The 113,584-nt window shown below is 64.1% G+C and carries 99 protein-coding genes and 1 tRNA gene (1 of these 100 cut by a window edge); 47 read left to right on the forward strand and 53 right to left on the reverse strand.

What is annotated here, in order from left to right:
- Positions 1-33: 33 nt before the first annotated feature.
- Entirely contained in the window at positions 34-969 is a 936-nt protein-coding gene (locus AAFG07_RS21695; protein ID WP_342729011.1) for an alpha/beta hydrolase, read from the forward strand.
- A gap of 50 nt (positions 970-1,019) precedes the next feature.
- Here AAFG07_RS21695 and AAFG07_RS21700 read toward each other — a convergent pair whose 3' ends face one another.
- On the reverse strand, positions 1,020-1,928 hold the full coding sequence (locus AAFG07_RS21700) for a septal ring lytic transglycosylase RlpA family protein (protein WP_342729012.1): 909 nt from the start codon (positions 1,926-1,928) through the stop codon (positions 1,020-1,022).
- A gap of 871 nt (positions 1,929-2,799) precedes the next feature.
- Between AAFG07_RS21700 and AAFG07_RS21705 the strand changes: the two genes are divergently transcribed.
- Entirely contained in the window at positions 2,800-3,234 is a 435-nt protein-coding gene (locus tag AAFG07_RS21705) for an NUDIX domain-containing protein (protein WP_342729013.1), read from the forward strand.
- On the opposite strand, the gene AAFG07_RS21710 is transcribed toward AAFG07_RS21705, so the two are convergent.
- Positions 3,227-3,658, reverse strand: coding sequence for a low molecular weight phosphatase family protein (locus AAFG07_RS21710; protein ID WP_342729014.1), 432 nt, complete (start codon positions 3,656-3,658; stop codon positions 3,227-3,229). The genes AAFG07_RS21705 and AAFG07_RS21710 overlap by 8 nt on opposite strands.
- A 247-nt stretch (positions 3,659-3,905) precedes the next feature.
- Here AAFG07_RS21710 and AAFG07_RS21715 point away from each other — a divergent pair.
- Positions 3,906-3,995 (forward strand) — tRNA-Ser (locus AAFG07_RS21715).
- Between the two features lie 148 nt (positions 3,996-4,143).
- Here the strand turns inward: AAFG07_RS21715 and AAFG07_RS21720 are convergent.
- The 9 genes from AAFG07_RS21720 to AAFG07_RS21760 form a co-directional block, all read right to left on the reverse strand.
- Entirely contained in the window at positions 4,144-4,848 is a 705-nt protein-coding gene (locus AAFG07_RS21720; protein WP_342729015.1) for a hypothetical protein, read from the reverse strand.
- Between the two features lie 84 nt (positions 4,849-4,932).
- On the reverse strand, positions 4,933-5,436 hold the full coding sequence (locus AAFG07_RS21725) for a type II toxin-antitoxin system antitoxin SocA domain-containing protein (protein ID WP_342729016.1): 504 nt from the start codon (positions 5,434-5,436) through the stop codon (positions 4,933-4,935).
- A 432-nt stretch (positions 5,437-5,868) separates the two neighbouring features.
- Positions 5,869-6,300, reverse strand: coding sequence for a hypothetical protein (locus AAFG07_RS21730; protein WP_342729017.1), 432 nt, complete (start codon positions 6,298-6,300; stop codon positions 5,869-5,871).
- A 16-nt stretch (positions 6,301-6,316) separates the two neighbouring features.
- Complete coding sequence (locus AAFG07_RS21735; protein WP_342729018.1) at positions 6,317-7,249, reverse strand: DUF2950 domain-containing protein; 933 nt, start codon at positions 7,247-7,249, stop codon at positions 6,317-6,319.
- Entirely contained in the window at positions 7,246-8,871 is a 1,626-nt protein-coding gene (locus AAFG07_RS21740; protein ID WP_342729019.1) for a DUF3300 domain-containing protein, read from the reverse strand. Before AAFG07_RS21740 ends, AAFG07_RS21735 begins: the two co-directional genes overlap by 4 nt.
- Positions 8,872-8,958: 87 nt before the next feature.
- The gene (locus tag AAFG07_RS21745) at positions 8,959-10,269 is read right to left on the reverse strand and encodes a TAXI family TRAP transporter solute-binding subunit (protein ID WP_342729020.1); all 1,311 of its coding nucleotides are present in this window, start codon (positions 10,267-10,269) and stop codon (positions 8,959-8,961) included.
- A 107-nt stretch (positions 10,270-10,376) separates the two neighbouring features.
- The gene (locus AAFG07_RS21750; protein WP_342729021.1) at positions 10,377-10,790 is read right to left on the reverse strand and encodes a hypothetical protein; all 414 of its coding nucleotides are present in this window, start codon (positions 10,788-10,790) and stop codon (positions 10,377-10,379) included.
- 24 nt (positions 10,791-10,814) lie between these two features.
- On the reverse strand, positions 10,815-12,047 hold the full coding sequence (locus AAFG07_RS21755) for a biotin/lipoyl-binding protein (protein WP_342729022.1): 1,233 nt from the start codon (positions 12,045-12,047) through the stop codon (positions 10,815-10,817).
- Positions 12,040-12,483 (reverse strand): hypothetical protein, encoded by a 444-nt coding sequence (locus tag AAFG07_RS21760; RefSeq protein ID WP_298374503.1) that lies wholly within the window; start codon positions 12,481-12,483, stop codon positions 12,040-12,042. The genes AAFG07_RS21755 and AAFG07_RS21760 overlap by 8 nt, the downstream gene beginning before the upstream one ends.
- Before the next feature lie 155 nt (positions 12,484-12,638).
- Here AAFG07_RS21760 and AAFG07_RS21765 point away from each other — a divergent pair, with 155 nt between their 5' ends.
- Together AAFG07_RS21765 and ppk2 are read left to right on the forward strand one after the other, a co-directional pair.
- Positions 12,639-13,091, forward strand: coding sequence for a hypothetical protein (locus AAFG07_RS21765; RefSeq protein ID WP_342729023.1), 453 nt, complete (start codon positions 12,639-12,641; stop codon positions 13,089-13,091).
- A gap of 25 nt (positions 13,092-13,116) precedes the next feature.
- Positions 13,117-13,917, forward strand: coding sequence for a polyphosphate kinase 2 (ppk2, locus tag AAFG07_RS21770; RefSeq protein ID WP_342729024.1), 801 nt, complete (start codon positions 13,117-13,119; stop codon positions 13,915-13,917).
- A 44-nt stretch (positions 13,918-13,961) separates the two neighbouring features.
- Here ppk2 and AAFG07_RS21775 read toward each other — a convergent pair whose 3' ends face one another.
- The 3 genes from AAFG07_RS21775 to AAFG07_RS21785 all read right to left on the reverse strand — a co-directional run bounded on the left by AAFG07_RS21775 (position 13,962) and on the right by AAFG07_RS21785 (position 19,051).
- Positions 13,962-14,396 (reverse strand): hypothetical protein, encoded by a 435-nt coding sequence (locus AAFG07_RS21775; protein WP_342729025.1) that lies wholly within the window; start codon positions 14,394-14,396, stop codon positions 13,962-13,964.
- Between the two features lie 34 nt (positions 14,397-14,430).
- A complete protein-coding gene (locus tag AAFG07_RS21780; RefSeq protein WP_342729026.1) occupies positions 14,431-17,181 on the reverse strand; it encodes a decarboxylase in 2,751 nt (916 codons plus the stop codon).
- Positions 17,182-17,356: 175 nt separating this feature from the next.
- Positions 17,357-19,051, reverse strand: coding sequence for a SulP family inorganic anion transporter (locus AAFG07_RS21785; RefSeq protein ID WP_342729028.1), 1,695 nt, complete (start codon positions 19,049-19,051; stop codon positions 17,357-17,359).
- A 149-nt stretch (positions 19,052-19,200) separates the two neighbouring features.
- Between AAFG07_RS21785 and AAFG07_RS21790 the strand changes: the two genes are divergently transcribed.
- Positions 19,201-20,088, forward strand: a complete 888-nt coding sequence (locus AAFG07_RS21790) for a dienelactone hydrolase (RefSeq protein WP_342729029.1) — start codon at positions 19,201-19,203, stop codon at positions 20,086-20,088.
- A gap of 79 nt (positions 20,089-20,167) precedes the next feature.
- Positions 20,168-20,716, forward strand: coding sequence for an invasion associated locus B family protein (locus tag AAFG07_RS21795; protein ID WP_342729030.1), 549 nt, complete (start codon positions 20,168-20,170; stop codon positions 20,714-20,716).
- Here the strand turns inward: AAFG07_RS21795 and AAFG07_RS21800 are convergent.
- The 3 genes from AAFG07_RS21800 to AAFG07_RS21810 all read right to left on the reverse strand — a co-directional run bounded on the left by AAFG07_RS21800 (position 20,698) and on the right by AAFG07_RS21810 (position 23,836).
- Entirely contained in the window at positions 20,698-21,057 is a 360-nt protein-coding gene (locus AAFG07_RS21800; RefSeq protein ID WP_342729031.1) for a response regulator, read from the reverse strand. The two genes, AAFG07_RS21795 and AAFG07_RS21800, sit on opposite strands and share 19 nt — an antisense overlap.
- A gap of 229 nt (positions 21,058-21,286) precedes the next feature.
- Positions 21,287-21,907: a response regulator gene (locus AAFG07_RS21805; RefSeq protein WP_342729032.1), complete on the reverse strand. Its 621-nt coding sequence runs from the start codon at positions 21,905-21,907 to the stop codon at positions 21,287-21,289.
- 84 nt (positions 21,908-21,991) lie between these two features.
- Positions 21,992-23,836: an ABC transporter substrate binding protein gene (locus AAFG07_RS21810; protein WP_342729033.1), complete on the reverse strand. Its 1,845-nt coding sequence runs from the start codon at positions 23,834-23,836 to the stop codon at positions 21,992-21,994.
- A 247-nt stretch (positions 23,837-24,083) separates the two neighbouring features.
- Between AAFG07_RS21810 and AAFG07_RS21815 the strand changes: the two genes are divergently transcribed.
- The gene (locus AAFG07_RS21815) at positions 24,084-24,752 is read left to right on the forward strand and encodes a helix-turn-helix domain-containing protein (protein ID WP_342721971.1); all 669 of its coding nucleotides are present in this window, start codon (positions 24,084-24,086) and stop codon (positions 24,750-24,752) included.
- Positions 24,753-24,760: 8 nt separating this feature from the next.
- Here AAFG07_RS21815 and AAFG07_RS21820 read toward each other — a convergent pair whose 3' ends face one another.
- Positions 24,761-25,198, reverse strand: coding sequence for a potassium channel family protein (locus AAFG07_RS21820; protein WP_342729209.1), 438 nt, complete (start codon positions 25,196-25,198; stop codon positions 24,761-24,763).
- Positions 25,198-26,277 carry an AI-2E family transporter gene (locus tag AAFG07_RS21825; RefSeq protein ID WP_342721972.1) on the reverse strand — a complete coding sequence of 360 codons (1,080 nt, stop codon included), beginning with the start codon at positions 26,275-26,277 and terminating at the stop codon, positions 25,198-25,200. The genes AAFG07_RS21820 and AAFG07_RS21825 overlap by 1 nt, the downstream gene beginning before the upstream one ends.
- A gap of 161 nt (positions 26,278-26,438) precedes the next feature.
- On the opposite strand from AAFG07_RS21825, the gene AAFG07_RS21830 reads away from it, so the two are divergent.
- The gene (locus AAFG07_RS21830) at positions 26,439-26,840 is read left to right on the forward strand and encodes a hypothetical protein (protein WP_342721973.1); all 402 of its coding nucleotides are present in this window, start codon (positions 26,439-26,441) and stop codon (positions 26,838-26,840) included.
- Between the two features lie 36 nt (positions 26,841-26,876).
- On the opposite strand, the gene AAFG07_RS21835 is transcribed toward AAFG07_RS21830, so the two are convergent.
- From AAFG07_RS21835 to aspD, 3 genes are all read right to left on the reverse strand, one after another.
- Entirely contained in the window at positions 26,877-27,194 is a 318-nt protein-coding gene (locus AAFG07_RS21835) for a hypothetical protein (RefSeq protein ID WP_342721974.1), read from the reverse strand.
- 86 nt (positions 27,195-27,280) lie between these two features.
- Positions 27,281-27,469, reverse strand: coding sequence for a hypothetical protein (locus AAFG07_RS21840; protein WP_342721975.1), 189 nt, complete (start codon positions 27,467-27,469; stop codon positions 27,281-27,283).
- Positions 27,470-27,654: 185 nt separating this feature from the next.
- Positions 27,655-29,286, reverse strand: coding sequence for an aspartate 4-decarboxylase (gene aspD / locus AAFG07_RS21845; protein WP_342721976.1), 1,632 nt, complete (start codon positions 29,284-29,286; stop codon positions 27,655-27,657).
- A gap of 323 nt (positions 29,287-29,609) precedes the next feature.
- On the opposite strand from aspD, the gene aspT (AAFG07_RS21850) reads away from it, so the two are divergent.
- The 3 genes from aspT (AAFG07_RS21850) to AAFG07_RS21860 all read left to right on the forward strand — a co-directional run bounded on the left by aspT (AAFG07_RS21850) (position 29,610) and on the right by AAFG07_RS21860 (position 33,882).
- On the forward strand, positions 29,610-31,301 hold the full coding sequence (gene aspT, locus AAFG07_RS21850; protein ID WP_342721977.1) for an aspartate-alanine antiporter: 1,692 nt from the start codon (positions 29,610-29,612) through the stop codon (positions 31,299-31,301).
- Between the two features lie 15 nt (positions 31,302-31,316).
- Positions 31,317-33,011, forward strand: coding sequence for an aspartate-alanine antiporter (aspT, locus tag AAFG07_RS21855; protein ID WP_342721978.1), 1,695 nt, complete (start codon positions 31,317-31,319; stop codon positions 33,009-33,011).
- A gap of 583 nt (positions 33,012-33,594) precedes the next feature.
- Positions 33,595-33,882, forward strand: a complete 288-nt coding sequence (locus AAFG07_RS21860) for a DUF5658 family protein (RefSeq protein ID WP_342721979.1) — start codon at positions 33,595-33,597, stop codon at positions 33,880-33,882.
- 140 nt (positions 33,883-34,022) lie between these two features.
- On the opposite strand, the gene AAFG07_RS21865 is transcribed toward AAFG07_RS21860, so the two are convergent.
- Positions 34,023-34,943, reverse strand: a complete 921-nt coding sequence (locus tag AAFG07_RS21865) for an alpha/beta fold hydrolase (RefSeq protein WP_342721980.1) — start codon at positions 34,941-34,943, stop codon at positions 34,023-34,025.
- 147 nt (positions 34,944-35,090) lie between these two features.
- Here AAFG07_RS21865 and AAFG07_RS21870 point away from each other — a divergent pair, with 147 nt between their 5' ends.
- Positions 35,091-35,561, forward strand: coding sequence for a helix-turn-helix domain-containing protein (locus tag AAFG07_RS21870; RefSeq protein ID WP_342721981.1), 471 nt, complete (start codon positions 35,091-35,093; stop codon positions 35,559-35,561).
- 85 nt (positions 35,562-35,646) lie between these two features.
- Positions 35,647-35,814, forward strand: a complete 168-nt coding sequence (locus AAFG07_RS21875; RefSeq protein WP_342721982.1) for a hypothetical protein — start codon at positions 35,647-35,649, stop codon at positions 35,812-35,814.
- A 12-nt stretch (positions 35,815-35,826) separates the two neighbouring features.
- On the opposite strand, the gene AAFG07_RS21880 is transcribed toward AAFG07_RS21875, so the two are convergent.
- On the reverse strand, positions 35,827-36,645 hold the full coding sequence (locus tag AAFG07_RS21880; RefSeq protein ID WP_342721983.1) for an aminoglycoside phosphotransferase family protein: 819 nt from the start codon (positions 36,643-36,645) through the stop codon (positions 35,827-35,829).
- A 200-nt stretch (positions 36,646-36,845) separates the two neighbouring features.
- On the opposite strand from AAFG07_RS21880, the gene AAFG07_RS21885 reads away from it, so the two are divergent.
- Positions 36,846-37,103 carry a hypothetical protein gene (locus AAFG07_RS21885; protein ID WP_092114459.1) on the forward strand — a complete coding sequence of 86 codons (258 nt, stop codon included), beginning with the start codon at positions 36,846-36,848 and terminating at the stop codon, positions 37,101-37,103.
- Between the two features lie 120 nt (positions 37,104-37,223).
- On the opposite strand, the gene AAFG07_RS21890 is transcribed toward AAFG07_RS21885, so the two are convergent.
- The 3 genes from AAFG07_RS21890 to AAFG07_RS21900 form a co-directional block, all read right to left on the reverse strand.
- On the reverse strand, positions 37,224-38,567 hold the full coding sequence (locus AAFG07_RS21890; protein ID WP_342721984.1) for a sorbosone dehydrogenase family protein: 1,344 nt from the start codon (positions 38,565-38,567) through the stop codon (positions 37,224-37,226).
- A 138-nt stretch (positions 38,568-38,705) separates the two neighbouring features.
- Positions 38,706-40,199, reverse strand: a complete 1,494-nt coding sequence (locus AAFG07_RS21895) for an HWE histidine kinase domain-containing protein (protein ID WP_342729210.1) — start codon at positions 40,197-40,199, stop codon at positions 38,706-38,708.
- Between the two features lie 16 nt (positions 40,200-40,215).
- Positions 40,216-46,392, reverse strand: coding sequence for a HAMP domain-containing protein (locus AAFG07_RS21900; RefSeq protein ID WP_342729211.1), 6,177 nt, complete (start codon positions 46,390-46,392; stop codon positions 40,216-40,218).
- A gap of 391 nt (positions 46,393-46,783) precedes the next feature.
- Between AAFG07_RS21900 and AAFG07_RS21905 the strand changes: the two genes are divergently transcribed.
- Entirely contained in the window at positions 46,784-48,739 is a 1,956-nt protein-coding gene (locus AAFG07_RS21905) for a PAS domain S-box protein (protein WP_342721985.1), read from the forward strand.
- Between the two features lie 364 nt (positions 48,740-49,103).
- On the opposite strand, the gene AAFG07_RS21910 is transcribed toward AAFG07_RS21905, so the two are convergent.
- The gene (locus AAFG07_RS21910; RefSeq protein WP_342721986.1) at positions 49,104-49,424 is read right to left on the reverse strand and encodes a hypothetical protein; all 321 of its coding nucleotides are present in this window, start codon (positions 49,422-49,424) and stop codon (positions 49,104-49,106) included.
- 61 nt (positions 49,425-49,485) lie between these two features.
- Between AAFG07_RS21910 and AAFG07_RS21915 the strand changes: the two genes are divergently transcribed.
- Together AAFG07_RS21915 and AAFG07_RS21920 are read left to right on the forward strand one after the other, a co-directional pair.
- Positions 49,486-49,686, forward strand: a complete 201-nt coding sequence (locus AAFG07_RS21915; RefSeq protein ID WP_229166414.1) for a DUF3072 domain-containing protein — start codon at positions 49,486-49,488, stop codon at positions 49,684-49,686.
- Between the two features lie 103 nt (positions 49,687-49,789).
- Positions 49,790-50,044, forward strand: coding sequence for a hypothetical protein (locus AAFG07_RS21920; protein ID WP_342721987.1), 255 nt, complete (start codon positions 49,790-49,792; stop codon positions 50,042-50,044).
- 160 nt (positions 50,045-50,204) lie between these two features.
- On the opposite strand, the gene AAFG07_RS21925 is transcribed toward AAFG07_RS21920, so the two are convergent.
- Positions 50,205-50,462, reverse strand: a complete 258-nt coding sequence (locus tag AAFG07_RS21925; protein WP_176531322.1) for a hypothetical protein — start codon at positions 50,460-50,462, stop codon at positions 50,205-50,207.
- A 112-nt stretch (positions 50,463-50,574) separates the two neighbouring features.
- Between AAFG07_RS21925 and AAFG07_RS21930 the strand changes: the two genes are divergently transcribed.
- Positions 50,575-52,644, forward strand: a complete 2,070-nt coding sequence (locus AAFG07_RS21930) for an ATP-dependent helicase (RefSeq protein WP_342721988.1) — start codon at positions 50,575-50,577, stop codon at positions 52,642-52,644.
- A 142-nt stretch (positions 52,645-52,786) separates the two neighbouring features.
- Here the strand turns inward: AAFG07_RS21930 and AAFG07_RS21935 are convergent, their stop codons facing one another.
- A complete protein-coding gene (locus AAFG07_RS21935) occupies positions 52,787-53,518 on the reverse strand; it encodes an adenylate/guanylate cyclase domain-containing protein (protein ID WP_342721989.1) in 732 nt (243 codons plus the stop codon).
- An 82-nt stretch (positions 53,519-53,600) separates the two neighbouring features.
- Positions 53,601-53,852, reverse strand: a complete 252-nt coding sequence (locus tag AAFG07_RS21940) for a PilZ domain-containing protein (protein ID WP_342721990.1) — start codon at positions 53,850-53,852, stop codon at positions 53,601-53,603.
- A gap of 266 nt (positions 53,853-54,118) precedes the next feature.
- Between AAFG07_RS21940 and AAFG07_RS21945 the strand changes: the two genes are divergently transcribed.
- Genes AAFG07_RS21945 through AAFG07_RS21960 form a run of 4 tightly spaced genes read left to right on the forward strand, consistent with a single transcriptional unit; the run spans position 54,119 to position 57,149 of the window.
- Positions 54,119-55,525 (forward strand): MFS transporter, encoded by a 1,407-nt coding sequence (locus AAFG07_RS21945; RefSeq protein WP_342721991.1) that lies wholly within the window; start codon positions 54,119-54,121, stop codon positions 55,523-55,525.
- An 11-nt stretch (positions 55,526-55,536) separates the two neighbouring features.
- Positions 55,537-55,800 carry a hypothetical protein gene (locus AAFG07_RS21950; protein WP_342721992.1) on the forward strand — a complete coding sequence of 88 codons (264 nt, stop codon included), beginning with the start codon at positions 55,537-55,539 and terminating at the stop codon, positions 55,798-55,800.
- Positions 55,801-55,820: 20 nt separating this feature from the next.
- Positions 55,821-56,723: an acyl-CoA dehydrogenase family protein gene (locus tag AAFG07_RS21955; RefSeq protein WP_342721993.1), complete on the forward strand. Its 903-nt coding sequence runs from the start codon at positions 55,821-55,823 to the stop codon at positions 56,721-56,723.
- 24 nt (positions 56,724-56,747) lie between these two features.
- Positions 56,748-57,149, forward strand: coding sequence for a VOC family protein (locus AAFG07_RS21960; protein ID WP_342721994.1), 402 nt, complete (start codon positions 56,748-56,750; stop codon positions 57,147-57,149).
- A 262-nt stretch (positions 57,150-57,411) separates the two neighbouring features.
- Here the strand turns inward: AAFG07_RS21960 and AAFG07_RS21965 are convergent, their stop codons facing one another.
- Positions 57,412-58,062 (reverse strand): Spy/CpxP family protein refolding chaperone, encoded by a 651-nt coding sequence (locus tag AAFG07_RS21965; protein WP_342729212.1) that lies wholly within the window; start codon positions 58,060-58,062, stop codon positions 57,412-57,414.
- A 545-nt stretch (positions 58,063-58,607) separates the two neighbouring features.
- On the opposite strand from AAFG07_RS21965, the gene AAFG07_RS21970 reads away from it, so the two are divergent.
- The 9 genes from AAFG07_RS21970 to AAFG07_RS22010 all read left to right on the forward strand — a co-directional run bounded on the left by AAFG07_RS21970 (position 58,608) and on the right by AAFG07_RS22010 (position 68,143).
- Positions 58,608-59,948: an extracellular solute-binding protein gene (locus AAFG07_RS21970; RefSeq protein WP_212314438.1), complete on the forward strand. Its 1,341-nt coding sequence runs from the start codon at positions 58,608-58,610 to the stop codon at positions 59,946-59,948.
- Between the two features lie 116 nt (positions 59,949-60,064).
- A complete protein-coding gene (locus tag AAFG07_RS21975) occupies positions 60,065-61,003 on the forward strand; it encodes a sugar ABC transporter permease (protein WP_342721995.1) in 939 nt (312 codons plus the stop codon).
- On the forward strand, positions 61,003-61,914 hold the full coding sequence (locus AAFG07_RS21980) for a carbohydrate ABC transporter permease (protein WP_342721996.1): 912 nt from the start codon (positions 61,003-61,005) through the stop codon (positions 61,912-61,914). The genes AAFG07_RS21975 and AAFG07_RS21980 overlap by 1 nt, the downstream gene beginning before the upstream one ends.
- 31 nt (positions 61,915-61,945) lie before the next feature.
- On the forward strand, positions 61,946-63,046 hold the full coding sequence (gene ugpC / locus AAFG07_RS21985; RefSeq protein WP_342721997.1) for a sn-glycerol-3-phosphate ABC transporter ATP-binding protein UgpC: 1,101 nt from the start codon (positions 61,946-61,948) through the stop codon (positions 63,044-63,046).
- A gap of 29 nt (positions 63,047-63,075) precedes the next feature.
- Complete coding sequence (locus AAFG07_RS21990) at positions 63,076-64,065, forward strand: hydroxyacid dehydrogenase (RefSeq protein WP_342721998.1); 990 nt, start codon at positions 63,076-63,078, stop codon at positions 64,063-64,065.
- 69 nt (positions 64,066-64,134) lie between these two features.
- On the forward strand, positions 64,135-65,559 hold the full coding sequence (locus AAFG07_RS21995; protein ID WP_342721999.1) for an amidase: 1,425 nt from the start codon (positions 64,135-64,137) through the stop codon (positions 65,557-65,559).
- A gap of 91 nt (positions 65,560-65,650) precedes the next feature.
- Complete coding sequence (locus AAFG07_RS22000) at positions 65,651-66,331, forward strand: hypothetical protein (protein WP_342722000.1); 681 nt, start codon at positions 65,651-65,653, stop codon at positions 66,329-66,331.
- Positions 66,332-66,382: 51 nt separating this feature from the next.
- Positions 66,383-67,156: a transporter substrate-binding domain-containing protein gene (locus tag AAFG07_RS22005; RefSeq protein WP_342722001.1), complete on the forward strand. Its 774-nt coding sequence runs from the start codon at positions 66,383-66,385 to the stop codon at positions 67,154-67,156.
- 186 nt (positions 67,157-67,342) lie between these two features.
- Positions 67,343-68,143, forward strand: coding sequence for a DUF2147 domain-containing protein (locus tag AAFG07_RS22010; RefSeq protein WP_342722002.1), 801 nt, complete (start codon positions 67,343-67,345; stop codon positions 68,141-68,143).
- Positions 68,144-68,295: 152 nt separating this feature from the next.
- Here the strand turns inward: AAFG07_RS22010 and AAFG07_RS22015 are convergent, their stop codons facing one another.
- Positions 68,296-68,700 (reverse strand): cupin domain-containing protein, encoded by a 405-nt coding sequence (locus tag AAFG07_RS22015; RefSeq protein ID WP_342711251.1) that lies wholly within the window; start codon positions 68,698-68,700, stop codon positions 68,296-68,298.
- Positions 68,701-68,723: 23 nt separating this feature from the next.
- Positions 68,724-69,422, reverse strand: coding sequence for a ribonuclease activity regulator RraA (locus AAFG07_RS22020; RefSeq protein WP_342722003.1), 699 nt, complete (start codon positions 69,420-69,422; stop codon positions 68,724-68,726).
- A 213-nt stretch (positions 69,423-69,635) separates the two neighbouring features.
- Here AAFG07_RS22020 and pxpB point away from each other — a divergent pair, with 213 nt between their 5' ends.
- The 4 genes from pxpB to AAFG07_RS22040 all read left to right on the forward strand — a co-directional run bounded on the left by pxpB (position 69,636) and on the right by AAFG07_RS22040 (position 72,781).
- Positions 69,636-70,367: a 5-oxoprolinase subunit PxpB gene (gene pxpB / locus AAFG07_RS22025; protein ID WP_342722004.1), complete on the forward strand. Its 732-nt coding sequence runs from the start codon at positions 69,636-69,638 to the stop codon at positions 70,365-70,367.
- Positions 70,364-71,398 (forward strand): biotin-dependent carboxyltransferase family protein, encoded by a 1,035-nt coding sequence (locus AAFG07_RS22030; protein WP_342722005.1) that lies wholly within the window; start codon positions 70,364-70,366, stop codon positions 71,396-71,398. The genes pxpB and AAFG07_RS22030 overlap by 4 nt, the downstream gene beginning before the upstream one ends.
- Positions 71,399-71,430: 32 nt before the next feature.
- Positions 71,431-72,204, forward strand: coding sequence for a 5-oxoprolinase subunit PxpA (locus AAFG07_RS22035; protein WP_092114433.1), 774 nt, complete (start codon positions 71,431-71,433; stop codon positions 72,202-72,204).
- A gap of 151 nt (positions 72,205-72,355) precedes the next feature.
- Positions 72,356-72,781, forward strand: coding sequence for a hypothetical protein (locus AAFG07_RS22040; RefSeq protein ID WP_342722006.1), 426 nt, complete (start codon positions 72,356-72,358; stop codon positions 72,779-72,781).
- A 74-nt stretch (positions 72,782-72,855) separates the two neighbouring features.
- Here AAFG07_RS22040 and AAFG07_RS22045 read toward each other — a convergent pair whose 3' ends face one another.
- From AAFG07_RS22045 to AAFG07_RS22055, 3 genes are all read right to left on the reverse strand, one after another.
- On the reverse strand, positions 72,856-73,008 hold the full coding sequence (locus AAFG07_RS22045; protein WP_342722007.1) for a hypothetical protein: 153 nt from the start codon (positions 73,006-73,008) through the stop codon (positions 72,856-72,858).
- Positions 73,009-73,275: 267 nt separating this feature from the next.
- Positions 73,276-74,433, reverse strand: a complete 1,158-nt coding sequence (locus tag AAFG07_RS22050; protein ID WP_342722008.1) for a CmpA/NrtA family ABC transporter substrate-binding protein — start codon at positions 74,431-74,433, stop codon at positions 73,276-73,278.
- The gene (locus AAFG07_RS22055; protein ID WP_342722009.1) at positions 74,430-75,020 is read right to left on the reverse strand and encodes an ANTAR domain-containing protein; all 591 of its coding nucleotides are present in this window, start codon (positions 75,018-75,020) and stop codon (positions 74,430-74,432) included. Before AAFG07_RS22055 ends, AAFG07_RS22050 begins: the two co-directional genes overlap by 4 nt.
- Positions 75,021-75,248: 228 nt before the next feature.
- Here AAFG07_RS22055 and AAFG07_RS22060 point away from each other — a divergent pair, with 228 nt between their 5' ends.
- The 3 genes from AAFG07_RS22060 to AAFG07_RS22070 all read left to right on the forward strand — a co-directional run bounded on the left by AAFG07_RS22060 (position 75,249) and on the right by AAFG07_RS22070 (position 78,452).
- A complete protein-coding gene (locus tag AAFG07_RS22060; protein ID WP_342722010.1) occupies positions 75,249-75,596 on the forward strand; it encodes a hypothetical protein in 348 nt (115 codons plus the stop codon).
- A gap of 102 nt (positions 75,597-75,698) precedes the next feature.
- A complete protein-coding gene (gene rimO / locus AAFG07_RS22065) occupies positions 75,699-77,018 on the forward strand; it encodes a 30S ribosomal protein S12 methylthiotransferase RimO (RefSeq protein ID WP_342722011.1) in 1,320 nt (439 codons plus the stop codon).
- Positions 77,019-77,255: 237 nt separating this feature from the next.
- Entirely contained in the window at positions 77,256-78,452 is a 1,197-nt protein-coding gene (locus AAFG07_RS22070) for an acetylornithine transaminase (protein WP_342722012.1), read from the forward strand.
- A gap of 139 nt (positions 78,453-78,591) precedes the next feature.
- Here AAFG07_RS22070 and AAFG07_RS22075 read toward each other — a convergent pair whose 3' ends face one another.
- The 3 genes from AAFG07_RS22075 to pcsA form a co-directional block, all read right to left on the reverse strand.
- Positions 78,592-79,566 (reverse strand): quinone oxidoreductase, encoded by a 975-nt coding sequence (locus AAFG07_RS22075; protein ID WP_092114426.1) that lies wholly within the window; start codon positions 79,564-79,566, stop codon positions 78,592-78,594.
- A 157-nt stretch (positions 79,567-79,723) separates the two neighbouring features.
- On the reverse strand, positions 79,724-80,449 hold the full coding sequence (locus AAFG07_RS22080) for a TerC family protein (protein ID WP_342722013.1): 726 nt from the start codon (positions 80,447-80,449) through the stop codon (positions 79,724-79,726).
- Positions 80,446-81,174 carry a phosphatidylcholine synthase gene (gene pcsA / locus AAFG07_RS22085; protein ID WP_342722014.1) on the reverse strand — a complete coding sequence of 243 codons (729 nt, stop codon included), beginning with the start codon at positions 81,172-81,174 and terminating at the stop codon, positions 80,446-80,448. The genes AAFG07_RS22080 and pcsA overlap by 4 nt, the downstream gene beginning before the upstream one ends.
- 133 nt (positions 81,175-81,307) lie before the next feature.
- Between pcsA and AAFG07_RS22090 the strand changes: the two genes are divergently transcribed.
- On the forward strand, positions 81,308-82,492 hold the full coding sequence (locus AAFG07_RS22090; RefSeq protein ID WP_342722015.1) for a UbiH/UbiF family hydroxylase: 1,185 nt from the start codon (positions 81,308-81,310) through the stop codon (positions 82,490-82,492).
- A gap of 69 nt (positions 82,493-82,561) precedes the next feature.
- Here AAFG07_RS22090 and AAFG07_RS22095 read toward each other — a convergent pair whose 3' ends face one another.
- On the reverse strand, positions 82,562-83,515 hold the full coding sequence (locus tag AAFG07_RS22095) for an AEC family transporter (RefSeq protein WP_342722016.1): 954 nt from the start codon (positions 83,513-83,515) through the stop codon (positions 82,562-82,564).
- A 121-nt stretch (positions 83,516-83,636) separates the two neighbouring features.
- Between AAFG07_RS22095 and hspQ the strand changes: the two genes are divergently transcribed.
- Complete coding sequence (gene hspQ, locus AAFG07_RS22100; RefSeq protein ID WP_229169915.1) at positions 83,637-83,969, forward strand: heat shock protein HspQ; 333 nt, start codon at positions 83,637-83,639, stop codon at positions 83,967-83,969.
- A gap of 50 nt (positions 83,970-84,019) precedes the next feature.
- On the opposite strand, the gene AAFG07_RS22105 is transcribed toward hspQ, so the two are convergent.
- Positions 84,020-85,294, reverse strand: coding sequence for an MFS transporter (locus AAFG07_RS22105; protein WP_342722017.1), 1,275 nt, complete (start codon positions 85,292-85,294; stop codon positions 84,020-84,022).
- Between the two features lie 391 nt (positions 85,295-85,685).
- The gene (locus AAFG07_RS22110; protein WP_342722018.1) at positions 85,686-86,516 is read right to left on the reverse strand and encodes an invasion associated locus B family protein; all 831 of its coding nucleotides are present in this window, start codon (positions 86,514-86,516) and stop codon (positions 85,686-85,688) included.
- 384 nt (positions 86,517-86,900) lie between these two features.
- Between AAFG07_RS22110 and AAFG07_RS22115 the strand changes: the two genes are divergently transcribed.
- From AAFG07_RS22115 to AAFG07_RS22125, 3 genes are all read left to right on the forward strand, one after another.
- The gene (locus AAFG07_RS22115) at positions 86,901-88,637 is read left to right on the forward strand and encodes an extracellular solute-binding protein (protein WP_342729213.1); all 1,737 of its coding nucleotides are present in this window, start codon (positions 86,901-86,903) and stop codon (positions 88,635-88,637) included.
- A 30-nt stretch (positions 88,638-88,667) separates the two neighbouring features.
- On the forward strand, positions 88,668-90,221 hold the full coding sequence (locus AAFG07_RS22120; protein ID WP_342722019.1) for an AMP-binding protein: 1,554 nt from the start codon (positions 88,668-88,670) through the stop codon (positions 90,219-90,221).
- 106 nt (positions 90,222-90,327) lie between these two features.
- Positions 90,328-91,554 carry a GGDEF domain-containing protein gene (locus AAFG07_RS22125; RefSeq protein ID WP_342722020.1) on the forward strand — a complete coding sequence of 409 codons (1,227 nt, stop codon included), beginning with the start codon at positions 90,328-90,330 and terminating at the stop codon, positions 91,552-91,554.
- A gap of 102 nt (positions 91,555-91,656) precedes the next feature.
- On the opposite strand, the gene AAFG07_RS22130 is transcribed toward AAFG07_RS22125, so the two are convergent.
- The 4 genes from AAFG07_RS22130 to AAFG07_RS22145 form a co-directional block, all read right to left on the reverse strand.
- Complete coding sequence (locus tag AAFG07_RS22130; RefSeq protein WP_342722021.1) at positions 91,657-97,560, reverse strand: hypothetical protein; 5,904 nt, start codon at positions 97,558-97,560, stop codon at positions 91,657-91,659.
- A gap of 459 nt (positions 97,561-98,019) precedes the next feature.
- The gene (locus AAFG07_RS22135) at positions 98,020-99,651 is read right to left on the reverse strand and encodes a caspase family protein (protein ID WP_342722022.1); all 1,632 of its coding nucleotides are present in this window, start codon (positions 99,649-99,651) and stop codon (positions 98,020-98,022) included.
- 323 nt (positions 99,652-99,974) lie between these two features.
- Entirely contained in the window at positions 99,975-103,493 is a 3,519-nt protein-coding gene (gene mfd / locus AAFG07_RS22140; protein ID WP_342722023.1) for a transcription-repair coupling factor, read from the reverse strand.
- Positions 103,490-103,780, reverse strand: coding sequence for a succinate dehydrogenase assembly factor 2 (locus AAFG07_RS22145; RefSeq protein WP_342722024.1), 291 nt, complete (start codon positions 103,778-103,780; stop codon positions 103,490-103,492). The genes mfd and AAFG07_RS22145 overlap by 4 nt, the downstream gene beginning before the upstream one ends.
- Positions 103,781-104,058: 278 nt before the next feature.
- Between AAFG07_RS22145 and recG the strand changes: the two genes are divergently transcribed.
- Both recG and AAFG07_RS22155 read left to right on the forward strand, forming a co-directional pair.
- Positions 104,059-106,167, forward strand: coding sequence for an ATP-dependent DNA helicase RecG (gene recG / locus AAFG07_RS22150; RefSeq protein ID WP_342722025.1), 2,109 nt, complete (start codon positions 104,059-104,061; stop codon positions 106,165-106,167).
- Positions 106,168-106,290: 123 nt separating this feature from the next.
- The gene (locus tag AAFG07_RS22155; protein WP_342729214.1) at positions 106,291-106,578 is read left to right on the forward strand and encodes a GIY-YIG nuclease family protein; all 288 of its coding nucleotides are present in this window, start codon (positions 106,291-106,293) and stop codon (positions 106,576-106,578) included.
- Between the two features lie 125 nt (positions 106,579-106,703).
- On the opposite strand, the gene AAFG07_RS22160 is transcribed toward AAFG07_RS22155, so the two are convergent.
- From AAFG07_RS22160 to AAFG07_RS22185, 6 genes are all read right to left on the reverse strand, one after another.
- Positions 106,704-107,489 carry a DUF502 domain-containing protein gene (locus AAFG07_RS22160; protein ID WP_342722026.1) on the reverse strand — a complete coding sequence of 262 codons (786 nt, stop codon included), beginning with the start codon at positions 107,487-107,489 and terminating at the stop codon, positions 106,704-106,706.
- A 197-nt stretch (positions 107,490-107,686) separates the two neighbouring features.
- Positions 107,687-109,513, reverse strand: coding sequence for a glutamine--fructose-6-phosphate transaminase (isomerizing) (gene glmS / locus AAFG07_RS22165; protein WP_342722027.1), 1,827 nt, complete (start codon positions 109,511-109,513; stop codon positions 107,687-107,689).
- A gap of 212 nt (positions 109,514-109,725) precedes the next feature.
- Entirely contained in the window at positions 109,726-109,905 is a 180-nt protein-coding gene (locus AAFG07_RS22170) for a hypothetical protein (protein ID WP_342722028.1), read from the reverse strand.
- Positions 109,902-110,177, reverse strand: coding sequence for a hypothetical protein (locus AAFG07_RS22175; RefSeq protein WP_342722029.1), 276 nt, complete (start codon positions 110,175-110,177; stop codon positions 109,902-109,904). The genes AAFG07_RS22170 and AAFG07_RS22175 overlap by 4 nt, the downstream gene beginning before the upstream one ends.
- Before the next feature lie 483 nt (positions 110,178-110,660).
- Entirely contained in the window at positions 110,661-111,455 is a 795-nt protein-coding gene (locus AAFG07_RS22180; protein WP_342722031.1) for an adenylate/guanylate cyclase domain-containing protein, read from the reverse strand.
- 133 nt (positions 111,456-111,588) lie between these two features.
- Positions 111,589-112,653, reverse strand: a complete 1,065-nt coding sequence (locus AAFG07_RS22185) for a carbon-nitrogen hydrolase family protein (RefSeq protein ID WP_342722033.1) — start codon at positions 112,651-112,653, stop codon at positions 111,589-111,591.
- Between the two features lie 262 nt (positions 112,654-112,915).
- Between AAFG07_RS22185 and AAFG07_RS22190 the strand changes: the two genes are divergently transcribed.
- Positions 112,916-113,584 carry the 5' portion of a LysR family transcriptional regulator gene (locus tag AAFG07_RS22190; RefSeq protein WP_342722035.1) on the forward strand. The gene runs 282 nt beyond the window's last position, so only the first 669 of its 951 coding nucleotides appear in the window; it begins with the start codon at positions 112,916-112,918; the stop codon falls past the right edge of the window.

Genomic DNA, 113,584 nt, shown 5'->3' on the forward strand with positions numbered 1-113,584 from the left:
ACAGCAGAACCGGCAAACAAGGCGGAAACGCGAATGTCATCCTCCCGCACCATTTCCGCCAATGGCATCGACATGTTCGTGCGCGAGGCCGGGCAAGGCCCACTGGTCGTGCTCTGCCATGGCTGGCCGGAGCTGTCCTACTCATGGCGGCACCAGATCACAGCCCTCGCCGCGGCAGGTTTTCGGGTTGCAGCCCCTGACATGCGCGGCTTCGGCCGGACCACCGCGCCGGTCGATGTCGGCGCCTACACGATCTTCGATACTGTGGGCGACATGGTCGCGCTGGTGGCCGCGCTCGGCGAGCGGAAGGCGATGATCGTCGGTCACGATTGGGGCGCGCCGGTTGCCTGGCACGCGGCCCTGTTCCGTCCTGATATCTTCACCAAGGTCGCCGGCCTTAGCGTGCCGCCGCCGTTCCGTGGCCGCGGCCGTCCGCTGGAGACCCTGCGCGAAAGCGGCATCACCAATTTCTATTGGCAGTACTTTCAGCCGCCCGGCGTGGCCGAGGCCGAGTTCGAACGCGACATCGCCCACACCATGCGGCTGGTGCTCGGTCGCGGTGTCTCGGATCCGAGCTCGATGTTCGTCGACGAAGCCAAGGGCTTCCTCGGCAAGCTGCCGACCGGTATGCCGCTGCCGGTCTGGCTGACCGAGGCCGACATCGCCGAATTCGCCGAGGGCTACCGGCAGTCTGGCTTCCGCGGCGGCCTGAACTGGTACCGCAATCTCGACCGAAATTGGGAGCTGACCGCGCCCTGGCAGGACGCGCAGATCCATCAGCCGTCGCTGTTCATCGCCGGCTCGAAGGATTCGGTGATTACCGGGCTGATCGGTGCCAAGCGGGTCGCGGACATGGAACGCGTGCTGCCGAACCTGCGGCAGAAGCTGATTATCGAGGGTGCCGGCCACTGGATCCAGCAGGAGCGCCCCGACGAGGTCAACGCGGCGCTGATCGCATTTCTGAAATGATCAGGCCAAAGGCTTGATTCGCCACGATTTGATTCGGCAAACGGCTTGATTCAGTAGAGCCCGCGCCCGCTCAGCACCTCGGCCGGTCCACGCGCGTCGATCGGCACATAGGCGGTGGCCGCGCTCGGGGTTGCGGCATAGCGCGCGTCACCCTCGTAGGAGACTTCGCGCGGATTGTTCGGCACGCGGCGGTGCGACCGGCTCGAGGCCGACATTTCCGAGGTGGCGCTGACCGAGGCGTAGTCGGACTGGGTGTTGCCGAGGCTGTAGGGCCGCCCTTCAGGCAGCGGGACATCGCCCCGGACCCGGCCCGACGAGGACGACATCTCCGGCACGAACGGCCGGGCCGAAGCGACCCGGACCATCGACGGGGACGGCGCCGGCGTACCGGTGCGCAGGGTCGCCATCAGCTGGCGGTCGTCGGAGCCTTCGAGCGGCGCCCGCCCGACATATTCGACGCGGACGCGGGCGACGCCATTGCCTTTGAAATCAAGCAGTTCGGCGGCCTTGTTCGAGACGTCTATGAGGCGGTTGCCGTGGTACGGGCCGCGGTCGTTGACGCGAACGACGAGCGATTTGCCGTTGCTCAGATTGGTGACGCGCGCGTAGCTCGGCATCGGCAAGGTCGGGTGGGCGGCCGTGAGCGAGCCCATGTCGAACACCTCACCATTGGCGGTCAGGCGGCCGTGGAAATCATCGCCGTACCAGGACGCCATGCCCTCGGCGCGATAGTTCTCGTTCTCCTCCGGCACATAGGTGCGGCCGGCGACGACATAGGGTTTGCCAATGCGGTAGGTGCCGCCGCCCTTCGGCACGGGATCACCGAGCGCCACCACACGCGGGCTCGAGGACACGCCGTATTTGGGATCGACCCGGCTGGCGAACTGGTTCGAGGAGGCACAATTGGCGAGGACGAGGCACGAGGCCACCGCAACGGCGCCGCGCGCCGTCCGGATCATCGAATCTGGCCGTCTAATCCCCATCTGCCCCAAGTACCATTCTGTCCGGACCCGCGCCTACTGCGAGGCGTCGGGATCGATTCTGTCACTGTGCGGCCCACCTCCGCACCGGATGGTGAAGATATCGCAACCGGAACACGGCGGAAATGGGGTGAGCCATCCGGCGGTGGCGTCTTGGTGAATGGTCTGTTGCGCCTCCTCCGTCCTTCTACGGACCTCCGTGCGCGCAAAACATCCTCGCCTGTCCCGCTATCACACACACTGTTGCAGCAAATCATCAGTCGGGGGGCATCTTCAATTCCAACAATTGAATCTTTTTGACTGTGCAAGGCTGCAATCGTTTTCTCTCGGACGTGGGGCGCAAAGGAAAGTTTGCGATGATCGAGACGGTTACAGCGGTGATGGGCCTGGTGAGTGCGGCGATCTTCTTGGCGCACGCCGTGGAAGGCTATCGGTACCGGGCCTGACGGTCCGTTGAAGGCGGAAAGACGCGTCACCTCTTTCCAGGAGCGAATGTTCGGAAAGCTTTAATCAATTCGGATGAGCATCGGTAGAAAGCAGGTGTGTCATGCGTAATCACGATTTGGTCTCCGACGGGTTTCTAACCCTGACCGCAGCAAGCCTCGTGCTGCTGTGCTCCAGCCTGTTGGCCTTCGCTTTCGGCTGAACATGTGATGCCCTGGGCGCCATCTGCGCCCATGCGAAAGACCGCGGCGACCCTCGCCGCTCGACCTCCGGATTCAGCGTTAGAGTGCTGGCGATACGAGCCAGACGTCTACCCAGCTGAGACGATCCGCGCAGCAAATCCGCCGCCTTCTCGTAGCCCCAGTCCTGACGCACGCCCCCACCTTTCCCGCGAGAGGATTCGCGCATGACCGGCGCAGTAAGAGAGGGAACGTCTGCGCTGCTCGTCAGCACGGATGGCCGGTTGCTGTTGCAACTGCGCGACGACCTTCCTCACGTTTCCGATCCCGGCAAGATCAGCCTGTTTGGCGGGCGGCGGGAGGGCACCGAGACCTTCCTGGAATGCGTGGTGCGCGAAATCCACGAGGAGATTGGCTACTACCTGCCGCCCGAACGTTTTGAGCTGATCGGCCGCTATTTCGGACCGGATCATTCGACGCCGGGCGGTACCCTTCACGGCGAGGTGTTCCTTGCGCGGGACGTGCCGATCGACCGGTTGAAGGTCACTGAAGGCCGCCTCGAGATCGTCGCCGTCGATGACCTCGAACGCATCAGCGGCAGGCTCGCACGCCCGGCAGAATATGCGCTCGCGATCTTCCTGAAGCGCGAACCAATTACCTGAGCGATGAAACCAGCTCGCGGACGAGCTCGTCGATCATCGGCAGCGCATCCGCGGGATGGGCAACATCGATATCGTGCACATGCCAGTAGCTCACCTTGTCGGCGACCTCGGGAAACCGCCGCTCGATCAGCGGACGATGCTCGGCCTCCTTGAGCGCGATCACCAGGTCCGCGCCGTCGAAGTCAGCCAATGAACATGGCTGCGGATAGCGCGTGGCGCCCTCCGGAACGATGCCGTTGGCGCGAAGCCGGTCATCGGCAAACACCGACATGGCGCCGACATTGTCGGGCGAGCCGCGTTCGGCGGCGCCTCGCGAGGAGGCGCGCCAGAGCAGGTTTTCGCCGCGCGCAAGATGATTGAACAGCTCCTCTGCGTATCGACTGCGGTAGTAGTTGCCGGTGCAAAGGAAGAGGACGCGCTTCATGGGCATCATGATGGCCAACGGCGATGGTCGCGGTCAACCGTGGTGCGCGTATGCGACGATGACCCGCAGCCAATTGCTGCGGCCTCGGCGCCGTAGCATCGGCCGAAGCCCTGGTTGTCCTCGCGCTCAAATTCAGTTGGTTCGCTGCCGGTGGACCGAGCTAACGGCCCATTTCGCTCCGGTGTTCTCGCCAAGTTCGCGTTGCGTTCGGCGTCGCTCTACGCTAAGGGCCTGATCCGAATGATCCGGAAGGGTGGCCGAGTGGTTTAAGGCACCGGTCTTGAAAACCGGCGTGCCCGCAAGGGTACCGTGGGTTCGAATCCCACCCCTTCCGCCAGTCAAGTCAAAAAGACCAAGAATTTCAGCGGTTCGCGGTTTTTACTCACCAAACGACTAGCCAAATCGCGATAGCGCTTGTGGCGCGAAACGAAAAACCCGGCGTCTTGCGGAGCCGGGAATTCGCGATATCGAAATTGCTGGACGGGCTACCGCCTCTTGAACAGGCTGATTACGTCTGCCGTGTCGGTTGGCAAAGCCACTCCCGCGAGCGCCAACGCCTTCAAGAATTGGCGTACGGCATCGTCGAATTCGTCGAGCGAGATGGCTTTCTCTACTGGCATTTCATAGACGCGGAGAGTTCGGCCTTTGCCGAGTTCAGGTGCACTTACGTCGATGATCAGCGGGATCGGATCGTTCGGATCTTCGACGCAATGAAGCTCGTATATGCCTCGCGCGAGGAACCGAATGTGGTCAGGGAACAGCGGTTGTCCTTTACGCGCATTGATGAGGACTGCATAGCCTTTGCCGTCCACCCACCACACGCCCTTGATGCTCGGCTTGAACCAAAAACCGAGCACCCTCTTCGGCTTCTCGATGTGACGGTACCAGCGGCCCCTGCCACCGAAATGATCTCTGAGGAGCCGGACAACATCTTGGATTGCGACGTTCTTCCAGCTTTGCTTCGGATCATCGGGATACGGGCTGAAAGCGGCCTTAATGTAGGCGTCCGTGGCAAGTCCGGCAACGATTGGCTCTAATCGCGGCCAGATCATCTGGTACGACATGAAGCCGCCGCCCGCCAATCGCTCAGAGAGATTGTTTGCGGTTAGAGCGGCATCCATACCGACGACCGACGGATACGCAAACTTCGGTAAATCCAGAAGCTCAAAGTACTTTCCGCGCCCCGCCATCTAGGCATCTCCTGCGACATGGAGCCGAATAGCGAGGGAATAGGCTGATTCGGCCGCTGCGCGCAATATACCCTAAAAGTTCCGTTAATGGCGAACTGTGGATTTCCGTTCCCCGGCAAAATGCTCGCGGATTAGTTGGTTCGGAATACGCGGGCTCAGCGTTGGGTCTGCGAGGTGCGCCTTATACACGATGTCCCAAGGGCCATTTGCCTCATGAGAGAGCGATACCAGTTGGCCGGTTGTGAACCGGCTGTAGGCATTGAATTCGCGAACAATGATCTTCTGATGCTCTTCTCGAACGTCATCATACGGCACCGGAATGCGTTGACCTGACGCATAGTCCAGGAATTGAGCAGGCCCGGTGATCGGGTTGTCTTTGTGGATTTTGAACGCGTCGAAGACCGGTTTAATCACCGGCCCGTATTGCCAAGCCTCAAAATGATTTCGGATCAGACCATCGGGCATCTCCCTCAGCGCGCCCGCCTGAATGAAAAACAGTAACTTGTTGATCCGCAAATTTGTCAGATCGAACTCGACCGCGTCGAAATTCGCCAGAAGGAAGTTGCATATCTTGCGAGCTTCATACATGACCGTGCGTTACCAGAGTCGTCGCCTCGCCTCTATACAGTGGCTCATATCGCCCTAACTGACGACTCGACCGAATGGGGCATCGTTCCCCGCAATCGACACCGCGACGCTTCGAATCAATAGCACATCTAGAACAAATAGCGAACGAAAATTCGGTCGGTCGGTCGATCGCTCAAATTGGGTCCGTACGTGCGTTGGTCCGATGAGGCGGATGATGTTTCCGCGCGGTGCAGCGCCGGGGACTTGTCGACGAACACAACGAAAACCAGGATCGAGTGGAGCCCCTTTCATCGGAACGTCTCTATGACAAAATAGCTGCGGCTTCTCGCGATCCTCGCTGCTTTGGCGGCTCCTCAATTTTCGAGCGCGGGCGAAGTATCCCTCCTTAAGGAGATTTTGAAGGAAAGCCGGCGCTACGCAAGAAACCTGAGTTTATTGCAGCGAGATCGTCAACCCGCCGAGATTTGCTGCAAATTCCAGGCCTGCTTTCGGCCCTTTGAGCGTGAGCAGAACACCGCGCTCGTTTCGCATACTCACTCCCCCTACGCCGGCGGCCCACGCGCCGCCTCCCCCGACCAGCGTATAGCTGCCGGCGAAATCGTTGACTTCCCTGATGCCTGAGGCGGTGCCTTCCAGCCAGGTCACCGATGCGCCCGCGCTCACGCCGAGGCTGAAGCCGGACACGATGAACCGATAGTGCCGCCCACGGTAGGTGAGCGTGCCGCTCCCGCCGCCGCCACCCACGACGAGCGCCGCCTTCACGAACTTGACCTGGACGTGGCCGGTGGCCTGAGCGAAGCACGGCGCGACCAGCAGAACCATCGCGACAAGCGCCAGTATGACGGGACGGATGCCTTGCATCATTTGAGCCCCTCTTCGCTCAAGGATTTGTAGGGTCGACCTTCTTCCAGGTTTGATCCGGATCGAAGACGATCATGCGCTTGGCGAGGAAATCGGTGCGTGAACCGAGATCCTTTTGAAAGACAGTACCTGCGTGGTTGACCAGGAAGGTCATGACGCCGGAATTGCCGTGCTCGGCGGGCCAGGCGACCAGTGCAAATCCACCGATCATCTTGCCCTTCACGACATAGTTCAGCGCGCCGCCCGGAGCATCGGAGCCCTGCGCCTTCAGGATCCGATAGTAGTATCCGTGGTAGGGCTCGGGCTGCTCGCCGACCTTGTAGCCTTCCGCCGCGGCCTGGGCCGCCAGCTCACCGAGCGGGCTCGGGTCCTTGTCGTCGCGCCAGAACAAGCCGTCGGTCTTGCCCGGCCTGCTGACGATGCGCTGGGCGTAGGTGCCCACACCCTCGCCGCGATCCTTCTCGGCATATTCATTCTGCGCGTCGACGTAGGCGAGGCAGGTCTGGATCGCCGCAAGCTCGTTGCGGCCAATCCTGCGATAGAGGATTTCGCGACGCCCCGCAGCCGCATCAAAACTCCAGCCGTCCTGGTTGCTGACGAGAGGGATCGGGAACGGGAAATCGTCCGGCCCCAGAATCAGGGTGGCCTTCTTGTTGCCGTCGGCCTTGATCGAATGCCTGGCGTCGTAGGCCGACAGAAAGCGCTCTCGCGCATTGGCGTCGGCGACATCGTCGCCGGACTCGATGATATCGACAGCATCGCGGCCGAGCACCTTCAGCATGGCTCGGCTCGTGCCGGCTTTGACGGCGGTTGCCAAGGCGGACGCCGCATCTTCCGGATTGGGGAAGCCCTGCTGGGCGCGAGCGGGAGAGAGTAGCAAGGCGAATGCTGCGGCCGCCGCGATGCCGATCCAAGCCAGGCGATCCAATCGCAAGTACGAAGTGCCTGTCATCGTGAAGCCTCCGACGGGGATGGAATCTTCGCACCAGCGGCAAGCCAGTCGTGGTAGCTGCGGAACTTGAGACCGAGCTTGTCGTAATAGACCCTGAGATAGCCGTCGGCGCCGCGTGTCACCGCCGCCGGCATCACTTGCTCGACCTCCTGCGCCATCACGCCGACATAGGCCTTGTTGCTGCCGAGATAGCTGAAGCGGTAATAGCCGAGGCCGTTGGCGAGATAGCCAAGCAGTTCGATATCGTGCTTGAGCGCGATGTCGGAACGCCGCCCGCCGCCACCGCCGCCGCGGAAGCCGCCACCTCCTCCGCCGCCTCGGAAACCACCTCCGCCGCCGCCATGGAAGCCTCCGCCGCCACCACGGCCGGCGAAGCTTGCGCCGCCGCCGCGCGGCATGCTGGCCATACTCGATCGCCCGCGCGCCGATGCCGCCGCGGCTGCCCGTCCGGACGACACGTTCATGGCGCCGCCGCGACTGCTGCCGCCGCGATTAGCCGCAGCGGCGCGGTTACCGGCACTGCCACGGTTGGCGGCCTTTGCGCGATCGCCGACGCCCTTGGCCTTGTTGCCGGCACCGGCGCGGTCGCCACCTCTGGCGCGATCTCCGGCGCGATCGCCGCCGCGGTCTCCTGCTCGATCTGCGCCACCCGCGCGATCGCCGCCCGGGTTGAGAACCTGCTGACCGTCGCGGCCGCGATAGTTCATCCGGTCGCTGACGCCGGCACGATTGTTGTTGCCGCCGAAGCGCTGCTGGACGCTGCTGTTGTTGTAGCGAACGCCCTGGCGATGCGCGATATTGTGCTGCCAGCCGTTCGCAATATTGTTGGTTCTGCTGAAATGGTTCACATAGACGTTGCGATTGCCCCAGTTGCAGCCGCCACCCCAATAATTGCCCCAGCGCCCGATCGCCCATCCGGCGCCGAAGGCAAGGCCTGCCGCGATCACACCGGCGCCGATATAGGACGGATAGCCGAAATAGTACGGCGGGTACGAAGCGTATGGCCACGCGCCGTAGACCGTGGCCGGATCGTAGTAGGGAACGTAGACCGTGTCCGGATCGGTCTGCTCGATGACAATGACCTGCTTGTTCTCCTGGGTCTGGACGCTGACCTTCTGCTGCTTGGTCGTCACCAGCTTGTTGTTGGCCTGCGCCTTGCTGCGCAGCCGCTGGATCGCGTCCATGACGTCAGCCTGTTGGGCCAGCACGGCATCGCCCAGATTCTTTGTCCAATCGATCTTGTCGCTCATCATCGACAGCACGTCAGCGGTGCTTGCGAGTGCCTTTACGCTGTCATCCCAGGCCTGCTTGTCGACCTCGGCCTTGAGCGCATCCCCTTTCAGGCTCTTGCGCTCCTTCAGCCAGCGATCGGCCTGGACGACCTCGAGCGGATAGGTCGAAGCCGCCAGCACATTGGCCAGCAGCGAGTCCGGATAAAGCGCAATCGGCGCCACCAGGGCTTCCAGTTGCTCCGGCTTCAGGAGTTGATCGGCCGGCTGCGTTGCTGCGGCGGCCGGCTGGCTGGCCTGGGCCGGCGGCTTGTCGGCAGTCTGCGCCAATGCGGCAACGGGCGTTACCGACATCAGCGCAATCGCAAGCAGGGTCTTGCCCCAACGGAACATGGCCACCTCCATCGACACGACGGTCGACAGAATCGGCCACGGGCCACGTCCGCCCTTTGATCGAGATCAAGGAAAGCGCCGGTTCGCTCAGCTTCCGACCTGGCCCTCTTGCCGCGACGCAAGATGGGCGCGGCGATCGTGGATCAGGCTTTCGAGCCGATGGGCCGCAACGTTCACCGCGGTGACGGCACGCTCGCTCTTGTCGTCCCCGACCGGCTGGCTGCGCTGCGTCCGCAGCACCTGGTCGATTTCGCGCTCGATCTCTTCCAGCTCCGGCACATGCTCGGCCGCCCGGATCCGAGGTCCCAGCGCATAGAGCATGTCGAGCGCTTCCTGGCGGCTCTTAGTCTCGACCGGCCGGAGAAATTTCCAGGCCGCGGCAAGCACCGATGCAAGGCCCCCCGCGATCATCGGCGCCAGGAAAATCGCATTTCCCCATCGATCGAGAACGCTCTCCCGGGTGCCCTCGTAGAACGCGGCCGCGCCCGGATGTACGGGGATGTAGGCATCTGCATCGGTGTCGGGCGTCACGATCTGCGCCAGCCCGGGCAATTCAGCAAGCAGATCGTGCCGTGCGGTCATGATCGCCTGGGTCAGGTCGCCGATCAGGTCGTTGCCAAGCTTCTTCTGCGCCACCAGGTAGAACGAGGTCCGCAGCGTCGTCAGGTCATCGGGGGGAATTGGCGGCGAGCCCCGCAATGTTCCCTTGGGCACGTCAAAGCTTTCGTAGGCTCGCTCCTTTTCGGCAATCGCGCCCGCGGACTCGATGGCAATCATCACAGGGCCGGTTCGCGATGTGTGCGGGAGAACGCCCCGCAGGAGGGACAGATATTTCTCGGTCAGGGGAATCACGAGCAGGATGGCGCGGACTTCCTTGGTTTCCAGCGCCCGGCGCGCGTCCGAGGGCAGAAGCGGCTTGAACGTCACGCCTGCGCGCGCAAGATCGTACTCGTCCGATAACACCTTGATCAGCTTCTGATTGGTGTCGAACCCGATCACGCCGAGCGTGGTGCGCTTCAGCTCCGTCACGTCAGATATCGAGGCCCCGGGCGGAGCAACGATCAGCACGGCGGCATGGGCCAGCACGATCACGGCCTGGGCCTGTGACAGGTCGCCGACATCGCCACGCACCACCGCAAGGTCGACCTTTCCGGACGCGAACGTAGCGGCAGACTCGAGCGGCCCCGTGGTCTGGACCAGGCGAAGCCGGACCGTCGCCTTCGACTCCGCGAGCTTGCCGGCGATCGCCGAAATGAGCTTGTTCGCCTCGCCATCGAGCGAACCGACGGCGACCGTGAGCGTTGTCGGTCGAAGATGCCAGCGATAGGCGAATAGGCTGGCACCCCCGAGCATCAGCACGAGCCCGACGACCACGGCGATGCGCAACGACCTTGGCAAATTGCTGGGATCCACGGCGCGCTACTCGGTCAATCCGGCGTTGACCGGATTCTGCTTCACAGCGCTCAATATATCGGGCCGCAGAAAGGGTCAAAGGCTGCATGCCGCTAGAGTTTGCAGCGATGATAGGAGACCTGCATCCCCTCGATACCCGGAAACTCGCGTGTGATGGTGTCGTCGTCGACGACCTTGAGGAAGAACTGCACGTTGGACACCATGATCCCCGACGCGCAACTCACGATGATATTGATGTCCTTGCTGTCATCCTTGCGCGATTTGATCTTGCAGTTCTCGAACTTGCCCCTCAGGCGATCGGCCTCTGCGATGAAGCCGCCGCCATAGACCCCGGAGAAATTCGCGAACGTGACCTGGTTCGCCCTGCCCTTGCGGGCGAACACCTTGCCGCATTGATTCGCGCTCGTGGCCCAGGCGCCGGCGAGATCGAACGCGAGCGCATGATCCGGCAGTGCGAAGATCATGCCCGCCACCACGATTGCACGAAGCTTGCCGTCCGACTTCATCTGCAGTCTCCCTGTTCGCGCCCGTCAATGACCACTGAGCACCAGCGTCTGGATCGGCAGCAGCAGAGCCTGGATCCGCAGCAGCAGTGCATGAACGAGTGCGGTCGCGTCGACGGCGTGCAGGGCAAAACCCTTCAACGCGCCGGTTTTCGGATCGGCAATCACGTCATGGTTGCTGGTGTAGGCATTGACGATGCAACTGCTGCCCGGCGTCACGCCATCCAGGCCGTCCTTGTAGAGCGGCTCAAGAAACACGAGGATCGAACCCGGCTTTTGCAGGTTCTGCGGGTCGATCAGCAGCTCGGTGGCCCGAAACTGACCGGCGGCGATGAAATCCTGCACGCTGGTGACGACCAGCGGAATGATCACCCAGGGTTTCGACATGCACGTGGCTTCCGCAACCATGCCCGGCTTCATCACCTGGGCCTCGATCTGCCCGAACCCCGCCTGCAACCTGTTGCGGCCCGCTTCGTCCGGTATCAGGACTCCGGCCGGCCGCATGATCTGGGCGACAAGGTCTCCGGGGCGAACGGCGAATTGCTCGACGCGGCCATCGACGCCGGCACGGACGAACGTCTTGTCGAGATCCACCTGCGCCTGCGCCTGCGCGGCCTCGGCGCTCGCCTTCTCGGCCGGCAGGAGTGTGGAGACGCGCAACGTCGCCGATTCCTTGACGGCGTTAGTCGCATCGACGCCGGACTGCCGCTGATCAACCAGCACCTGCAGCTTCTCGATGTCACGCTGCGGCACAATGCCGGGATTGCGGCGCTGCAATTCGCTCTTCACATCGAGTTCGTCCTTGGCCTGCTGCAATGAGGCTTTTGCCTCCCCGATCTGAGCGTCCGCCTTGACGACATCGGCCTGCGCCGAGATCAGCGACGCATCCACCTCGGCGATCTTTCGCCTGGCGGTCTCGAGCGCAGCCTCTTGCTTCGAACTATCGAGCCGGAACAGAACGTCGCCCTTCTTCACCGGCGCAGTGAAGTCGACATTGACCTCGACGACGCGGCCGGAACCTTCGGGCAGGATCGGCACGGTCCTGAAGTAGATCGCCGCGGAGGTTGTCGAGGGATGGAAGTAGAAGATCATCGTGATCAGGGAGATCGTGAGCATCAGGCAGCCGGTGATGCCCCATCTCAGTTCGTACCAGACAGAGAAGAACGTGATCTCCTTGCCGAACCGCTTGCCTTGCCGATAGCGGCGGTAGAGGTAATCCGGCAGGATCGTCACCAGCGAGCAGATCATGAGCTCAAGCATGGTTGTGCACCTCCTGCTTCGCGGGCGTGCGGACGTCAGGGCTGCCGGCAGGTCCGGATTCGGCTTCCGGTTCGGCAGCGGGCGCGCCCGGCGTCGCGTCGGCGATGCGCTCGACGGAGTCTGCAATGCTGCGCATCGGCGTGCCGAAATCCGGCAGGTCGATGAGTGCCAGCAGCAGGCCGGCGACCCAGAAGATATGCATGTGGGTGAAGAGCGATATCAGGCCGAGCACGGCGACGATCTCAAACTGAAGCTTCTGGGACTTGTGCGCCATGCGCTCCGGCAGGCTGTGCAGCTTCCAGTAAAGGGTGCCAACCCATAGAACTGTCGCTACGAGGAAAATGCCCATCACCACCATCAGGGTGTCGGACCCGTCGGCGCCGGGAATGAAGAACGGCAGATGATGGGGAGCTGCCGGATGCATCTGTTCGCTCAAATTTCATCTCCCGTCCGGGCGCCTGGCGCGTCGCAGCCGTGCCTCGTACCGTGCATTTCCGCCATGCAGCTTGCTTGATCTGGATCAATGAAGCCGGTTGGTTCGCTCCTACCGTTTGAGGCATGGTCGAAGCTTGGGCTTAGGAGTCCCCAGCCATGCGAGACAAAATCGATGACCTGATCCCGAATGCGCACGAGATCCAGAAGCAGGCCTCGCTCAAGGAAGCGGAAAAGGCCGAGGAGCATGCCAAGCGCGCGGCGGCTGTGGAGGCCGAGAAGCGCGCCCTGATCGAGCGGTTGAGCAAGCCGTCCGGACTCAGCGAGGACGAGAAGGTCAAGCTGGCCTCGACGGTGATTCAGCGTGCGGTACGCAACGGGCTGACCGAAGTGCAGGTCTACCGCTTCCCCAACACGCTGTGCACCGACAAGGGGCGAGCCATCAATCAGATGGAGGCGGGCTGGGAAAAGACGCTGACGGGCATTCCGAAGGAAATATACCAGCTTTGGGCGGACTACCTGCAACCGCGCGGCTACCGCATCCGATACCAGGTCGTTGAATACCCCGGCGGCATGCCCGGCGACATCGGCATCGTCATTGCGTGGGGCTAACAGCTCAAACGATGGACGGGTATCAATGGCGAAGGAAAATTCCTCCGGAAAGATGAAGCGCAAGCCTTATGAGGAAGAGCTGCACAAGCTGCAGATCCAGCTCTGCCATCTCCAGGAATGGGTGAAGGCGAACAAGCTCAGGGTCATCATCCTGTTCGAGGGGCGCGATGCGGCCGGCAAGGGCGGAACCATCAAGGCCCTGACCGAGAAGGTCAGCCCGCGCGTATTTCGCGTGGTCGCCCTGCCCGCGCCATCCGATCGTGAGAAGTCCCAGCTCTTCATCCAGCGCTACATGCAGCAGTTTCCGGCCGCCGGCGAAATCGTGATCTTCGATCGCAGCTGGTACAATCGCGCGGGCGTCGAATATGTGATGGGATTCTGTACGCCGGCGGAGCACAAGCGGTTCCTCTCGCTCTGCCCGCAAATGGAACAATACATCATCGAGGGCGGCATCATCCTGATCAAGCTATGGCTCGAGGTCGGGATGGACGAACAGGAACGCCGCTTCAGGGCGCGGATCGACGATCCGCTGCGGCAGTGGAAGCTGAGCCCGATGGACACCGAATCCTACCGGCGCTGGTACGACTATTCCCGGGCACGTGACCTGATGTTCAAGGCGACGAGCTCGAAGCATGCGCCCTGGCACATCATCCGTTCCGACGACAAGCGGCGCGCACGACTGAACTGCATTGCGCACCTCCTGAAGACGATCCCCTACGGACGGGTCAGGCGTGACAAGGTGAAACTGCCAAGGCGCGCCGGCAAAGGACGCTACAACGATCAGGCCGGTCTGCGGGGGATGAAGTTCGTCGAGGAACGCTACTGAAAGGCCCAGGCCGCGCCGGATGCGCAAGCCCGGGTCCTTGCCACCTATTTCAGGCGGATCGTGACACCGCCCACGGCGGCCGAGACTTCGGCGCCGACCTTCGGGCCGCTGAGCTGCAGGATCACGCCATTGGCGTTCTGCAGTTGCACTCCTCCGGCGCCCGCGGCGATCGCACCTCCAGCGCCCGCGGCGCTGTACGAGCCTTCGATTGAGCCGGGCCCCCTCAGGTTGATGGCGCGCCCGACAAGCTTGGTGGTCGAGGCGCCGATCGTGAAGCCGACGCTCATGCCCGACACGGTGAACGGATAATGCTTGCCTCGCAGGGTCAGTACGCCCTCGCCGCCTCCGACACCAACGATAAAACCGCCCTTGGTGAAGATGACGGCGACCGCGCCGGTTTCGGCCAGCGTCGGCGTACTGAAGCCAGCCAATCCGATTGCCAGCGCGGCGAGAGCTCCAAGCAAATCCACTTTCCTCATGATTTCCCTCCAGGGATCGGTTACGCCAACGGATCTATGATGCAGCCTTGAGCTTCGGCGCTGACGCCTTCGGCTTGCCCATCCTGGTGAGAGCCTCGGTCGTCACGAGCTTCAGGCCCTCGGCCGCGTCATAGCCATGGATCTCCTTCACATCGAGCTTGCGCATGAAGTCGATCGTCTCCTGCGTGATGACCTGGCCAGGGACCATGATCGGGAAGCCCGGCGGATACGGGATCACGAAGCTCGCGGAGACGAGCGCGGGCCCGCTCTTCAGGCGCCTGTCGATTTCGGGATCGTTCAGGCGAATGTATTCGCATCCGGCGGCATCATACGCTGAATAGAATCCGCTGCGGATGTCGCCCTCGTTCGTCCGGGTGCCGGCATCGCCGCGATAAGTCTCGTGGAAATGCGAGAAGTTCGGCAGGTCTGGCACGTCCTTCATCAGGCTGTTGACCCGCGCGTCGAAATCGGCCCTGGCGTTCGCTCCGCCTTTGGCGAGGCCCCGATCGATTTCGCCGGAGATTTCGGCCAGCACCCGGACCAGATGCGCGACGTCGCTCCGCGTATTGTTGATGTTGGACTGGATCAGCACCGAGTTGCGCGAGGTCTTGTTGACCTGGATGTTGTAGCGGCTGGCGAGCAGGCCCTTGAACTGCGTTCCATCGTATCCGGCGGTACCGCAGACCAGCGTCATGCGGGTCGGATCGAGGCAGAACTCGTCGTCGTTCAGGCTCTTCAGCGCGCTCGCCCAGTTGGTGCCATCCGCCAGATAGTCGGTGAACCCGCTCTGGCGATACTCCTTGGGGACCATTGCATCCGCACCCAGAACGCGGAAATACCGGGAAATCAGCGGATTGGTATTGACCGCATTGCGGATCGCGAACGCGATCTCCATCGCATTGGCCACCAATCCATAACCCTCGAGCTCCATCTGGCGACGCGAGACGTCGAGGCTCGCAATCAGCTGCTGGTTCGGACTGGTCGATGCGTGCGTGAACACGGCTTCCTTGAACTGCGCCTCGACGGTGTGGAATTCGATGTCCTTGACGGCCAGCATCGAGCCCTGCCGGATCGCCGACATCGACTTGTGCGTCGAGTTGGTCTGGTAGACCCGCAACCGGATCTGACGCGGATCGGGAATCAGCCTGGTCTTGAGCAGTACCTCGTCCGACGGGCTCTTGCCGAGTTCGGCCTGCTGCTTCTCGTAGGCCGCAACCGATTTTGGATCGCGCATCCAGGCTTCGATCTCGTTCGCCGCACCCATCGCGGTTCGCCGTCTCAGGAATGGCGAGAACCGCGCGAAGCCGAACCAGGCCTCGTCCCAGAGGAAGATCAGGTCGGGCTTGATCGCGAGGCATTCCTCCATCACTCGCCGCGTGTTGTAGATGTGACCGTCGAAGGTGCAATTGGTCAGGTCGATCATCTTGACCCGGTCGAGCCGGCCATCGGCTTTCGCGTTCAGCAGCGCCTGCTTGATCGTCTTCAGAGGCACCGCGCCGTACATCGAGTATTCCGTCATCGGGAACGCCTCGACGTAAAGCGGCTGCGCGCCAGCCAGCACCATGCCGTAGTGGTGCGACTTGTGGCAGTTGCGATCGACGATAGCGATGTCGCCGGGACCCAGCAGCGCCTGCACTGCCATCTTGTTGGAGGTCGAGGTGCCGTTGGTCACGAAGTAGACGCGATCGGCGCCGAGTGCGCGCGCGGCCTTCTCCTGCGCTTTCTTGATGTTGCCGGTCGGCTCCAGCATGCTGTCGAGGCCGCCGGTGGTGGCGCTGCTCTCGGCAAGGAACAGGTTCAGCCCGTAGAATTCGCCCATGTCGCGGATCCAGTCCGACTTGAACACGGACTTGCCCCGCGCGATCGGCAGCGCGTGGAAGGTCCCGATCGGCCGCTGCGCGTATTTCTTCAGATTGTCGAAGAACGGCGTGTCGAAGCGATCCTGCACCCCTTCCAGAATTGAAAGGTGCAATTCGAGAATATCCTCGACCGAGTAGAACACCCGGCGCACCACGTCGGCTTCGGGATTGCCGGCCAACTCCTCGACGTCGCGATTGGACATCAGGTAGAGATCAAGCTCGGGACGGATCCGCTTCAGGATATGGGCCAGCCGCAGCGCGGACGCATCGGACTCGTCGTTGAGCCCCATGGCGCCGGTCATGGCACGAAGCACAGGCGCGTCGTGGCGCGAGCGCAACCCAAAGCCTTCATTGATCACCACCGCCGCAATGTTGGGGTTCAGCATTGCCGCGCAGAAAGCGTCCTCGAGATTGCCCACCACCACGGGCTCATAGATGAAGGCGTCGACTGGACGCCGCAGCCTGCGCCATTCTGCCAGGAGTCCCGGCCAATTGCTGGCTGGCACCCCGGTCACGATCAGGGTCTCGAAGTAGGGACGGCGCGCCGCCGATTGTCCGAGAGTTGGCGGCAGCAGATCGGGAACGTCGCCATTGCCGTCGTCCTGCGTGCTCCAGTCCCCGGCGTGCTGGCGGAAGGATTTGGTCTGAAGTGCCTGCGCGATCCGCGTCGAAAGCATGTGCGAGGTTGCGGCGTCCCCCGCCGCGGCGGCTTCCTTCAGCGCCGTCATCAGGCGCAGGCCCGGGTAGCCGTGAAACTCCTCCGTGACCGCAAGCGCCGACAGCGCCGCGTCATACGGCGCACGGTCGCCGCCGCCGCTCCACCGCTTTGCCGCCTCGACCAGATCGCGCCAATTGTCGGCGCGTCCGCCGGGTCCGGAGAAGAATTGATCGATGCGCTGCTGTGCCGGCTTCGCGTCGTTGGCCATCGATATCTCCCGATTTTGGCGCTGGTTCTCCGATTGTAGGAACGGGGCCCACCGTGCGGTTTGATCCAAGTCAAGCCGCAACCGGATGAGACAGGTCTCGTAGCCGGCGCGCGAGCGCCCTGCCTTGCGATGCAACTAGGCCGCAGTGTCGGAGCGGCCCGCATGGCTGCGCACGCTAGGTGTTTGCCGGCGGCTTCCTGTTGTCCAACACGCTGTCGAGCGTGCGCATCCAGTCTGCGCTATCGGTCTTGTCGGCAAGACCATCCGCCTGAAGCAGATCCCGCAACTGCGCGTGCGCGCCGACGATACAGAACGTGATTCCGCGCGATGCGGTTTCCTGGTGAAGATCGTGGAGCATGCGCGACCCCGCGAGGTCGATGAACGGCGAGGCTGACAGGTCGCAGGCCACCAGCTTGACGTCGGGGGACGTCCGGAGCGCCGCCAATACCGTTTCGAAGATCGTCTCGGCATTGACATAAAGTAGCGAGGTTTCCGGGCGGAACGCGATGATCCCGGTCAACGTCTCCACGTCGTCGTGCCGCGCCCGGTCGGAATAGCGGCCGCTACCAGGCAGACGGCCGAGAAACGCGATATTCGGCTGGGACGCGCGCAACAGCAGCAGGAAGATAGTGGCGATGGCGGCCAGCAGCACGCCCTGCAGGATCCCGAGGAACAGCACGGATACGAGCGCGATGACCGCCGCATAGAAATCGATCCGGCTGATCCGCCACATCCTGGCGAGTGCCGGAATATCGACCAATTTGTAGACCGCCGAAAAGACGATCGCGGCAAGCACGGTCTTCGGCAGATTGGTCAGAAGACCCGTGAAAAACAGCAGGCAGAGTGCAAGGGTTGCCGAACAGAACACGAGGGCCAACGGCGTCCGCGCGCCGGCAGCGTCATTCACGGCTGACTGCGACAGCCCGCCGGCGACGGGATAACCGTGCCCGAACGCCGCAGCGAGATTGGCCGCGCCGAGCCCCAGAAACTCCTGCCGGACATCGAGTGCATAACCGTGCTTTGCCGCAAAGCTTCGCGCGGCGGACACGCCTTCCACGTAAGCCAGCACAAGGCATCCGGCGGCGATGGGAAACAGATCGTCAAATTCGAGCAAGCCGAACGTCGGCAGCGCAAGGCTTGGCAACCCGGTCGGGATCTTTCCGGTCACCGGCAATCCCATGTCCGCAAGTCCAAGGACGGAGACCGTGAGGATCGAGAGCGCCACCACGGCGAGCCCAACGGGCCTTCCCGGCAGCCTGCGCTCGCCGAGCAGGAGCAGCACGGTCGCAGCCGCACCGATGCCGAGCACCAGCGGCCGGGTATCGCCCAACTGGCCGGCCAGCTTGATCGCGCGGTCGAAAAAATTGTGGCCGCCGCCTGCCACGCCGAACAGGCTCGGCAGCTGGCTCATGATGATGGTGAGCCCTGCCCCGGCCTTGAAGCCGACCAGGATGCTGTCGCTGATCAACCGCACCAGCAGGCTGAGCCTCAACAGCCAGGCGATCAGGCAGAGCGCCGCGACGCTGAAGGCAACGAGGCTGACGATCTGTCCGTAACGCGTGGCATCGCCGCCGGCCAATATGCCGACGGCGCCGGCGATCATCAGCGAGATCGCCGAGGTTGGTCCGACCGCGAGTTGCCGGGATGAACCCAGCAACGCGTAACCCACGCCGCCAAGCAGGTAGCCATAGACGCCGATCTGCGGCGGCAGACCGGCGAGGCCCGCATAGGCCAGCGACACCGGGATCGCGTAGGCCGCCAGCGTGACCCCGGCGATGGCGTCGCCGCCCAGCCAGGAGGCGCGATAGTCGGCAAGCCAGTTCGCCGGCGGAAACCGTCGGACCCAACTTGTCTCGCCCTGGATCGACATCAAGTCCGCCGTATCAAGCCGCATTGGACGCATGTGGTTGTGCCGGGCGGACCGATCCACGTTGATTCAGATCAAGCGTCGCCCTCGCGGATCAACACTACGATTGTCGTGACCTGCACATTTGCGGGTGAAACGCCGGAAGGCATGGCATGCGTCAGCACGGCTTACGGGCCCTCGCGACCGTAACACTTCTCCTGCTTGGTCTGACCACCCCGGCACGCGCCGACGACACAAGCCCATCCCAACGCATCCAGGAGGAGATCTGGGCATTGCCGCTGCCGCTACCCATGTTCGCCTATCTGGTTCGACCGCTCGGCGACGGCCCTTTCCCGTTGGTCATCATGAACCACGGCGTGTCGCTGAAGGCCCGGGATCGCAGCTTCTTCCCGCTGGTCGAGTTTCGTGATGCCGCAATGTGGTTTGCGCGGCGCGGCTATCTCGTGGTGGCACCGGTCGGCACCGGCTATGGCGCTGCGGCCATCGATATTCCGGAGCGCGGTCTTTATGGCCCGTTCTTCTCCAAGATCGGGAAATGCGCCAATCCGAATTTCCTCGATCCGGGTCTCGCCGTCGCGCAGGTCGATCTCTGGATCATTGATTACATGGCCGCCGAAAAGCGCACCTTGCCGAACGGCGTCGTCGTCGTCGGGCAGTCGGCCGGCGGCTGGGCCGCGATTGCGCTGTCGAGCCTTAACCCGCCGCAAGTCAAGGCCATCATCACCTTCGCGGCGGGCCGCGGCGGCCGTGTCGACGGCAAGCCCAACAACAATTGCGGTCCCGAAAAACTGGTCGAAGCAACCGGCGTGTTTGGCCACACGTCGCGGGTGCCCATGCTGTGGCTCTACATCGAGAATGACACGTTCTTCGGCCCGGCCCTGTCGAAGCGAATGTACGAGGCCTTCACGCGCGCCGGCGGCCGGGCCGAGTACCATCTATTGCCGCCGTTCGGCGACGAGGGGCATTTCCTGATCGGCTCTCCCGATGCCATTCCCATCTGGTCGCCATTGGTCGAGCGATTTCTGGACAACGTTCGCTAGGCGCAATCTCGCTGGAGGAGCATCCATGGTCCGATATGGTGGCTTGTACGGTGCCTCGTATGGTCCCTTGGCGACGTTGGTGCTGTTCGCGGTCAACATCGGTGCTGCACACAGCCAGCAGGCGCCCCCGCCGCCCGCTGCGGTCAAGGACGGCGCGGAGGTGGCTCCGCGGGGCGCACGCGCGGCGCGGGACGTTAAATTTGGCGAATGGCGAAAGCTCTGCTTCACCGCGGCTGGCGCCAGGACATTATGCCGGACCACGATCACCGGCACCTTCGGGACCGGCCAGACGGCCGCTCGCGTCGATCTGATCGAGCGCGAAGACGGGACCTCCCGCCTCCAGCTTTTCCTGCCGGTCGGGATGTACCTGCAAGCCGGGGTCAAGCTGTCGGTCGACCAGCAGCAGGTCCATCGCATGCCCTATACCTGGTGCGTGAGCAACATGTGCATTGCAGCCGATGTTGCCGATCCCACGCTCATCGAGCAAATGGATCGCGGAAAGATGCTCTCGATAGAGGTGGTCGACACCAGCATTCTGACCTTGACGACATCGGTGCCGCTCGACCGCTTTGCGACCGTTCGCAAGGGAGCACCCGCGCTGACGCTCGATCAAGCCATCGACGAATGATCGAGACGCGCGCTCGCTGCGCCAACCAATAATTGTTCGATCGGCTGCATCAGCGACTTTGCCGTGAACGGCTTGGTCAGATAGGCCACGCATCCCGATGCCATTGCGGCCATGCGTGTCGCCGGGTTGTCATTTCCGGTGATGTAAATGACGGGGACCTCGATGCCTTGATCCGCCAGGCGATGCCGCAGCTCGATCCCTGAACCATCGCTGAGATTGATGTCCAGGATCAGACACAGCGCGCCATCGAAGCCACCGTCACTTAGCAAAGCAGTTCCGGTCTCGAATAATCTGGATGCAAATCCATATTCCCGAAGCAGCCGTCCGATTCCCCGGAGCATCGAGGGGTTATCGTCCACAACGAAAACAATTCTCGGGGTCGGCAAATTCTGAAACCTCCACCTCGGCGCCGCGATCCGATGCCCATGTCCCGATGCAGGACACTTAACCTCCATCGGCGCGCGACACCGTCGCGGGCACTGTTGGAGATAAACGCCGTCACAGAGCTTTCATATTGTACCATGGGACAGGACGGCCGCAGCCGCGCCCGCGGCGGGTCACCCCTTGACCTCAACCGTCAAGCTCGCGCGCGCCGAGCCGCTCGGCGATCGAGACCAGCTCGGCAAGCGACTGCACCTTCATCTTCTCCATGACCTGGTGACGATGCGCCTTGATCGTGCGTTCCGTCGTGCCGAGCTCATAGGCGATCTGCTTGTTGATCCGACCGCGCACAATCAAATCGAATACCTGCCGCTCGCGCGGGGTCAACCTTGCCAGCAGCGCGCGGAGTGAGTCGAGCCTGGTTCGCCGGCTGCGGGTCAACTCGTGCCGCGCGACAGCGCGATTGATTGCCTCGATCAGTTGCTCTGACGCGATCGGCTTGGTCAGGAAATCCTCGGCTCCGGCCTTGATCGCCTGCACGGTCGTCGCCGTGTCGGCATGTCCAGTGAGGAATACGATCGGAAGCGTTGACTCCAGCTCGTTGAGGCGTATCTGCAGCTCCGGACCACTCATGCCGGGAATGCGCACGTCCAGCAGGATACAGCCGGCATCTTCGTCGCCCGGCAATTGATCAAGCAGTTGCCGGGCCGATGCATAGGTCGCAACACGGTAGCCGGCGAGCTTGAGCCTGCGCTCAAGTGCTGTGCGAAACGAGGCGTCGTCGTCGACAATATGCACGTAAGCGTGCATTACCCTCTCTCCTACACAACCGACGACAAAGACTGCGATCGTTAAGTTAGCACTGCCTCCTGCTAAAGTAAGAGCCCAAACGCGCTATGCCGCCAGCGGCAATGACAGATGGAAAGCCGCTCCACCACCGGACTGGTTCTCAGCCCAGATCTGACCACTATGTGCCAGAACGATCGTCCGCGCGATAGACAGTCCGATGCCCATTCCCTGCTCCTTTGTTGTGAAGAACGGATCGAAAATCTCGTTCAGCCTGTCCGGGGGAATTCCCGGACCGGAATCGGAGATCGAAATCACGGCCGACGCCCCTCCGTTGACTTCGGTACGACCGATGATCGTGCGTCCGTAGGGCATCTTTCCCATTGCGTCCATGCTATTGACCACGAGGTTGAGAATGACCTGCTGCAACTGGACCGGGTCTCCTTTCACCAGCAGGGTCTGCGGCGACGTCTGCAGGTAGATTGCGACGTTGCGTGCCGACGCCTGCAGCTTGAGGAAATCGAATGCTTCCCGCATGGTCTGGTTGAGATCGATCTCCTTCTTCTCAAACGGCACACGCTTCAGCAGGCTGCGCATCCGCCGGATCACCTCGCTCGCACGCAAATCATCGCGCTTGATGTCGGAAATGATTTCCCGCACCTCCTGAAGGTCGGGCGTCGGCGAGCCGAGGATCAGTTCCGCGCTCTCGGCATTGGTCAGGATCGAGCCAAGCGGCTGGTTGAGCTCATGCGCAATCGAGGACGACAATTCTCCGGCGGTCGCCTGTCGATTGCTATGAGCAAGCTGGGAAAGGCGATTGCGGGCCTCGACCTCCGCCTTTCGTCGCATGAACCGCTCGTGCAGCAGGAACGCAATCAGCATGGTCTGGACCAGCAACGCCGCAGCGAGCGCAACGGCCCGCCAGCGATACTTTTCCAGAAAGGTCGGCTCCCGGAAGCGGATTTCGCTGCCTTTCGGCAGACTGGCTTCGCTGACATTCCAGCGCTGCAGCTGCTGCCAGTTGAAGATCGGCTTCACGGCATCGATGATCGACGGCGGCAGGTTTTCCGGCGCCTCGCCATCCAGGAGCCGCAGCGCCCTGTGTGCCGCCTCGGCGCCGATCAAGGACGGGACGATAACGAATCCGCCGATGCCGCCCGGCTCGAGGAACGTCTCCGCCGCAACGACAATGGGACGATTTGCCTTCGCTGCGACAAATGCGAGGGCATCTGAGGGTGGATAATAGTTGCCTTTGCCGTCGCTATAGAGCCCTGTGTAGATGATCGCGCTGTGGTCCGGTAGCGCGGCAACCTTGTCGATGACGTCAGGCATCGGACGTCCGATGATCTCGATCAGGTCGAGGCCCGGAAGGCCGGCCGCCGCCTGGTCCTTCCAATTGCGAAAAAGAACTTGCCGATCCCATTCTGCGCCAACGAGCACGACCGTCTTGAGGTCTGGCAGCACAGCGCGGGCAGCCAAGACGGCATCCTTGAGCTTCAAGGTCACGATCCCGCCGGTGACATAGGCCGGCGGCCGCAATCGCCTGAAATCGGCCTCTTCGACCAGCGTAAACACGATCGGCGTGTCGGGCCAAAGCTGCGGGCGCCAGCGGATTGCAAGCTCGAGCGCCGCCGCTCCAACGGCAATCACGACGCCGATCGGTCGATCGCGGTATTTCTCCTCGAGAAATCTCCGGAAATCCTCCTGATAGGCCTCACCGCCGAAACGATTGAGATCGAGGCTTTCCGTGTAGATTGTCGTCGGAGCGTGACCGTGCGCGCTCACGGCCTCCCTCAGTCCAACGAAGACCTGATAGTAGAACGGGCCGCGCCGATCGGACTGGTCCAGCACCAGCATGGAATGCGGGCGCACCTCTTGCGCCCAGAGACCAGCCGGCGACAGCAAGCTCGCCAGCAGGATGATCAGTCCAGAGAGCCGAATTACCTTGCCCATAGCGCTCGGAGCCGGAGACCAACGGGTTCAGGAAAACTAGCACGGTTATCGTCGTAAATGCTGAAAAGTAGTCCAAGGCTTGCGTATCAATTACGAACAAATTGCCGCATTCCCCGCACCCTGTCCTTTGGGACAATGGCCTCAAGACCAATAGAGGCTGGTCGGGACGTGTCGTAGTCATTGCGCGCGGACAAGCATTTTCGAGCCGCCACGGACGCCGCAACGTCATAGTAAAGAGAGTTGGTCCATGTTCGCTCACGTCATTGTCAGACCGGCAAACGTACCGAGCATCCTCGGTGGGCTGACCGCCCAGCACGCCAACTTCATCACCAGCGAATTCCACTACAGAAGGGGTGCCGAGATCTACGGCGAGAAGGAGCCCGCGGAGTACGTCTACCAGATCGTTTCCGGCGCTGTCCGCAGCTACAAGCTGCTCTCCGACGGACGGCGTCAGATCGGTGCTTTTCACCTCGCCGGAGACATTTTCGGCCTTGAGAATGCCGAAACCCATCGCTTCACGGCCGAAGCGATCGTCGACACGAACGTGCGCCTCACCAAGCGGATGAGCCTCGAACGGGTCGCCCATTCCGACTCCACCCTCGCTCGCAACCTGCTGATCATGACCACGAGCAACCTGCAGCATGCCGAAGACCACATGCTGCTGCTCGGCCGCAAGACCGCATTGGAGCGGGTCGCCGCGTTTCTGCTCGAAATGGACCGCCGGCTGACCGGCGTCGGCGTCGTCGCCCTGCCGATGTGCCGGCGCGATATCGCCGACTATCTCGGGCTGACGCTGGAGACCGTATCGCGTGCACTATCCAGGCTGCACGCCTACGGGGCCCTCAACTTCCTCGGCTCGAACCAGCGCGAAATCATGCTGGTTGACCGCGACCAGCTCTCCAGATTGGACAACTGACCGCGACATTACCGGGATTTCGGGAGCGTCCCCTGGCGTTCGATGGTCTTTTGCAGCACCTCGAACAGGACCGCCGTCGACCAGCCGAACATCAGGATGCCGTTCATGGCGGCCATCGGGCCGACCAGCAGCCACTGCTTGACCGGAACGACGTCGCCATAGCCGAGCGTGGTGTAATTCACAAAGGCGAAATAAAGCAGATTGCTGTCCGCGGGCGCTGCACCAATTGCAAGATAGGCCAGTGACCACACGACGATCTCCAAGGTGTGAGCCATCATCAGTATGAGCGCGGTCGCCACCATCACACCGCTGAGCTGCAGCCCAAACCGGCCAGTGGCGCTCAGGGTGACATTGCGCAGCAGTCCGATCACCCCGACGGTGAACAACGAGTGCAGTACAATATTGATCGCGCTGACCGCCGATCCCACGATGAGTTGAAATAACATCATCCCTGCCCCGCCAGCCGGGCGCGGTCGTCCCGGATCCATGCCGTAATCAACTCCCAGCCGACCGCGAGAATGATGGGACCGATGAACAGGCCCACGATGCCATGCGCCAGCGTGCCGCCGATCACGCCGATAAAGATGACGAGCGCCGGCGTGGTCAGGCCCCGCCCCATGACCAGCGGCTTCAGCACATTGTCGAGGACGCCGACGACCAGGAAGAACAGCGTCAGGGCGAGCGCCGTCGTGAAGTCCTTGGTCGACCAGAGCCAGATGATGACGGGAAACAGCACGATCGCCGCCCCGATCTGCACGATCGCCAGCAGCATTACGACAAATGCCAGCAGCCCCGCGCTCGGAATCCCCGCCAGCTTGAAGCCAACGCCGGCCAGCAGCGACTGCAGGACGGCGACGCCGATGACGCCCTGCGAAACCGCCCGAATTGTCGCGCCGGCGAGGTCGAGGAAGTGCTCGCTCTGCTCCGGCACGATCCGGGACAGGAAACCCCTGCATGCCGCGGCAAGCTGCCGGCCGTGGGGCAACAGGAACCCTGCCAGCACGACCGCCAGCAGAAACTTCAACATTCCGACGCCGGCATTGCTGGCAAACGCAAACAGGATCCCGGCCAGCGGCTTCAGATGCGGCACGACCTCGCGCAACACGGCGCGCAGATTGATCGACGCGCGGTCCCAGAGGTCGTAGAGCGGGCCGCCGATCAGCGGCCAATCCTTGATCTCCGGCATCGGCGATGGCACGGCCACGTTACCGGCGCTCAGTTGTCCGGCGAGCTCCCGCACCCCCTCCACTGCCCCGATCCCGAGCCAGGCCGCCGGTCCGATGACGACGCCCAATACGGTCAAGGTCAGGACCAGGGCCGCGATGCCTGCACGGCCCCCGAGCATCCCTGTGAGCCAGTTGAACACCGGAAAGAGCGCGACCGCGAGTACGACACTCCAGGCCAGGATCGGCACGAACGGGCGGACCAGGACGAACGACCAGTAGATCAGCAGCGCCAGCAACCCGAGGCGAATTGCGAGCTGGATGAACTCGTCTCCGGCCACGAGTTGGCGAAGGGTTTTCAAGAACGAGCTCTCGGTTGAGCGTCAGTAGGCACACGGGAGGCGGTGCCATCGCCTTGCCACAGGTGGCTTGATCCAGATCAAGCGTCGGATGGCGCCGGCTGACAGGCTCGCCTCCGCCGTTTCGATCGCAGCCGGCGTGTCACCCTGATGTGGAGGACGTCATGAAGAACACCAAAATCTTGCTGGCCTTGACCCTGCTTGCGAGCACGGTCGGCATTGGCACGGGCGAGGCGGCCCCGCTGCCGACCAACATCGCGGCCATGAAAGGCGTGGTCGACAACAACGCCGTTCAGGTCCGTTGGGGCGGCTGGGGTGGTGGCTGGCGCGGAGGCTGGGGCTATCGCGGTTGGAGAGGAGGCTACGGCGGCTGGGGCTATCGAGGATGGGGCGCCGCCGCTGCCGGTGCGATCGTCGGCGGAGCCATCGCGAGCTCGGCCTATGGCGGATACCCGTATTACGGCGCCGGATACGGCTATGGTTATGGCTCCGGATACGGCTATTGCCCGCCTGGCGCAGGTTACGGCTACGGCTACTACGCCCAGCCGCGCTATTACGGTTGGTAGGTCGGCCGTTGCACTCCCGGCTCGGTCGCGGTGAAGTCACCGCAGGCCGAGCAACGAACGCCGATAGCCGCTCTCGCGCGCTTCGTTCCTGCACACGAAACTGCCGTCGAATCCCCTGGCGTAGCGGCGCTGTCCCTTGAGGTAATAACGTTCGCGGCGGAAATCGAGCCACACCACGGTATCGCCGGGACAATGCCGCTGAGCCTGGTCCTGACGACGGAACGATGTCAGCGGCAGCGCGACCGCTTGCAGCGCGCAGCAGAACAGGACAATCGTGGCCGAGGCCACGATCGTGGCCTTTGCCGCCGGATGGCCGCGCCGTCCGGTCGAATTTGCAACTATTTTGAAGCGCATTCATTGCCGCCCGGCTGGGGCCTCTGGTTGCAGGCGCCGAACTCGCCGCCGGTTTCAGTTCGCTCAGATTTAGATGAGAGGTCCGCTCAGAGCGACAGCAATCCAAAAGCAAACGCGACAGTCGACAGCATCCCGGCCGTCATGACCGTTATCCTGAAGGCAAGATCGCCGTCGATCGCTTCAAGCAAACGATGCAGCCAATGGCGCGCACCGGCCGGCTCTCCCGCTCGAAACACTCGTCGAAACATGCCGCTGCGGTTGCCCATGATCGTCATGGTAGATCACGGAAAAACCGCGTGACCAGTGCAGCCTGTGCCAGACAATCGAAATCACGTGCGACAGGCTGGCTCACCCAATCGGACTATATCGCCCGGTTGCCCTGAATGACGAATGCCCGGGCGGCGCTATCCGCGACAGCTCCCGCGCCGAAGGCCAACAAAGCGCCAACCATGTGGAGAGCTCAGCGCCTTGCGCCTCCCTTGTTCCCGGTCGCCGCTTCGTGGGCATCGCGATAGCCTCTGGCGATGGCCCGGACGCCTCGTCCGATATCGTCGTAGACATCGTCAGGAAGGTTTGCGAGCGATACCCGAAGCGACCATTCGGGAGCATCGAAGCCGCCTCCGTTCAGCAGCACGATTCCGTGGGCCTCGGCCAACCGGAACGCGAGATCCAACGGGTGGATATTCTTCTTCAGGTGTTCGACGGCATCGTCGCCGATGTTCTTTCGGGCCCAGAACTCGAAATCGATGAGGGCATAGTAGGCATCGTAGTTCGGATTCGGGGTTAGCTTGTCGGCAAGCCCGAGCCCGTCGAGCAGCGACCACAGGCGCTTGTTGACGATTTCCATGCAGGCGGCCTGATAGGCCTTTTTCACGTCCATCATCTCGGAGAGCGAGAACAGGCTCATCATCACCTGCTGTGGCAACGATAGTCCCGCGGTGTGATTGAGCGCCACGTCGCGGCTGTCGGCCACAATGCGGTCGATCAGTTTGAGCTTGCGCGGCTCAAGCGTCAGCGGCCCGTAGCGCTTGTCGAGCGCCTTCACGGCGTCGTCCGGAAGCCTGGCGATCATCTTGTCGAAGATGTTGTCTTCGTGGATGGCAATGGCCCCTAACCGCCATCCCGTGCAGCCGAAATACTTCGAATAGGAATACACGCCGATGGTGTTGTGCGGAAGCTCGCCGAGCAGCGAACGGAAGTTGTGCACGAAGGTTCCATAGACGTCGTCGGTGAGGATCATCAGGTCGGGGCGCTTGGTCTTGACCAGATTGGCCAACTTGGCGATCGTCTCCTTGCTCAACGCCATCCCCGGCGGATTGGACGGATTGACGACGAAGAAGGCCTTGACCTTCGGATCCTCCAGCTTCCTGATTTCCTCGTCGGTGAACTGGAATTTGTTTTCCTGCGGAGCCCTGATCTGAACGACCTTCAGATCGTAGTCTTCCAGGTGCGTCATCTCGATGTAGGGCGTGAAGATCGGCGTCGCCAGCGCAATCGTATCACCAGGCACCAGCAGCCGATTGGCCTTCAGCGACTTGAACAGGTAGCACATCGCCGCCGTGCCGCCCTCGACCGCATAGATGTCGAATTTTCCGGCCGGCCGCGGCTCGCCGCAGACCGCCCACATCAGATATTCGTGCACGATCTTTTCGTTGTGCACCAGCATGCGGTCCGGCACCGGATAATTGTCGCCGATGATCGAGTCGACGAGTTCGTGGACGAAGGCGTCGGGATCGAAGCCGAACTTCTTGACCGCAAAGGGCAGCATCTCGGTCAGGAAGCTCGCGCCCGGCATGTCCTTGTGCTGGGCAAGCCACGCCTCGAACCGCCGGGCAATCCCCTTGGCCTGCGGCATGCCGCCGATGCCCGCCGGATGCTCCATCACCCGCTTGCTCTCGGTGATGGCGAACTGCCCGAGCAGGAAGAAGCCCTCGCGCGGCGTCGTCGCCACCCAGTTCGGATTGCCGCGCCCGGCGTTCAGGAAGGGCATCTGACTGCGCTTCGAATTGCTCTTCGCGAGGTTAATCAACTCGTCCTTGATCTCGAAGGGGCTCAACGCCTCGAATTTCTTTAAGGTCAGAAGATCGGCCATTTGACACTCCCGGGACGATGCAAGCTGTTGGATGGAGGCGGACCGGTTGTTCGCCTGCGCAATCGCGGTCAGCATGATCGGCCGCCGGTGACCGAGTTTGATCTATGTCAACGGTCCTGTGCAGGCGATGCAGCCGCAGCGGCCGCGTCGCGATGCAATGTGCGAGCCGCGCGTGAGCTGCAGGCAAGACGATGAAACAGCGAGGGCTCTCGCAGTTGCGCTTGACATAGATCAACGTCCTTCTCACCGGCCGCCGCCTGATGTCGATCAATACGGTCGCCTCGCCCTCGTTAGGCCCCGGGACAGCATGAACGGGTGACATCATGATCGATTGGCTCTTCCAGACGCTCCGCACCTATCCCGAAATCGCGATCTTCCTCTCGCTGGCGCTCGGTTACTATTTCGGGTCCTTCACCTATAAGGGTCTTGGTCTCGGCGCGGTCACCGCGACGCTGATCGCCGCGGTCATCATCGGCCAGATCGGCATCACCATTTCAGGTCCGCTCAAGCCGTTCTTCTTTCTGATGTTCCTGTTCGCGATCGGATATGGCGTCGGGCCGCAATTCGTGCGCGGTATCGCGCAGGACGGTATTCCGCAGGCGATTTTCGCAGCCGTGGTCTGTGTCTTCTGTCTTCTCGCTCCGTATCTCGGGGCGAAGATCGCCGGCTACGATGTCGGATCGGCCGTCGGGCTCTATGCCGGCTCACAAACGATCTCCGCGTCGATGGGGCTCGCGACCGACGCCATCAATCGCCTCGGCCTGCCCGCGGACGAAGCCAAGAAACTGCTCGATGCCATGCCGGTCGCCTATGCCGTGACTTATATTTTCGGCACGGTCGGGTCGGCGATCGTGCTGGCCCTGCTCGGGCCTGCGCTGCTCGGCATCGATCTCGAGGCCGCATGCAAGAAATATGAAGAAGAGCATGGCGGCAAAAAGGAGCTGGGCGGCCCGGGAACGGCCTGGCATCAGTTCGACGTGCGCGCCTATCGCGTTCGTGAGCGCGGACCTGTCGTCGGCAAGACGGTCGCGCAGGCTGAGGCCCTGATTCCCGATCATCGCATTTTCGTCCTTCGGCTTCGGCAAGGCGGGCAGATCGTGGAGGCAGCCTCCGACACCGTGATTCATGCCGGCGATGTCGTCGCCGTCGCCGGCCGCCGCGATGTGCTCGTGCAGCTGATCGGCGAGCAGGCCGAGGAAGTCGACGATCGCGAGCTGCTGGCGGTGCCGATCGAGGGCGTCGATGTCTACGTGACCAGCAAGGACGTCGATGGCAAGACGCTGGAGCAACTGGCGAAAGAACCGGGCGCGCGCGGCGTGTTCCTGCGCAGGATCTCCCGGGGCGCGATCGCGACCGAGATTCCGATCCTGCCGAACACCAAGATCAACCGGGGCGACATCGTCACCCTGGTCGGCCGCACGTCAGATGTCGCTGCCACCACAAAGATGCTGGGCCGGCCGGATCGCGCGACCGACGTTGCCGACGTCGCCTTCATCGGGGCAGCCATTGCGATCGGCGCCCTCGTCGGTGCCTTCGTCTACAAGGTCGGAAGCGTGCCGCTCACTCTGTCCACCTCCGGCGGCGCGCTGATCTCCGGTCTGTTCTTCGGCTGGCTGCGATCCGTGCACCCGACATTCGGCCGCATCCCGTCACCGACCGTGTGGTTCATGAACTCGGTCGGCCTGAACGTCTTCATTGCCGTGGTCGGCATCTCCTCGGGACCGGGATTTGTCGCCGGATTGCAAAAGCTCGGCTTCAGCCTGTTCCTCTGGGGCGTCGTGGTCACCACGGTGCCGCTGATCCTGGCGATGTTCGTCGGCAAGTACGTGTTCCGCTTCCACGACGCGATCCTGCTCGGGTGCTGCTCGGGCGCCCGTACCACGACCGCGTCGCTCGGCATGGTCAACGACCGCGCGAAAAGCCAGATTCCCGGCCTTGGCTATACCGTCACCTACGCGGTCGGAAACACGCTGCTGACGATCTGGGGCATGGTGCTGGTGATGATGATGACATAGCTGCGGCGAGCGACGATGTTGACCTGGCTGCAGCAGTTTCTGGTCCGCTATCCGGAGCTTGCGCTGTTCCTGGTGATCGCGGCCGGCTACTGGATCGGAAGCTTCAGGATCGGCGCCTTCAGCCTTGGCCCGGTGACGGGTGCGCTGTTCGCGGGCCTCGCGGTCGGCGATTTCGCGCATGTGCCCGTCTCCAGCATGACCAAGTCGTTCCTGTTCCTGCTGTTCCTGTTCGGGGTGGGCTATTCGGTCGGTCCGCAATTCGTGCTGGCGATGAAGCGTGACGGGCTGAAGCCGATGCTGATGGCCGTGGTCGTGAGCTTCACCGGCCTTGCGGCGGCGATCGTCGTGGCACGCGTGCTGCGACTTGACCCCGGCTTTGCGGCCGGACTGCTGTCCGGTGCGCTCAGCCAGAGTGCCGCAATGGGTACCGCGACCGACGCAGTCAATTCGCTGCCCGTGTCCGACGCACAGCGTGCGTTGTTTGTCTCGCACATCGCGGTGGCCGATGCGGTTTGCTACATCTTCGGCTATGCCGGCGTGATCACATTCTGCACGATCGTCGTCCCGGCGCTGCTGAAGATCGATCTGAAGGCGGAAGCGCTGAAACTGGAACAGGCCCTGGGCATCACGCGTGCCAAACCCGGCTTGGCGTCCGCCTGGCGCAAATTCGAAATGCGTGCCTACCGGCTGGATGATCACGCAGCGATCGCCGGATTGAAGGTTGCCGCCGCGGAAGCGCGGGTACCCGGTCAGCGCGTGTTCATCCACCGCATTCGCCGCGGAGAGGACATCCTCGAGGCGGAGCCCGGAACTATGCTCGCAGCCGGCGACGTTGTCGCGCTGTCCGCTCCACGCCAAGTCGTCGTGGAACTGATCGAGCCGCGCGGCGAGGAGGTGGAGGACCGCGAGCTGCTCGATATCCCGCTGGTCTCGGCCGACGTGTTCCTGATCAACCCGTCGCTAGCTGGAAGCAATCTCCAACAGGCTTCGGAGCAGAACTGGGCACGCGGCCTCTATCTGCGCGCGTTGAGCCGGGGTGGCGAGGCACTACCCATTGCCGCCGGCGTCGTCCTGCAGCGCGGCGATCTGCTTCGCATCGTGGGTCCCGAACCGGTGGTGCAGAATGCGGCCAAGAGCATCGGCGTCATCGTCGCGCCGAGCACCAGCATCGATTTCGTCGTGCTGGGGCTCGCGATTTTCCTCGGTGGTCTCGTTGGCGTTCTCGTGAGCTTTTCCGTTGGCGGCATCACGATCTCGCTGAGCACCAGCGTCGGCACCCTGCTCGCCGGACTTCTGGTCGGCTATCTCCGTACCCGCCTGCCGTATTTCGGCCGGATCCCCGACGGCGCGATCAGCCTGATGACGTCGCTCGGACTGGCGGCCTTTGTCGGCCTCACCGGGATTCATGCCGGACCGATCTTCCTTTCCGCCATACGGGAGTCGGGCATCGGCCTGCTGCTGGGCGGCATGGTCGTCACCCTGTTGCCGCAGATCGTCGGCTTCTGCTTTGGCCATTTCATGCTGCGCATGAATCCCATTCTCCTGCTCGGCGCATTGACCGGGGCACAGACGGTCACGGCAGCGATGGCGGCCATTCAGGAGCGCTCCGGCAGCTCGGTGGTGGTGCTCGGCTATACGCCGGCCTATCCGATCTCGAACATCCTGCTGACGACCTGGGGATCAATCATGGTCGTCATGTTCGCCGGATGAGCCGCCTGACGCGGCCGGCGCCTTGGCAGGTGTCGCGATGTCGGTTTGGGCCTAACCGGCGAAATAAAGCCGTCCCAGTGGACGACCGCTTTGGGCCGCCGTCATGGTTGAACCCATCGGCTTTCTCTCAAGCGCAGCGTTGGCATGTTGCGCGATTGTGTGGCTGGGCGCCAACATGGAACGGACAGAATTGCTCCGTCCGTTTATATGGCCGGGACGCAGATGCTATTCGCTCTATCCATTCCACATGGTTGTCTACGACGTGTTCTTTGGCTTCGGCCGTCCGCTTGCAGGTTGCCTTGCGCTTCCGGTTGTCTGCGTCTTGGCGGAGATCACCTGGCGCACGATCGAGTCCCCGCTGATCGGCTACGCGAGAAGAAGGTTTGCGAGAGCCGAGTCAGGGACGATCAGGGTCGCTGGTGTTGTTCAGAGCAAATGCAAGGGGGTGACCGGAGCGGCATGCTAAATGGCTGGGAGCCCATCCAGGTGCCGCGGTTGAATCTCCTGCCCAAACCAACAATTAACGAATCAGCTTGAATGATGGGGGCGTTGCCAGTCTGGCGCTCGGCACCGAGGGGCTGAAATGAATTGGGTCAAGGCACTGCTGCTGCTCTCCGTACTGCTCCTTGGATGCGCCGACTTCGCGACCACCAACCGGATTTTAGAGCTCGGGTTCGGCGAGGCTAACCCGTTCATGGAGATGGCCCAGATCTGGTTCGGCGCCTGGTGGCTGATCCCGAAATTGGGTTTGACGTTCCTCGTCATCGCGTTGCTTTGGCGCAGCCAAAGCCTTTCCAGGATCGCCCTTGTGGTGGCGTTTTGCTCAACGCCCGTCATCAACAACCTCGTCATTATCGCGGGCGCGAGCTGAACCCACACTAGTTCAGATATGGCGACTGAGCGTCCTGCTCGTTTGCTGCGAGCAGGCATGACCCGATCAAAGTCCGAACCCTCTGCCGCCTAACCAGCGCCATTGCTGCCCTGCCCCCGCGCATGCGATCGGGCACGCAGTCAGGTCTGCCGGATGAACTCCGCGATCAGGCCGCCGATTTCCTCCGGGGCATCCTCAAGACAGTAATGCCCGACGCCGGCAAGACGCCTGACCGGTGCCGCCGGGAAGATCGCGGAAAACAGCGGCAGGAAATGCTCTGCGTGCAGCGTGCGGTCCGCCTCGCCCCAGATGGCGAGCGCCGGCCTGCTGCGGATCGCGCGGTCGGCGGCGCGATCCGGCGCGTCGAACCTGTGCGCACCGGTCGCAAAGCCCCTGGCCCATCCGATCGCACCGAGGCAGTCGGCCGGGCGTGCGAAGGGTGCGCCGTAGGCGGCGAGCCAGGCGTCGGTGATGACGGCGTTGTTCTCGAAGCCGTTGAGCTTGAGCGTGCTCAGGATGTTGAAGCCGAGTTGGCCGAGGACCGGCTCGAGCTCGCCGTTCGCCTCGGCCCTTGCGATCCATTGAAACCACGGCGAAGCCAGCGCATTGGCGGTGACGCGCTCGAGCAGATCGCTCTGCTCGAACGGCGTCGGCCCGTTGGCGGAGATGATGCGGCGGATGCGATCCGGATGCCTGGCCGCGAACCCCATGCCGACCGGGCCGCCAAAGTCATGCATGACCAGCGTGATGTCGGTGAGATCGAGCGCAAGGACCAGCGCTTCGAGATTGTCGACGTGGTCCTGCAGCCAGTAGCTGCGCTCTGCCGGCGTCGCGCTCTTGCCGAACCCCATGTGATCCGGAACGACCACGCGGTGCGTCGCGCGCAGGACCGGCACCAGATGGCGAAACAGATAGCCCCAGGTCGGTTCGCCATGAAGGCAAAGCACCACCTCGCCGTCTCGCGGGCCTTCGTCGACATAATGCATCCGGAAACCTGGAGCCGCGCTGAAATGCGGCGCGAACGGAAAGGTGCCGTCGAAGGTGGCGTCGGACTGGATCATGGCTTTGCCTCGAGTAGTTTTAGATTGAAACCGTCGTGTATCGCTTGTGGTTTTACTTTGCAACCGATATATCGAGACCCCGACGGGGCGGTCTTTCGGGCCGCGCACCGATCAGAATGTGGATTGAGGAGCGTCAGGCGGACCACGATGGCGAAGCGAGTGAGCCACAGGGACTCGATGTGCGGCGTGGCCCGGCCGCTGGATGCGATCGGAGACTGGTGGTCGCTGTTGATCGTCCGCGATGCATTCGACGGGCTGCGCCGGTTCGGCGAATTTCAGAAGAGCCTCGGGCTTGCCAAGAACATCCTCTCCGCCCGGCTCCGTAATCTGCTGGCGCACGGAATCATGGAGACCATGCCTGCAGCGGACGGCAGCCCGTATCAGGAATATGTGCTGACCGAAAAGGGACGCGGGCTGTTCCCGCTCCTCGTCGCGCTCCGGCAGTGGGGTGAGGATTTCTTCTTCGAGCCCGACGAAGTGCATGTGCTGCTGGTTGATCGAAAGAATGGACTGCCGGTGCGCCGCCTCGAGCTGAGAGCGCAGGACGGACGCGTCGTCGGCGCAGAAGACACCATGGTGCGGCTGCCGCGGGCTTCACATGAGAACGGCAGCGCGTGAGTCTCGCGCGCGCCATGCGGGACCGCTGCCAGCAACCGGATGTTAACCGTCCTTGCCGCAGCATCCGCGCGTGGAGGTTCGACCAATGCAGACATTCCGGATTTCGCTGAGCGACGGGGAGCGGAAATTCCACACAGCGATTCAGGCGCCGGATCCCGCGTCCGCGCGTATCAAGGCCGCTTACTTCTTCGACATCTCGAAATGGCGGATCTTGAGTGTGTCGCCGAGCGGAGCCAGTGCCGCCGCGGCGTAGTCGCGGCGCGCCCTACGCCATCCGGTCGAGTTCAGCCGCGGCAAGGTTTGCAATCTGCAGGTCGATTTCGGCGAGCGGATCGTCGTCGCCGAGGAACCATGCTGCCGACAAGCCGGTCCAGGCGACGATCCATGACAGCAAGCGACGGCGATCGAGCTTTGCTGCTTCCACGACGATGTCGAGACGCCGTGCAAATCGTCCGGGTTCGGTCGCAACCGGCCGTGCCGGATCGGCCAGATCCGGATTGGTGAAGATGTTGGCGAAGTCGAAGCCACGCTCGCCGACGAGATGCTTGGGATCGATCGCAAGCCAGCCGCGCGCGCCGAAATCGAGCACATTGTCATGGTGCAGATCGCCATGCAGCACCACGATCTCGCGCTGATCGCCGAGCAGCGCTTCGGCGATGTCAGCCGATCGGTTCAGGATGCCGCCGTGCGCCCTCGCCGCCGGCCACAGCTCGCGAAACCAGTCTTTCAGCGGCGTCAAGTCCGGCCGCGGTTTCGTTCGCCGGGCGTGAAGCCGATCGGCCGTTGCACAGAGAATCCTGCAGGCCTCATCGTCCCGGCCGGTTCGCGCCATGTCGCCGAGCGAGGCCGAACCCATCGCCCTCTCGAGCAGGAGCGCCTTGCCGTCACGGGCAAGGACGCGCGCCGCACCGTCGCCATCCCACCACGCTATGATGATCGAGCCGAGGCGTTCGTTCGGCTCGTTCGAGAGCTTGAGCATTGCCGGTTCGCCGTGTCGACGCACCGGCAGCAGCCGCGCGGCGTGCGTCACGATCGGGTCGCCGTCGGGGACGAGGCTCCAGGCCGAGAGATAAGGTTCGAACATCGGGCGGGCTGACCGGGTGATGAAGGGACGTAACCGTCGTTCTAAGCATTGCCTGCGCGCGCTGCCACGCTGGTTCCCTGCGGCGCATCGTGGCAGGGCCGCGCCAACCGGTTCCTGGCCGCCCTGCCCATGTTGGCTGATGACAGCCCCCACCCTTCTCGCGCTACAATGTCGCAGCCGGTGCGACGGAGGGTGTGGTGATGCCGCGAAAGGGAATTACCGGACACGACGATTGGGTGGTCACTGAAGCTCTGGCCACCGCGCTGGTCGCGCTCGAGCAGTTGCCGTCGAAGCATCAGCCGCGCGCGCATATGGAGGACGTCCGGAAACTCCTGACTGCGAGATGTGAGGCCGGAGCCGTCACCCTGCATCTTGCACAAGCCAAGTGCCGGTTGTTTCCCGATACCGATCCCCTGACCATCTATGAGGAATACGGCCTCAAGGATGGACTGGGGTAGCGGCCGTCGACCGAACGGCTGGAGCATTTCGGTTCTGATTGAATCAGAACCGAAGCTCTAGATTCTTGTTTTGACGCGTTTTCTTCACGCGAACCGGTGTCCACTTCGCTCGAAAACGCTCTAGTCGTGGCTGACGCGCCAGATCGTGCCGTTGCCGTCTTCGGAGACCAGCAGCGCGCCGTCCCGCGCCACGGTGACACCCACCGGACGGCCCCAGACCTCATTGTCGCCGATGACAAAGCCGGTGACGAAATCCTCGTACTCGCCGGTCGGCAGGCCGTCCTTCAGCCTGATGCGAATGACCTTGTAGCCGGTGCGCTTCGCGCGATTCCACGAGCCGTGTTCGGCCGCAAACGCATCGCCGCGATATTCGGCCGGGAAACTGCTGCCGGTGTAGAACGCCAGGCCGAGTGAGGCCGAGTGCGCCTGCAACAACACGTCGGGAACAGTCACCTTGTCCTTGAGGTCGGGCCGCGCGCCCGTATGCGCGGGGTCTTCGTTGGCGCCGATATAGTACCAGGGCCAGCCGTAGAACGCGCCCTCGCGGATACGCGTCACATAGTCGGGCACGAGGTTGTCGCCGCGGCCGTCGCGCTCGTTGGTCGAACACCAGGGCGTGCCGCTTCCAGGCTGGATCGCAAGTCCGACGCAGTTGCGGATACCGGTGGCGAACAGTTTCTGGTTCTTGCCGTCGGGATCGAAGGCCAGCACAGCCGCACGGTCGGTTTCCGATCCCCAGGCCGCGCCAAGCGCGTGATCGCGGCTCCAGCTTTCGATACCTTCCGGCGGCCGGCCAAGGCCCTCGCCTGCGTTGCCGGCGGAGCCGACCGACACCAGCATGCGCTTGTCGTCCGGCGTGAACACGATGTCACGCGTGGAATGGCTGTAGCCGTGAGGAAGGTTTGCGACAACGCTCTCAGGCTTTCCCGACGCCCTGAGATCGCCGTTGCGGTAGGCAAAGCGCACGACGCTGTCGGTGTTGGCGACGTAGAGCCATTGCGGATTGTTGCCGTTTGGAAAGAACGCGATGCCGAATGGCCGGTTCAGTCCGGTTGCGTAGACCTCATTGGTCGCCGGCTTGGTGGCGCCGTCGGCGCTGCGCAGGACACGGATGCGGCCGGAGCCGGTTTCCACGACGAAGATATCGCCGTTGGGCGCGGTCCGGATAATGCGCGGACCGCTCAGCCCGCTCGCAAACAACTCGACCTTGAACCCCGCCGGCACCTGCGGCACCGCCGATGCGGGGCGCGACACGACGCGGGACGAATTGCTGCTGGAGGCCGTTGCGCCCGGCTTGGGCAAGTCCTGCGGCGTGATCAGACGCACCGTGCCCGGTCTGTCGCGCTGCCAGTCGCCGAAGGCCTCCGCGCCTTTCAGCACAGGTTCAGCGCCCGACCGCGCGATGCTGGTCGCTGCGAGGATGACGACGGAAATACTCACGCCGGCAAGATTGGTCTTACGCATTTGCTCCTCGCGCGAGGTCCCTGTCAGACGCGCAGCTCATAGCGCAGTTCGCGCGCAGGATGCGTTCACAATGTCGTCTGTACCAATGGCCGTTGGGAAGCGCCGTCGCATCAACAGGCGAGCGCTCCACAGGATGCACTACACGGCCCTGGAACGGACCATTGGCTTGCGCTCGGCCGTCGTCGGTTCGCGGAACGCCGGCGTGTCTCCAACAAGCGGCTTGAGGGGAACCGTGAGCCGGCAGATCAGGCCCTCGGCGCGCCAATCGAAATCGGCTCTTCCGCCGAGCTGGGTCTCGATGCTGGCGATGACACTTCGTGTGCCGAAGCCTTTCTGCTTCGGCTTGGTCACCGGAGGCCCGCCGGATTCCACCCAGGCCAGGATCAGCGTGTCGTCCGCCACTTCCCAGGTGATCGCGAGCCGGCCCGGCAACACCGACAGGCTGCCATATTTGGCGGAGTTGGTGACGAGCTCGTGCAGCGCCAGTGCCAGCGTCTGCGCGGTCGCGGGCTGCAACTGCACCTCTCCGCCGGCGATCCGGATCTGCCCGGCCTCGGAATAAGGCGCGATCTCCTCGGTCACCAGCCGCCGGATTTCGGCGCCCTGCCAGCTCGACAGCGACAGCACGGTGTGAACGCGCGCCAGCGCCGTGATGCGGCCCTCGACCGCCCGCACATAGGCGGTCACGTTCTGCGCGCGCGTCAGGCGCACGATCGACTGCGCCAGCGCGAGCGCGTTCTTGGCGCGATGGTCGACCTCGCGGGTCAATAGGCTCTGCCGTTCCTCGGCCTTCTTGCGATCGGTGATGTCGACAGTGACGCCGCTGACCCGCACCACCCTGCCGCTCCTGTCGCTGGTCGCCGCAGCCGTGCCGACGCACCAGCGGATCTCGCCGTCCGGCCGCACGACGCGGAATTCGGCCTCATAGGAGGTGTGGCCGTTGCCGAAGCCGGTCCAGCCCTGCCGGAGTTGTTCGACATCGTCGGGATGAAACAGCGCCCGGATATTATCGGAGGTCAGTGCGAAGGATTTCGGATCGACGCCGAAGATCTTGTATTGCCCCTCGTCCCACATCCAGTCGCCGTTGACCCAATCCCAGTCCCACGAGCCCATCTTGCCCGCGGCAATCGCCATGCTGCGGCGCGCCTCGCTCTCGACCAGACGGGTGGTCGACTGCTCGAGCTCGGCGGTGCGCGCGCGCACCCGGTCCTCAAGCTCGGCATTGAGGCGTTCAAGCTGCCGTGTCTTGCGATAGAGCTCGGCAAACACGCGGATTTTTGCGCGAAGCACTTCCGGCACAACCGGCACCGGCACGTAATCGACCGCGCCCATTTCGTAGCCGCGCAGCCGGTCGATGTCGCTGACCTGGATTGCCGAGATGAAGATCATCGCGGTCTTTTGAAAGCGCGGATGCTCGCGGATCATCGCGGCGAGTTCGAAGCCGTCGAGCTCGGGCATGCAGACGTCGACCAGGATGACCGCGACTTCATTCTTGAGCAGGAACTCCAGCGCCTCGCGGCCCGACGAAGCGGCCACCAGCGTTTCGCCGAGCTCCTTCAGGATCACCTCATAGGCCAGCAGCTTGGCCGGTTGGTCATCGACCAGAAGGATGTTCACCTTTTCATGGTCCATCATGTTCGATCGCCGATCAGCGGTGCAGCCACATGCGGATCGCCAGCAGCAGTTGCTCGGTGTTCACGGGTTTCGCCAGATAATCGGATGCGCCTGCTTCCAGGCATTTCTCCCGGTCACCTTTCATCGCCTTCGCGGTCAGCGCGATGATCGGCAGCCGCGCAAAGGCGGGATTTTGCCGGATGGCGCCGATGGTCTGGTAACCGTCCATCTGCGGCATCATGATGTCCATCAGCACGATCGCGATCTTCGGATTGGACTCGACCAGCGAAATCGCCTCGTGACCGGTTGTCGCAGTCAACACCTTCATACCTCGCCGCTCCAGCACACTCGACAGCGCGAAGATGTTGCGGGCGTCGTCGTCGACCAGGAGCGCGGTCTTGCCAATAAGATCCTCATCGGAACTATTGAGCTTCTCCAGCATCCTCTGTTTTTCGACAGGCAATTCCGTGATCACACGGTGCAGGAACAGTGACGTTTCGTCGAGCAGACGTTCCGGCGACTCCACACCCTTGACGACGATGCTGCGCGCCATCGTGTGCAGTTCCGCGTCCTCTTCGGCCGAAAGTTCCCGCCCCGTAAACACGACAACGGGAATATTGGCGAGCGTCTCGTCCTTGCGGATATGATCCAGCACCTCGAAGCCGCTCATGTCGGGCAGGCGCAGATCGAGCACCACACAGTCGCACGGATGCTCGCGCAACGTTGCGAGCGCCCCTGCCCCGGTTCCGCTGGTCACGATCTCGATATCCTCGTGGCCGAGCAACTCGGTGATGCTGAGCTGCTCCGCCGCATTGTCCTCCACAATCAGCAGACGCTTGCGACGCGGTCTGGCGTATTCCTTGATCTGCGATAGCGCCGCGCTGACGCCCTCGGTCGTGGTCGGTTTGTTGACGAAGGAGAAGGCGCCGCGCGCCAGCGCATGTTGCCGGTCCTCGTCGAGTGTAATGATCTGGACCGGAATGTGACGAGTGAGCGGATTGTGCTTGAGCTGGCTCAGCACCGTCCAGCCCAGCATGTCGGGCAGAAAGACGTCGAGCGAAACCGCGCTCGGCTGGAACTGCTTGGCGAGATCCAGCGCCTCGGCGCCGCGGCTTGCGACCAGCACCTTGAAGCCCTTGTCGCGCGCCAGATCGATCAGCACCCGCGCGTAATGCGGGTCGTCCTCGACGATCAAGAGGATCGTGTCGCCCGGCTCGAGATCGAGCCGGTCGTCCGCCAACTGCTCGATCACGCGCTCCTGTGCGCCCGACGACTGCAGCGCCGGCGCCGCCGTGTGCGGCATCGCCAGCGCCTGCGGGCGCAGGGCCACCGACGGTCCGGCATATTTCAGCGGCAGATAGAGCACAAAGGTCGAGCCTTTGCCCGGCGCGCTTCGCAGATGAATCTCGCCGCCAAGCAGGCCGGCCAGCTCGCGGCTGATGGCAAGGCCAAGGCCCGTGCCGCCATATTTGCGGCTGGTGCCGGCATCGGCCTGCTGAAACGCCTCGAAGATCAGCTTCTGCTTGTCTTGGGGAATGCCGATGCCGGTATCCGACACTTCGAATGCGACGACGGCGGGCGCCGCGTTCAGGATCGGATGCTCGGCGCTCCAGCCGCCGAGTGCGGCCGACACGGTCAGGCTGACGCCGCCGTCTGCCGTGAACTTGAACGCATTCGACAACAGGTTCTTCAGCACCTGCTGCAGCCGCTTGGAGTCGGTCACCATGCTGCGCGCAAGGTTGGCGTCGACATCGATGCTGAAGGAGAGATGCCGGTTCTCCGCCTCGTGCCGGAACGGCCGCCCGACGGTCTCGAGCAGGCTCGAGGTGAGGATTTCCTCGGCATCGACCGTCACCGTGCCGGACTCGATCTTGGACAGATCGAGGATGTCGCTGATCAGGTTCAGGAGGTCGGTGCCGGCGCCATGAATGGTGCGGGCGAACTCGACCTGCTTGCCGGTCAGATTGCCGTCCGGATTCTCGGTGAGCTGCTGGCCCAGGATCAGGATCGAGTTCAGCGGCGTGCGCAGCTCGTGCGACATGTTGGCGAGGAATTCGGACTTGTACTTCGAGGTCAGCGACAGCTCGGTCGCCTTCTCCTCCAGCGCGCGGCGGGCCTGCTCGATCTCCTGGTTCTTGCGTTCGACGTCGACGTTGCGCTCGGCAAGCTGCTGGGCCTTCTGCTCGAGCTGGTCGTTGGTCTGCTGCAACTCCTTCTGCTGGGTCTGCAATTCGCCGGCGAGCTGCTGCGACTGCTTGAGCAGCGCCTCGGTCTGCATCGTCGCCTCGATGCTGTTGAGCACGATGCCGATGCTGTCGGTCAGCTGTTCGAGGAAGGTGATCTGCGATGTCGTGAACGACGAGATCGAGGACAGCTCGATCACCGCCTTGACCTGGTTCTCGAACTGCACTGGGAAGACAACGAGATTCTTCGGCATGATCCGCATCAGCGCCGAATTGATCGGCACCGCATCGCCGGGAATGTCCGAGACGAGGCGCTGGCGCTTGTCGAGTGCGCACTGGCCGATCAGTCCTTCGCCGAACTGGACGATTTGCGGATGCGGATTGCTGCTGTCGCTGGCATAGGCCGACAGCAAGCGCAGCTGCGCATTCTCGGGATTGTCGACCTGGTAGATCACGCCCATATGCGCGTTGATCAGCGGCGCCAGCTCGGTCAGCAGCAGGCGGCCGACGGTCGCAAGATCGCGCTGGCCCTGCAGCATGTTGGTGAAGCGCGCCAGATTGGTCTTCAGCCAGTCCTGCTCGGTGTTGCGCTCCGTGGTGAGACGGAGGTTGCCAATCATCGTGTTGATGTTGTCCTTCAGCTCCGCGACTTCGCCGCGCACGTCGACCTGGATCGAGCGCGTCAGGTCGCCCTTGGTCACGGCGGTCGCCACTTCCGCGATCGCGCGCACCTGGGAGGTCAGGTTGGCTGCCAGCAGGTTGACGTTGCCGGTCAGATCCTTCCAGGTGCCTTCGGTGCCGGGCACGTTGGCCTGACCGCCGAGCCGGCCCTCGACGCCGACCTCGCGCGCCACGCTGGTCACCTGTTCGGCGAAGGTCGCAAGCGTCTCGGTCATGTTGTTGATGGTGTCGGCGAGCGCGGCCACCTCGCCCTTCGACTTCACCGTCAGGTTCTGCTTCAGGTCGCCATTGGCGACCGCGGTCACCACCTTGACGATGCCGCGCACCTGCTCGGTCAGGTTCGCCGCCATGACGTTGACGGTGTCGGTCAAATCCTTCCAGGTACCGGCAACGCCGCGCACCTCGGCCTGACCGCCCAGCTTGCCCTCGGTGCCGACCTCGCGCGCGACGCGCGTCACCTCGCCGGCGAAGGCGTTGAGCTGGTCCACCATCGTGTTGATGGTGTTCTTCAGCTCGAGGATTTCGCCCTTCACGTCGACCGTGATCTTGCGCGACAGGTCGCCGCGCGCGACGGCGGTCGTCACTTCCGCGATGTTGCGGACCTGCGTGGTCAGGTTCGCGGCCAGGAGGTTGACGTTGTCGGTGAGGTCCTTCCAGGTGCCGCCGACGCCGGGCACCACGGCCTGGCCGCCCAGCCGCCCCTCGGTGCCGACCTCGCGCGCCACGCGCGTCACTTCGGCGGCGAACGAGCGCAGCTGCTCGACCATCGTGTTCAAGGTGTCCTTGAGCAGCAGGATCTCGCCGCGGACATCCACCGTGATCTTCTTCGACAGATCGCCGCCAGCGATCGCGGTCGCGACCTCGGCGATGTTGCGGACCTGCGCCGTGAGATTCGACGCCATGAAGTTGACGTTGTCGGTGAGGTCCTTCCAGGTGCCGGCGACGCCGGGCACTTCGGCCTGGCCGCCGAGCTTGCCCTCGGTGCCAACCTCGCGCGCCACGCGCGTGACTTCACCAGCGAAGCCGTTGAGCTGGTCGACCATCGTGTTGATGGTGTTCTTCAGCTCGAGGATTTCGCCCTTCACGTCGACCGTGATCTTGCGCGACAGGTCGCCGCGCGCCACGGCCGTCGTCACTTCGGCGATGTTGCGGACCTGCGCCGTGAGGTTGCCGGCCATCGAGTTGACGCTGTCGGTGAGGTCCTTCCAGGTGCCGGCGACGCCGGGCACGTTGGCCTGGCCGCCGAGGCTGCCGTCGGTGCCGACCTCGCGCGCCACGCGCGTCACCTCGCCCGCGAAGCGGTTGAGCTGGTCGACCATCGTATTCAGCGTTTCCTTCAGCTGAAGGATCTCGCCACGCACGTCGACCGTGATCTTGCGCGACAGGTCGCCGCCGGCGATCGCGGTCGCGACCTCGGCGATGTTACGAACCTGCGCCGTCAGGTTGCCGGCCATCGAGTTGACGCTGTCGGTCAAATCCTTCCAGGTGCCGGCGACGCCGGGCACCTCGGCCTGGCCGCCGAGCTTGCCGTCGGTGCCGACCTCGCGCGCGACGCGCGTGACTTCGCCGGCGAAGGCGTTGAGCTGGTCGACCATCGTGTTGAGCGTTTCCTTCAGCTGAAGGATTTCGCCCGACACGTTCACGGTGATCTTCTTCGACAGGTCGCCCTTCGCCACCGCGGTCGCGACCTCGGCGATGTTGCGGACCTGGGCGGTCAGGTTCGAGGCCATCGAGTTGACGCTGTCGGTCAAATCCTTCCAGGTGCCTGCGACGCCGCGCACCTCGGCCTGGCCGCCGAGCTTGCCTTCGGTGCCGACCTCGCGCGCCACGCGCGTCACCTCGCCGGCGAAGGCGTTGAGCTGGTCCACCATCGTGTTGATGGTGTCCTTCAGCTCGAGGATTTCACCGCGCACGTCGACCGTGATCTTCTTCGACAGGTCTCCGTTGGCGACCGCGGTGGTGACGCCTGCGATATTGCGGACCTGCGCGGTCAGGTTCGACGCCATGAAGTTGACGTTGTCGGTCAAATCCTTCCAGGTACCGGCGACGCCGAGCACGTTGGCCTGGCCGCCGAGCTTGCCCTCGGTGCCGACCTCGCGCGCCACGCGCGTCACTTCCGACGCAAACGCGTTGAGCTGGTCGACCATCGTGTTGAGCGTTTCCTTCAGCTGAAGGATCTCGCCCGACACGTTCACCGTGATCTTCTTCGACAGGTCGCCGCCTGCGATCGCGGTCGCGACGTCGGCGATGTTGCGGACCTGCGCGGTCAGGTTCGACGCCATGAAGTTGACGTTGTCGGTCAGGTCCTTCCAGGTGCCGGCGACGCCGGGCACCTGGGCCTGGCCGCCGAGCTTGCCTTCGGTGCCGACTTCGCGCGCCACGCGCGTCACTTCCGAGGCGAACGAATTGAGCTGGTCCACCATCGTGTTGATGGTGTCCTTCAGCTCGAGGATCTCGCCGCTGACGTCGACCGTGATCTTGCGCGACAGGTCGCCGCGCGCCACGGCGGTGGTCACGTTGGCGATGTTGCGGACCTGGGCGGTCAGGTTGCCGCACATCGCGTTCACCGAGTCGGTCAGGTCCTTCCAGGTGCCGGCAACGCCGGGCACGATCGCCTGGCCGCCGAGCTTGCCATCGGTGCCGACCTCGCGCGCCACGCGCGTCACTTCCGAGGCGAACGAACGCAGCTGATCGACCATCGTGTTGATGGCTTCCTTCAGCTGCAGGATCTCGCCGCGCACGTCGACCGTGATCTTCTTGGACAAGTCGCCGTTGGCGACTGCGATCGTCACCTCGGCGATGTTGCGGACCTGGCCGGTCAGGTTGTTGGCCATCGAGTTGACGCTCTCGGTCAGGTCCTTCCAGACGCCGGTCACTTCCGGCACCTGGGCTTGGCCGCCGAGCTTGCCCTCGGTGCCGACTTCACGCGCCACGCGCGTAACCTCGGAGGTAAACACCGAGAGCTGCTTGATCATCGTGTTGACGATGTTCGCCGACTGCAGGAATTCGCCGCGCAGCGGCCTGCCCTCGACGTCGAGCTGCACGGTCTGCAGCAGGTCGCCCTGCGCCACCGCGGCGACCGCGCGGGTGACCTCGCGGGTCGGCCACAGCAAATCGTCGATCAGGGTGTTGACCGAGCTTTCCATGTCGGCCCAGGCGCCGCTGGCGAGGCCGAAATTGACGCGCTGGCGGGTCTGTCCCTCACGGCCGACGACCTGTCCGACGCGCGCCAATTGCTGCGCCATGCGCTCGTTGGCGGCTGCGATTTCGTTGAAGGCGTCGGCGATCTTGCCGTCGATACCGAGATAGTCGCCACGCATCCGAACCGAGAAATCGCCGCCGCGCATCGCCTGCAGCGATTGCAGCAGATCGTGCGAGGAATCGAGGCTTCCGTTCGATGATTGGGTGCGGCGTGTATCAGCACGGGGACGAGGCGGCGAACCGAGATCGGTCATGTAATTTCCCCTACGCGCTGGCCACGAATCCAGGGACTCGGAGAGGCCAGTGTGACCATAAGAATGACTGCCCTTGATCTATTCAAGCGGGAAAACGCCAAAACCGCGATTTGTGACGCAAACCGAGGGGCTTAATCGTCGATGGAACCAAAAGTTCCAATGCGCATTGGAACTTTTTGCGCAGTAGCGTAAGCCGTTCGTATTGCTTGGGCCTGATCGGCGCATTTGATTGCATTGGAACATTGGCCTCGCCGGAACGTTCCCGGCGTTGGCAGGATTGGTGATGGTTAAGAAATCAGACCGGCTCAAGCAGGGCATTTTCGAGAGCGAGCGCAGCTTCCGCCTGTTGGCTGGAGGGGCGATTGACTATGGGATTTGCACGCTCGCCCCCGATGGACGGGTGATCAACTGGAACAAGGGCGCCGAGCGCATCACCGGCTATCCGGCCAAGGCGATCCTCGGCAAGCACTTCTCGGTCTTCTATCCCGCAGAGGATCGTGCATCGGGCCTTCCCACCAAGGCGTTGCAGATGGCGCGGAAGGAAAAGCACGCCGTGGCCGAGGGCTGGTGCATCCGCAAGGATGGCACGCAATTCTACGCCTCTGTCGTCATCGATCCGATCTACGAGAAGCGCAAGCTGATCGGCTATGCGATGGTCACCCGCGACGTGACCGAGCGCCAACAGGCGCGCGCGGATCTCGACGCCAGCGAAAGCCAGTTCCGCCTGCTGGTGAGCAACGTCACCGACTACGCGCTGTACATGCTGACGCCGGCCGGCATCGTCGCCAACTGGAACGCCGGCGGCGAGCGCATCAAGGGCTATTCGCCACGCGAAATCATCGGCCAGAGCTTCGCGCGCTTCTACACGCCTGCCGACCAGGCCGCGGGCAGGCCGGCCCGCGCGCTCAAGATCGCTGAAGAGACCGGGCACTATGAGGAGGACGGCTGGCGGGTCCGCAAGGACGGCTCGTTCTTCTGGGCCAGCGTCGTGATCGATCCGATCCGCGACAGCGACGGCAGTCTGGTCGGCTTTGCCAAGATCACGCGGGACATTTCCGAGCGGCGTGAGGCGCAGCAAAAGCTCGAACTGGTGCAGCGACAGCTGGCGGAATCGCAGAAGATGGATGCGCTGGGCCAATTGACCGGCGGCGTCGCGCACGACTTCAACAACCTGCTGATGATCATTTCGGGCAATCTGCACCGGATCAAGCGCGAGGTGACGAGCGAGCGCGGCCAGCTTGCCCTGAGCGCGATCGAAACCGCATCCGAGCGCGCCGCATCCCTGACCAGCCAGCTGCTCACCTTCGCGCGCCGCCAGAGCGTCAACCCACAGACCATCGATGTCGCCGACAGGATCACCGCGGTGCGCGAGGTGCTGAGCAGCGCGCTCGGCGGCGCGATCAAGCTGAACTTGGAGATCCAGCCGGATATCTGGCCGATCTTCGTCGACCCGAACGAATTCGAGACCGCGCTGATCAACCTTGTCGTCAATGGGCGGGACGCGATGGCTGGTGGCGGCACACTGACGGTCTCGGCCCGAAGCGTACCCGCAACCACCGAGGTGGCCGTCAGCGTAGCCGATACCGGCGAGGGCATCCCCGAGGATGTGCTGAGCAGGGTCTTCGACCCGTTCTTCACCACCAAGTCGGTCGGCAAAGGGACCGGCCTCGGGCTGTCCCAGGTCCACGGCTTCGCCCACCAGGCCGACGGCCGGATCGAGATTGCAAGCACGCTTGGCAAGGGCACCACGGTCAGCATCTACCTCCCGCGCGGGACCGAGGCCGCAAAGGGTACGACCGCGGGCGACAGCGTGCGCGGCTCCGCAACGGTCCTGCTGATCGAGGACAATCCGGCGGTCGCCGATGCGAGCACGGGCCTGCTCGAACAGCTCGGCTACACCGTGCGCTGGGCTTCGAACGCAGAGGCTGCCTTATCGGAAATCGAGACCAACGGGGTCGACGTGGTGTTCAGCGACATCGTGATGCCCGGCAAGATGGATGGGCTGAAGCTCGCGCGCACGATCCGGGACAGGAGGCCCGAGTTGCCGATCCTGCTGACAACGGGCTACAGTGAGAGTGCACGCAACGTGCGGTCCGACTTTCCGGTCCTGCGCAAGCCGTACCGCATTCAAGACCTCAGCCGCGAACTCTCGAAGCTGACGGGGCAACGCTCCGTAAGCGTGTCGGACGATCTCCCGGCAGATGAAGATCTGCCCAGGAAGGCGAGAGCGCGGTCATAATTTTCAAATGGAGGGCTAACGGTCCGCTGGCCAGGTTCGCCGCACCAATTGCACCCGTTCGATGCGACTGCACTGCTCGCAGCGATATTGAAGGATGTCCCTGCCCTCGCTGCCCGGAGAGCTGCTCTCAAGCCGCATTGTCCTGATGCAGCTGATGCAGGAGATCAGCGTCAGCAACGGGCTGCGATCGTCATTCATCGATACCCGCGGTGGCGCGGTCGGATCGGCGATCATGGCGCTGGGCGATGCTATGGTGTTGGCTCTCACCACAAGAAAATGCCCACCTGTGGCTAGGGTTCCCGGCTCGAAACCAGATTCGGACTCGAGCCGGCGCGTGACGCGCCCTCCCGCTCGGGCGGACCGATCAAACCCTCGCGTTGCTCGGGCCCGGCCTGAGCCTGCCCTTGTCCGATTTGTCGGGAGCCGGCTTGCCGGTCGCAACGGCTCGATCCGTAAAGCTTCGGCTTAGCCGCTCCCGCACCGTGGGGAGGCGCTCGCCGCCGCCGGCGGCCTTCCACCGGCCGATGAGCTCGGTCACTTCGGCGCGCATCGCCATCAGCCGATATGACGCTTCGCTGCAATCCAGATCGCGGTTGACCTGATCCCGGATCGACGCCTCGACCAGGGTCATCTCAGCCCGCAAAGTGCTGATCTTGCGACGAATTTCGTTGATCTTGTTGTCCATGGCTTGTTAGAACAAAAATAGAACATATTGTCAAGTCACGATCCGGCAAGCGAGGTGAGCGATGAGCATGGCAGCGGTGAGATTTGGCGGGGTTGCGGAGCGGCTGGGCGGGCTGATGTCGCGTGCCCAGGCGCTGCGGTTGCGGACCCTGGCCGAGGAGGCCTATCAGCCGAACCAGTACGCGCGCGACCTGACGTCGGAGGAAGCCGAACGGCGCATCGATGCCCTCCGGGCCGAGATCGCACTGGCGGATTCCTTCTGAACCGCCCAACCCGGACCGGGCCGGACACTCCCTTAAGGCTTTGATATAGCGGCGCAGCTAGGTCTGTTCTGTTATTGCTGTTTGCCTTTTGGGGGAGTCTTTCGTGCTGGAGCTGGAGAAGCGGTCGCCGCTTGCGTTCCCGATCACGCTGAAAGACGGGCGAACCCTCGCAACCGTTGGCGACGCGGCGGATTACCTGTCAGCATTGAACATTGATCAGCGCGAGCGCGGGTACTGGAAGACGGCGATCATGATGTTCAACAACGCCATGCGCGAACCCGGTTATCTGAGGATCGCAACGATGAACCTGCGCTCTGCGCTGGTGTACGACCGCCTCGTCGATGACGTCGGCCACTGATTGTGGTGTTGCCGCTACAGCCGAATCGGCGCGCCTTTCGTAAGGCCCGTCCGTTATGGCCGCAAACAAGGTAACGGCGGTACACGCGACGGCCGGGTGCGCCATGCGCTTCGGCCGCACTCTCGGGCCGCCGCGGAGGGCCAAGGCGGCCCATTTCTTTTCAAAGCAATTTGGCGCGGACGAACAGCATCCGCAGCGCGGAGGTTGCCTGCACCGTCAGCATGGCGTTACCCGCCGCGCGCTCCAGCGCGACCAGCGCGTCGTCATGCAGCGAGCGGAACTCCATCCATTCGACGGCGCTGAGATTGCTGATGAAGCGGTAGGCCTGACCGACGGTCGCGAGCGTCACCGTCTCGCCGTTCAGCCGCACTCTGAATGTCGCCTTCAGCGGCGTGTCGGATTTGGAAACATCAGCCATGGCGCGGTTGTGCTCCGCGGCGCGTTAATGTCAATCTAATTTCTCTGCTCCCATGGAGGTGCGCCGGCTCCACGGAATCGCAATGTCTGTTAGCGTTTCGTGGGGGTGATTCGTGCCTGATCTTGCCAACACAGCCTATCTCGATGCGCTCAATTCCGAGCAGCGCCGCGCCGTCGAGCACGGGGTCGGCAAGGATGGTATCGTGGGCGCCCCGTTGCTGGTGATCGCGGGCGCAGGCTCCGGCAAGACCAATACGCTCGCCCATCGCGTCGCGCATCTGATCGTCGCGGGCGCCGATCCGCGGCGCATCCTGTTGATGACCTTTTCGCGACGCGCAGCCGCCGAGATGGCCGGCCGGGTCGAACGCATCGCGCGGCGCGTGCTCGGCGATCGCGCCTCGATCATGACCGATGCGCTGAATTGGGCCGGCACGTTCCACGGCATCGGCGCGCGGCTGCTGCGGGAATTCGCCGAACGCATCGCGCTCGACCCGGCCTTCACGATCCATGACCGTGAGGACTCTGCCGACCTGATGAACCTGGTCCGCCACGATCTCGGTTTCTCCCGCACCGAAAGCCGGTTTCCCACCAAAGGCACATGCCTTGCGATCTATTCGCGCTGCGTGAACGCGGAGATGCCGATCGAGGCCGTGCTGGGCCAGTTCTTCCCGTGGTGCTCCGGCTGGGCCAGCGAGTTGAAGCAATTGTTCGCGGCCTATGTCGAAGCCAAGCAGCGGCAGAACGTGCTCGATTACGACGACCTGCTGCTGTACTGGGCGCAGATGGTGACGGACACTGCGCTGGCCGAGGAGATCGGCGGCCGCTTCGACCATGTGATGGTCGACGAATATCAGGACACCAACCGCCTGCAGTCCTCCATCCTGCTCGCGCTCAAACCCGCGGGACGCGGGCTCACCGTCGTCGGCGACGACGCGCAGTCGATCTACTCGTTCCGCGCCGCCACGGTGCGCAACATCCTCGACTTCCCGGCGCAGTTCAGCCCGGCCGCCGAGATCGTCACGCTCGACCGCAACTATCGCTCGACGCAGCCGATCCTGGCGGCCGCCAATGGCGTGATCTCGCTCGCCAAGGAACGCTTCACCAAGAACCTGTGGACCGACCGGACCTCGACCCGCAAGCCGCTGCTCGTCACGATCCGCGACGAAGCCGATCAAGCCCGTTACATCGTCGAGCAGGTGCTGGCCAACCGTGAGGAAGGCGCGCTGTTGAAGCATCAGGCGGTGCTGTTCCGTACCTCCTCGCACAGCGGTCCGCTGGAGGTCGAGCTGACCCGCCGCAACATTCCCTTCGTGAAATTCGGCGGCCTCAAATTCCTCGATGCCGCGCACGTCAAGGACATGCTGGCGCTGCTGCGCTTCACTGCCAATCCGCGCGACCGGGTTGCCGGCTTTCGCATCCTGCATCTGTTGCCCGGCGTCGGGCCGGCCTCGGCGCAGCGCGTGCTCGACCGCATGACTGAGGCCGCCGATCCGATCGCGGCACTCGTGGCGCTGCCCGCCCCACCCCGTGCCGGCGCCGACTGGCGGCTGTTCGTCGAGACGATCGAGAACCTCCGCTACTCGGAATGGCCCGTCGACATCGAACGCGCGCGCCTCTGGTACGAGCCGCATCTCGATCGGATCCACGAGGACAGCGAGGTCCGCCGCGCCGACCTCATTCAGCTCGAGCAGATCGCCGCCGGCTATCCGTCGCGCGAACGCTTCCTCACCGAGCTCACGCTCGATCCGCCCGACGCGACCAGCGACCAGGCCGGTGTGCCGCTGCTCGACGAGGATTATTTGATCCTGTCGACCATCCACTCCGCCAAGGGGCAGGAATGGAAATCCGTCTACGTGCTCAACGTCGTCGACGGCTGCATGCCCTCCGATCTCGGCGCCGGCACGTCGGCTGAGCTCGAGGAGGAGCGCCGCCTGCTCTATGTCGCCATGACTCGCGCCAAGGACGATCTGCATCTGTTGGTACCGCAGCGCTTTTTCGTGCACGGCCAGGCCGCCAAGGGCGACCGCCACATGTACGCCTCGCGCACCCGCTTCATCCCGGAGCGGCTGCTGCCGACGTTCGAGCGGACCAGCTGGCCGCGCGCCGCGGCCGCGCAGGCCTCCTCCGCCAGCCGCGCACCGCCGATCGATATCGGCGCCCGGATGCGCGGCATGTGGCGCTGACCCGGTTCAAAAGGATTTCACGCGGGCGGGAACGAAGCCGCCGGTCCGGCGTTGAGGCGACGTTCGTAATCGGCAAACGACCATCCCGACGGCTTCGGCGCGCAATGGCACGCTGGAGCCGTCTTTTTTGCGCCGCGTCAATTCAGGCAGAAAACAGCGTCACCGGCTGGTCGAAGCCCTTCAGCGTATAGTCGGAACCGGCCGCGGTGATCATGTCGCGGGTTCGGTCGCGCACGGCCGTCGTGACCAGGATCTCGCCGGATTTTGCCATCGCCTGGGCGCGTGCCGCGCGATTGACCACCGTGCCGACCGCCGTCAGGTCGCGATGGGTCTGCCCAAATTCTCCGAAATTGGTGTCACCGCTGTCCATCCCGATCCCGATGCCGAGCTCGATATCGCCGGCGCCGATCGTCCGCACCAGGGCGTCGTGCCTTTCCTGGAAACGGCGCTGGATGTCGCGCGCTGCCAGCAAGGCCTGCACGGCATGGTCCTCCCGCCGCACCGGAAAATTGAAGATCGCGAACACGGCATCGCCGATCGTCTTGTTGAGAATGCCGTCATAGCGCCAGATCGCGGCGGCGCAGTCGTCGTAGAACGCATCGAGCAGCGATGTCAGCCCGTCCTGCGCGATGGTCTGCGTCAACGTGGTGTAACCGCGCAAATCGGCGAACAGGATGGTGGCGTCGATGGTCACGGCGCGTGCCTTCATGATCTTCGAGAAGGCCATCTCGCAGATCGTGCAGGTGTTCGGATTCATACGGCTCGGCCGGACACCGAACAGGCGGAACGGCGCCGATAACGGGCCGCGCAGCGGGATCGGCATATGCAGGTTTTGCCAGCAGCCGAGGCAGATCGTTGCGGGTTCCGGAGTCATCGGCGTGTCACCTGCTGTTCCAGCAACGAAACCACCCCACCCTGGCTCGGTCGGTCATGGCGTCCCCACGAGATTGCCGCGCTCAGGCGGTCGTCACGAAACTCACTCCAATCCGCGTCTTCTTGCTCCAGATCACCTGGCATTCATAGACAACCGAGGCGTCCCGGGCCATCACCAGGCGGAATCTGTGCGGGACGAAGGCCGGATTCTCGACCTCGATGGCCGCCCCTTCCGCCGACATGTTCACGATCGTGCAATGCATGACCGAACCGCCCGACGAGACATAGCCGGGTTCATTGACCTCGGTTCGCGGATGCTTGCGCTTTTCGTCCACCCGGCCTGCCCCCTAAACTTTCTTCACGCAAACGTGGGCGATCGGCATTGCAGGAGTCAACGGCTCCCGCGGCCCGCATCAGGCTTTCGCACCACGATTTGTGCGCAGCAGTAAGCCGAATTGCTTATCGCGCCCGTGCAGATGAGCCCCGCGTCGGTGCGGGCTTGCCGTTCGCGACGGCGCGAGGATAGCCTCACCCTATGGGCGATGCGCTGGCGCGACGCACGCTCCAACAACAACGACCAGGCGCCATGGGGAGACGCGCCATGTTCGAGATTCTCGATCGCCGGACGACTCTGACCGGCAACCAGATCAAGATCCTTGCGGCGGCCATCATCGGCGATGCGCTGGAGTTCTTCGACTACTTCCTGATCGGCTTTGTGCTCGCGTTCCTGATCGGGCCGTGGAAACTCACCTTTGGCCAATCGGCCACCGTGCTGATGAGTTCCGGCATCGGTGCCATCCTCGGCGCCTATCTGTGGGGCTGGCTCGCCGACCGGGTCGGGCGCCGCATCGTCTTCATCGGCACGGTCCTGAACTTCTCGATCGCGACCGGCCTGCTCTATTTCACGCCCGACAATGGCTGGGTCTATCTGGCGATCCTGCGCTTCTTCGTCGGCACCGGCGTCGGCGGACTTTATTGCGTCGACCTGCCGCTGGTGCAGGAGTTCATGCCCTCGCATAAGCGCGGCTGGGTCGGCGGGCTCGTCACCTGCGTGATCCCGCTCGGCGTCGGGCTCGGCGCGGTTCTGGGCGCGATCATGGGCACCGATCAGTGGCGGCTGCTGTTTGCGATCGGCGTGCTGCCCGCTGTCCTGGTACTGCTGGTCCGGCTCTGCGTTCCGGAGTCGCCGCGCTGGCTGTGCCGGCAGGGACGCTATGACGAAGCCCGCAAGTCGCTGGCCTGGGCGCTGCAGGTGCCACCATCGGAGCTGCCATTGCCGAGCGCGGCCGACGCCGGCCCGATCGTCAAGACAAGCTGGTTCGACCTGTTCAAATATCCGCGCAGCCTGATCGTCTCCTGGCTCGGCAATGCCGGGGCGCAGACCGGCGTCTACGGCATCACGCTGTGGGCGCCCGCGCTGTTCGTGCTGCTCTTGAAGGTCTCGCCGCAGGAGGCCGCCAAGATGATGATCCTGCTCAGCATCACCGGCTTCCTCGGACGCATCTCGTTCTCCTGGTTCTCGGAACTGCTGGGACGGCGCATCGCCGGCGGCCTGCTCGGCTTCGGCGCCGGCGCGCTGACCATCATTGCCGGCTATCACTACGACGCGACGCTGTTCGGCATGTCGGCGTTCTGGCTGCTGCTCGGCGCCGCGTTCTTCTTCGCCGACGGCGGCTTTGCGATCGTCGGCCCCTATGCCGCGGAGGTCTGGCCGTCGCATCTGCGCACCACGGGCATGGGATCGGCCTACGGCTTCGGCGGCATCGGCAAGATCATCGGACCGGTCGGGCTTGCCCTGATCGTCGGCTCGAACAACTACCTCAAGCCGGATGTGCCGCTGACCCAGATCCCGACCGCCTTCGTCTATCTCGGCTGCTGGTTCCTGATGGCGGGCGCCGTCTATCTGTTCTTCGGGCTCGAGACCCGAGGCAAGTCGATTGAGCAGATCGACAAGGAGCTCAACGCGACGGCTGACGTCGCGGCCTCCGCAACGATCCGGCGCGCCTGAGGGAGGCGAACATGAACATAACTTCTGCCGCTCTTGCCGGCGATCGCGACGTGATCGCCCGCGCCGAGGCGGTCAGGGACGCGGTTGCGGCCGCGTCCGACGAGATCGAGACGACCCGCCGCCTGCCGCCCGATCTGCTCGACCGGCTGCATGAGGCCCGGCTGTTCCGCCTGCTGTTGCCGCGCTCGGCCGAGGGGATCGAGACCGATCCCTCACCTTCTTCCATGTCATCGAGACCATCGCCAAGGCCGATGCCTCGACGGCGTGGTGCCTGAGCCAGGCCGGCGGCTGTGCGATGTCGGCGGCCTATCTCGACCTGCCGGTCGCGCAGGAGGTGTTTGCCGACCCGCACGCCGTACTGGCCTGGGGACCCGGCCCCAAGGTCAAGGCGGTTGAGTGCGAAGGCGGCTACCGCGTCACCGGGGTCTGGTCGTTTGCATCAGGCGGGCGGCACGCCACCTGGCTCGGCGCCCACTGCCCGGTCTATACCGCGGACAGCTTGCCGCGACGCGACGCCAATGGCGAGCGGGTCGAGCGCACCATGCTGGTGCGGACCGAAGACGTCGAATGGACCGACATCTGGAACACGGTCGGGCTGCGCGGCACCGCCAGCGACCAGTTCGCGCTGAACGATTTCTTCGTCCGCTCGGACCATTCGATCACCCGCGAATTCGATCGCGAATGCCGCGAAAATGGTCCGCTGTACCGGATGAGCAACCACACCTGCTATCAGGTCGGCTTCGCCGGGGTCGCCTGCGGCATCGCGCGCAGCGCGCTGGACAATTTTATCGATGTTGCGCGCAACAAGGTGCCGCGCGGCATGAAGAAGACGCTGCGCGACAATGCCGTGGTGCAATCCGGCCTCGCCCAGGCCGAGGTCAATCTGCGCGCCGCCCGCGCCTTCTTGCTGCAGTCGATGGCGGATATCTGGCAGGATCTGGTTGCCGGGCACAGTATTACGGTCGCGCAGCGCATGACGATCCGGATGGCGGCAACGCACGCCATCCACAAGGCACGGGAAGTCGTCGACTTCGCCTACAACACGGCCGGCGCCACCGCGATCTTCGACGGCCATCCGCTGGAGCGGCGCTTCCGCGACATCCACACCGTGACCCAGCAATTGCAGGGCCGCTTCAGTCATTTCGAGACCGTCGGCGCCTGGATGCTGGGCGCCGATGCCGACCTCAGCTTCGTTTAACCCGATTTCTCAGGGAGAAGAACCATGCCACTGGGTGGACTACAGCATTTCACGATCGAACCGCAGGACCTGGAGAAGACCAAGGCGTTCTATTGCGATGTGCTCGGGCTCGAGAATGGCGATCGTCCGCCGCTCGATTTCCCCGGCTACTGGCTCTATTCCGGCGGTCAGGCCACTGTCCATTTAATGGGCACTCGCAAACCGCGCGACGGCATCGTGGTGCGCGGCACCGAGAAGAAATATGAAGACACCGGACGGCTCGATCATATTGCCTTCGCCGCCTCCGACGTCGACGCCGTGCGCAAGCGCCTGCAGGCGAAGAACGTCAGCTTCCGTGAGCAGATCGTGCCACGCACCGGCGACACCCAGATCTTCCTCTACGATCCCGACGGCGTCGGCGTGGAGTTGAACTTCCCGAAGAGCTGAACCTGTCTTCGCCGGATTATTCCGCTGCTCAACAATTGGCCGGCGCATGTGCCGGCCAAATTTTCACGTCGGCAAAACGGTTCCCGACAAGGCCCTGACTCGGCCATCACTCGGGCGTGATCCGGTCCGTTTTTCTTCAACATTGAATGACGAATTAGCCGGGCCGCGCCGCTGCGGCAGAATAGCCGGGTGCTGCGCCTTTAACCTACCCCAGGGCCTGGTGGCCCGGCTATTCGTCCCCACTTCGCCGCCGGAAATGGCGCTAGTCCAGCCCGCGTTCGTGGCTGAGCCGGACCATTTCGTTGATGAAGATTTGTTTCTGCTTGTCGTCGAGGCTCGCATAGAGCGGCTCGGCGGCGTCGGCGACGCCGCGCTGATCGCCTGCGCGGTCATTGAGGAACTGGGCTTCGTTGCGCATCTGCTCGATGATGTCATCAGGCGGATCGCGCTGCGCGCGTGCAATGCGCAGGTTGAGACGGTCGGCGCCATTGTGCCCGAGATAATGCATCGCACTGTTGAAGCCGGCCCAATTCTTCTCCTGCTCCGGCGTCAGGTTGAGCTCCTTCTTGATCCGCTCGATGTTGGCGTCGCTGTTGGCGACGATCTGTTCGGCCGTGAGCTGCGGTGCGCCGGCCTGGGTCAGCACGGTCGGCGCTTGCTTCGCGCCCTTGTCCTTGGCGGCGGCCTTGGCCGATTTGGCGGCCTTGGCGCCTTGCTTGTCACCGGACGCCGGAGCCTGTGCGTTCTTGCCGTTGCCGGCGTTGTTGTTGCCGGTCAACACCCCGGTCACGCCGGTCACCACCCCGACAACGCCGCCGATCGCGCCACCCAGAACGCCGCCGACCGGGCCGGCGGCCTTGTTGCCTTCGCGCGCGCCGTTTTCGACGCCCTGCACGATCTGCGCATCGACCATATGAGGCACTGCAAGCAGCGTGACGGCGGCGGCCCCAACCGCGGCGCACAATCTCCATTGCGCTCGCAGCTTCGCTACCGGGATGAGCATGATCGGGTCTCCGTGATCGATGGTGGATTGTAGGACTGACGCGGCGGGCTGGTTCGACGAATCCGGAGCTTATCGTTTCCGGCTTCGGCAAGTCTATCGGTCGCGCCGGGCATCAACATGACGGAACACGGCGCGGTCAGGCGTGGCCGGAAACCTGCGGCTCAAGCGCGCACCGTTTACGAGCACCGCTGTACCAATCTCCGCGTGCATCGCAGCATGATCATCTGAAGCACGGCAAACCACGGGGCAACTGTAGTGATGCTGACGACACTGCCTGCGATTTGACCACAACGTTAGTACTACTTGGCATAGGCATCTCGTTTCTCGACAGCAGCCGGCAATTCTGTTCTGATCAGTGTGAATGAAATCCCGCGACGTCGCGCGAACGCGACGCACAAAAACAACAACGGGATTCAAAAAGTCTTTTGTCCGTCGGCTACCAGGGAGGGAATGCCATGTCACGGAAGAAGCTTTCGCGCCGAGAATTCGTTGCAGCGACAGCGCTGTCATCGGCGGCGCTCATTACAGCCCCCTACGTGCGTGGCGCCTACGCAGCCGGAAAGCTCTCGATGGGCTTCTGGGATCACTGGGTGCCGGGCGCGAACAGTGCCTCCACCGAGCTCGTCAATGAATGGGCCGCCAAGGAAAAGGTCGAGGTCCAGCTCGACTACATCACCAGCCAGGGCAACAAGAACATCGTGACCATCGCCGCCGAAGCGCAGGCGAAATCTGGTCACGATATCTTCCAGATGCCGACCTGGTGGCCACAGGCCAATGCCGAGCTGCTCGAGCCGGTCAATGACATCATGGACCCGCTCCTCAAGCTGAACGGCGACGTCAACGGCACGGTGAAGTATCTCGGCCAGGCCGACGGCAAATGGCTTGGTGTTCCCGCCAGCGTCGGCAGCCAGATCAAGGGCCCCTGCTCGCGCATCGACCTGATGAAGAAATACGCCAATATCGACGTCCAGGAGATGTATCCGGCCGGAAGCCCGCCGAAGGCGGACAACTGGACGCTCGATACGTTCCTCAAGGCGGCTGAAGCCTGCCACAAGGCCGGGTTCCCGTTCGGCATCGGTCTCGGCGAAACCAGCGACAGTGTCGACACCGCGGGCGCGATCTTCCACTCGTTCGGAGCGCAGCTGGTCGACGCCAAGGGCAACCTGACCGTCAAGACCGATGCGGTGCGCCAGTCGCTCGAGTACTACAAGAAGCTGCTCGCCTTCCTGCCGCCCGATGTCTCCGCATGGGACGATGCCTCCAACAACAAGTGGCTGGTCGCGGGCAAGGGCGCGATGATCATGAACCCGCCGAGCGCATGGGCGGTCGCCAAGCGCGATGCCCCGCAAGTCGCGGAGCAATGCTGGACCCACGGCTTCCCGGCCGGACCCAAGGGACGCTTCGCGCCCTACCTGCCGTTCTTCTGGTCGATCTGGTCGTTCTCGAAGAACAAGGAGGCCGCCAAGAGCCTGCTGTCTCACCTGTCGCAACCGGCATCGATCGAGAAGATGGTGGTCGCGAGCGGCGGCTACGACCTGCCGGCCTACGAAAAGCTCACGACGTTGAAGGTCTGGGAAGAGGTAGGGCCGCCCAAGGGCACGCTCTTCCACTACCCGAACCCCTTCAAGCACCAGACGCTGTCGATGGCGGCCTCGCCCGCGCCGCCCAAGGTCGCGCAGCAGATCTACTTCCAGGCCACCCTGACCAAGATGTGCCTGCGCTACTTCCAGGGTGAAGGCATGGAGAAGACCCTCGCCTGGGCCGAGGGCGAGTGCGAAGGCTTCATGCGAAGCTGACGACGAGCGAGCTTTCGCGCGACCGTCCGTAGTGCCGGCCGCGCGGGGTCTCGTCTTCACATCCCGGCCGCCGAACCGGCGCGCCGTGCAACCAACCCGCGCGAGGGACCTGCGTTATGGTTGACGTCGCATTCCAATCCAACCGTACAGCCGCAGCCCCGGCAGGGCGACGGCGCACCGGTCTGAGCAACGCGCTGCGGCGCAAGTCGATGTCCGCGTTTCTGATGGCGCTGCCGTTGATCCTCCTGATCGGAGTGCTGGTGATCTATCCGGCCATCTACTCGCTGCATCTGGCGACGCTGAACAAGGCGATGACCAAGTTCGTCGGCCTTGGCAATTTCGAGTTCCTGTTCAAGCGCGAGACCTTCTGGCTGGTGGTCAAGCAGTCCTGCATTTTCGCGATCTCGGCGGTGGTCTTCAAAGCGCTGATCGGCTTCATCGTCGCGCATTTCGTGCACAACGTGCCGGCCAACAAGCAGCGCAAATGGCGCGGCATGCTGCTGGTGCCATGGGTGATCCCGCCGGCGATGAGCACGCTGGCCTGGCTGTGGCTGTTCGATCCGTCCTATAGCGCCTTCAATTACACGCTTGCGTTCTTCGGCATCGGGCCGATCCCGTGGACCGGCGACGCCATGTGGGCGCGTTTCTCGGTGATCCTGGTCAACGTCTGGTACGGCGCGCCGTTCTTCATGATCATGTATCTGGCGGCGCTGAAATCGGTGCCCGAGCAGCTCTATGAGGCCGCCGCGATCGACGGCGCCAATTGGTGGCAGCGGATCTGGTACGTGACCTTGCCGATGATGCGCAACATCATCGCGATCACGACGCTGTTCTCGCTGATCGTGACCTTCGCCAATTTCGACATCGTGCGCATCCTGACCGCTGGCGGGCCGCTCGACCACACCCACATCTTCGCCACCTGGGCGTTCCGCGTCGGTATCGAGGGCAGCGACATTCCGCTCGGCGCCAGCGTCTCGCTGTTCATGGTGCCGATCCTCGCGGTCGCGGCGATCTTCATCCTGCGCGACATCACCAAACGCGGGAACGAATCCTGATGAGCACGGTGACGATCGACAAATCCGGACCGACCCGCAAGATCAAATACGGCAGCATGAGCCGCGACCGGACCTGGGCGCTGCGCTGGTCCTATTTCTTCTTGACGCTGTTTGCGATCTTCTCGCTGGTGCCGCCGCTCTACATGCTGATCACGTCCCTGAAAGGCAGCGCGGAGATCTCGGCAGCGACCAATCCGTGGTGGGTGTACCACCCGACACTCGAGAACTACATTCAGCTGCTGACCTCGAACCAGTTCCTGCGCTTCTTCTGGAATTCGGCGTGGGTCTCGATCATCGTCGTCACCATCACGATGCTGATCAGTGTGCCGGCGGCGTTTGCGCTGGCGCGGATGAAGTTCTGGGGTTCGGCGACGCTCGCGACTGGGGTGTTCCTGACCTATCTCATTCCGGACAGCCTGCTGTTCATCCCGCTGTTCAAGATGTTCGCGGTGATCGGCGATTGGACCGGCATCCAGCTTATCAATCGCTGGTACGTGCTGCTGTTCATCTATCCGACGCTGACGGTGCCGTTCTGCACCTGGATCATGATCGGCTATTTCGCCTCGATTCCGAAGGAGCTCGACGAGGCCGCGATCATCGACGGCGCGAGCTGGTTCCAGACCCTGACCCGGATCTTCATCCCGGTCGCCCTGCCCGGCCTGATCGCGGCGACGATCTTTGCCTTCACCGTCTCCTGGGCCCAGTTCCTCTATCCCCTGGTGTTCACCACCTCGACCGATCAGCTGGTGCTGCCGGTCGGCATCATCACGACCCTGATCAAGGGTGACGTCTTCAACTGGGGACAGATCATGACCGGCGCCCTGCTCGGCGCCGCGCCGCCGCTGATCATCTACGCCTTCCTGATGGACTACTACATTGCCGGCCTGACCGCCGGTGCGACAAAGGGTTGAACGCGACAAAGGTAGGATAAGGGTAGAATTCATGGCCGACGTCAGTTTGCGCAAGGTGGTGAAACGTTACGACGAGGTCGAGGCGGTGCGCGGCATCGACCTCGACATCGCCGACCATGAGTTCGTGGTGCTGGTCGGGCCGAGCGGCTGCGGCAAGTCGACGACGCTGCGGATGATCGCCGGCCTCGAGGACATTTCCGACGGCGATATCATGATCGGCGGCGATGTCGTCAACGATGTGCCGCCGAAGGACCGCGACATCGCAATGGTGTTCCAGAATTATGCGTTGTATCCGCACATGACCGTCGCCGAGAACATGTCATTCGGGCTGCGGCTGAAGCACTACCCCAAGGCCGAGATCAAGAGCCGGGTGACGGAAGCCGCCCGCATGCTCGACATCACCGACCTGATCGACCGCAAGCCGAAGCAGCTCTCCGGCGGCCAGCGCCAGCGCGTCGCGATGGGACGCGCGATCGTCCGCAACCCGAAGGTGTTCCTGTTCGACGAGCCGCTGTCCAATCTCGATGCCAAGCTGCGCGTGCAGATGCGGATCGAGATCAAGAAGGTGCACCAGAAGGTCCGCACCACGACCGTCTACGTCACCCACGACCAGGTCGAGGCGATGACGCTGGCCGACCGCGTAGTGGTGATGAACCACGGCAGGATCGAGCAGATCGGCACGCCCAACGAGCTCTATCACAAGCCGGCGACCCGGTTCGTCGCAAGCTTCATCGGCTCGCCCGCGATGAACTTCGTGCCATGCCGGCTCGAGGACGTCGGCGGCAAGCTCAACGTGCGGCTGACCGATCGCCTCTCGTTCCCGCTGCCGCCGGCGCGCGCCGCCCGCTACCAGGGCCTCTCCCGCACCGACAAGCTGCTGCTCGGTCTGCGGCCCGAGCATGTCATGGAGGCCCGGCCGCATGCCGAGCCCGGCATCGAGCCGTTCGATGCGATGCTCGACGTCACCGAGCCGATGGGCATGGAGACGCTGGTCTACTTCACGCTCGAGGGCTCCCCGCTCTGCGGCCGGGTCAACCCCAATGCCGGCGCGCAGGATGGCAGCCCGCTCCGATTGGCTGTGGACCTCAACAATATGCATTTGCTAAACGAGGTGACCGGCGCCGTGCTTTGACGGCGCACAAGAAACCTCAAGGGCAGGAAATGGCTACCAACAAGAAGAAGATTTTCATCACCCAGACTCTGTCAACGGGGGCACGGGTCCTCCTCAATGAACGGGATGATGTAGAACTCGTCGAATTTCCCAACCTGATCTCGGCCAAGGACTTCCAGGCGATGCTGGAGCAGCATGCGCCGGTCCATGGCGTGGCGCTCGGCGCGACCCGCTTCGGCGAGGCGGAGCTCGAGGCCTCCAAGGGCATGCTGGTGGTGACCCGGATCGGCGTCGGCTATGACGCGGTCGATGTGCCGGCATTGTCGCGCCGCAAGGTGCCGCTGATGGTCGCAGGCACCGCGAACTCACCGTCGGTCGCCGAGCAGGCCTTGTTCATGATGCTGACGCTGGCCAAGCGCGCGAACGAGATGCACACGATGGTCAAGGATGGCACCTGGGCGAGCCGGCTCGGGGTGCTGCCGTTCGATCTCTACGGCAAGACCGTGCTGATCGTCGGCTTCGGCCGCATCGGCACCCGTACCGCCAAGCGCTGCCTCGCGATGGAAATGAATGTGCTGGTGTACGATCCCTACAAGGCGGCCGGCGAGATCACCGCGGCCGGCTGTGAGGCGGTGCCGAGCCTCGAAGCGGCGCTGCCGCGGGCGGATTTCGTCACGATCCATTGCCCGAAATCGCCCGAAACGGTCGGCCTGTTCAACGCCGCGCGCATCAGGCTGATGAAGCCGACCGCCTACCTCATCAACACCGCCCGCGGCGGCATCGTGGATGAGAAGGCGCTGCACGACGCGCTGGTGTCGGGCAAGCTTGCCGGCGCCGGCCTCGACGTGTTCGAGGTCGAGCCTCCGCCGGTCGGCCAGCCCCTGCACGCTTTGCCAAATGTGATCATGGCACCGCACGTCGCGGGTGTGACCGTGGAGGCTGTGGATCGCATGAGCGAGCAGACCGCGCGCAATATCCTGAGCGTGCTGGACGGCAATCCGCTGCGCCAGAACGTGATCAATCAGGACGTCTTCGGCTGAGCTTTCAGCCTTTCTCGTTGGCGCCGCAGCCGATCCCGCGAGGTCGGCCCGGCGATGCGGAGCATGCACATGGCTTTCAAGGAATTCGGCAACTACGATGCGGTCGGTCTGGCCGAGCTCGTCCGCAAGAGGGATGTCACGGCAAAGGAGCTACTCGACGAGGCGATTGCGCGCACCGCTGCCGTCGATCCGAAGATCAACGCGGTCGTCGTCAAGCACTACGACTACGCCGAGCGCCAGATCGCCAAAGGGTTGCCTGACAGCCCCTTCACCGGCGTGCCGTTCCTGCTCAAGGATCTCGATCTGCTCGAGGGCACCCGCACCACGTCGGGCGCCAGCCTGCTGAAGGACTTCGTTGCGGACCATAACGGTACGCTGACCCAGCGTTTCCTCGATGCGGGTCTTGCGATCTTCGGCAAGAGCGCGAGCCCGGAATTCGGCCTGATGCCGACGACGGAATCCCGCCTGTTCGGCCCGACCCGCAATCCCTGGAATCTCGACCATTCCTCCGGCGGCTCGTCCGGCGGCGCGGGGGCTGCGGTCGCCGCGCGCATCCTGCCCGTCGCGCATGCCAGCGACGGCGGCGGCTCGATCCGGATCCCCGCCTCCGCCTCCGGCGTGTTCGGCATGAAGCCGACGCGCGCCCGCAACCCGTGCGGTCCCGATCGCGGCGAAGGCTGGGGCGGCTTCTCCGTTGGCCATGTGCTGAGCATCAGCGTCCGCGACAGCGCGGTCATGATGGATGCGATCCATGGTCCGGAGCCGTCGAGCCTCTACGTCGCGCCGGCGCCGGAGCGACCGTTTTCCCAGGAGGTCGGCCGCGACCCCGGCCTTCTGCGCATCAGCTTCACTGACAAGTCGCCCTATGGCGATGCTGTTGATCCCGAGATCGCCGCGGCGGTTCGCGACATCGCCAAGCTGCTCGAGGGCCTCGGCCACCATGTCGAGGAGCGCGCACCGCCGCTTGCCGCCGATCCCGCCGCGGTCATGACGACCATCGTCGGCGGCAATACGGCGCTGACCATCCGCCTGCTCGAACAGCGCGTCGGGCGCACGCTGACGTCGGACGATGTCGAGCGGCTGACGCTCGCCAGCGGCCAGAACTCGGTCAAGATGACCCCCGCCGACTACGTCGCCGCGCAGCTTGCGGCGTTCCAGATCTCGCGCGGGCTTGCGACCTTCTTCGAGGGCTGCGACATCTTCCTCAGCCCGACGCTGTGCGCGCCGCCGCTTCGCATTGGCGAGCTGAACACGATGTCCGAGGACCTGAGCCACATCGCGCCGGTGCTGCGCCGCTACATGCCGGGCACCTCGATGTTCAACATGTCCGGGCAGCCGGCGATGTCGGTGCCGCTGGCCTGGAACAAGGCCGGTCTGCCGCTCGGCATGATGTTCGCGGCCAAGCTCGGCGAGGAAGGACTGCTGTTCCGCCTGGCCGGCCAGCTCGAACAGGTTCGCCCCTGGAAGGACCGCCGGCCGCCCGTCTGCGCCTAGCTCAATCGGGCGCGACAAAGGGCAGTCCAATCAGGTAGATAGGGAGAGCGCCGGCACGATTCCGCCGGCGTCATGCCTGGGAGACCGAACCGTGAGTGACCCGACCGACAATGCGCTCGCCGCAATCGCGAGCATTCTCGATCAGACGACGACGCCTCCCGAGAAGTCCAAGCCGTCTGATAACAAGTCGTCCGACACCAAGTCGTCCGACAAGACGGCGGACAACGCACCCGAGCCCGCGGAGGAGCCGCCGGTCTCGATAGCGATGCCACCGCCCCTGCCATCATCCATCGAGGTCGTTACCATCGAGGCCGTGTCCATCGAGACGGAGTCGATGGACGCCGCGCCTGCCGAGCCGACGGCGGACGAGCCGCCGCCGGTCGAGGAGCCCGAGCTGCTGGTCGAACAGCCTGAGCCGAGTGAGACCGAACCAAGCGAACCCGAGCCGAGCGTGCAAGAGCCGGAGCCGGAGCCGATCCAGCCTCCCCAACCGATCGAGGCCAATGGCTATTCCAAGTCCGGACCAGGCCCGATGGCCGCGCTGCGCTTCCGCTGGACGGTGCGCGAGGACGGCGCCCAATACTATGTCGACGAGACCGTCGGCGAAGGATCGACCCCGCTGGTCAACGGCCCGATGGACAGGGATGCCGCGATCAAATTCGTCGACGATCGGGAGGCCGAAGCGCGACGGCGCTTCGAGCATTTCAAGCACGAGATCGTCAGTCGCACGGCGGCCGCCCTCCAGGCGAGCAGGGACCGCCACGAGGCCTAACACGCGATACGTGCTCACGGGCATCGCAAAAAAGCGGATGGAGAAAATCTGATGTTTCGCGCGCTGGCCGGTTTCGCTCTCGCTTTGCTCATTTCTGTCGCGCAAGCGCAGCAGGCCTCGTCCCGGCTCGATGAGATCGTCAAGCGCGGCACGCTGCGGGTCGGCATGACCGGCGACTACATGCCCTTCACGGCGCTCGACAAGGAGACCAAGGCATTTCGCGGTTTTGACGTCGACATGGCGCAATCGCTCGGCAAGGCGCTCGGCGTCAAGGTCGAGTTCGTTCCGACATCGTGGCCGCAGATGATGAAGGATTTCGAGGCCGACAATTTCGACATCGCGATGGGCGGCGTCTCCATCACCTTCGACCGGCAGAAGAAGGGCCTGTTCTCAACGCCGATCATGCGCGAGGGCAAGACGCCGATCGCGCGCTGCGCCGACAAGGGCAAGTTTGAGACGATCGCCGAGATCGACAAGCCCGGCACCCGCGTCATCGTCAATCCCGGCGGCACCAACGAGCGTTTTGCGCGCGCCAACGTGAAGGCCGCCGACATCCGTGTCTTCAACGACAACACCAAAATCTTCGACGAGATCGCCAAGGGCGACGCCGACCTGATGATGACCGACGCGTCCGAGACGCGCTATCAGCAGAAGCTGCATCCCGGCGTGCTCTGCGCCGTGCATCCCGACAAGCCGTTCGACTTCGCGGAAAAGGCCTACTGGATGCAGCGCGACGCCGCGTTGAAGGCGTTCGTCGACCAGTGGCTCCATATCGCGCGCGAAGACGGCAGCTACGCGAAGGTCTATGCCGCGTGGTTCGAATAGGCTGCGTCAAGTTTGCCGCTCGCGTGCCGCAAATTGATGCGCGCGGCCTGAAACCAGATCGCAATCCGGTGATTTGAACCTGAGGCGCGAGGACACGACTCATGTTCTGACCGTGATTTGGGACACGTTCAGCGAGGCGGCCACCAATTAGTCTCGCGAACGGGATTCCCTGCACCGGAGGTCGAGATGACAAAGCTTCTGGCGATCGCCACGCTTGTGCTGGCCAGCACGGCGACAGCGCAGGCGCAATATACGTTCGATTACGGCGGCCGCACCATCCGCATCGACCCCGATCGCGGAACGGTTTCGATCCCCGGCGTCTATGACAACACCGGCCGCAGCACCAAGCGCGCCAAGCACAGGGACGCCGAGCAGAAGCACGAGACGGCTCCGAAGGACGCCAAAACGGATTCTCCGTCTATACCGGCAACGCCACCCGCGGCCGCTGCCTCACCCTCTCCGCCTGCCGTTGATCAGGCCGCGGCGCCAGCATCGCCAGCGGCAACGACAGAGCCCGCAAACACGAGCGTTACGCCAGCTCCGGCTACGGCAGCGACAACACCGCCGCCACCACCCGCGCCGCCAGTTGTGCAGCAAAGCGCGACGTCGGCAGCAAGGCCCGCTTCAGCGCCGACTGTTGGCGCCGTGTCGCCTGCGCCCAAGCCGGCAGCGAACCCAGTACAATCAGCCAACTCACCGCTCGGCGTCTGGCTGACCGAAGAGAAGGAAGGCAAGGTCCGCATCGAGCAATGCGGTGCCAATCTCTGCGGCTATTCGGTCGACAAGAAGTCGAACGCCAACGGCGAGCAGGTGCTGATCAACATGAAGCCGGGCAAGGACAAATGGAGCGGCCGCATCTTCGATCCGAACAGCGGCAGCACCTACGATTCCACCATCGCACTGAAGAGCCCGGACACGCTGCGCGTCCAGGGCTGCGCGTTCGGCGGCATGTTCTGCGGCGGCCAGACCTGGACACGGGTGAATTGATCTACGATTAATCGTAGCCCGGATGAAGCGCAGCGAAATCCGGGATTCTCACCGCGGGAGAGATCGTCCCCGGATTACGCTTCGCTCCATCCGGGCTGGAACAAAAGCCCCGCTCACGAGCGGGGCTTTTCCTTTCGGCCGGCTACAGCGCCTCAGCCGACCTTGCCGCTATATTCCTCGTCGGTGACGTGCTCCATCCAGGTCGAATAGACGCCGTCGAGCGCCTCCTGCATGGCGATATGGGTCATGCTGTTGTCCGGCGAGGCGCCGTGCCAGTGCTTCTCGTTCGGCGGGATCCAGACGACATCGCCGGGGCGGATTTCCCGGATCGGACCGCCCTTGGCCTGCACGCGGCCGATGCCCGAGATCACGTACAGCGTTTGCCCGAGCGGATGGGTGTGCCAGGCGGTGCGCGCACCGGGCTCGAACGACACGCGCGAGGCATTCAGCCGGGCCGGCGCCGGCGCCATGTTGATCGGGTCCTGCAGCACGCTGCCGGTGAAGTTTTCCTTCGGCGCGCGGCGGGTCGGCCGCGAGCCGGAAACGTGGATATCCATGGGGTTACCTCCCTCTCTTGACGTTATTTCTTGGATGCGGCGTAGCGCGCCTTGGTCTCGGCATTCATCGGATACAGGCCGGGTAGCTGGGCGCCATTGTTCACCTCGTTGACGATCCAGGCTTCCATCCGCTCCTGCTCGGGTCCCTCGGCCAGCACCTGGTCAAGGAACGCCTGCGGGATCAGCACCGCGCCGTCCTGGTCCGCCACCACCACGTCGTTCGGAAACACGGCAACGCCGCCGCAGCCGATCGGTTCGCCCCAGCCGACGAAGGTCAGACCCGCAACCGACGGCGGCGCGGCGTAGCCGTCGCACCACACCGGCAGGCCGGTGCCGAGCACGCCCTCGAGGTCACGCACGACGCCATCGGTGATCAGCGCCGTCACCCCGCGCTTGACCATGCGCGCGCAGAGGATGTCGCCGAAAATGCCGGCATCGGTGATGCCCATGGCATCGACCACGGCAATGCAGCCCGCCGGCATCGCCTCGATCGCGGTACGGGTCGAGATCGGCGACGACCAGGATTCCGGCGTCGCCAGGTCCTCGCGGGCCGGCACGAAGCGCAGCGTGAAGGCCGGTCCGACCAGCCGCTTCTGTCCGGGCTTCAAGGGCTTGGTGCCGCGCATCCAGATGTTGCGCAGGCCCTTCTTGAGCAGGACCGTGGTGATGGTGGCGGTGGACACGTGCGACAGCGTCGCGATCGCTTCGGCGGACAGTGACATCTGGAAAGCTTGCTCCGATGGGAGGAAAAGACCGGCGCATGTTGCCGGGCGAAGCCCCTGCGTCAAGGCCTGCGCGAAAAAGCTGCGATCATCCAGATTTATCGCCGGCATGCCGATTAATTTATTGAAGTTGCTGCATCATTTTGCACGAAGCGAATTCCGTTTTGAATCGAAACACGCTAGCTTGATGGCTGACCCAATCTGCTTGAGCCGATGGCCGAACCCTTAAGTCCTCCCCGCCTTTTGCCGAGTGGCGACAGCGCCATCACGGTGGAATTCAGCCGCACCATCGATGACGCCGCCAACCGGCGGGTGCTCGCGCTCGACCGCGTGATAGCAGCCGAGCCGATCGCCGGCATCACCGAGACCGTGCCGACTTACCGGTCGCTGCTGGTGCATTACGATCCCGTGCAGATCACCTTCGATGCGCTCGGCGAGCAGCTGCTTGCGCGCGCCGCCAAGGCACCGCCGACCGAAAGCGGAACGCGGCGCTGGCGGATCCCGATCACCTATGGCGGTGAGCACGGCATCGATCTCGAGGATGTGGCGAAGGCACTTCAGACCACGCCCGATGACATCGTCGCGCGCCACGCCGCCGGCGACTATCGCGTCGCCATGATCGGCTTTACGCCCGGCTGGTCCTATCTCAGCGGGCTCGACAAGTCCCTCCATCTGCCCCGGCGCAAGGACCCGCGGCTGCTGACCCCGGCCGGCACCATCTCGATCGGCGGCATCCAGACCGGCGTGCAGTGCCTCGCCGGCCCGAGCGGCTGGCACCTGCTCGGCCGCACTCCGGTGCGAACCTACCAACTGCATCGCGATCCGACCTTCCTGCTGGAGCCGGGTGATGCCGTCAGCTTCACGGCGGTGGATGCCAAGACCTTTGCCGAACAGGACCGCGCCGCCGAGGCCGGCGAATTCGTCGCAGAACTGGTGACGCCATGAGCAAGCTCGTCGTCACCTCGATCGGCCCGGCGAGCTCGGTGCAGGACGGCGGACGTCCGGGCTCGCAGCGCTACGGCCTGACGCCGAGCGGCGCGATGGACCGGCTTTCGCTGGCCGCCGCCAACACGCTGGTCGGCAATGAACCGTTCGCCGCCGTGGTCGAGATCGGTCCGTTCGGCGCCACCTTCACCGCGCGCGGCGGCGCGGTGCGCATCGGGCTCGCCGGCGCGTCGCGCAATGCTGACATCGGTGGCCGGCCGGTCGCCTTCGACAGTTCGGCAACGCTCGCCGACGGTGAGGCGCTCAATCTCGGTTTTGCGCGCGGCGGCTCGTTCAGCTATCTCGCGATCGAGCACGGCATCGAGGGCGAGCCGATGTTCGGCAGCCTCGCCGTCAACGCCCGGGCCGGGCTCGGCAGCCCCTACCCGCGACCGCTGCAAAGCGGCGACGAGTTGAAGACGAAAGCTGCGAGCGGCGCCACTGAGCGCCGCATCGAATTGCCCGCCGCGACCGAAGCGCCGATCCGCATCGTGTTCGGCCCGCAGGACGACGAGTTCACCGCGGAAAACAAGAAGCTGTTCCTCGACAGCGAGTGGAAGATCTCGGCCACCAGCGACCGCATGGGCTACCGGCTCGAAGGCGCCGTCATCAAGCACCGCGACGGCCATAACATCGTCTCCGACGGCACCGTCAACGGCAGCATCCAGGTGCCCGGCAACGGCCAGCCGATCGTGCTGATGCCGGACCGCGGCACTAGCGGTGGTTATCCGAAGATCGCGACCGTGATCACGGCCGATCTTGGCCGCTTCGCGCAGACCTCCGCCGGCCGCCCGTTCCGCTTCAAGGCCGTGACCATGGCGGAAGCGCAGGCCGAGGCGATCAAGTTCCACGCGCTGCTGCATTCCCTGCACGATCGCCTCCGCGGCGTCGACGATTTCGGTCTCAACATCGAGGCGCTACGGGATGCGAATGTCGCGGGTCAGGCCGTCAGCGCGATCGATGTGTCGACCTGGCAAGTTGCGCTACCCTGAATCAAACACGAACAACAAACGGATCGATCGTCATGACTGCAACCATCGACCTCAATTGCGATCTCGGCGAAAGTTTTGGCCCTTGGGAAATGGGCAATGATGCCGCGATGATCGAACTTGCGACCTCGGTCAACGTCGCCTGCGGCTTCCATGCCGGCGACGCCGACATCATGCGCAAGACCGTCGAACTCGCGAAGGCGCGCGGCGTCAGCGTCGGCGCCCATCCCGGCTATCGCGACCTGCATGGATTTGGCCGCCGTCCGATGCCGGGGCTGACATCCTCCGAGATCGAGAACCTGATCGCCTACCAGATCGGCGCCCTGCAGGCGATCGCAACCGCGGCCGGCCACAAGGTGACCCATGTGAAGGCGCATGGCGCGATTTCCAACGTCGCCTGCGAGGACGACATGACCGCACGCGCGATCGCCAATGCGATCAAGGCGGTCGACCGCAATCTCATCTTCGTGGTGCTCGCCAACTCGAAGCTGGTGCGCGCCGGCGAAGCCGCCAATCTGCGGATGGCGCATGAAGTGTTTGCCGACCGCGCCTACGAGGACGACGGCAATCTGGTGTCACGCAAGAAGCCCGGCGCGGTGCTGCACGATCCCAAGGCGATCGCCGAGCGCGTGGTGCGGATGGTGCAGGATGGCGCGGTCGTCTCGGTCACCGGCAAGGTGATCAAGATGCAGACCGACACCGTCTGCATCCATGGCGACACGCATGGCGCCGTCGAGATCGCGCGCGGCCTGCGCGAGGCGCTGAGCAAGGCCGGCATCACGGTTGCGCCGTTCAAGACCGCGCACTGAGCCGCGAACACACGGAGCAGCAAAGGGCCGGCCGTCATGCCGACCCTTTTAGATTCCGTTAAGAGTCTTCTTAAACCCAAACTTGCCGTTTGATTGCTAGGTGCAGCTTCCGAGCCTTTGATTGTCCTCTCAGGAAATTGGGTACGAAAGCATGTTCCGCACCAGCCTCTCCCTCGCAATTGCTGCGGTGGCCACGGCCGCCTTCACCAGCGCAGCCTCCGCCGGCTGCTACAGCTGCTATACGCCGCCGCCCCAGCCCTGCACGACCTGCTATCAGGTGCAGACCGTGCCGCCGCAGTATCGCACCGTGCAGGAGACTGTGATGGTGTCGCCGGGCCGCGTCATCGCGCATCGCACGCCGGCGCAGTATCGTACCGTGATGGTGCCGAAGACCGTGATGGTCGCGCCCGAAGGCGTCGCCTATGAGCGCGTCGCGCCGCAATACGCGACGCAAGAGCGCACCCAGATGGTCTCGCCGGGCTATTCCTACTACGCGCCGGTCCAGCCGACCTGCAACACCTGCGGCGGTGGCGGATTTGGCTACGGCTACGGATATGGTCACGGCTACGGCTACTGAGCCGTCAGCATCCAGCCAACACAAAGCCGCCGCCAGAGGCCATCAGACGGCGGCTTTTCAATTCTCTTGTTAGCTCAGAACGGGTGGACGGACAGCGTGCCGAACACGATCGCCGCGATCACCGCAAAGGCGCTGTAGAGCGCCGCGGTGTGAATTCCGATCCCGGACTTTCTTGAAATTTGTCGCGCGTAAAAGTGCAGGCGGGCTTCCGCCGATAGCTCGCGCATGGTCGATCTCCAACGCCCCATTCTCGGCCATATGGAATAGCGTTCGCGCCCGGATTCAAGCGGGCGGCAGAAATAGCGATGCCGCCGCCTTCGGGAACACGGTTCCGAGAGGAAAATTCTTTCCCGTGCGCTCGCCCGAGAATCTTATTCGTTGCAATTCGAGGCGTCTGGAACCCGCGCCGGTCCCGCAATAACCGAAAATCTCGAAAACAACCCCATGCAAAGTAGCCGGAGGTGGATAGCTGAGGCGCGGCCGCTGCACCGCGCTCAGGGCTTCCAGCGCCCGATCTTGAAGGCCGCCAGATGGCCGGGAACGTCGTTCGGATCGAACGGCGGACCGGCGAACGCACCGATGGCGTTGGAGGTGCCAGCCGGGCGCCCGGCCGCAGCGTCATAGAGGTCCGGCCTGAACACCGCCATGGCAGCCTTCAGTGCCTCCGGCCGGTACGGTGTCTGGCCCCAGCGAACCATCTGCGCGTAGAGCCAGGCCGCCTGCCCCGGGTCCGGCCGCGCTGCTGCCTCGCGCCCGACCAGCAAATAGCGACTGCTTTCGCGCATGGTGCCGTCGGGCGAGATCTTCAGCCTGCCATCGAGCGTGCGCTGGATGACGCTGGCGTCGACGCCGAGCCGCTCGGGCTGCGCCAGGATGCGCGCGACCTCGGGCCGGTTTTCCGGCTGCTCGATGAACTCCGCGGCGCGCAGATGCGCGCGTACCAGCGCGGCCACGACGTCGGCGTTCTTCTCCGACCAGCTCTGGCGCACCGCCAGCACCTTCTCCACCGCGCTGAGCAGGATGTCCGAGACGAAGTGCAGGATGTGGCCGACACCGAGATCGACCGCGATCGAATTCCAGGGCGCGCCGACACAGAACGCGTCGACATGGCCGTTGGCGAGACTGTCGACCATGTAGGGCGGCGGCAGCACCACGAGCTGGACGTCCTCGTCGGGATCGACGCCGCCGGCGGCCATCCAGAACCGCAGTTGATAATTGTGGGTCGAGAACGGGAAGGTCATGCCGAACGTCAACGGCTCGGCCCCGCTCTTGCGCCGCTTCGCCACGACACGGGCAAGCGCGCGCGAAGTCGCCATCGGATCGAAGCGGTCGCCGTCGATCTCTTCCAGCAGCGCCGCGTGCAGCGCCGGCGATACCGTGATGGCGTTGCCGTTGAGCCCGAGATTGAACGGTGCTGCGATCGGCACCTTGACGTGGCCGAGCCCGAGGCTCGAGGCGATGGCCACCGGCGCCAGCAGATGAGCCGCGTCGAACAGGCCGATATTGAGCTTGTCGCGGACGTTCGACCACGACACTTCGCGCACCAGCGTGACGTCGAGGCCTTCGGCCGCGGCAAATCCCTTGTCGGTCGCGACGATCAGGGCGGCAGCGTCAACCAGCGGAATGAATCCGATGTGCAGGGGTGTGGTCATTTCAAGAGCTCCGACGCCGTCAGGATCGATTGCGCGATCTCCCCGATCTTCTTCTTCTCGCGCATCGCGGTCGAGCGCATCAGCACGTAGGCCTCCTCCTCGGTCAGCCCCTTCACCTTCATCAGGATGCCCTTGGCGCGATCGATCACCTTGCGCTCCTCCAGCGCATGCTTGGTACGGTCGAGCTCGTCCTGCAACTTGGCGAAGGCATTGAAGCGGGAGACGCAGAGATCGAGGATCGGCTTCATCCGCTCCTTCTTGAGGCCGTCGACGATGTAGGCGGAGACGCCGGCTTCGACCGAGGCCTGGATCGAAGCTGCGTCGCTCTGGTCGACGAACATCGCGATCGGGCGGCGGACGGCACGGCTGACCTGGAACATTTGTTCCAGCACGTCGCGGCTGGGGTTCTCGAGGTCGATGACGATGATGTCAGGGTCGAGCGCATAGATCCGCGCGAGCAGGCTCTGCATCTCGCTGATGTGGACCACGTCCGTATAGCCGGCCTCCCGCAGTCCTTCCTCGAGGATGGCCGCACGGATCGGGCTCTCGTCGACTATGACGATCTTGGGAGACGATTCAGCGCTCATCGACCACTCTTAAAGCCCGGCAAGAACCATCCATATCACGCCGGGGCGGAGCGGAAAGGGTTGTAATTCTCGGCAATTGGGACTAGCTCCTGCCCATCAATCAGGCAGATTTGAGAAGATATGCAAGAGGCCGCTACGCCGAAAGTGAGCTTTGTGTCCTTGGGGTGCCCCTGAGACAACGAATGTAAACTTTTTGAGCTGCCCCACTCCCAGAGACGATGGTGGGCGATGGCGACAGAACCTGAGGTGGCTATGGAGCGCATGACGGAGGCACTTTCGCTCTCTGAACTTGAGGTAGTCCGCCGATCGCTCCAAGCGGCAGTCGAGGGCAGCTTCTTTCCTGACTGGGAGTTTCAGACGCTAATGGGAGTCGATCGCGAAACCGTTCGGGCGGTCTTCGCTGCTTGGCCTCACCAGACTATCGACCACGAGGACTTCAGGTGCGCAGTCGTAAGCTCACTAAACAATCTGCTCGGATATCCGCATAACAACGAGGACGAGTTGATGACCTACGTGCCAGAAGGGCGTACCGCCATCAGGAAGGCACTGGATCAACTTGTTGCCCTTGGCATCTAAGGATGGCGATAAACTTAGGCAGTGACCGGCTCATCCGGCGATTTGCCTCTGGCACACAGATAGCATACCTCGACAACTCAGACGCATATACGAGCCGATTACATGGACAGAGCGCCGCGCATTAGCTTCCACAGTCTCGGTTGCCCCAAGGCGCTGGTCGATTCCGAGCGCATCATCACCCGGCTGCGCGCGGAAGGCTATGAGCTGGCGCGCAAGCATGACGGCGCCGACATCGTCATCGTCAACACCTGCGGCTTCCTCGACAGCGCCAAGCAGGAATCGCTCGCCGCAATCGGCGAGGCCATGGCCGAGAACGGCAAGGTCATCGTCACCGGCTGCATGGGCGCCGAGCCGGAGCAGATCGAGGCCGCCTATCCCGGCGTGCTGTCGATCACGGGCCCGCAGCAATATGAGAGCGTGCTGGACGCCGTGCACCGCGCGCTGCCGCCGGCGCACAACCCGCATATCGACCTGGTGCCGCCGCAGGGCGTCAAGCTGACGCCACGCCACTACGCTTACTTGAAGATTTCCGAGGGCTGCAACAACCGCTGCAGCTTCTGCATCATCCCGAAGCTGCGCGGCGATTTGGTGTCGCGGCCGGCCAACGACGTGCTGCGCGAGGCCGAGAAGCTGGTGAAGGCCGGCGTCAAGGAATTGCTTGTGATCTCGCAGGACACCTCGGCCTACGGCGTCGACCTGAAATACGCCGAGAGCCCGTGGCAGGATCGCAGCGTGCGCGCGAAATTCTTCGATCTCGCCAAGGAGCTCGGCGAGCTCGGCGCCTGGGTGCGGCTGCAATATGTCTACCCCTACCCGCATGTCGACGAGGTGATCGGCCTGATGACCGAGGGCAAGGTGCTGCCCTATCTCGACATCCCGTTCCAGCATGCGAGCCCCGACGTGCTGCGCGCGATGAAGCGCCCGGCCGCCCAGGAGAAGACGCTGGCGCGAATCCAGAAGTGGCGCGAGCAGTGCCCGGAGCTGACGCTGCGTTCGACCTTCATCGTCGGCTTCCCCGGCGAGACCGATTCCGATTTCGCCTATCTGCTCGACTGGCTCGATGAAGCCGAGATCGACCGCCTCGGCTGCTTCAAATACGAGCCGGTTGCCGGCGCCGCGTCGAATGCGATCGGCAATGCCGTACCCGACGAGGTCAAGCAGGAGCGCTGGAATGCGCTGATGGCGCGGCAGCAGAAGATTTCGGCAAAGCGCCTCAAGCGAAAGGTCGGCACCCGGCAACAGGTGATCATCGACGAGGTCGGCCCGACGGTCGCTAAGGGGCGGTCAAAGGCCGACGCGCCCGAGATCGACGGCGCCGTCTATCTCACCAGCCGCCGCCCGCTCAAGGTCGGCGAGATCGTCACCGCCAAGATCGAGCGCGCCGACGAATACGACCTGCACGGCAGCGTCGCCGGGTTCTGACCCGCTTGACACCGCCGCCCCTTCGGCTGTATGGCCCTGCGCCATGAAGCTGAACCGGACCCACCGCCGCGCCATCAACCGTCGTCGCAACCGCGACGATGCTGGGCTGCGCCGTGTCCGACGCCACCGCTGATTAGCTAAATCAGCCAAGGTTTTCGAGAAGGCCGCGCCCCCAAAGCGCGGCCTTCTCGCTTTTTCGGCCTGCCCGTTCCCACACCGACCCCAGAGGAGATCGACATGACCAACGCTACCCATCCGTTCGATGCGCTGATGGACATCACCGCTCGCCCCGAGGTCGTCTTCGTGCGCGGCGCAGGCTCGTATTTGTGGGACGCCAACCGCAACCGCTATCTCGATTTCGTGCAGGGCTGGGCCGTAAATCCGCTCGGCCACTCGCCGGTCATCGTCGCCGATGCGCTGGCCGCGCAGGCCAGGCGGCTATTGACGCCGAGCCCGGCATTCTACAACGAGCAGAGCCTGAAGCTGGCGAAGATGCTGGTCGACAACAGCTGTTTCGATCAGGTGTTCTTCGCCAATTCCGGCGCGGAGGCCAATGAGGGCGCGATCAAGCTCGCGCGCAAATTCGGCGCCAAGTACAAGAACGGCGCGCACGAGATCATCACCTTCGAAGGCGGCTTCCACGGCCGCACGCTGGCGACCATGTCGGCCTCGGGCAAGAAGGCGTTCGAGCCGCTGTTCGAGCCGAAGGTTTCAGGCTTCCGGAAAGCGCGGCTGAACGACATCGAGTCGGTGCGGCAGCTGATCAATTCGTCGACGGTCGCGGTCATGCTGGAGCCGATCCAGGGCGAAGCCGGCGTGTGGCCAGCGACTGACACGTTCCTGCAAGAGCTGCGGGCGCTGACCCAGCAGCGTGGCCTGCTCTTGATCGTCGACGAGATCCAGACCGGCATGGGCCGGACCGGAAAGCTGTTCGGCTATGAGCACGCTGGGATCGAGCCCGACATCATGACGCTCGGCAAGGGCATCGGCGGCGGCGTGCCGCTCGCAGCGCTGCTCGCGACCGAACATGCCTCGTGCTTCGATCACGGCGATCAGGGCGGCACCTTCAACGGCAATCCCCTGATGTGCGCCGCGGGGCTTGTCGTGCTCGAACAGATCGGCCGGCCCGATTTCCTGAAATCGGTCACCGACACCGGGCTGCTGCTCGAGCGCGAATTGCAGCGGCTGTCGGCGCGGCACGGGCTCGGCGAGATCAGGGGCCGCGGTCTGCTGCTTGCGCTCGATCTCAAGATGCCGATCGGGGCGGCCGTCGTCGCCGAGGCGTTTGCGGCCGGCGTGCTGGTCAATTCGCCGCAGCCGGACACGCTGCGCTTCATGCCGGCACTCAACGTGACGCGGGAGGAGATTTCCGCGATGATTGATTGTCTGGATGGGGTGCTCACGAAGGTCGGTGCGGCCAGACGGGTGGCGTAGCTGCCACGTCCGTCATTGCGAGGAGCGAAGCGACGAAGCAATCCACCTGTCCCCGGGTGGAGAGGTGGATTGCTTCGCGGAGCCTGTCATCCGGCGGCGCTTTGCGCCGACCGGGTGGCTCGCAATGACGAGGAGAGACTTACGGCCGCAAAATCGCCGCCCCCGTGGTCGCCCGGCTCTCCAGATCGATATGCGCCTTGGCGACGTCCTTGAGCGCGTAGGCGTGGTTGATCGGCACGTGCAGCTTGCCGTTGATCACGGCGGCGAACAGCGTGTCGGCGCCTTCGAGCAATTCCTTGCGGGTGCCGACATAGTCGTTGAGCTTCGGCCGCGTCGCGAACAGCGAACCGTGGTTGTTGAGTTCGGCGAGCGGGAACGGCGGCACCGGCCCAGAGGCGTTGCCGAACGAGACGAACAGGCCGCGTGGCCGCAGGCACGACAGCGATCCCGGGAAGGTGGTCTTGCCGACGCCGTCATAGACGACGTCGCAGAGCTCACCGCGGCTGATCTGCTTGACGCGTTCGACGAAATTCTCCTCGTTGTAGAGGATGACGTGGTCGCAGCCATTGGCGAGCGCGATATCGGCCTTCGCCTTCGAGCCGACGGTGCCGATGACATGCGCGCCAAGCGCGTGGGCCCACTGGCAGGCCAGCAGCCCGATGCCGCCGGCCGCGGCGTGGATCAGCACCCGATGGCCCTGCTCGACCTTGAAGGTCTTGTGCAGCAGGTACCAGACCGTGAGCCCCTTGAGCATCAGCACGGCGCCCTGCTCATACGTGATGTGGTCGGGCAGCTTTACAAGTTTGTCCGCCGGGATGACGCGCTCGGAGGCGTAACCGCCGAGGTTGTAGTAATAGGCGACGCGATCGCCGGGGTGGAAATTGGTCACCCCCGGACCGACCGCCACGACCTCGCCCGCGGCCTCGTTGCCGGCGATGAACGGCAGGCCGGGCGCCTTGTAGAGGCCGGTGCGGAAATAGACGTCGATGAAGTTCAGCCCGACCGCATGCTGGCGGATGCGGACCTCGCCGGTTCCCGGCGCCCCCACCTCGACATCCTCATAGGTCAGGACCTCAGGGCCCCCCACCTTGTGCACCCGCACAGCCTTGGTCATGTCGTCGCTCCCTCAGATCAGCGTCAAACGAGCGAATGCCATCGGCGCCGGCTTGTCAACCAAGCGGCCGGAACCGGGGCTACAGCATGATCCGGAAAAGTGCGAAGCGGTTTTCCCTCGCGACAAACGCGTAGCGTTTGCGCGGAGATCATGCCCTTTAGCCCGCCGGCTTGTTGCGGTTGCGCCTGGCCATCACGTTGAACATCTCGACTGCCGCCGAGAATGCGATGGCGAAATAGATGTAGCCGCGCGGGATGTGGAATTTGAATCCGTCGGCCACCAGCGCCACGCCGATCAGCACCAGGAACGCCAGCGCCAGCATCTTGGTGGTCGGATGCTCTGCGACAAACCTCGCCACCGGTCCCGACGAGATGTACATGATCGCGCAGGCGATCACGACCGCCGCGATCATGATCTCGATGTCCTGCGCCATGCCGATCGCGGTGATGATCGAATCCAGCGAGAACACCAGGTCGATGATGATGATCTGCACGATCACCCAGAAGAACGCGTTCGGGCTCGGCTTGTCATTCTCCTCGGCGTCACGCGCCTCGACCTCGCCGTGGATCTCGTGGGTCGCTTTCGCGATCAGGAACAGGCCGCCGCCGATCAGGATGATATCGCGCCATGACAGCGCGACACTCTCGATGGTGATCACAGGCTGCGTCAGCCCGATCAGCCAGACCAGGACGCTGAGCAGGATGATACGGAACACCAGCGCCAGCAGCAGGCCGATCTGCCGCGCGCGGTTGGCCTGCGGTTGCGGAATCCGCGAGACCAGCACTGACAGGAAGATGACGTTGTCGATGCCGAGCACGATCTCGAGCGCAGTCAAGGTCAACAGCGCCGCCCAGGCTTCCGGGCTGGTGATCAATTGCATCATGCTCTGAAGGCTTTCATCCGGCGGATCAGGGTATCGCTGCCGACGATGTAGACCGCGATAGCGCAGAGGCCGAAGGTGATCGGGGCTCCAACCATGAAATCGTTGGCGAGCGTGTACATGCCGAGCAGCGCCCAGGCGCCGAGCAGCCACAGCGTGAGCCAGCGTAGCCGCACCACGCGGAACGGGTGCAGCACATGGAACGGCGCAAAGGTCAGCACGATCAGCAGCGCGACCACGATCGTCGACAGCACCGGCGGCAAATGCAGCAGGAACAGATAGAACGCCGCCGCATTCCACAGCGCCGGGAAGCCGCGGAAATGGTTGTCGTCGGCCTTCATGCGGCGGTCGGCGAAATACAGCGCACTGGACACCACGATGCCGATGCCGAGGACCGGCGCAGCCAGCGGCAGCAGCATCCTGCTCGCGGTGATCGCATAGGCCGGCACGAACACGTAGGTGACGAAATCGACCACCAGGTCGAGCACCTCGCCCGACCAGTTCGGCTGCAGCCGCACCACGTCGAACCGGCGCGCCAGCGGGCCGTCGATCCCGTCTATGATCAGTGCGACCCCGAGCCAGGCGAACATGTTGGCCCAGTGCTCGCGCACCGCCTCCAGCATCGCCAGCAGCGCGACCCCGGCGCCGAGCGCCGTGAAGATATGAACGGAGAATGCGGCGGTCCGCATCCGTTCTCGCAACGCATCCGGCTGGCTCGAGTGCTCCATCGGCCGAAGTGCTATCAGGAATCGACCACCTTTGCATATGCAGTCTTGCGGCGTTCCGCCGCGCAGATCGTTGGAAACTCTTGGTGGTTACCGATGGCTTGAAAATCGGGCCAAGCATGTCAAATGTGCTGATATGACCGACAGCTCCCAGGATTATGACGTTATCGTAATAGGCGGCGGCCCGGCCGGATTGACGGCTGCGATTGCCCTCGCCGACGCCGGCGCGCGTACCGCGCTGTTGGCGCGCCGCGCCCCCTATGCCGACAACCGGACCACCGCGCTGCTCGGCGCCTCGACCGAGATCCTGGAGCGGCTCGACGTCTGGCGGCGCTGCAGCGAAAATGCTGCCGCGCTCAAGACCATGCGCCTCGTCGACGACACCGGCCGCCTGATCCGCGCGCCGGAAGTGCGGTTCTCCTCCGATGAGATCGGCCGCGAGCAGTTCGGCTTCAACATCGACAATCGCTCGCTGGTCGCAGCGCTCGAGGACCGCGCCGGCGAGATGGCCGCACTAACGCGGTTCGACGACGAGGCCGCCTCGGTGCAACCGGATGATGCCGCGGTCGCCGTGGTGACGCGGCAGGGCCAGTCGCTGTCGGCCCGGCTCGTGGTCGGCGCCGACGGGCGCAACTCGCTGTCCCGCGAGGCCGCCGGCATCGAGGTGGTCAGCCGCGAGCTCGGCCAATCCGCCCTCACCTTCAACATCACCCACAGCCGGCCGCACCGGAACATCTCGACCGAGTTTCACACCGAGCACGGCCCCTGCGTGTTCGTGCCGCTCAGCGGCAACCGAAGCAGCGTGGTCTGGGTCTCGGCGCCCAAGGAGGCCGAACGGCTGAAGGCGCTCGGCGACGGCGAATTGTCCGACGCGGCCGAGCGGCAGTCGCACTCGATCCTCGGCCGCGTCGAGGTCCAGGGTGGCCGTCACGTGTTTCCGCTCGCCATCGAGCGGCCCCGGCAATTCGCCAAGGACCGGATCGCGCTGGTTGGTGAATCCGCCCATGTGCTGCCGCCGATCGGCGCGCAGGGGCTCAACATGGGATTGCGCGATGCCGCCGATATCGCCGAGATCACAGGCCAGGCGATCGGCCGCGGCGAGGATCCCGGCGCGCCACATGTGCTGTCGCGCTATCAGGCGGCGCGGCGGCCCGATGTCGCCAGCCGGACCTGGGCGATCGACATCGCCAACCGCTCGCTGCTCAGCGACTTCCTCGGCGTGCAGACGGCGCGGGCCGCCGGCCTGCATCTGCTCGGCGCCTTCGGCCCGCTGCGGCGGCTGGCGATGCGCGAGGGCCTCGCGCCGTCGTGGCGGCGGTGACCAGAGCGTTTTCGAGCGAAGTGGGTACCGGTTCGCGTTAAGAAAACGCGTCAAATAGAAACCGCGCCTCTAGGGAAACACCAGCCGTCCGCTCTGGATGAACCACATCACGCTGGTCAGCGTGACCACCGAGGCGAAGGTGCCGATCAGCACCGCGACCGATGCCGGCTCGATCCAGGTCTCGTTCTGCCGCGCGATCACGAACACGTTGAGCGCCGGCGGCAGCGAGGCCATCAGCACCGCGGTCGCAGCCCAGGGCTGCGGGAACGGACCGAGCAGCAGCATCAGTCCGAAGGCCAGCAGCGGATGGATCAGAAGCTTGATCGCGACCACGCCCGGCACCTCCCACGGCACCCGCTCGAACGGCCGCAGCGCCACGGTGATGCCGAGCACGAACAGCGCCGTCGGCGCGGCGGCGTTTTGCAGGAACTGGATGGTGCGGTCGAGCGCGACTGGAATCGGGATGTGAAACGCGGCAACCAGCGCGCCAAACACCGCCGACATGATCAGCGGGTTCTGCACGATCTGCCGCAGCACCACGCCGAGCGCGTGCAGCAGCGAGGGATGGTCGCGGTCGGTGAGTTCGATCAGGAGCGGCACGATCGAGAACAGGAAGATGCTGTCGCAGCAGAAGATCAGCGCAGTCGGCGCCGCCGCCTTGGTGCCGAGCACGGCGAGCGCCAGCCCAGGGCCCATGTAGCCGATATTGCCGTAGGCGCCCGACAGGCCCGCAAGCGTCGCCTCGCGCAGCGACAGCCCGCCGATCAGCTTGCCTGCGACCATCGCCAGGAAGAACGCGATCACGGTTCCGAGCGTGGTGGCGATCAGGAATGGCGGGTTGTTCAGCTCGGCGAACGGTGTCTTCGACATGATCCCGAACAGCAGCGCCGGCAACGAAACGTAAAGCAGGAAGAAATTCATCCAGGCGAGCCCGCTCTCGGGCAAACCCTTGGCTTTTCCGCACGCGTAGCCGATGAAGATCAAGCCGAAATACGGCAACGCCAGATTGAGGATATCGATCATTCTGAAAGTAGTTTCTCGGCCGGATTTCGGGTCGTTTTTGCAGGGCTGGAATCGGTAAACCGGGGCTTAATTCGAGGCTTAGCCCCTAGCATCGGCCACAATGTTGGTCTATCGACGAACCATGATCAAAGCGCGCACCGCCAAGTTTCAGATCGGGCAGATCGTCCGTCACCGGGTGTTCTCCTTCCGGGGCGTGATTTTTGATATCGACCCGGAGTTCAACAACACCGAGGAATGGTGGCTGTCGATCCCCGAGGAAATGCGGCCGCACAAGGACCAGCCGTTCTATCATCTGCTCGCGGAAAACTCGGAGACCGAGTACGTCGCCTATGTGTCCGAGCAGAATCTGCTGCCCGACGATTCCGGCGAGCCGATCCGGCACTCGCAGGTGGCGGAGATCTTCGTGAAGGACAAATCCGGCGGCTACCGTCCGCGCAACCCGTCGCTGAACTGACGCGCGGCGCCTGTCCGGCGAAGGACGCCACGGCGCGGCTTCCAGCCTGCTCATACCCCCTCACGCGCGGCCAGCGCCGCCGCGATCGCCCAGACTGCAAAACCCGCCAGCGCCAGTCCGGCGCCGACGAGACCGGTCGAGGTCCAGCCGTAGCCGGCCGCGACGGCCATTCCGCCGAGCCACGGCCCCAGCGCATTGGCGACGTTGAAGGCGGAATGGTTGAGCGCGGCGGCGAGGCTCTGAGCTTCGCCCGCGACATCCATCAGCCGGGTCTGCAACACGGTGGCGAGCGCTCCGCCCAGCCCGATCAGGAACACGTCGGCGCTCAGCGTCCAGAAATTCGCCGCCGCCAGCGGATACAACGCCAGCGTCGCGGCCGACCACAGCAGCAGCCCGCCCGCGGTTGCCATCAGCGCGCGGTCGGCAAAGCGCGGCACGATGATGTTGCCGGCGGTGAGACCGGCGCCGAACACACATAGCGTGACGGGCACCAGCGCGGGCGACGTGTGCGTCACCGCCAGCATGGTCGACGCCAGATAAGTGTAGACCGAGAACAGTCCGCCAAAACCGATGGCACCGATCGCAAGTGTCAGCCAGACATGCTTGCGCCCGAGCGCCGAGAGCTCACGCAACGGGCTCGCCTTGCTGTCGGCGACGTCACGCGGCGCGAAGATCAGGACCAGCATGGCGGTCAGGAGCGCGAGGCCGGCAACGATCGCGAAAGCCCAACGCCAGCCGATCGCCTGCCCCACGCCGTTTGCGAGCGGGACGCCGATCGTCGTCGCGATGGTGAGGCCCAGCAGCACGCGGCCGACCGCCGCCGTGCGCTTGTCGATCGGGACCAGCGAGGCCGCGACCAGCATGGCGATGCCGAAATAGGCGCCATGCGGCAGCCCGGCGAGGAAGCGCAGCACCAGCATGGTGTGGTAGTCGGGCGCGAGCCCGGAGAGGCCGTTCATCAGCGCAAAGAAGCCCATCAGCGCGATCAGCAGTGTCCGCCGCGCCATGCGCGCCGACAGCACGGCGATCACAGGCGCGCCCACCACGACGCCGAGCGCGTAGGCGCTGATCGCGTGACCGGCCTGGGGCTCGCTGATGTGCAGATCGTGGGCGAAGAACGGCAGCAGGCTCATGGTCGCGAATTCGGCGATGCCGATCGCGAACCCGCCCATCGCCAGCGCGAGATGAACGATGCCCGGATGAAAGGCACCGGGGACGTTGTCCTGGTCGAGGCACCCGCCGGCATCGGCCGAAGCACGCCCGGTCGGCGGCTCCGAAGGCCGGGAGAGCGGTTCCCGCCGGTGCGTGCTGACTCGCTGGGACATTGGGAGACTTCCATGATTGCGAACGGCGAACGGGCTTGCGACCCGAGCAAAGTCCGATCGCATCGCGCCATCACGCTTCCGCACGGCGGCCAGGGTTCGCACAGAACCACGCGCGCGTTTGCGCATCGAAGGCGCGCGTTCCGCGCTTTCGTCTGGCCTCCCGTGACGGATTTATGATTGTGCTTCGACGCCGGACTTGTCCGGACAAGGCAACGACGATGCGGCTTGGCGCGATCGATTTGCCTTGAGCGACCATCGCATACGATCGGCACGATCACCAGCGCGGCAGGCTGCCATCAGCCAGTCTGTTTCGCATGACAAAAAAGGCGCCCTTGCGGGCGCCTTTCGCTTGCGACGATCTCGCGCTTTCTTGAACGCGTGATCGACGTTGTTACTTGGCTGCCGGATTGGCCGGAGCCGGCGCCGCACCACCGCCCGCGCCTTCCAGCTTCTTGCGCTGTTCTTCGGCGCGCTTCTGCAACTCTTCCTGCAGCTTCTTCGAGTTTTCCTCGAACACCTTCGGATCGGTCGGCGGGCCGTCATAGGCCTTGGCGAATTCGGTGTTGAGCGGCAGCGGCAGCGTCAGCGGCGCGCCGTTCGAATTGATCGCCTGGACCACGAGGTTCTGGCCCTTCTTCATGTTGGCGATCAGCTCGGGGGTTGCTTCATAGTCGGACATGCAACCGTTCTGGAAGCAGATCACATAGGGCGCCTGCTGCGGCGGGTTGCCGTCGACGATGATGCGGGTGCCGTGAACCAGCTGCATGCCGAGCGGCAGCGTGACGCGCAGGATCTTCTTCGGCTCGCCTTCCGGCTCGATGATCACGGCGGCAATCACCGGCTGGCCCGACTCGATGCGGCCGTCCTTGCCGGTGAAGCAAACCTGCTTGGCGTTGGCTTCCTGGCCCTTCAGGCAGAACTTTGTCCAGGGGGCGTAGATCAGCTGGATCTGCTGATCCTGGGGCGGCTGCTGGGCGGCCGCGGCGGGCGCCTGACCTGCGGCCGGTGCCTGTGCCTGGGGCGCCGGCTGGGCTGCCGGCGCCTTCGGAGCTGCCTTGGGTGCCGCCTTGGGCGCTGCCTTCGGTGCCGCAGGCGCCGGCGCTGCCGGCTGCTGGGCCCGAGCGGCAGGAACCAGGAGCGCTGCAGAGAATGCCGTCGCCGCCATCAGGGCAACAATTCGCCCATGCGGCCGGACCGGGGCGGCCAAGATACGGAAATTCATTGCGGAAAACCCTTTCTGAACGGCAGCGCCCGAAACCGCTGCAGGCGCCGACACATAGCCGTTTGGGCGGCTGTCTCCTAGTCAATTGAGGCGGATACGTGACAGGCGTTCCCGCCCTCCAATTGCACGCCTTCAATACAGCGGCGCGCGGAAAGATCAATGCCGACAAGCGCATTTGCGCACCTGTGACGGCGAGTTTCAGCGCCCTGTGATAAACCTCCTGATGTGACGTTTCGCGAATCAAATCCGGCGCCTCACGCACGTGTTCCCGGGCACGGTTGGCGCGCCGCATTGGCCGTCGTCTGGCTTGTGCTGGCATCCATCCCGGCATTCCTGACGAGCGCACTTGCCCCTGCGGCCGCCACCGAGAGCCACGCCATCGCGATGCATGGCGCGCCCGCGCTGCCTGCCGACTTCACTCACCTGCCCTACGCCAATCCTGACGCCCCCAAGGGCGGCCGTCTGGTCCTGAGCCCCCGGGAGGGCACCTTCGATAGCCTCAATCCGCTGATTGTCAGGGGGCTCGCCGTGCAGCAGCTCCGGGGCTACGCCTACGAACGCGGCTATGTCTACGAAAGCCTGTTGGTGCGGAACAATGACGAGCCGTTCACGCTCTACGGCCTGCTCGCCCGCAGCGTCGAGACCGACGATGCCAGAAGCTATGTGACATTCCGCCTCGATCCTCGCGCGCGCTTCTCGGACGGGCACGAGGTCACGGCCGACGACGTCGTGTTCTCGCTCGAACTGCTGCGCGATCACGGCCGTCCTCTACATCACCAGTATTATTCGAAAGTCGCAAAGACCGAGGTGCTCGACCCGCTCACGGTGCGGTTCGATTTCGGCGGCGTTGCGGACCGCGAATTGCCGCTGATCCTCGGCCTGATGCCGATCCTGCCGCGCCATGCCACCGACGTCTCCAAGTTTGAGGAGACCACCTTGGCGCCGCCGATCGGCACCGGGCCGTACCGCGTGACGGCGGTCAAGCCCGGCAGCAGCGTGACCTTTACCCGCAATCCGGATTACTGGGGGCGCGACCTGCCGGTGAACCGCGGGCTCTGGAATTTCGACGAGATCAGGCTCGATTACTACCGCGACGCCAACGGCCAGTTCGAGGCGTTCAAGCGCGGCCTCTATGACTTCAGGACCGAGCCCGAGCCGCTGCGCTGGCATGACGGCTACGACTTCCCCGCCGCGAAAAGCGGCGACGTGATCCGCGACACCATCAAGATAGGCACGCCCGATCCGTCCGAATTCCTGGTGTTCAACACCAGGCGGCCGAAGTTCGCCGACGTCAGGGTGCGCCAAGCGTTGCTGATGCTGTTCGATTTCGATTGGATCAACCGCAATTACTATTTTGGACTCTATTCGCGCGCCGGCGGCTATTTCGCCGGCTCGGATTTGTCGGCCTACGGCCGCCCGGCCGATGACCGCGAGCGCGATCTCCTCAAGCCGTATCTGTCGCATATTGCGCCCGACATTCTCGAGGGCCGCTATCGCCTCCCCGACACCGACGGCTCAGGCCGCGACCGCACTGTTCTGCGCAACGCGCTCGCGCTGCTGTCGGAAGCGGGCTACGCGCTCGACGGCACGGTGCTGAAGCAGCGCTCGACCGGGACGCCGCTCCGGATCGAGATCCTGGTGACGACACGCGAGCATGAGCGGATCGCCCTCGCCTACCAGCGCGACCTGAAGCGGGCTGGCATCGACGCCGCGGTCCGGGTGGTCGACGCGGTGCAGTTCGAGCAGCGCCGCGTCGCCTATGACTTCGACATGATCCCCATTCGCTGGGACCAGTCGCTGTCGCCGGGCAACGAGCAGTGGTTCTACTGGGGCAGCCAGGCCGCCGACGTGCCGGGCACCCGCAACTACATGGGCGCCAAGGATCCGGCCATCGACGCCGCGATCGCTGCGCTGCTCGCGGCGCGGGAGCGGCCGGCCTTCGTCTCGGCGGTGCGGGCGCTGGACCGGGCCCTGATGTCGGGCTTCTACGCTATCCCCCTATTTAACTTGGGAGAGCAATGGATCGCGCGCTGGAATCGGATAGAACGGCCTTCGGCCACGGCGTTGACGGGCTACCTGCCGGAGACCTGGTGGCAGAAACCCGGCGCGCAATCCAAGTGAGCTGCCAAGTGATCTGCGAGCCGACGCGGCATGATCCGATCTGATCGAAGCGATGCAACCGACGTTGAACCTGTGAACCAGTCGATCACCTCGCCCACGCTCGATACGCTGTTCAAGCGCAGCTTGGCGCGGCAACCCGAGGCGCTGGCGCTGGTCGACCCGATCAACAAGCAGCGCGTCACCGGACAAACCCGCAAGCGCCTGACCTATGCTCAGGCCGACCGCGCGATCTCGGCGATCGCCGCCCACTTCGTCGAGAGCGGATTGCCGGCCAATACGGTAATCGCGGTTCAGCTTCCCTCGACGATCGAATTCGCCCTGACCGCGCTCGCCGCCTATCGGGTCGGCCTCGTGGTGGCGCCGTTGCCGCTATTGTGGCGGCAGGCCGAGCTGACGTCCGTCCTCAACCGCACCGCGGCGCGGGCGATCGTCACCTGCGGCAGGATCGACGGCGTCTCCTACGCCGACATCGCGATGAACGCCGCGGCGGAAGCCTTTTCGATCCGCCATGTCTGCGGGTTCGGCACCGATCTGCCCGAAGGCATGGCGTCGCTCGATGACGCGATCCTGCAGGACTCCCGGACCTCGCGTCCGATGATCCAGGACGGACGCAAGCCGGCGCTGATCTCCTTCGACGTCACCAGCGAGGGTTTTCGTCCGGTGCCGCGCGCGCATTTCGGCCTGATCGCCGGCGGGCTCGCTATGTCGCTGGAGAGCGACCTGGCGCAGGGCGCGACTATCATGTCGGCATTCGCGCCGATGTCGTTTGCCGGCATCTGTTCGTCGCTGGTGAGCTGGCTGCTGTCGGGCGGAACGCTCGTCATGCATCACCCGTTCGACGAGGAAGCGTTCGAAACCCAGTTCAACGATCACGGCTGCGACACGCTGATCGCGCCGGCGCAGCTCGCGCTGCGGCTCGACGAGTGCGGCCTGTCGGAGCGCCTGCCCACCCTGCGCAACGCGATCGGCCTCTGGCGGACGCCGGAGCAGGTTGCCTCCAGTGCGCACTGGACGTCGCGGCGGGTGACCTTGACCGACGTCTATCTGTTCGGCGAGGCCGGACTGTTCGGCGCCCGCCGCAACGCCGAGGATGGATCGCCGGCCCCGATCAAGCCCGGTCCGCACAGCGCGCCGCGTGAGGCTCCCGGCGCATCGATCGCCGGCGAGATCCTGCTGACCCCGAAGGGGACGCTCGGCCTGCGCGGCCCCATGGTGCCGGTCGCCGCCTATGCGCCGCCGCCGCCCCCGGGCGACAGCCTGATTGCGCCGCCGCCGCGTGATTACGTCGACACCGAATATGCCGCACGGGTCGACCGCGCGACCGGCGCCGTCAACATCACCGCCCCGCCGTCGGGGGTCATGACGGTCGGTGGCTACCGCTTCCTTGCCCAGGAGTTACAGGAGTGGTCGCGCCGGCTCGGCCAGGGCGCATTGTTGACGGCACTGCCCGACCGCCTCAGCGGTCACCGGCTGGCCGGACGGGCTCAGGACAATGCGCGGGCCCGCGACGCCCTGACAGAACTTGGGCTTAACCCGTTGATGGTCGAAGCATTTCGCGACCGCAGCGGCACCGGAATGGCTTAAAATCTTATCATTGCGTTAGTCTTAGCATTGTGTTGACGCCGCATTAAGCCATGCCAACTAGCATCGTCACCGTTTGCTGATCTGTGCATTGGTTTCGAGCGTTCGAATGTCTCAACAAGGTCCGGTCCTCATCGTATCGGCGTCGGCAAAGCCGCCGTTTGCCGCGGTCCTCGATGAGACGAAGCTGTTTCCGGTCGTGGTCACCGACTGGAGCGAGGTCGGACGCGCCATCGAGCAGGTCAAGCCGGCCGCGATCATCGCGGCCGCCGAGGGCGTCGACTTCGTCACCCTGTCGGGCCTGGCCAAACGCGCCGCCGCCCGCGCGCCCTATCTGCCGCTGATCGCGGTCGATCCAGCGACCACCCTGCCCGACACCGTCATCGCGTTCTTCCAGCACAAAGGCATGCCGGATCGCCTGGTCGCCCGGCTCAACGCGTCCTTACGCGTTCGCGCCTTGCATGCGACCGTGATGCGCCGCCTGGTGCCGCCCACACCGATCGCATTATCCGATATCGATCCGGTCGGAGAGGCCACCGCGCTCCTGATCGGTCGCGGCGGCGCCTACCCGGCGCTGTCGGTCGCGCTCGGCGAACGCGCCGGCGTGGTCGGCGCGCTCAGCATCGAGGCGGCCGCAAAGCATCTCTCCAACCGTGACATCGACGGCATCGTGCTCGCCGAAGGCTTCACCCCGCGCGTGATGGATGCGTTCCTGACGGTGCTGACCGAGGATGTCCGCTTCCGTCCGTTGCCCGTGATCGTCGCCTCCGGTGAGCTGACGCCGCGTTACGAACTGCCCAATCTCGAGATCGTCACGGCTGGGCCGACGCGCGTCGGCGACATGGTGTTGCCGATGATCCGGCAGCATGCCTTCGAGGCGCGGCTCGGCCGCATGCTCAAGGCGATCGACGCCAAGGGCCTGATCGATCCCCGCACCGGTCTGCTGACCAAGGCCGCGTTCGAGCGCGACTTCGCGACCGCCGTCTACCAGACCGCCGAGCGCGGCGGCGCGCTCTCGGTGGCGCGGTTCACCTTCGACAACACGCAGCCGCGCGCGCAATTCGACGGCGCGCGGATCATCAGCCGGCTGATGCGCCAGGCCGATTTCGGCGCCGTGCACGACGACCGGTCGCTTGTTGTGGCATTCGCCGGGACCGACCTGCGCAACGCCCAGGCGATCACGCGGCGATTGGCAAGCGTGATGCGCCACACCCAGAACGGCCGCCGCGACACCAGGGCCGAGCCCACCGTCAGCATCGCAACGCTGCTGCCGGGCGATTCCGCCCTCTCGCTGCTCGGGCGCCTGTTCGGCACGGCGGAACGCGCAGCGTCGTAACAAGCTCTATGCCGCTTGTCAGTTGCTGCGATCGCTGCGCGGGTATCGCCGGCAGGCGGAGCCGCCTTGTCTGGGCGGCTCCGCATTCCTCATCCTCAAGCCTCACGCATGCTGTGGCTGCGCAAGCTGGCTGACCTGCATCGCCGGCGGATCGACAACCAGGGTACCGCCATGGCCATCACTCGAGGTCGTGAAGGTCGAGGCCATGTAGTTGCCGAGCAGCGCAATACTCGCCGTGACGGTGCCGTCCGTCACCGTGAGCGTTCCGTGCGATGAGTCTCCGCTGAAGGTCGGCGTGTGAACGTTCGCGAAACTGATGTTCGCGAGATCGATCGCGTCCGAACCGGTCATCCCGGCGACGGTTCCGATAAAGCTCGCGGAATTGTCGAGCTTGAGCGTCCCCGTCGAGCCCTGGAATGCGACGCTGGCATTCGACGCCCCCGGCAATTCCAGGGTCGCGCCCGCTGCGATGGTGGCATTGGTGGAGCTTTCGCCCGTCACGTTGAAGGGCTGCCAGGCTCCCCACGCAATGCCGTCATTGGCCCGGATCCAGAGTTGGTCGGTACCCGAGCCGGCCTGATAGGTGGTCTGGGAAAGTTGCGCCGCCGTGATGTCGATCTCGGTATTCACGGGCTGCGATGCGCCGTTGATGCTCCAGTGCCCGTTCGAGTTGGAATCCCACAGCGCATATTTCGTGATGGCATCGCCGTCGGCGTCCGTCGCAGTGACGAGGTTCGCAGCAGCAAAGGTCTGCCCCGAGACCGTCACGACGTTGGAGACCGCGACCGTCGGTGCCTGGTTGGTAGCGGTCGCCGTGAAGCTCTTCCAGGCGCTCCACATGCTGCCGTCATTGGCCTTCACCCAGAGCGTATCGGGCGTCGAGCCGCCCGGTCCGAACACGTAGCTGACCTGCGACAGGTTCGCCGCCGCAACATCGATCTCGGCGTTGGCGGCCTGGGCGACACCGTTCACCACCCAGTGGCCATTGCCGCCGGTGTCCCAGAACGCGTACTGGGTGATCGGATCGCTCTCGGCATCCGAGGTCGAGAACAGGCTCGACGCCGCCACCGAATGGTCGTGAATTCCGGTCACGTTCGACGCGGTAACGACCGGAGCAGAGTCGTCGCCCGGTGTTGCCGTGAAACTCTTCCAGGCGCTCCACATGCTGCCGTCATTGGCCTTCACCCAGAGCGTATCGGGCGTCGAGCCGCCGGGGCCGAACACGTAGCTCACCTGCGACAGGTTCGCCGCGGCAACATCGATCTCGGTGTTGGCGGCCTGGACGACACCATTCACCACCCAGTGCCCGTTGCCGCCGGTGTCCCAGAACGCATACTGGGTGATCGGATCGCTCTCGGCATCCGAGGTCGAGAACAGGCTCGAGGCCAGAGCCGAGAACTGCCCGTGGGCCGCTTTCACGTTCGCTGCCGTGACAACCGGAGCAGTATCGTCTCCCGGTGTTGCCGTGAACGCGGCCCAGCTGCTCCACTTCGATCCGTCGTTCGCCCGCACGTAAAGTGTGTCGGGCGTCGAGCCGCCGGGGCCGAACACGTAGCTCACCTGCGACAGGTTCGCCGCGGCAACATCGATCTCGGTGTTGGCGGCCTGGACGACACCATTCACCACCCAGTGGCCATTGCCACCGGTGTCCCAGAACGCATACTGGGTCATCGGATCGCTCTCGGCATCCGAGGTCGAGAACAGGCTCGAGGCCAGGGCCGAGAACTGCCCATGGGCCGCTTTCACGTTCGCTGCCGTGACAACCGGAGCAGTATCGTCCCCCGGCGTTGCCGTGAATGCGGCCCAGGTGCTCCACTTCGATCCGTCATTGGCCCGCACGTAGAGCGTATCGGGCGTCGAGCCGCCCGGTCCGAACACGTAGCTCACCTGAGACAGGTTCGCCGCGGCAACATCGATCTCGACATTGGCGGCCTGGGCGACACCATTCACCACCCAGTGGCCATTGCCGCCGGTGTCCCAGAACGCATACTGGGTCATCGGATCGCTCTCGGCATCCGAGGTCGAGAACAGGCTCGAGGCAAGAGCCGACGTTTGCCCATGGGCGGCCGTCACGTTCGCTGCCGTGACAACCGGAGCGGTATCGATCCCCGGTGTTGCCGTGAACGCTTTCCAGGCTCCCCACAGGCTGCCGTCGTTGGCCCGCACGTAGAGCGTATCGGGCATCGAGCCGCCGGGCCCGAACACGTAGCTCACTTGCGACAGGTTCGCCGCGGCAACATCGATCTCGACATTGGCGGCCTGGGCGACACCATTCACCACCCAGTGGCCGTTGCCGCCGGTGTCCCAGAACGCATACTGGGTGATCGGATCGCTCTCGGCATCCGAAGTCGAGAACAGGCTCGAGGCGAGAGCCGACGTCTGCCCATGGGCGGCCGTCACGTTCGCGGCCGTCACGACCGGAGCGGTATCGATCCCCGGCCCTGCCGTGAACGCTTTCCAGGCTCCCCACAGGTTGCCGTCGTTGGCCCGCACATAGAGCGTATCGGGCATCGAGCCGCCGGGGCCGAACACGTAGCTCACCTGCGACAGGTTCGCCGCCGCAACATCGATCTCGACATTGGCGGCCTGGGCGACACCATTCACCACCCAGTGGCCATTGCCGCCGGTGTCCCAGAACGCGTACTGGGTGATCGGATCGCTCTCGGCATCCGAGGTCGAGAACAGGCTCGATGCAAGAGCCGACGTCTGCCCATGGGCGGCCGTCACGTTCGCGGCCGTCACGACCGGAGCGGTTTCGGGCCCCGGTGTTGCCGTGAACGACTTCCAGCCTCCCCACAACGTTCCGTCGTTCGCCCTGATGAACAACGTATCAGGGGCCGACCCTGTCGGCCCGAACACGTAGCTCACCTGCGACAGTTGCGCCGCGGTAATGTCGATCTCGGTGTTGGCAGGCATAGCCACACCATTCACCACCCAGTGGCCGCTTCCGCCGGTGTCCCAGAACGCGTACTGGGTCATCGTGTCGGGATCCGGATCGCTCACCGTGAACAGGCTCGATGCGGCAATCGACGTCTGGCCGTGCGCCGCAGTCACGTTGGCTGCGTTCACGGTCGGCGCGGTGTCGACAAACGCCTTTGCCGTAAACTGAGTCCAGCCGCCCCAAACCGTGCCGTCATTGGCGCGAACGTAAAGGGTATCGGTCGAACCGCTTGGACCGAAGACGTAGCTCACCTGCGACAGGTTGGCCGCCCCAATATCGATCTCGGCATTGGTCGCCTGCGCGACGCCGTTGACGCCCCAATGTCCGTTACCTTGGGTGTCCCAGAACGCATATTGGGTGATGGGATCGCCATCGGCGTCCGTGACCGAGAACAGGCTGGAGGCGAGCGCAGAGCTCTCGCCAAAGATTGCCGTTACATTGGGTGCTGACGTGACCGGTGCGACATCAGCACGCGTCGTGACCAGCGTGCCGCTGCCGGAATCCGCGCCGACGCTGAACCGCACGCCAGGCGTCGCATCAAGCTGCAGATCGAAGGAGGAAGCCCCCTCGGTGACATGCAGGACATTGCCCGGAAGCAAGGTCGCCGACCCGCCGGATGAGAAGGTCACCCCGGCCAAATCGATGCTGTCGCCCAGCACCAACCCGCTGACGGTGGTGCCGGCCAAAGACGTGCCGTCGATCTTGAGCTGCCCGCCGGACCCGCTGAAGGTGATGCCGCCGCTCGCGACGCTGCCGGCCAGCAATTCGACCACGCCGCCGGAGATCGTCACCGGACCAGTCGACCCGCCGGAGGAAACGACTTCCGTGCCGCCGGCAAACACCGTCACGTTGTTGGTCACTGCGCCAGCCACTTTGAACGTGCCGCCGCTGGAGACGGCAACATGGTGGGCCGTCGCCCCGGACAGAACATTCAATATGCCGCCACTGCTGACGGTCGTGTGGTCGATCGCGCCTCCCGATGACACGTTCACCGTGCCGCCCGAAATCCCGGTTCCGGAGCTGGTCACGCCGGTAACCACACCTCCCGAGATCACGTTCTCGATGCCGCCGGCAAAGACCGCGACGTTGCTCAGGACCGTGCCGCCGACGTTGAAGATGCCGCCGCTCGAGACGGAGATATGGTCCGTCGTCGCGCCGGACGAGACATTCAGGTCACCGCCGCTGAAGACGGTCGCATATTCGAACGAAGCTCCGGAGAGAACGTCGACCACGCCGGATATTGCGGTGCCCGAACCGGTGACACCGGTGACGGAGCCACCCGCAGAGACGATTTCGTGACCGCCGCTTTGAATAGTGACATTGCTGGTGATCTTGCCCCGCACATTGAGCGTGCCGGACACATTGATCATGCTGGCCGAGCCTCCAGCCAGAACGTTGAGCGTCGCACCGGCTGCGACGAACGTTCCCGTGCCGGCCGAGCCGCTGATGGTGCCCTGAATGACGCCGCCGGACGAGACGTTCTCGATGCCACCGCTCAACACCAAGACCGTGTTGGACGTGGTCCCCGTGACATTCAGAGTGCCGCCCGCCGAGACCGTCGTCCCGGTGGCAAATCCACCAGCCAGCACGTCGAGCGTTCCCCCGGAGACGAGCGTTCCGCTGGCTGTGCCGCCGCCGCTGACAAACATCGTCGCGCCGCTCGCAACAACCGCATTGGCATCGCTGCCCGCGACCGTTTCGGTGCCGCCGGACGAGACGGTCGTGCCGGTGTCGCTGCCGCCGTTGCTGATGGTCAGAAGCCCGCCGCTGCTGACGGTGGTGCTGACAGCAGTCCCGCCGGAGGCAACGAACATCGAACCGCCATTGAGCACGGTGTCACCGGTGTCGGTTTGGCCGCTCGAGACGGTGTAGGACGATCCGCTGCTCACGGTCACCGGGGAGCTTTGGCTCATCACCGTGCCGCCGTTGTTGGTCAAGCCCGTGACAGTGGCGCCGGCAATCACAATCAAGGTGCCCCCGCTATTGACCGTGATGCCGCTTGCGGTGCCGCCGGACGAAACGACTTCGGTGCCACCGGAGCTGATCACTGTGCTGCTGGCGATGCCGCCCGCCATCACGGTCTCGGTGCCGCCGGCGCTGATCACCGTGGTCCTGGCGATGCCGCCGGATGAAACGATCTCGGCACCGCCGGAACTGATCACCGTGCTGCTGGCAATGGGGCTGTACGGGCCGCCGCCCCACACGATCTGTTCACCGCCCGCGATCAGCGTGGTGGAAATCGCCGTTGCGCTTCCGCTGTATTGGCCACTGCCGACGTATTGGATGCTGCCGCTGCCGGTGACCGTCGTGTTGACGGCTGTGCCTGTTGCAATATAATTATATGGCGCAACAAGTTGGATTCCACCGCTGGTGATGGTGGTATTGCTTGCGACACCATGACCGGCGCTTCCGAAGGCGGCATAGCCGATCCACTGCGTTCCGCCCGCGATTGTCGTGTTGGTTGCAACGCCGCCCCCAAGAAATCCGACGATCTGTTCGGAACTGCTTTGGATCGTGGTGTTGGACGCGAGGGCGCTGCCTACGAAGTTGTTGTTGTATGTGTCGGAGACGTACTCGTATCCTCCGTTCTCGATCAAGGTGCTGATCGTGGTGCCGCCCCACATTTGTTCGCTGCCGCCACTGAGGGTGGTGTTGATGGTTGAGCCGTTGAATAGTCTAATCCCGCCGCTGCCGACCGTGGTGTTGCTTGCGGTCGAGCCACTGTAAACGGCCATTATGCCGCTGTTGATGGTCGTTCCAATCGCCGTTCCAGTTCCGGTTGCGTTTGACGGAGTGGTGCCGAGAACCACACCTCCACCACCGTTGACCACGGCGTTGACGAGTGTGCCAAGAACATAAATCTGCCCGGCACTATTGGAAGAACCACTGGAAGTCGTGTCGCCGATATCCGTAGCGCCGGAGGAAACAACGACGCTCCCGGCATTTACGGTGTCGCTGATATAGCCGCCGTTCAGCACGTAGAGCGTGCCGCCGTACTGGACTGTGTTGCTGGTCTGCGTATCGGACACCGAAGCGCTGGTTCCGCTGGCAACGTTCACGCCCATAGACCCCTCCCCGAAAATAACTGATCGCGAAATCCAATAAATCTGGCCGGCAATTCGCCCCGCAGCCGAGCCTGGTCGATGGCCCAACAGTCGATGCAAACGCCTCCCAGCCCTCACCAACTCACTTGGCGTGGGGTCTTGATCACTGAGTTTTGGAGAGCAGTTGAAATGCTGGCGGGACGCCAACCAGATTCAAGTTGCTACGTCATCCAAAATATAAAGGCCGATCTGAACTAAAAACACGATGAGCTTACAATTCGTCCAAAGGCCGTCAAGGTGCCGGCCGCAAAAGTTCAATATTTCTCGCCCGTTGTTCACATTCCGAAACAGTCGCGCCCGCTTGGCAGCCGACAGACGCCCCCGTCAAATTACGGAATCGTCTCTGTCATGAGAAGTCTGCCACGCCGCCCTTCTTGCCGCCGCAAAATTGGCGAGCTGGCGGTCTTAAGTCCACGCCTCTCAGCACCAGGCCCAGATGCAGCCGACGAAGCGGTAGCGGTAGATCCTCACGTAATGGACGCCGGACGAGCGTCGCGGCCGCACCGTCTTCGCGTCCAGTTCTCGCGGCACCTTGGGGTCCTGGCTCTCCGGGTCGACCTGAACAGCCCGGCGCCGCAGTTCAGCCGCCTTGGCCGGATCACGCGCACCGAGCAATCCGCGTTCCTGCATGACGGCAAGGTATTTGAGCGAAAAGCCGTCGTTGAGATCGGCCGCCTGCTGAAAATATTGCGCGGCCGTCTCGTAGTCGCGCGGCGTACCCTTGCCGTAGAAATACATCAGGCCGGTCTGGGCGAGAGCGAACGGATTGCCCGCCTCGATCGCCTTCTGATAGAGCTCAAGCGCTCTCGCCTCGTCCTTCTTGACGAAATAGCCATTGGAATACATCGCGCCAAGATTGCTGATCGCGTCCGGCTGTCCCGCGGCGGCAGCCTTGCTGAAGAGCTCGAAGGCCCGCGGCATGTCTTCGACGACCCCGCGCCCGGTCGCAAAATACATCCCGAGCTTGCCCTGTGCCGGCGCGTAGCCGGCATCGGCGGCTTTGGTCAAATAGCGCTGCGCCGCCAGATAGTTTTTCGTCCCGCCGTAGGCCAGGCCAAGCAGAAATTCGAGGCGTGGCTGATCGGGATTGGCGCGCAGCGCCGCTTCGCAGACCGGGATCGCGGCCGCGTAATCATGCGTGTTCGCGATCTTCAGTTGCTCAGGACTGGCGAATGGCGGCGCCGGCGCGGCCGCGCGCTCGCATTCGCCGTCCGGACTGCCGGCGGCCGTCGGCGTCTGCGCCGCGGCAGCGGCCATCGGTGCCGCGACTTGGGATGGAGCAGCCGGTTGCAGCGGCATCGAGGGCGGCGAGGCAGCGACGCTCGGGGACGGCGCTGCCGCCAGATAGACGTCGCCGACCAGAGAGGAACTGTCCCAAGGTGTCTGTTGCTGACTGGTCGCCGCGAGCACATCGCCGCGAACCCTGGACAGCATCTGGCGCACTTCGATCCCGGGTGTCGCGATATGTTTCAGCAGCGCGGCGGTGAATGGCGAATTCCGCCCGGCGCCGTCGAGAGCAACATTGTTCGGTTGCGTCGAATAGACGATCAGCGAACCCTGCCCGGTCGCGTCGATGCGGCCGAGCCCGCGCGTGGGCGCCGCGCGGGTGCTGCGCGCGAGCTTCTCGAGAAAGGGATTGTTGCGGCAGGCGTCGAGAATGATGATGTTGGCGCGCCCCGCCCCTTCCATCTCCTGTTGGATATCGGTCAGGTTCATCGTGTTGAAACGCACATCGGCAGGCGTTTCGATTTTCGCGTCGACCGGAACCAGATAGTTTTCGCCGTTCATCTGCAGGCCGTGACCTGCGTAGAAAAACAATGCGACATCGGCGCCGCTCAGGCGCTTGGAAAAATCGCGCACTGCGTTGGCGATGGCGCTGCGCGTCCCATCGCGCTGCTCGATCACGTCGAAGCCGATGCTGCGCAAGGCCGTGGCAAGATCGGCTGCGTCATTGGCGGGATTACCGAGGGCGGGAACGGCTTGATAGTTGCTGTTACCGAGCACCAGCGCCAGGCGCGTGCCGGCGAAGGCCTCTATCGGCAGAACGGTCAACGCAAGGCAAAACGCGATGAAAAGCAACCGGCAACGGAGTTGATGCATCGTGCTTGCTTACGGCTTTCAGTATCGGCTGAGACCGAGATGCAAATCATACCGGCAAGGCCCACGCCAGTCAAAACCCCTGATCCAACGCGATCGCCATCTTGAAAACTAAACCGGAGTCCAAGAGCACCAAACAATCTTGCCGCTATCTGCACGGAACCGCACACAGCATCGTGCGGTTCACTCACCCATCGCACACAATCAGCGAGCGTTGTGTGATCTCCGCACGTTCGTGACAGTGCGTGCGTCGATCCGATCAGCACTGTGAGCGAACCTCATGCAGCCTTTTTGGTCTCCGCGAGATTGGCGAGCTGGCGCAGGATCTCGGTGGTGCCGGCGAGCCGCTCTTCCGGCGTCTCCCAGTCCTGGAAGAACACCACCTTCATGTCCGGCCGCACCTTGGCGGCCTGGCCGTGCTGACGGATGAAGGCCACCAGCCGCTCCGGATGCGCGAAGCTGTTGTCGCGGAACGCGATCACGGCGCCCTTCGGACCGGCATCGACCTTCCCGACATTGGCCCTGCGGCAGTAGGCCTTGATCGCGGCGACCTTGAACAGGTAGCGGACTTCGTCCGGCAGCACGCCGAAGCGATCGCGCATCTCGGCGGCGAAGCTGTCGATCTCGTCGTCGGTCTCGAGATCGGCGAGGCGGCGATAGAGCGACAGCCGCACGCTGAGATCGTTGACGTAGTCCTCGGGGATCAGGACCGGCATGCCGATCGTGATCTGCGGCGACCAGCGGTCGGCAGCGGGCTCGGCGACGCCGGCCTTGAGGTTGATGATCGCCTCCTCCAACATCGACTGGTACAGCTCGAAGCCGACTTCCTTGATGTGGCCGGACTGCTCCTCGCCGAGCAGATTGCCGGCGCCGCGAATGTCGAGGTCGTGCGAGGCGAGCTGGAAGCCCGCGCCCAGCGTCTCCAGCGATTGCAACACCTTCAGCCGCCGCTCTGCCTGTACCGTGATCTTCTGCTGCGCCGGCAGGGTGAACAGCGCATAGGCGCGCAGCTTCGACCGGCCGACGCGGCCGCGCAGCTGGTAGAGCTGGGCGAGACCGAACATGTCGGCGCGGTGCACGATCAGCGTGTTGGCATTCGGGATGTCGAGACCGGACTCCACGATCGTGGTCGACAGCAGGATGTCGTATTTGCCGTCGTAGAACGCGGACATGATGTCCTCGATCACGGTCGGCGGCATCTGGCCGTGGGCGACCGCGACCTTCATCTCCGGCACGTTCTTGTCGAGGAAATCCTTGACGCCGGCGAGGTCTTCGATCCGCGGCACCACGTAGAACGCCTGCCCGCCGCGGTAGCGCTCGCGCAGCAGCGCCTCGCGGATCATCAGCGGATCGTGCGGCGCCACGAAGGTGCGCACCGCAAGGCGATCGACCGGCGGCGAGGCAATGATCGAGAGTTCGCGGACGCCGGTCAGCGCGAGTTGCAGCGTGCGTGGGATCGGGGTGGCCGACAGCGTCAGTACGTGGACCTGGGCGCGCAGCTGCTTCAGCCGCTCCTTGTGGCTGACGCCGAAGTGCTGCTCCTCGTCGACGATCAGGAGGCCGAGGTCCTTGAACTTGATCGCCTTGCCGAGCAGCGCATGGGTGCCGACGACGATGTCGACATTGCCGTCGGTGAGCCCCTTCTTGACCTGGCTCAATTCCTTGGTCGACACCAGCCGCGAGGCCTGCGCCACGTTGACCGGGAAGCCGCGGAAGCGCTCGGTGAAGGTGCGCGAGTGCTGCCGCGCCAGCAGCGTGGTCGGCACCACGACCGCGACCTGCCTGCCTTCGAGCGCGACGGCGAACGCCGCGCGCAGCGCCACTTCGGTCTTACCGAATCCGACGTCGCCGCAGATCAGGCGGTCCATCGGGCGGCCGATTTCGAGGTCCTTCAAGGTCGAGTTGATGGCCCCTAACTGATCCTCGGTCTCCTCATAGGGGAAGCGCGCGCAGAACTCGTCATAGACATGCGGCTGCAGCGGGAATTTCGGCGCCTCGTGCAGCTGCCGCTCGGCCGCGATCTTGATCAATTCGCCGGCGATCTCGCGGATCCGGTTCTTGAGCTTCGCCTTGCGCGCCTGCCAGCCGCCGCCACCCAGACGGTCGAGCTCGACATTGGCGCTGTCGGAGCCGTAGCGCGACAACAGCTCGATGTTCTCGACCGGCAGGAACAGCTTGGTCTCCGCGGCATAATGCAGTTCGAGACAATCATGCGGCGCGCCGGAGACTTCCAGCGTCTGCAGCCCGACAAAGCGGCCGATGCCGTGCTCGACATGGACCACGAGATCGCCGGTCGCAAGGCTCGTCACCTCGGAAATGAAATTGTCGAGCTTGCGGCTCGCCTTGCGCGGCCGCACCAGGCGGTCGCCGAGTATGTCCTGCTCGCTGATGACGGCGAATTCGTCGGTCTCGAAGCCGGACTCCATGCCCACCACGGCCAGCATGGTCTCGTTGCGCGGGGTCGCCTGCACGATCCGCCAGGTGTTGACGCTGGTCGTGTTGAGCAGCTTGTGGTCGCGCAACATCGCGCCCATGCGGTCGCGCGATCCCTCGCTCCACAGCGCGACGATCACCTTCTTGCGCTGCGACTGCAACGCACCGATATGGCCGACCACGGCCTCGAACACGTTGACATTGCCGTCGGCGCGCTCCGGCGCGAAATTGCGGCCCTGCCGCGCGCCGGCGTCGAACACGTCGGGCGAGCCTTCCGGCACCGCGAACGGCGTCAGCCGCGCCAGCGGTGCCTCGCCGAGCAGCCTGGTCCATTCGGCCTCGGACAGATAGAGCTTGTCCGGCGGCAACGGCTTGTAGATCGCGCCGCTGCCGGGATGCTCCAGCGCCTCGCGCCGCGCGTCATAGTAGTCGGCAATCTGCGTGAAGCGCTCGCGCGCGGCATCCTCGCCCTGCGGCTCGATCGCAATCGTTGCGCCGTCGAGATAGTCGAACAGCGTGTCCATCCGCTCCTGGAACAACGGCAGCCAGTGCTCCATGCCGGGATGGCGCCGTCCCTCGGAGACCGCCTCATAGAGCTGGTCGTCGCGTCCCGGCGCGCCGAACGCGGCGACATAACCCATGCGGAAGCGCCGGATGGTTTCGGTCGTGAGCTGGAATTCGGACACCGGCACGAGGTCGAGCCCGCGCATGTCGAGCAGCGTGCGTTGGGTCTCGGCATCGAAGGTGCGGATAGACTCGAGCGAGTCGCCGAAGAAGTCGAACCGAACCGGCTGGTCGAGGCCGGCCGGAAACAGATCGAGGATGCCGCCGCGCACCGCATATTCGCCGGGCTCGCGCACCGTGGATGAACGGGTGTAGCCATTGTGTTCGAGCCAGGCCACGACCGAATCCATCGGCACCACGTTGCCGGGCGCAACCGACAGCGCCTGCGCTGCGACCTGATCGCGCGCCGGCACCCGCTGCACGGCGGCGTTCACGGTCGTGAGTACGATCAGCGGCTTGTCGCTGCCGACCAGCCGCGACAGCTTGGCAAGCGCGGTCAACCGCTGCGCCAGAATGCCGGAATGCGGCGAGACGCGGTCATAGGGCTGGCAGTCCCAGGCTGGAACCTGCATGACCGCGATATCGGGCGCAAAGAACTCCAGCGCGCGGGCGAGCTGCTGCATCCGCGCGCCGTCGCGGCACACCACTGCGAGGCTGACCGCCGGCCGCTTCGGCTGCGCGGCAATGGCGCGCGCCAGATCGGAGATGACGAGCCCTTCGGCGCCCTCGGCGACGTTAGCGATGGTCAGCACCCGGCCGGGCGCAAGCATCGCGGCCGGCGATTTCATCGGCTGCTTCATGCGCTGGGATCCGCCACCCGGAACGCCTTGATGCGGGCAAACAGCGCGGTCTGATGCTCGGCAGCCAGCACCCTATCGCCGGTCAGCGCGGCATAGAGGTCGGGATCCGGTACCTCGATCAAATGCTCGAGCTCGTCCAGCTCCTGATCGGACAGGTCGGCGATGGTCGAATCGGCAAACCGGCCGAGGATCAGGTCCATCTCCCGGGTGCCGCGATGCCAGCAGCGAAACAAAAGCCGCTTGCGGCGGTCATCGAGCCCGTGGCTCGATCGTGTCGATCCCGTCATGTCCCAAAATCCATCGAACGCCAAAAGCCCGGACGTGCCGGGCGGGCTTGATATAGCGATGGCCGGGGCCGATGTCAGCCCTCTTTCGCCGCGTTTTGGAGATGCTTTGGGCGCATGCCGTCATTGCCGGGCTTGCGTGCCCGTCGAAGCCTTGGTGCAGGCCCTTGGCGCAGCTCTTGGCGTAGACGGGACCCGGCAACTCACGCTCGCTTAAAAAAGACGTGGATGCCCGGCACAAGGCCGGGCATGACTTGTCGAAACGGACCTAGATTCTCCAGATGCGCCCCAGCCTGCTCAATCCGCTGTTTGCCCAGGTCACGACCCTCCAGGGTGTCGGCCCGAAGCAGGACAAGCTGCTGCGCTATCTGCTCGACCGCAGCGAGACGCCGCGGCTGGTGGATCTGCTGCTGCATTTGCCGGCGAGCGTGATCGATCGGCGCGCGCGGCCGAAGATCCGCGACGCCGCGGTCGGAACCATGGTGACGCTCGAGGTCACCGTCGACCGCCATCGCCCCCCGCCGCCGCGCAATTCGCGCGCGCCCTACCTCGTCTATGCCAGCGACGACACCGGTGACGTCGTGCTGACCTTCTTCCGCGCCCAGCCCGGCTATGTCGAAAAGCTGCTGCCGGTCGGCGAGAAGCGCTACGTCTCCGGCACGCTGGCGATGTATGACGGCATCCCGCAGATCGTGCATCCCGACCGCGTCGTCGATGAGGCCGGCTTCGCAAAACTGTCCGGCATCGATCCGGTCTATCCGCTGACCGAGGGGCTCGCGATCGGCTCGCTCCGCCGCGCCATCGCGCAGGCGCTGACCAAGCTGCCGGACCTGCCGGAGTGGATCAGTCCCGAGGTGCTGCGCCGTTGCAACTTCCCGCCGATCAGGGAGGCGCTGACCCGCGTCCATGTTCCGGTCGAGCTGACCGACATCCTACCCGACGGCCCGTTCTGGTCGCGGCTTGCGTTCGACGAACTGCTCGCCGGCCAGCTCGCGCTGGCGCTGATCCGCGCCACGCTGCGCCGCCCCGCCGGCGTCCGCAACGCCGGCGACGGCCACCTGCGCAATCGGATCATCGATGCCCTGCCCTATGCGCTGACCAAGTCACAGCAGCAGGCGGTCGCGGCGATCATCGCGGACCTGCAACAGCCGGTGCGGATGTTGCGCCTCGTGCAGGGCGATGTCGGTTCCGGCAAGACCGTGGTGGCACTGCTGGCGGCCGCCGCCGTCGCCGAAGCCGGCAAGCAGGCCGCGCTGATGGCGCCGACCGAAATCCTGGCGCGCCAGCACATCAAGACCATCGCGCCGCTCGCCGAGCGCGCCGGCATGCGCGTCGCCATCCTCACCGGCCGCGAGAAAGGCAAGGAGCGCCGCGAGCTATTGGCCCAGCTCGAAGCCGGGGAGATCGACCTGTTGGTCGGCACCCACGCGCTGATCCAGGACGACGTGATCTACAAGGCGCTGGCGCTCGCCGTGGTCGACGAGCAGCATCGCTTCGGCGTGCGCGAGCGCCTCGCGCTGACCTCCAAGGGCGAGGCCGTCGACGTGCTGGTGCTGAGCGCCACCCCGATCCCGCGCACGCTGGTGTTGACCTATTTCGGCGACATGGACGTCTCGGAGCTGCGCGAAAAGCCCGCCGGCCGCCAGCCGATCGACACCCGCGCGGTGCCGATGAGCCGGATCGAGGATGTCATGGACGGCGTCGGCCGCGCGCTCAGTGCCGGCAAGCTGGTCTACTGGATCTGCCCGCTGGTCGATGAATCCGAGGCCGAGGGCACCGAGCACCTCACCAACGCGACCGAACGTTTCGAGTCGCTACAGAAGCGGTTCGGCGATCGCGTCGGCCTTGTGCACGGCCAGATGAAGGGCACCGAGAAGGATCGCGTGATGGCGCAATTTGCCGCGCACGAGATCGGGCTCCTGGTCGCGACGACCGTCGTTGAGGTCGGCGTCGACGTGCCCGCGGCGACCATCATGGTGATCGAGAACGCCGAACGTTTTGGCCTTGCGCAATTGCATCAGCTGCGCGGCCGCATCGGCCGCGGCTCGGAAGCCTCGACCTGCCTTTTGCTCTACAAAGAGCCGCTCGGCGAGATGTCGAAGGCGCGGCTGAAAGTGATCCGCGAGACCACGGACGGCTTCCGGATCGCCGAGGAAGATCTGAAGCTGCGCGGCGAAGGCGACGTGCTCGGCATCCGCCAGAGCGGCCTGCCCGGCTATCGCATCGCGCGCTCCGAGGTGCACGGTCAGCTCATCACCCAGGCGCGCGACGAGGCGCTGCGGATCATGAAGGACGATCCGAAGCTGAAAGGCGAACGCGGCGAAGCGCTGCGTTGCCTGCTCTATCTCTATGAGCGCGACGAGGCCGTGCCGTTGATCGGCGCGGGGTAGCGGCCGCCACCGTCATTGCGAGCGAAGCGAAGCAATCCATCCCTCCACGTATGCGGAGCCATGGATTGCTTCGTCGCTTCGCTCCTCGCAATGACGGTGTATACTTACGGCTGGGGGATAACCATGAAACAACCGTGCGTATACATCTTTGCGAATAAGCGTCACGGCACCATTTACACCGGCGTCACCGCCAATCCGCCCAAGCGCGCGTTTGAGCATCGCGAGGGATTGGTGAAGGGATTCTCGGCCAAATATGGATGCAGGATGCTGGTCTGGTACGAGCTACACGAAACGATGTACGACGCGATCACGCGGGAAAAACAAATCAAGGCCGGCAGTCGCGCGAAGAAGATCGCGCTGATCGAGGCGCAGAATCCAAATTGGAACGACCTCTACGACACGCTGATCTAGGTGCCCTCAGCGCCCCTCCGCCGTCATTGCGAGCGAAGCGAAGCAATCCATCCCTCCACGTACGCGGAGCCATGGATTGCTTCGTCGCTTCGCTCCTCGCAATGACGGGGATAGAGCGGAGGGTCCTACTCCACCTTCGCCGGCGCGGGTTGCGTGGCCGGCTGCAACGAGGCCTGGTTGGCGACGCGGGCAGCGTTGGCCATGCCGGCGAGCGCCGCGGCGCGCTGCTTCTGATCGTTGCTGCCAGGCTGCACCACGCCGGCCGACATGATCAGCGTCGCGGCATCCTCGGTGCTCATCTCGATCTCGATGATCTTGCTCCTCGGCACGTAGAAGAAGAAGCCGGTGGTCGGGTTCGGCGCACATGGCAGGAACACCGAGATATGCTCCTCCTCCCCGGGCAGGCTGGCCGCGAGCTCGGCGCTCGGCGCCTGCGAGATCAGCACGATCGACCACATCCCGGGCGAAGGAAACTCGACCAGGCCGACGCGGCGAAAGCTCGAGCCGTTGCCAGAGAACAGCGTCTCGAACACCTGCTTGAGGCCGCGATAGATCGCACGCACCGCAGGAATCCGTCCGAGCAGCCGCTCGCCGAGATCGACCAGGGTCCGCCCGATCAGGTTGGCGGTGAGGAAGCCGAGCAGCGTCAGCGCGATGACGGCGACGATCAGGCCGGAACCCGGCAATCCGAACGGCAGATAGGTTTCCGGCCGGTAGGCCGTGGGCACGAACGGCCGGACCAGATTGTCGACCCAGTTCACGAACCACCAGGTCAGATAGAAGGTGATGGCGATCGGCCCGGCCACCACCAGGCCGGTCAGGAAATAGTTGCGGAACCGCGCCATCAGCCCACGGGGAGCGTCCGGGGGCAGTTCACCTGGCGCGGGGGGAGGCACTTTGTTGGACGTCATTGCTGTTCCAGATCGTCGAAGCGGCCGTCCTCACCAGCATGATCCGGAAAAGTGCGCCGCGGATTTCCGAAAAGATCGTGCATAAACAAAAGGCTAGCGCGAGATGATGAACCTGTCCCGAACTTCGGCGCGCAGCACCCCTGAGCTAAGCCATTCTAGCAGGTTTTTGAAGGGCTGCGTGACAGCGTCACTTGCGGCTATTCGACCGTGACCGATTTGGCCAGATTGCGGGGCTGATCGACGTCGGTGCCCATCACCACGGCAGTATGATAGGCGAGCAACTGCACCGGAACGGCATAGACCATCGGCGCGAAGGTCGCCCCCATGTCCGGCATCACGATCGTCACCAGCGACTGGATGGTCGCCTCCGCGGCGCCCTTCGCGTCGGTCATCAGGATGATCTTGCCGCCGCGGGCGGCGACCTCCTGCATGTTGGAGACGGTCTTCTCGAACACCTTGTCATAGGGTGCGATCACCACGACCGGCATGTGCTCGTCGATCAGCGCGATCGGCCCGTGCTTGAGCTCGCCGGCGGCGTAGCCCTCGGCATGGATGTAGGAGATTTCCTTCAGCTTCAGCGCGCCTTCCAGCGCCAGCGGATAGCTGGTGCCGCGGCCGAGATAGAGCACGTCGCGCGACTTCGAGATCTCGCGCGCCAGCTTCTCGATCTGCGGCTCGGATGTGAGCGCTTCCGACATCAGCCGCGGGATCTCGACCAGGCCATGCACCAGCTTGGCCTCGTCGGCATCGGACAGCTCGCCGCGCGCCTTGCCGGCGGCAACCGCAAGCGCGGCCAGCACCATCAGCTGGCAGGTGAACGCCTTGGTCGAGGCGACGCCGATCTCGGGACCTGCGAGCGTCTGCAGCACGGTCTCGCTTTCGCGCGCGATCGTCGAGGTTGGCACGTTGACGACGGAGAGCGTGTGCGCGCCCTGCGCCTTGGCGTAACGCAGCGCCGCCAGCGTGTCAGCCGTCTCGCCCGACTGCGAGATGAAGATCGCGAGGTCGCCCTTGCGCAGCGGCGCCTCGCGGTAGCGGAATTCGGAGGCGACATCGAGTTCGACCGGAACGCGTGCCAGCCGCTCCAGCCAATATTTTGCGACAAAGCCGGCATAGCTCGCGGTGCCGCAGGCCGTGATCGAGATGCGCTGGATATCCTTGAAGTCGAACGGCAGCTTGACCGGCATGCTGACGCGCTCGGTCGCCATGTCGACATAACGCGAGAGCGTGTGCCCGACCACTTCGGGCTGCTCGTGGATCTCCTTCGCCATGAAGTGGCGATAATTCGCCTTGTCGACCAAAGCGGTCGCTGTGGTGTGCTTGATCGCCTCGCGATGGACGATGGCGTTGTCCTTGTCGAAGATGGTGGCACCCTTGCGGGTCAGCACCACCCAGTCGCCGTCCTCGAGATAGCTGATTGTATCGGTGAACGGCCCAAGCGCGATCGCGTCCGAGCCGAGATACATCTCGCCCTCGCCGTGGCCGACCGCGAGCGGCGGGCCGTTGCGGGCGCCGATCATCAGATCGTCCTCGCCGGCGAAGATGAAGCCGAGCGCGAACGCGCCGCGCAGCTGCGACAGCACCGCCCTCACCGCCTCGATCGGCTTGACGCCGCCTTTGAGCAGGTTGTCGACCAGATGCACCACGACTTCGGTGTCGGTCTCGGTCGCGAACACCGCGCCCTTGTGCTCGAGATGCTCGCGCAGCTCACGGAAGTTCTCGATGATGCCGTTATGCACAACGGCGACGCGTTCGGTGGCGTGCGGATGCGCGTTGTTCTCGGTCGGCCGGCCATGGGTGGCCCAGCGGGTATGGCCGATGCCAGTGTGCCCGCCGAGCGGCTGGGCCTGCAGCCGGGTCTCGAGATTCTTCAGCTTGCCCTCGGCGCGACGCCGCGCCAGGGAGCCGTTCTCCAGCGTGGCGACACCGGCGGAATCATAACCGCGATACTCCAACCGCTTGAGCGAATCCACCAGTTGCTCCGCGACCGGAGCGCGTCCAAGAATGCCGACGATGCCGCACATGCGGTTCAATGTCCCCAAAAATCGCCGAAAATTTGCCAAAGCGGCGACACGGTCCCTTAACGGGAATCGCCGGTCGCAAGATACTCAATAATTATTGCCGATTGCGACAGTCTTAAACGGCAAGGTTGATGCGAAAGGCTGGTTAATCGGGGCTAACTAGTTTGGCAAGGGCGTGTCCATGTCGTCTAAGACAGCGGCGTCCCCCGAGCCTTTCACCCAGACATCTTGGCGTAGGTGAACAAGCCCACGGCGGTCCAAAATATCATCCCGCTGAACATCGATACGAGGTCGTGCGGTTTCAGACCGGCGAGCCCCCATAGCCCTCTACCGGTCTTGGTCAGGAACGCATCAAGCACCAATTCGCCGAGGCCGCGGACGAGACCGTCGATCACGGTTCCCATCCCCGACCGCGCAACCACACGTCCCAGCACGTCACGAGCATGTCGTGCAATCCGTTCTTGAGGAAAAACAGATAGAGCGCGAACAGCAGCACGAAGCTGAGTGGATCGTTGCCCAAGGAAACGAACTCAGCTTGGTCGCGTGTCTTCCGGGACAACACCGCAAGCTGTCCGGTCTCGGCCCATTGGTAGAGTCGCGCGACGCTGAAGTACGTCACCAGACAGCAAAAGATCCCGATCAGAACGGTGCTGGCAATTTTTCGCATGATGCGTTTTGCCCCACCGCCCCCTAAGGCGCGTCAAACCGGTGGCGGCAAATGCTTCAGATCGCGTCAACGCACCATTAACGCCTCTCGGCGAGGGGCCGCCGCCGGAGGGTGCGCGGCCTGTCGCGCGACCCGCGACGATCGAGGTGCTGTCCATCTCGGGCATCCCCGATCAGTTCGAGCTCGCGATCGCTGCCGACGCGTTGTCGCGGGCCTGTCGCATCAACGCGAAGGCCGACAACCGGATCGAGGTCGCCTTCACCTGACCGACGGCGCGGGATTATCTCTAAAGGCGATCTCTGGTCGTCATTCCGGGGCTCGCGAAGCGAGAGCCCGGAATCCATTTCACCACCGATTCTGGGGCCTGATGGATTCCGGGCTCGCGCCAGGGGGCGCGCCCTCAGGTGCGCAATTGCGCACCGGGGAATGACGAGAGAATAGCGGTCGGCGTTGATTGCAACCCAGGCGTCCGTTCAAGACGCTCTATTGTTCGACCTGGTAGAGCCGCCATCGCTCCGGCACGCCTTTGAGCTGGTGCGCGCCGCGATCCTTGAAACGGATTTCGGACTCCCGCATCAGATCCTTGACTGCGCTCGAGACCAGCACCTCGCCGGCACGTGCCTTGGCGGCGACGCGCGCACCGATGTGAAACGCGAGACCGATGACCTCCGCGCCGCTCACCTTGTATTCGCCCGCGTGCAATCCCACCCTGATCTCGAGCCCCAGCGTGCGCACGGCCTTAACGATCGCGGTCGCGCAACTGATCCCGGCAGCGGGCGCGCGGAACGTCGCCAGCACACCGTCTCCCGTCGTCACGACCTCCTTGCCGCGCAAGGCCTTCAGCTCGCGGCGAACGGCGGCGTAGTAGTGATTCATCACCGTCGCCCAGCGCGAGTCACCGAGCCGCGCGGCCTTTTCGGTGGATCGGACGATGTCGACAAAGAGGATGGTGGCGAGCGCCTGCTTGAGCTCCGAGCCTCGGTCCACGGTCCGGCGCCGGTTCGCAATGTTTCCCGTCAGCGGTTCATAGCTATGGCTGCGCCGCCGCGCGACGGCCGCCTTGGAGTAATCCTGGGCGCGCTGCACCGTGCGGCAGCGAATGGTTTTTTCCTGCGGTGGAAACGTCCAGTAGACCTTTCGCCCGGCTCCGGCGCCCTGCACCTCCACGGCGCCCCATTTCAGGAAGACCGTCGAGCCAGTCCGTCGAATGCACCATGCCTTTGACGTGTACCCGGACACGTTCGACTGATGCACTCCGATGCGAAGGAATTTGGGCATGAGCGTCCGGCCGATCGAACGAGCGCTTGGGGGCTAACCTGGAGTAAAGCGTAGCCATACATTTCCGCATTGGCAACGGTGCTCGTTTCCGCACCGATCAAAAGCTCTGCGATGTCCGAGATCCAGCTTTTGGTCAGCTCCGGTATTCGCGCCTCTGCCCATTCGATACGACGTCAGCGTCGACCGAGAGAATTGCCTCGTCCTGCGCTTTTGCCATCGGCTGTTCTTCATCGCGAAATCGTGCCGGGGTCAGCCGACTGCGGTCGACCGTCATGCCAAAGATGTCGAAGCGATTGTAGTAGCCGACCACGTCGTGAAACTGCTTCGGCTCGACGCAGCGATTGAGATCGATCTCCGCGTAGGCGATCCCTTCCTGGTCCTGCAATTCATCGCCAAAGACACCACCCGTCGGATCGACGAAGAAACTCGCTGCACGCGGCGTCTGGTCGATCACGTCGGCGATGGTTCTGTCGCGTTCAATCAGGAAGGCCCGCATCGGCTGGTCCATGTAGCCGGCGGTGACGATCCCGAATACCTTGGCTTCGAAGCAGTGGGCGCTGGCCCGGATGCGGTTGGCGGCGACGTTGTCGAAATTGCCGCCGCCTGCCGGGCGGCGCGTGGGCCACATCGGCGGCCAGCTCGAGATGTGCACCTGTTCACCCTGCGCCATCAGTGCGAAGCGGGCCAACGGATTGGTATTCTCGCCACAGATCAACCCACCGATCCGGCCCTGCCGCGTCTCCGCGACCTTGAGGCCCGCGCCGTCCCCCGACGACCACACCAGCTTCTCATAGAAGGTCGGAACCAGCTTGCGGTGATGAACCAGAATTTCGCCGGTCTCGCCGATCAGCAGGTTCGAGTTCCACAGCCCACCAACGCTGACGGCCGAGCGCTCGCTGATGCCGATCGAGACGGTGACGCCGAGGCCGCGCGCCTCGGCGCACAGCCGCGCCACTTCCGGTCCGTCCACCAGCACGGACTGCTCCGCCATCCGCACGAACAGATCGTGATTGTCGATCGGCGGCCACAGCGCGGCCCAGACCGGAAAGGCGGGAATGTAGGTTTCGGGAAACGCGATCAGCTCGGCGCCGGCCCTGGCTGCCTCGCACATGATGGCGATCGCCTTTTCGGTGGTCGCCCGGCTGTCGAGGAAGACGGGCGCGGCGTGGACGGCGGCAGCCTTGAAACGAGGGAGCATGACGAAAATTCCGGCTAGAGCGTTTTCCCGCGAAATGGATACCGGTTCGCACGAAGAAAACGCGTCAAAACAAGATCTAGAGCTCCGTTCCGATCCAATCGGAACGGAAAAGCTTTAGGACCAGGGAGGCGAAGCGGTATCATCCCTGCCTTCCCGGTATGCATGGGAATTGTCGCAAGGTCGGTTGCGAAGGATCGGAGCCGTCTGCGCGTTGGAACGGGAATTGCTTTGCTGACAGGGGCCGTAAATCCGGAGGCAGGTCATGTTCGATACGATCAACTGGGACGATTTGCGGGTCTTCCTCTGCGCCGCTCGCGCCGGAAATTTGAGTCAGACCGCAAAGCGGCTGCGGCTGGATCATTCCACCGTGAGCCGGCGGATCGCCCAGATGGAAGCTTCGCTCGGCATCGCGGTGTTCGAACGCCACCGCACCGGGCTCAAGCTCAACGAAGTCGGCGAGCGCTTGCTGCGTCATGCCGAGCGGGTCGAGAGTGCGGTGATCGCCATTCGTGAGGAGGCCAGCGCCAGCGACACCCAGGGACTGATCGGGACCGTGCGGCTCGCCACCATGGAGGGGATCGCCTCGCTTTATCTGGCGCAACGCTTTGCGAAACTGCGTCGCACCGCGCCGCAACTCGCCGTCGAGCTCGTCACGTCGGCGCAGACGGTCTACGTGCACAAGCGCGAAGCCGATCTGTTCGTGTCGTTCTTCCGGCCACCCGGTCCGGGCCTGATCTCCGAGCGCATCGGCAAGTTTCGGCTAGGGCTGTTCGCAAGCCAGAGCTATCTCGACAATCACGGCACGCCAGCAAGCCTTCGCGACCTCGCCGATCATTGGTTCGTCTCCTACATCGAGGATCTGATCCAGGTCGATTCGGTGCGCTGGCTTGCCGACGTCATCGAGGAGCCGAAGGTCGCCTTCCACTCCAAC

Origin of the sequence: Bradyrhizobium sp. B097 (assembly GCF_038957035.1) — a bacterium.
Classification (GTDB): domain Bacteria; phylum Pseudomonadota; class Alphaproteobacteria; order Rhizobiales; family Xanthobacteraceae; genus Bradyrhizobium.

What these genes read in the sequence shown, in the direction of transcription:
- AAFG07_RS21790 (WP_342729029.1), top strand. Translation starts at nt 19,201, where the DNA reads ATGCGTCAGCACGGCTTACGGGCCCTCGCGACCGTAACACTTCTCCTG.
- AAFG07_RS22160 (WP_342722026.1), bottom strand. Translation starts at nt 107,489, where the DNA reads ATGACGTCCAACAAAGTGCCTCCCCCCGCGCCAGGTGAACTGCCCCCG.
- AAFG07_RS21925 (WP_176531322.1), bottom strand. Translation starts at nt 50,462, where the DNA reads ATGGCTGATGTTTCCAAATCCGACACGCCGCTGAAGGCGACATTCAGA.
- AAFG07_RS21955 (WP_342721993.1), top strand. Translation starts at nt 55,821, where the DNA reads ATGTCGGCGGCCTATCTCGACCTGCCGGTCGCGCAGGAGGTGTTTGCC.
- AAFG07_RS21835 (WP_342721974.1), bottom strand. Translation starts at nt 27,194, where the DNA reads ATGCGCTTCAAAATAGTTGCAAATTCGACCGGACGGCGCGGCCATCCG.
- hspQ (WP_229169915.1), top strand. Translation starts at nt 83,637, where the DNA reads ATGATCAAAGCGCGCACCGCCAAGTTTCAGATCGGGCAGATCGTCCGT.
- AAFG07_RS22050 (WP_342722008.1), bottom strand. Translation starts at nt 74,433, where the DNA reads ATGACCACACCCCTGCACATCGGATTCATTCCGCTGGTTGACGCTGCC.
- AAFG07_RS21830 (WP_342721973.1), top strand. Translation starts at nt 26,439, where the DNA reads ATGAAGAACACCAAAATCTTGCTGGCCTTGACCCTGCTTGCGAGCACG.
- AAFG07_RS21780 (WP_342729026.1), bottom strand. Translation starts at nt 17,181, where the DNA reads ATGGCCAACGACGCGAAGCCGGCACAGCAGCGCATCGATCAATTCTTC.
- AAFG07_RS22055 (WP_342722009.1), bottom strand. Translation starts at nt 75,020, where the DNA reads ATGAGCGCTGAATCGTCTCCCAAGATCGTCATAGTCGACGAGAGCCCG.
- recG (WP_342722025.1), top strand. Translation starts at nt 104,059, where the DNA reads ATGCGCCCCAGCCTGCTCAATCCGCTGTTTGCCCAGGTCACGACCCTC.
- AAFG07_RS22005 (WP_342722001.1), top strand. Translation starts at nt 66,383, where the DNA reads ATGTTTCGCGCGCTGGCCGGTTTCGCTCTCGCTTTGCTCATTTCTGTC.
- AAFG07_RS22095 (WP_342722016.1), bottom strand. Translation starts at nt 83,515, where the DNA reads ATGATCGATATCCTCAATCTGGCGTTGCCGTATTTCGGCTTGATCTTC.
- glmS (WP_342722027.1), bottom strand. Translation starts at nt 109,513, where the DNA reads ATGTGCGGCATCGTCGGCATTCTTGGACGCGCTCCGGTCGCGGAGCAA.
- AAFG07_RS22110 (WP_342722018.1), bottom strand. Translation starts at nt 86,516, where the DNA reads ATGAATTTCCGTATCTTGGCCGCCCCGGTCCGGCCGCATGGGCGAATT.
- AAFG07_RS21995 (WP_342721999.1), top strand. Translation starts at nt 64,135, where the DNA reads ATGGCTTTCAAGGAATTCGGCAACTACGATGCGGTCGGTCTGGCCGAG.
- AAFG07_RS21765 (WP_342729023.1), top strand. Translation starts at nt 12,639, where the DNA reads ATGCGAGACAAAATCGATGACCTGATCCCGAATGCGCACGAGATCCAG.
- AAFG07_RS21965 (WP_342729212.1), bottom strand. Translation starts at nt 58,062, where the DNA reads ATGGTCGATGCGCAGATCGTGCAGGGCGTCGAAAACGGCGCGCGCGAA.
- ugpC (WP_342721997.1), top strand. Translation starts at nt 61,946, where the DNA reads ATGGCCGACGTCAGTTTGCGCAAGGTGGTGAAACGTTACGACGAGGTC.
- mfd (WP_342722023.1), bottom strand. Translation starts at nt 103,493, where the DNA reads ATGAAGCAGCCGATGAAATCGCCGGCCGCGATGCTTGCGCCCGGCCGG.
- AAFG07_RS22090 (WP_342722015.1), top strand. Translation starts at nt 81,308, where the DNA reads ATGACCGACAGCTCCCAGGATTATGACGTTATCGTAATAGGCGGCGGC.
- AAFG07_RS22080 (WP_342722013.1), bottom strand. Translation starts at nt 80,449, where the DNA reads ATGATGCAATTGATCACCAGCCCGGAAGCCTGGGCGGCGCTGTTGACC.
- AAFG07_RS21815 (WP_342721971.1), top strand. Translation starts at nt 24,084, where the DNA reads ATGTTCGCTCACGTCATTGTCAGACCGGCAAACGTACCGAGCATCCTC.
- AAFG07_RS22020 (WP_342722003.1), bottom strand. Translation starts at nt 69,422, where the DNA reads ATGTCACTGTCCGCCGAAGCGATCGCGACGCTGTCGCACGTGTCCACC.
- AAFG07_RS21710 (WP_342729014.1), bottom strand. Translation starts at nt 3,658, where the DNA reads ATGAAGCGCGTCCTCTTCCTTTGCACCGGCAACTACTACCGCAGTCGA.
- AAFG07_RS21910 (WP_342721986.1), bottom strand. Translation starts at nt 49,424, where the DNA reads ATGGACAACAAGATCAACGAAATTCGTCGCAAGATCAGCACTTTGCGG.
- AAFG07_RS22180 (WP_342722031.1), bottom strand. Translation starts at nt 111,455, where the DNA reads ATGCCCAAATTCCTTCGCATCGGAGTGCATCAGTCGAACGTGTCCGGG.
- pcsA (WP_342722014.1), bottom strand. Translation starts at nt 81,174, where the DNA reads ATGGAGCACTCGAGCCAGCCGGATGCGTTGCGAGAACGGATGCGGACC.
- AAFG07_RS22120 (WP_342722019.1), top strand. Translation starts at nt 88,668, where the DNA reads ATGATCCGATCTGATCGAAGCGATGCAACCGACGTTGAACCTGTGAAC.
- AAFG07_RS21865 (WP_342721980.1), bottom strand. Translation starts at nt 34,943, where the DNA reads ATGATCCAGTCCGACGCCACCTTCGACGGCACCTTTCCGTTCGCGCCG.
- aspD (WP_342721976.1), bottom strand. Translation starts at nt 29,286, where the DNA reads ATGGCCGATCTTCTGACCTTAAAGAAATTCGAGGCGTTGAGCCCCTTC.
- AAFG07_RS22030 (WP_342722005.1), top strand. Translation starts at nt 70,364, where the DNA reads ATGAGCAAGCTCGTCGTCACCTCGATCGGCCCGGCGAGCTCGGTGCAG.
- AAFG07_RS22115 (WP_342729213.1), top strand. Translation starts at nt 86,901, where the DNA reads ATGCATGGCGCGCCCGCGCTGCCTGCCGACTTCACTCACCTGCCCTAC.
- AAFG07_RS22040 (WP_342722006.1), top strand. Translation starts at nt 72,356, where the DNA reads ATGTTCCGCACCAGCCTCTCCCTCGCAATTGCTGCGGTGGCCACGGCC.
- AAFG07_RS22015 (WP_342711251.1), bottom strand. Translation starts at nt 68,700, where the DNA reads ATGGATATCCACGTTTCCGGCTCGCGGCCGACCCGCCGCGCGCCGAAG.
- AAFG07_RS21720 (WP_342729015.1), bottom strand. Translation starts at nt 4,848, where the DNA reads ATGGCGGGGCGCGGAAAGTACTTTGAGCTTCTGGATTTACCGAAGTTT.
- ppk2 (WP_342729024.1), top strand. Translation starts at nt 13,117, where the DNA reads ATGGCGAAGGAAAATTCCTCCGGAAAGATGAAGCGCAAGCCTTATGAG.
- AAFG07_RS21915 (WP_229166414.1), top strand. Translation starts at nt 49,486, where the DNA reads ATGAGCATGGCAGCGGTGAGATTTGGCGGGGTTGCGGAGCGGCTGGGC.
- AAFG07_RS22070 (WP_342722012.1), top strand. Translation starts at nt 77,256, where the DNA reads ATGACCAACGCTACCCATCCGTTCGATGCGCTGATGGACATCACCGCT.
- AAFG07_RS21705 (WP_342729013.1), top strand. Translation starts at nt 2,800, where the DNA reads ATGACCGGCGCAGTAAGAGAGGGAACGTCTGCGCTGCTCGTCAGCACG.
- AAFG07_RS21700 (WP_342729012.1), bottom strand. Translation starts at nt 1,928, where the DNA reads ATGATCCGGACGGCGCGCGGCGCCGTTGCGGTGGCCTCGTGCCTCGTC.
- AAFG07_RS21750 (WP_342729021.1), bottom strand. Translation starts at nt 10,790, where the DNA reads ATGAAGTCGGACGGCAAGCTTCGTGCAATCGTGGTGGCGGGCATGATC.
- AAFG07_RS21885 (WP_092114459.1), top strand. Translation starts at nt 36,846, where the DNA reads ATGCCGCGAAAGGGAATTACCGGACACGACGATTGGGTGGTCACTGAA.
- AAFG07_RS21805 (WP_342729032.1), bottom strand. Translation starts at nt 21,907, where the DNA reads ATGCACGCTTACGTGCATATTGTCGACGACGACGCCTCGTTTCGCACA.
- AAFG07_RS21990 (WP_342721998.1), top strand. Translation starts at nt 63,076, where the DNA reads ATGGCTACCAACAAGAAGAAGATTTTCATCACCCAGACTCTGTCAACG.
- AAFG07_RS21890 (WP_342721984.1), bottom strand. Translation starts at nt 38,567, where the DNA reads ATGCGTAAGACCAATCTTGCCGGCGTGAGTATTTCCGTCGTCATCCTC.
- AAFG07_RS21695 (WP_342729011.1), top strand. Translation starts at nt 34, where the DNA reads ATGTCATCCTCCCGCACCATTTCCGCCAATGGCATCGACATGTTCGTG.
- AAFG07_RS21975 (WP_342721995.1), top strand. Translation starts at nt 60,065, where the DNA reads ATGGTTGACGTCGCATTCCAATCCAACCGTACAGCCGCAGCCCCGGCA.
- AAFG07_RS21870 (WP_342721981.1), top strand. Translation starts at nt 35,091, where the DNA reads ATGGCGAAGCGAGTGAGCCACAGGGACTCGATGTGCGGCGTGGCCCGG.
- AAFG07_RS21860 (WP_342721979.1), top strand. Translation starts at nt 33,595, where the DNA reads ATGAATTGGGTCAAGGCACTGCTGCTGCTCTCCGTACTGCTCCTTGGA.
- AAFG07_RS22105 (WP_342722017.1), bottom strand. Translation starts at nt 85,294, where the DNA reads ATGTCCCAGCGAGTCAGCACGCACCGGCGGGAACCGCTCTCCCGGCCT.
- AAFG07_RS21775 (WP_342729025.1), bottom strand. Translation starts at nt 14,396, where the DNA reads ATGAGGAAAGTGGATTTGCTTGGAGCTCTCGCCGCGCTGGCAATCGGA.
- AAFG07_RS21800 (WP_342729031.1), bottom strand. Translation starts at nt 21,057, where the DNA reads ATGCTCCGGGGAATCGGACGGCTGCTTCGGGAATATGGATTTGCATCC.
- AAFG07_RS21960 (WP_342721994.1), top strand. Translation starts at nt 56,748, where the DNA reads ATGCCACTGGGTGGACTACAGCATTTCACGATCGAACCGCAGGACCTG.
- AAFG07_RS21900 (WP_342729211.1), bottom strand. Translation starts at nt 46,392, where the DNA reads ATGCGCGGCGGCGATTTCTCGGTTCGGATGCGTGGCGACTATCTCGGT.
- AAFG07_RS22175 (WP_342722029.1), bottom strand. Translation starts at nt 110,177, where the DNA reads ATGCGAAAAATTGCCAGCACCGTTCTGATCGGGATCTTTTGCTGTCTG.
- AAFG07_RS22145 (WP_342722024.1), bottom strand. Translation starts at nt 103,780, where the DNA reads ATGACGGGATCGACACGATCGAGCCACGGGCTCGATGACCGCCGCAAG.
- AAFG07_RS21730 (WP_342729017.1), bottom strand. Translation starts at nt 6,300, where the DNA reads ATGATGCAAGGCATCCGTCCCGTCATACTGGCGCTTGTCGCGATGGTT.
- AAFG07_RS21895 (WP_342729210.1), bottom strand. Translation starts at nt 40,199, where the DNA reads ATGGACCATGAAAAGGTGAACATCCTTCTGGTCGATGACCAACCGGCC.
- AAFG07_RS21840 (WP_342721975.1), bottom strand. Translation starts at nt 27,469, where the DNA reads ATGACGATCATGGGCAACCGCAGCGGCATGTTTCGACGAGTGTTTCGA.
- AAFG07_RS21935 (WP_342721989.1), bottom strand. Translation starts at nt 53,518, where the DNA reads ATGACTCCGGAACCCGCAACGATCTGCCTCGGCTGCTGGCAAAACCTG.
- AAFG07_RS22185 (WP_342722033.1), bottom strand. Translation starts at nt 112,653, where the DNA reads ATGCTCCCTCGTTTCAAGGCTGCCGCCGTCCACGCCGCGCCCGTCTTC.
- AAFG07_RS21950 (WP_342721992.1), top strand. Translation starts at nt 55,537, where the DNA reads ATGAACATAACTTCTGCCGCTCTTGCCGGCGATCGCGACGTGATCGCC.
- rimO (WP_342722011.1), top strand. Translation starts at nt 75,699, where the DNA reads ATGGACAGAGCGCCGCGCATTAGCTTCCACAGTCTCGGTTGCCCCAAG.
- AAFG07_RS21725 (WP_342729016.1), bottom strand. Translation starts at nt 5,436, where the DNA reads ATGTATGAAGCTCGCAAGATATGCAACTTCCTTCTGGCGAATTTCGAC.
- AAFG07_RS21785 (WP_342729028.1), bottom strand. Translation starts at nt 19,051, where the DNA reads ATGTCGATCCAGGGCGAGACAAGTTGGGTCCGACGGTTTCCGCCGGCG.
- AAFG07_RS21820 (WP_342729209.1), bottom strand. Translation starts at nt 25,198, where the DNA reads ATGTTATTTCAACTCATCGTGGGATCGGCGGTCAGCGCGATCAATATT.
- AAFG07_RS22010 (WP_342722002.1), top strand. Translation starts at nt 67,343, where the DNA reads ATGACAAAGCTTCTGGCGATCGCCACGCTTGTGCTGGCCAGCACGGCG.
- aspT (WP_342721977.1), top strand. Translation starts at nt 29,610, where the DNA reads ATGATCGATTGGCTCTTCCAGACGCTCCGCACCTATCCCGAAATCGCG.
- AAFG07_RS21880 (WP_342721983.1), bottom strand. Translation starts at nt 36,645, where the DNA reads ATGTTCGAACCTTATCTCTCGGCCTGGAGCCTCGTCCCCGACGGCGAC.
- AAFG07_RS21810 (WP_342729033.1), bottom strand. Translation starts at nt 23,836, where the DNA reads ATGGGCAAGGTAATTCGGCTCTCTGGACTGATCATCCTGCTGGCGAGC.
- pxpB (WP_342722004.1), top strand. Translation starts at nt 69,636, where the DNA reads ATGGCCGAACCCTTAAGTCCTCCCCGCCTTTTGCCGAGTGGCGACAGC.
- AAFG07_RS21735 (WP_342729018.1), bottom strand. Translation starts at nt 7,249, where the DNA reads ATGACAGGCACTTCGTACTTGCGATTGGATCGCCTGGCTTGGATCGGC.
- AAFG07_RS22045 (WP_342722007.1), bottom strand. Translation starts at nt 73,008, where the DNA reads ATGCGCGAGCTATCGGCGGAAGCCCGCCTGCACTTTTACGCGCGACAA.
- AAFG07_RS22155 (WP_342729214.1), top strand. Translation starts at nt 106,291, where the DNA reads ATGAAACAACCGTGCGTATACATCTTTGCGAATAAGCGTCACGGCACC.
- AAFG07_RS21875 (WP_342721982.1), top strand. Translation starts at nt 35,647, where the DNA reads ATGCAGACATTCCGGATTTCGCTGAGCGACGGGGAGCGGAAATTCCAC.
- AAFG07_RS21740 (WP_342729019.1), bottom strand. Translation starts at nt 8,871, where the DNA reads ATGTTCCGTTGGGGCAAGACCCTGCTTGCGATTGCGCTGATGTCGGTA.
- AAFG07_RS22130 (WP_342722021.1), bottom strand. Translation starts at nt 97,560, where the DNA reads ATGGGCGTGAACGTTGCCAGCGGAACCAGCGCTTCGGTGTCCGATACG.
- AAFG07_RS22035 (WP_092114433.1), top strand. Translation starts at nt 71,431, where the DNA reads ATGACTGCAACCATCGACCTCAATTGCGATCTCGGCGAAAGTTTTGGC.
- AAFG07_RS21755 (WP_342729022.1), bottom strand. Translation starts at nt 12,047, where the DNA reads ATGCTTGAGCTCATGATCTGCTCGCTGGTGACGATCCTGCCGGATTAC.
- AAFG07_RS21945 (WP_342721991.1), top strand. Translation starts at nt 54,119, where the DNA reads ATGTTCGAGATTCTCGATCGCCGGACGACTCTGACCGGCAACCAGATC.
- aspT (WP_342721978.1), top strand. Translation starts at nt 31,317, where the DNA reads ATGTTGACCTGGCTGCAGCAGTTTCTGGTCCGCTATCCGGAGCTTGCG.
- AAFG07_RS22075 (WP_092114426.1), bottom strand. Translation starts at nt 79,566, where the DNA reads ATGACCAAGGCTGTGCGGGTGCACAAGGTGGGGGGCCCTGAGGTCCTG.
- AAFG07_RS21980 (WP_342721996.1), top strand. Translation starts at nt 61,003, where the DNA reads ATGAGCACGGTGACGATCGACAAATCCGGACCGACCCGCAAGATCAAA.
- AAFG07_RS21970 (WP_212314438.1), top strand. Translation starts at nt 58,608, where the DNA reads ATGTCACGGAAGAAGCTTTCGCGCCGAGAATTCGTTGCAGCGACAGCG.
- AAFG07_RS22125 (WP_342722020.1), top strand. Translation starts at nt 90,328, where the DNA reads ATGTCTCAACAAGGTCCGGTCCTCATCGTATCGGCGTCGGCAAAGCCG.
- AAFG07_RS22060 (WP_342722010.1), top strand. Translation starts at nt 75,249, where the DNA reads ATGGCGACAGAACCTGAGGTGGCTATGGAGCGCATGACGGAGGCACTT.
- AAFG07_RS21905 (WP_342721985.1), top strand. Translation starts at nt 46,784, where the DNA reads ATGGTTAAGAAATCAGACCGGCTCAAGCAGGGCATTTTCGAGAGCGAG.